Genomic DNA, 113704 nt, shown 5'->3' with positions numbered 1-113704 from the left:
CTGTGGGTAACAGTGGCGGTCAGGACACACCAGCGCTGTATTTCGCAATTCGTCAGCAGGGTCACCCGAGTGATCCGGCGCAATGGTGCCACGCGCAAGGATAAGCGCGTCGCCTAATTCAGGAGTTCGTTCGACATGCTGCATTTGTCCCGCCTTACCTCGCTGGCCCTGACGATCGCCCTGGTGATCGGCGCGCCTCTGGCGTTCGCCGCTCAACCGGCCCCGGCCGTCGCTCCGGCAGGCACTGCCGCGACCGCCAAGGCCCCGTTGCCGCTGGAAGAGTTGCGCACCTTTGCCGAGGTCATGGACCGGATCAAGGCGGCGTATGTCGAGCCGGTGGATGACAAGACCCTGCTGGAAAACGCGATCAAGGGCATGCTCAGCAACCTCGATCCGCACTCCGCGTATCTCGGCCCTGAAGACTTCACCGAACTGCAGGAAAGCACCAGCGGCGAATTCGGCGGCCTGGGCATCGAAGTCGGCTCCGAAGACGGTTTCATCAAGGTCGTCTCGCCGATCGACGACACCCCGGCGTCGAAGGCTGGCATCCAGGCCGGTGACTTCATCGTCAAGATCAACGGTGCGCCAACTCGCGGCCAGACCATGACCGAAGCCGTGGACAAGATGCGCGGCAAGATCGGTCAGAAAATCACCCTGACCCTGGTGCGCGACGGTGGCACGCCGTTCGACGTGACCCTGGCCCGCGCCGTGATTCAGGTGAAGAGCGTCAAGGCGCAGCTGCTGGAATCGGGCTACGGCTACATCCGCATCACCCAGTTCCAGGTCAAGACCGGCGAAGAGGTCTCCAAGGCCCTGGCCAAGCTGCGCAAGGACAACGGCAAAAAGCTCAACGGCATCATCCTCGACCTGCGCAACAACCCGGGCGGCGTGTTGCAGGCGGCAGTGGAAGTGGTCGACCACTTCATCAAGAAAGGCCTGATCGTCTACACCAAAGGCCGGATCGCCAACTCCGAACTGCGCTTCTCCGCCACCGGCAAAGACGAAAGCGAAGCGGTGCCGATGGTCGTGCTGATCAACGGTGGCAGCGCCTCGGCTTCGGAAATCGTCGCCGGCGCCCTGCAGGATCAGAAACGCGCGGTAGTCATGGGCACCACCAGTTTCGGCAAAGGCTCGGTGCAAACCGTGCTGCCGCTGAACAACGACCGCGCGCTGAAGATCACCACGGCACTGTACTTCACGCCGAACGGCCGCTCGATCCAGGCCCAGGGCATCGTCCCGGACATCGAAGTGCGCAAGGCCAAGATCACCAACGAAGCGGACGGCGATTACTTCAAGGAAGCCGACCTGCAAGGCCACCTGGGCAACGGCAACGGCGGCGCAGACAAGCCGACCGGTTCCGGCACCAAGGCCAAGGCCATGCCGCAGGATGACGATTACCAGTTGGCCCAGGCCCTGAGCCTGCTTAAGGGCTTGAGCATCACGTCCGGCCGTTGAGGATGTCTTTGCGTTTGCTCTTCGTCCTGCTGTGCTGTCTGGCGGGTGCTGCTCACGCAGAACCCGCCAGGACGCCACCGCCAAAAGCCTACCTGACGCTGATCATCGACGACCTGGGGCAGAACCTGCCCCGGGATCGCCGTGTGCTGGCTCTGCCCGGCCCAGTGACCACGGCGATCATGCCCGACACCCCGCACGCCACCGAATTCGCCCGCGAAGCCCATCGCGCCGGCAAGATCGTGATCCTGCACATGCCGATGGATCCGGCCACCGGTCCGTACGCCTGGCACCCCGAACTGCCGCTCGAAGAGCTGCAAAAGCGCCTCGACGCCGCGTTCAAAATGGTCCCTTACACCGCGGGCATCAACAACCACATGGGCAGTCGCATGACCGCCCAGCCGGTGGCGATGGCGTGGCTGATGGGCGAGTTGCAGCGTCGGCACAAGTTCTTCGTCGACAGCCGCACCAGCGCGCAGACCGTGGCGGCGCAGCAAGCACAGAAGATCGATCTGGCGAGTGTTTCGCGCGATGTGTTTCTCGATGACGAACGCACCGAAGCCGCCATTTTCAACCAGCTGCAGACGGCGATCAGCCTGGCCCGCAAGCAGGGCTCGGCAGTGATGATCGGCCACCCTTACCCGCAGACGTTGGCGGTGCTGGAACGTGAATTGCCGAAGCTCAAGGCGCAAGGCATCGAGTGGATCGATATCAAGCAGATGATCAGCGTGCGGAGTAACAAAGCGACACCTGCACACGGGAAAAATGGAATTTATCGTTAAGCTATCAACTGATTAAATTCTCATAAGCCTCTACGTCCAAAATAAGCAGCAATAACTTATAGAACCGACTCAAACCTAACTGTCTTATTCTGCGCCAGTCTTGCACCCATATATTAGCCAAGGACTGGCCATGAACTTTAAATATATCCACCCAAGCTTTTTATTACTGACTGCCTTCTCACTTCCTGCCTGTTCCAGCCCTGTCGATTACGGCAAGGGCGCTGAAAACTTCTCACCGTCGCAACACCTGACTAACAAAGATGGCGAAAATAACCACTGGATGGGAATCGGCGAGTACAAAAGCCGCGAGCACGGTTCCTGCACCGCCTTCCTGATCGACACAAACAGCTCTCGCCCCTCTGATTCCGCCTATGCATTGACCAGTGCGCACTGCGTGGGCAAGGAAAACGGGGTCATGCGAATGGATGACCCTATCGAAGCCAGCATTACCTTCAACAACTTCATCGATACGACTGCTGCCTCCAGGACTGTGCCTCTGAAGAAAGTAGCCTGGAGCAGTATTCAGGGTGTCGACCTGGCTCTGTTGGAGCTTGGAGTATCACAGGGCGAACTTCTGGCACAGGGCATCACGCCCATGAAACTGACCCGGCAGGCGCCGGCAGAAGATAGCGACATTCTGATTGTGCACAAACCCGTTGGTGCTCCATTACAAATGTCAGCCTGCACCCACATGCCCTCCCCGGCGATTTTCGAAAAGCCCTGGGTTTGGCGGCATACCGTCAGCAACCAATGCAAAGATATTGCTTCCGGAAGCTCGGGGAGTCCGGTCATCGTTCGAGCGACCAACGAGGTCTATGGCGTCCTTGGGACCTTGGCTCACCATCTGACGCCGCTGCCTGGATACGGTCAGATGCCGAGCGGCAGTTACGGCAGTCCCACCTCGGTTTTCAACAACTGCTTTATCGATGGCAAACTCAATACGGATCCGCAGGTGTGCGAATTATTTCCGGCAGCCTCTATCAGACTGCCTGCCCAACTGCCAACGCATGCAAAGATCAGCGTAAACGCTCAGGGCAACTACGTTTATCCAGAATGGAACTTTGAAATAACCGCCAGCACCCGGTTTATCCGGACCAAACGCACGTCGGACCCGGTCGAATGCGAAGTTCCGCAAGACTACAGCCAGCCAATCACCACCGGCACTGCGCCGACTCGATTAAATGTTCCGATGGGACCTGAAACCGGGCCTAGCAACCTTTGCATCATCGCCACAAACAGTACTGAGGACATATTACCCGCAGGCACTTATCGCAATGCCGTCACTGTTCCCACTTATCTGGTTGAGGCGGGCCCGACGCCTGTTCCGACCATAGAGACTTCGTTTAACAAAGAGATAAACAGGGCGCTGATTCTGTGGCCGGAACGCAAGAACGAGGGTCTTGATCGATACGAGGTAAAAGGCGGCCTTGCTGAAAAAGTCAGTTGCGAAGACCCACAGGGTTATAGGCATGTGACCTCCAATTGGCTACGTCCGCAAAGCAACTTCCCCCTCAAACTCTGCGTTTACGCTGTCGACCCCAACAATCAGCGCTCAGAATTGAAGGAATACATCCTGGAATGGGAAGCGCTCGAAAACAGCGCCCCCTGAGCTGATCAGTGACGTCGGCCTTGTGCTTCTGCATCAATAGGCAAAACAGGAGCGCAAGGCTGCCCATGGCAAGGAACGGTTTTTTTGGAAATAACTGGTCACGACGTCATACATAGTTACCGCCAGAGACCGGTTGCGATTACCGATAGTGAGACCTGCAACGGGTCGCGACTCCCTCGAGTCGCCGTTCAACTATCAGGAGTGACCATGACCATTCATGACCAGGCCGCAGCGCCATCCAGGCAAATCGCGCCGATCCGACACGACAATCTGCTGATCCATTTCACCACGGAATTTCACCGGATCTGGGACAGCACCGGCTCACGGGCTAAACCCGCGGCCTTCTGGCGCCCGACTCCGGCGCCGGATGTATTGCCGGGCTATTTCCCGCTCGGCGACGTGTTCGTCGCCGGGCACGACAACATTAACGGCAGCACCGTGGTAGCTGTGGTTTGTGAAGCCGATGCACCCAGTGCAGATCCGGCCAGAGGCCCGGCATTAAGGCGCCCGGAGGATTTCGAACTGATCTGGAAAGATTCCGGCTCAGGCTCGAAGAAAGACGGTGCCGTATGGCGACCGATCGCCCCGCAAGGCTATGTGGCCATGGGCGCGGTCTGCTCCAATGATCACGAAAAACCTTCACTCAACGCGGTTCGCTGTGTACGGGCCGATCTGGTGATCGCCTCGGACGTTGGCGAACTGATCTGGAATGACAAGGGCAGCGGTGCCAGACAGAGTTTCAGCGCCTGGAGCGTCACGCCGACGAATGCGCCGCCGGGAGAGATTCATTTCGCACCAGGCACCTTTGTTGGGGCAAGCAGTTTCAACCGGCCAGAGAGCAATGTCGGTGCCTATTCACTACGGATGCAGATCGCGCCACTGATCCAGTCATCGCCACAGCTGCCGATGCTCTTGGCAGCGGATGCCCCCGAAACCAAGGGAGCGGCCACCCTCGCCCAAGTCATCGAGCTGCCATGGTTCGTGGTCAAGGATGACTTGTCGCCAATTGATCAATTACGCACCACGCCATTTTATCGCCTGGAAAGAACCGACCAGTACTATTTGGTTGGGAGCGGACACAACACAGGCGAGGAGGCACGGGCTTTCAAGTGGACTGCGCAGCGGCTGCAGAATCCGAAGACGCTGCGTCTGTTCACTCAACTTACTGCGATCAGTTTTGTGAGCCCGTGGGCAACGAAGGCAGACGCTCCTCCGTCACTCCCATTCTCGGCAAGACTGGACAGCCAGTTCACTCACAGCGAGACGTCAACCAGTGGCTGGCAGACTTCATTTGTTACCCATGTGATCGCGATGGCCGGCAAAGGCAAATTTGTCGCGGTTTATCAGTTGGAGAGTTTCTACGAGCTGCGTCGTGCTGACGGCTCGCAAGCGGGGATCAATCTGGCTTACACCCAGAACGATAACCTGAGTCTGCTGCAGTATCCGCCGCAAGAATGCACCCACCAGGCAACGGACAAGTCGTTGCCGACGGCTACAGATAGCGCCCCATGATCTCGTCGACAACCCCGTCCTTGCGCATCTGATCCAGCGCCGCCTGCAGCCTGGCGACCGTTGCGTCCGACACATCCTTGTTCAGCGCCAGATATAACTCGGCGCTGTTGAAGCGCAACACGGTCTTGAGTCCAGTGACCCCGTCCTGCCGCGCCAGATAACGCCCGGCAGGATCACCCGTGGCCCACAGGTCGATCTGGCCATTGACCAGTTTTTTCGCGTTGTCCTGATCGCGCAGAACGACCGTAGGCTTCAAGCCCTGCTTGGCCAGCGTCTCGGCAATCGCATCGCCTTTGTAGGCACCGATCCTGTATTTGCGCGCATCGTTGAGGGTGTCGAGGGTGATTTTGCTGTCGGCCCTGGCCAACATGATCCAGTCGTCCGGACCGATCGGGCCGACCCATTTGAAGAGGTTTTCGCGGTCCGGCAGGCGGGCCATCACGAAGGCGCCGTAACCGGGGTTTTCCAGCGCCAGTTTGTAGACGCGCTCCCATGGGAAGCGCAGCGTCAGGCTATAGGTGAGCCCGGCGCGCTTGAACATTTCGCGGACGATATCGGCGGCAATGCCGTTGATGTTCTCGCCCTTGGCGAAATTCTTGCCGTCTTTCGCCATGTTGTAGGGCGGAAAGTTTTCGGTGAGGAGCACCAGATCGGTGTCGGGACTGTTTTCGGCCCGCGCCGTGCTGAGCAGCAACACAGAGGCACTGGCGAGAACAAGAAGCAGGCGTTTGATCATGTCGGGCTACCGGAATCCATGGCGTGCCCAAGAGTGCCTTGGGTACGCCATGCTGTCCACTGGCCTGTACGGTTTAGCGCATCACGATGCCGCGTTTGGCCATGTACGCTTTCGCTTCCTGCACGGTATATTCGCCGAAGTGGAAAATACTCGCCGCCAGTACCGCGCTGGCGTGGCCTTCAAGGATGCCGTCGGCCAGATGCTGCAGGTTGCCGACGCCGCCGGAAGCGATCACCGGAATGCCCAGCGCATCGCTGATCGCGCGGGTCACGCCGAGGTCGAAGCCGTTTTTCATGCCGTCCTGATCCATGCTGGTCAGCAGGATTTCGCCGGCACCGAGGCCTTCCATTTTCTTCGCCCACTCGACCGCGTCGAGGCCGGTTGGCTTGCGCCCGCCGTGGGTGAAGATTTCCCAGCGCGGGGTTTCGCCCGGGCCGGAGACTTTCTTCGCGTCGATGGCGACGACGATGCATTGCGAGCCGAAATGCTGCGCCGCTTCGCCAACGAATTCCGGATTGAACACCGCTGCGGTGTTGATCGAGACCTTGTCCGCACCGGCATTGAGCAGGTTGCGGATGTCCTGCACGGTGCGCACGCCACCGCCGACGGTCAGCGGAATGAACACCTGGCTGGCCATGCGCTCGACGGTATGCAGCGTGGTGTCGCGGCCATCGACGCTGGCAGTGATGTCGAGGAACGTAATCTCGTCGGCACCCTGCTCGTCATAACGACGGGCGATTTCCACCGGGTCGCCGGCATCGCGGATGTTCTCGAACTTCACACCTTTGACGACCCGGCCGTTGTCCACGTCCAGGCAAGGGATGATGCGTTTGGCCAGCGCCATGGTCAGTCCTCAGCCTTGGTACGCATCGCAGAAAGCTTGCGCTTCGGCGACGTCGAGGGTGCCTTCGTAGATCGCCCGGCCAGTGATTGCACCGATGATGCCCGGCGCCTTGGCGTCGAGCAGCGACTTGATGTCACCCAGATTGTGGATACCGCCGGACGCGATCACCGGGATCTTCGTCGCTGCAGCCAGCGCAGCGGTGAACGGTACGTTGCAGCCCTGCATCATGCCGTCTTTGGCGATGTCGGTATAAACAATCGACGAGACGCCGTCGGCTTCAAACTGCTTGGCCAGGTCGATGACCTGCACGGTGCTGATTTCCGCCCAGCCGTCGGTGGCGACGAAACCGTCTTTGGCATCCAGACCAACGATGATCTTGCCCGGGAACGCGCGGCAGGCTTCAGCGATGAACGCCGGATCTTTAACGGCTTTGGTGCCGATGATCACGTAGCTCACGCCCGCCTTGACGTAGTGCTCGATGGTTTCCAGCGAGCGGATACCGCCACCGATCTGGATCGGCAGGTTCGGGTAGCGCTTGGCGATCGCGGTCACCACTTCACCGTTGACCGGCTGACCTTCGAATGCGCCGTTCAGATCGACCAGATGCAGACGACGGCAACCGCCCTCCACCCACTTGGCAGCCATGCTCACCGGGTCCTCGGAGAACACTGTGGAATCTTCCATGCGGCCCTGGCGCAGACGTACGCAGGCACCGTCTTTAAGATCGATAGCGGGAATAATCAGCATCTGGCAAACCTTCAAATTTGAATGTTCAGCTTGGCTCGGAAATCAGTTTTTCTCGAGCGCCCACAGGTCGCTTTCGATGCTTTCAAACCGCTCTTTGAGGTGGGTCTGCACATCGAAAATCGCCCTGTTGTAATAGTGCGGAGCAATTTCGCGGGTAAACAGCTCAAGAATTTCCGCCGCCTCGAACGAACCCAGGTCGAGTTCGAACCGATCCTCCATGAACCGCTGGATCTTGCGGTTGGCCTCGTTCTCCTGTTCGGGAGCGAGGGTCAGGATCGGCGGTTTGGACTTCTTGGCAGCCATTTACCAGCGACCGTCCCACGCGGCGAAGTTCTGCAGCAATTGCAGGCCATGGGTATGGCTCTTCTCCGGGTGGAATTGCACGGCGAAACGCGAGCCTTCGGCCAGCGCGGCAGCGAAATCGACCCCGTAATGACCGCTACCGACTACCTGCCGCGCATTGGCGGCAGCGATGTAGTAGCTGTGCACGAAGTAGAAGCGCGCCATGTCCGGAATGTCGTGCCACAGCGGGTGACTGACCTTCTGCTGCACTTCGTTCCAGCCCATGTGCGGGACTTTCAGGTGCTCGCCGTCTTCATGCAGGTCTTTGCCGAAGAACTTCACCGCGCCCGGGAACAGGCCGATACAGTCGACACCGTCGTTCTCTTCGCTGCTGTCGAGCAGGGCTTGCATGCCGACGCAGATGCCGAGGAACGGACGATCCTGGCTGACTTCACGCACCAGCGCGTCGAAACCGAGACGACGGATCTCCGCCATGCAATCGCGAATCGCACCAACGCCGGGGAACACCACGCGGTCGGCTTCGCGGATCACGTCGGCATCGCTGGTGATCAGCACCTTGCCGGCGCCGACGTGCTCGAGGGCCTTGGCCACCGAGTGCAGGTTGCCCATGCCGTAGTCGATAACTGCAACCGTCTGCATTACAGGACGCCTTTGGTCGATGGCATTTGCCCGGCCATGCGCTCATCCAGCTCGACGGCCATGCGCAGGGCGCGGCCGAAAGCCTTGAACACGGTTTCGATCTGGTGGTGGGTGTTGGTGCCACGCAGGTTGTCGATGTGCAGGCTGACCAGTGCGTGGTTGACGAAGCCCTGGAAGAATTCCTGGAACAGGTCGACGTCGAAGCCGCCCACGGTGGCGCGGGTGTAGGGCACGTGCATCTGCAGGCCTGGACGGCCGGAGAAGTCGATCACCACACGCGACAGCGCTTCATCGAGCGGCACGTAAGCATGACCGTAGCGACGGATGCCTTTCTTGTCGCCGATGGCTTTGGCGAAGGCCTGGCCGAGGGTGATACCGACGTCTTCCACGGTATGGTGGTCGTCGATATGCAGATCGCCCTTGCATTCAATATCCAGGTCGATCAACCCGTGACGGGCGATCTGATCCAGCATGTGCTCAAGAAAAGGAACACCGATATCAAATCGGGCCTTTCCGGTGCCATCAAGGTTGATCGAGGCTTTGATCTGGGTTTCCAGAGTGTCGCGCTCGACAGACGCCTTACGTTCGGCCATCACCAGCTCCGCAAAATCATTGGGCGAAAAAGGCAGCCATTATAGGCACGCGGGGCCGAAACAGAAACACGCGACGTGAGATGGCTGACGGATAGAACGCCCGGCTGTCGCGGGTAGACATGTCCATACAAGCCATTACAGGCACCCCAAAACAACTGTAGGAGTGAGCCTGCTCGCGATGAGGGCCTCACAGTCAACATTTCTGTCGACTGTCAGACCGCTATCGCGAGCAGGGCTCACTCCTACAGGGGTATTACGTTTTTACTTAGTGAAACAGTACCGCCGTCTTCTGCAGGGTCACCCACACACCCCACGCCAACGGAATACCCACCACCAGCCACGCGGCGATTGCCAGCGGCTTGCTGCCCGGTGCGGCTTTCCACTCCAGCACGGTGCTCGCATCAGCCCCTTTGTCGTGGCCCAGCGCCTGTTCGGCGGCCAGTTCAGCGTCGGTCATGAAGTACTTGTCGGCCACCGGACGCACCATCAGGTTGCACAGGAAACCCAGCACCAGCAGGCCGGCGAGGATGTACAGAGTGATGTCGTAAGCGGCAGCGCGTTCAACGCCGATGCTCAACTGATACTCGCGCAGGTAGTTCACCAGCACCGGGCCGAGCACGCCGGCGGCGGCCCAGGCAGTCAGCAGACGACCGTGGATCGCACCGACCATTTGCGTGCCGAACAGGTCGGCCAGATACGCCGGAACGGTCGCAAAACCACCGCCGTACATCGACAGGATGATGCAGAACGCCGCCACGAACAGCGCAACGTTGCCCAGATGGCCCATGTTCGGGATCAGCGCGTACAGGGCAAAACCGAGGGCGAAGAACACGAAGTAGGTGTTTTTGCGACCCAGGTAGTCCGAGAACGAAGCCCAGAAGAAGCGGCCACCGATGTTGAACAGGCTCAGCAGACCGGTGAAGCCGGCAGCGATCGCGGCGATCGAAGCCAGTTGCCCGGCATCCAGTTGACCGAACGGCACGTCAACGCCCAGCAACTTGCCGCCGAACACTTCCTGCAGCAGTGGCGAAGCCATGCCGAGAATGCCGATACCGGCGGATACGTTCAGGCACAGCACCAGCCACACCAGACGGAACTGCGGGGTTTTCCACGCCACATTCACGTGCACGTGACGGTGGGTGATCATCGCGTTCGAAGCTTTCTTTGCGGGAGCGGTCCAGCCTTCAGGCTTCCAGCCGGTTGGCGGCACGCGGTAAGCCAGGGCGCCACCGATCATGAACACGAAGTAGATCGCAGCCATGGCCACGAAGCTTTGCCAGACGCCGACACCGGCAGGCGAAGCGAAGTGGCTCATCAGCGCAGTCGCCAACGGTGCACCGACCATCGCGCCGCCACCGAAGCCCATGATCGCCATGCCGGTCGCCATGCCGCGTTTGTCCGGGAACCACTTGATCAGGGTCGAGACCGGCGAAATGTAGCCCAGGCCCAGACCGATACCGCCGATCACCCCGGAGCCGATCCACATCAGCCAGATCTGGTGGGTATAAATCCCCAGTGCCGAGATCAGCAGACCGCCGCACCAGCACAGTGCCGATACCACACCGGCCTTGCGTGGCCCGGCGTGTTCCAGCCAGCCACCCCAGATCGCTGCCGAGCAACCGAGGAAGATGAAGAACAGGGTGTAGATCCAGCCGAGCATGGAGATCGGCCAGTCGCATTGCGAAGAGAAGACCTGAGCGATGAAGCTCATGTCCGGTGCGCAAGCCACCGGAGCCGTGACGCCCAATGCCTTGGACAGCGGCAGCCAGAACACCGAGAAACCGTAGGCCATGCCGATGCACAGGTGGATGGCCAGAGCGGCCGGTGGCACCAGCCAGCGGTTGAAACCGGGCTTGGCGATGATGCGTTCCTTGGACAGGAACGCAGGCTGGTCGGCGCGAAGGCCGTCCGCCGTGATGCTCGTGCTCATTGTGTATCCCCCAATTATTAGTATGGTTCGCCAGCCACTGCTCACCCTCGGCCTTTATGCACGCAGGCATGACCGTTTTTTCAGGTGAAGCTCCTTGAAGGCGCGACGTTAAGTCGCAGAAGGACGGACGAACCGGCGAAGGTTACCATTTGCACGTGACAGAAAAACCAAACTGATATCACCTTTTTCGTGTCATCTGATCTCGTCCCCACAGGAAAAAGCCATGCCGATCGCTGTCCAAGCGCTGAACGATGCCAGTTACCAGGATCAACAGGATTTGCAGAAGATCTATCGTGACGCTCCGCAGTGGCTGTTCGCGCCGTATTCCGGGGACGCCCAGTTGATCGAAAGCAGCCTGGCGGACGGGTCTTTGATTACAGGACGTTTCAACGACCGACTGCTCGGTGCAGCACGCCTGACAAGGCACGACAAGGTTTGGTACTTGTCACATTTGTGTGTACGAAAAGTCACCCGGCGCCGTGGGGTAGCCGAGAGACTGGTGAACCAAGCACAGAAAATGGCGTCGCAAGCGGGTGCCCAACTGCGCCTGCTGGCACCGGCCGGACACCTTGAAATCCAGGCGCTGGCCGCCAAATTGCAATTGCCGCTGGACGTGATCGCGACATGACAGCGCCCCGAACCGGGCGGATGCAGCGCTATACTCCCCGGCTAATTTACGAATTCGACTAACTACAAGGACTCGCCCATGAAAGCGTTCGGCAAAATCCTGGGTCTGGTACTTCTCGGGCTGTTGCTGATCATTGTGGCGGCGGGCTTCGCCCTGACCCACCTGTTTGATCCCAACGACTACAAAGACGAGATCCGCCAGATAGCCCGCGACAAGGCCCACATCGAGCTGACGCTCAATGGCGATATCGGCTGGAGCCTGTTCCCGTGGCTCGGCCTGGAACTGCATGAGGCCAGCATCGCCACCCTGATCAACCCGACCGAACCGTATGCCGACCTGCAGATGCTCGGCCTGTCCGTGCGCGTGCTGCCGCTGTTGCGCCGCGAAGTGCAGATGAGCGATGTGCGCGTCGAAGGCCTGAACCTGCGCCTGAAACGCGACAAAAACGGCCACGGCAACTGGGAAGACATCGGCAAGCTGCCACCTCCCGCCACGCCTGCCGGCAGCCCGACGCCTGCCAGCCCGCCTGTTGCAGAGGCCGCCCAGCCGGAAAAACCGCCGCAGCCGATCCGCCTCGACATCGACAGCCTGACAGTCAACAACGCCCGCGTTGAATACAACGACGAGCAGACCGGCAAGCAGTACAGCGCCGAAAGCATCCAGCTGAGCACCGGTGCAGTACACGACTCGACCAACATTCCGCTGAAAGCCACGGCGTTCCTCAGCACCAATCAGCCTGTGCTGCGGGTGCGCACCGAGCTCAACGGCGAGCTGCGCATCGAACGCGCCCTGCAACGTTACAAGTTCGAAGACATGAAACTGTCCGGCGAACTGACCGGCGACCCACTACAGGGCAAGGCCATGACCTTCTCCGCCCAAGGCCAGATTTCCCTGGACAAGGCAGCGAACGTCGCCGAATGGACCGGGATCAAGATCTCCGCCAACCAGTTGCGTGCCCTCGGTGAGCTGAAAGCCAACGACCTCGACAAGACCCCGCAGATCACTGGCGGAATCTCGATCGCCCAGTTCGATCTGGCGAAATTTGTCGACAGCATCGGCCAGACGTTGCCAGCCATGGCGCCCGGCAGCCTGAGCAAGGTCGAACTGGTCAGCCGCGTGGCCGCCACGCCAACCAGCGTGGCCTTCGACAACATCAACCTGAAACTCGACGACAGCAGCTTCAGCGGGCGCATTGCCGTGGAAGATTTCGCCAAGCAGTCGCTGCGCGCGATCCTCAAGGCTGACACGTTCGACGTCGACCGCTACCTGCCGCCGAAATCGGAAAAAGCCAAAAACGCCACGCAAGTGCGTCAGGCCGAAGTCGCCAGCACCGAAGCCGATGCCATGGCCGGCGCCGGCAGCACACCGTTGCCGGACAAACCAAGCAAAAGCGCCTGGAGCACCGAGCGTCTGCTGCCGGTCGAGCGTCTGGCCAAACTCGACGTCGATGCCGACCTGACCTTCGGCCAGCTGACCCTCGACAAACTGCCGATCCAGAACGCCGCGCTCAAAGCCACTGGCCAGGGCGGCCTGCTGACTCTGGAAAACCTGCGCGGCGGCCTGTACAACGGCGATTTCGAAGCCAAGGGCACCCTCGACGTACGCCCGAGTGCGCCGGTGCTGAACCTGCAAACCAGGATCAACCGCGTACCGGCCGAGAAAATCCTCGAAAGCCAAGGCAAGAATCCGCCGGTCAAAGGCCTGGTCACACTGACCAGCAGCCTCACCGGCAGCGGCAACAGCCAGCAGGCGCTGATCGAAACCCTCAACGGCAACGCCAGTTTCGTGATCAACAACGGTGTGCTGCTCAACGCCAACCTTGAACAGCAACTGTGCAAAGGCATCGCCACCCTCAACCGCAAAACCCTCAGCGGCGAGCCACGGGGCAAGGACACGCCGTTCCAGGAACTCAAGGGCAACCTGACCTTCCGCAACGGTATCGCCAGCAACCCGGACCTGAAAGTGCGCATCCCCGGCATGACCGTCAACGGCGATGGCGACATCGACCTGCGGGTGCTGGGCATGGATTACCGCGTCGGCATCATCGTCGAAGGCGACACCAGCGCCATGCCGGATCCGGCCTGTCAGGTCGGCGAGAAATTCGTCGGCATCGAGTGGCCGCTGCGCTGCCGCGGCCCATTGGAACTGGGCGCCAAGGCCTGCCGTGTGGACAACGAACGCCTCGGCCAGGTCGCGACCAAAATGGCCGGTGACAAACTCAGCGAGAAGATCGATGAAAAACTTGGCGACAAGGTCAGCCCGGAATTGAAAAACGCATTGAAGGGGCTGTTCAAGCGATGACAGCGGAGCAGTTTTCCACGGCGGTGCTGGAATGGTTCGACGGCCACGGCCGCCACGATTTGCCTTGGCAGCAAGACATCAATCCGTATCGGGTGTGGGTGTCGGAGATCATGTTGCAGCAGACCCAGGTCAGCACCGTGCTCAATTACTTCGACCGCTTCATGGCCGCGCTGCCAACGGTGCAAGCGCTGGCCGAAGCGCCGGAGGACGAAGTGCTGCACCTGTGGACCGGGCTCGGTTACTACACCCGCGCGCGCAATCTGCAAAAAACCGCGAAGATCGTCGTCAGCCAGTACGGCGGCGAATTTCCGCGGGACGTCGAAAAGCTGACGGATCTGCCGGGGATCGGCCTGTCCACCGCCGGGGCTATCGCCAGCATCAGCATGGGCCTGCGCGCGCCGATCCTCGATGGCAACGTCAAACGCGTTCTGGCGCGTTTTACCGCGCAGGAGGGTTACCCGGGGGAACCGAAGGTCGCCAAACAGCTGTGGGCCAATGCAGAGCGTTTTACGCCGCACGATCGGGTCAACGCCTACACCCAGGCGATGATGGATCTCGGCGCCACGTTGTGTACGCGCAGCAAACCGAGCTGCCTGCTGTGTCCGCTGGAAAAGGGCTGCGAGGCGCACATGCTCGGGCTGGAGACACGCTACCCGATCCCCAAACCGCGCAAGGCCATCCCGCAGAAACGCACGCTGATGCCGATGCTCGCCAACGAAGAAGGCGCGATTCTGCTTTATCGCCGCCCGTCCTCGGGATTGTGGGGCGGCTTATGGAGCCTGCCGGAACTCGACGACCTCGACGACCTGCAACATCTGGCCGATCAGCACTCGCTGACCATGGGCGAGCAGCAGGCGCTGCCAAGCCTCGTTCACACCTTCAGCCATTTCCAGCTGTCCATCGAACCCTGGCTGGTTCAGGTACAGGAAGCCAGCCATCACGTGGCCGAGGCCGACTGGCTCTGGTATAACCTCGCCACCCCGCCGCGCCTGGGCCTTGCCGCCCCGGTCAAAACCTTGCTCGAACGCGCGGCCGCCGTATTGAACGCAGGAGAGTCGTCATGACCCGCACCATCATGTGCCGCAAGTACAAAGAAGAACTGCCCGCGCTGGAACGCGCTCCTTTCCCGGGCGCCAAAGGTCAGGATATTTTTGACCACGTCTCGGCCAAAGCCTGGGCTGACTGGCAGAAACACCAGACCCTGCTGATCAACGAAAAGCGCCTGAACATGATGAACGCCGAAGACCGCAAATATCTGCAGGGCGAAATGGACAAGTACTTCTCCGGCGAGGATTACGCCAAGGCGGAAGGCTACGTTCCGCCTGCGGAGTAAACCCGCCAAATCGGGGGGCGGATCGTAAGCGACGGAATTAATTTAAGAAATTTTAAAAAAGTCGTTGACGTAAATCCGAAAAACCCTTTTAATGCGCCCCGTTGCCCAGATAGCTCAGTCGGTAGAGCAGGGGATTGAAAATCCCCGTGTCGGCGGTTCGATTCCGTCTCTGGGCACCAAATACCGAAAACCCTGAATCGCAAGATTCAGGGTTTTTTTATGCCTGCGATTTGATGGCGGCTCAATCCAGTCTTTTTTCTAGGCTGCGCAAATGCGCTACGGGTTTCGAACAAAGGCGATCCGCGCTACTTTGGCCGCACCTTATGGAAGAGGGTCATCCGCCCGATGAACCAGAAAAGAACCCGCATCCCCCTGCCCCATCCGCCACCCTATCGCCAGAGTCGCATTGCATTCTGGCTGACGGTACTGGTCGGCGTATTGATCGCCTTCCTCATCGCCGCGTCGACTTATCTGATCATCCACAGCTTGATCAGCGGCTCCATCACCACATGGAACCGCTCCGGTCCACGCCACACCTACACCCTTGCGCTGCAACCGCGAATGTTCTGGTTCGAGATCGTGTCGCAATGCATCGGCACCGTATTCCTGATAGCCGTCGGCTGGATCGGACTATGGATTCACCGAATGGCGCAAGAACCCACTGACAAGCAGAAGGGCAAGCGTACGCGGGGGTAAATGACGGTTGGCCCTCAGAGGGTGTTGACGTAGTCGACCGGCAACAAAACCGTGTCGAGCGCAGCGTCTACCGGCAGCGATACCACGGTAATCACCGGGCAAACGATCATCATGTAGCAGATGACCGCGGAGGGCATGCCGTCTCCCCCTCTCACGCCAAGCAAGTGCAGGTTGCCATCGACACCTTTGTAGTACGGCTCTGCAGAATCACCGTTCAGGCGCCCCATCATCGTTCCACAACCAGCCAACAGCAAAACCAGGCTCACCGCTGAGCCAATACGCACAATCCCTTTCAAACCAGCACTTCCTTGCATCACAGAAACATAAGGCGCGGGATTGTACCCGCGCCTCGACTTTCAATTGAACCCAACACTATCCAGCGTCATTCCAGTGGAACACCAGATTGCGGGCAGCGCCGCTGCCAATGTCTGTCTTATCGCGCCGTGTTTCGCCATTGCGCGTGGCGACCACCGTGTACTCACCGGGTGGTAGTTGCACGTAAACCAGCGGACCCGTTTGGGTGAGAGTCAGTACGGTTTGCCCCGGTGACTTTTTGAATCATCACATCGACATCAGCGGTGTACTGGTCTTGCGCCCCCACCGCGAACGTCATGTGCAGGTTGTAACCGGTGGATTGTTGAATGGCTTTTGCCTCATCAACGCCAATCCCCGCCGGACAAGTAGTTGATGCCGTTTTGCTGCTGTTGTTGAGCCTGTACGCCTGCGCTGTCGACGGGCTCAAGGCTGGCCGCCTGCAGCATCGCCGGAAAAGCCAATACAGCGACCGCAGCGACTGGCAGCATGAATGAAAGAATGCGCTTCATAATCTCTACTCCCGGACTCTTTTAGAGCCCAACCGTGACTCCTTATTTGATCCAGCCAGGGAAGCACGCGTTTTAGATTGATTGGAACTTGGCCTGTGTACGAAATGGACTACAGACCATCACTCACTGAAACACCTTTTGCCGGCAACGTCCTGCAATACCCATCCCTTCTTCCTGCCGCCTATACAGGGCTCGCCCGACATCGCCGAGCGGCGAATCCCGGCATGCTTTGCGTCTGTTTCCACTGATGCGGAAGACTCGATGAGCCAAGTAAAACCTACTGATGCGCAAGACCCGAAAATCGATTCATTGCTGGGGGATTTGGGCGAACTGATTCGCCAGGCGCGGCAAAAAGTGCTGCGTGCGGTTGATACGATTCAAGTCCAGACCTGTTGGCAGATCGGCCGGCATATTGTCGAGTTTGAACAGCAAGGGGCGCAGCGGGCGGGGTATGGCAAGCAGTTGCTGGCCTTGTTGGCGAAGGATCTGACGGCGCAGTTCGGGAAGGGGTTTGATGCTTCCAACCTGCGCTATATGCGCCTCTTTTATCAGGCATTTCCAATTCGTGACGCACTGCGTCACGAATTGAGCTGGACCCACTATCGGCGGCTTTTGGGCGTCACCAGTGAAAAGGCTCGCCATTGGTACATGGAAGAATCTGCCAATCTGAACTGGTCCAGTCGCGCCCTTGATCGACAGATCAATACGCTTTACTACGAGCGACTGCTGATGAGTCGAGACAAAGCCGATGTGATCGAAGAGGCCACCACCCACATTGAAGCCATGAAACCCCATCCTCGGGAATTCATTCGCGACCCCGTCATACTCGAGTTTCTTGGGCTGCCGTCGGCCGGCAAGGTCAGGGAGAGCCGTCTTGAACAGGCCCTCATCGACCATCTGCAGGGGTTTCTCCTGGAGCTGGGTAAAGGCTTTTCCTTTGTCGCTCGGCAACAACGCATCAGTACCGATGGTGACGATCTGTACATCGATCTGGTGTTCTACAACTACCTGCTCAAATGCTTCGTGATCATTGACCTCAAGCGCGGCAAGCTCAGCGCCGGAGATGTCGGACAGATGGACATGTATGTACGCATGTACGACGAACTCAAGCGCAACGAGGGCGACAAGCCGACAGTCGGGATCATTCTGTGTGCAGAAAGCAATGATTCGGTCGCGCGTTACTCGATGCTCAAGGGCAATGAGCAACTGTTCGCCAGCAGTTACAAGACGATTCTGCCGAGTGAGGAAGAATTACGCGCAGAACTCAATCGGGAACAGGCCTTGATCGAAGAACGCCTGCTCATTCAATCGACTGAATAAACCTTCTGGATTGTTGCCGGGCGGCGCCGAGACTATCGTTGGCAACTTACCCGCAAAGGTGGAAAGCCATGACCTGTCAGGACACGCCCGCGATGCAGGATATGCAGTCAAGGTTGCCAATTTTGACCGCGGCGCAAGGTGAACCCTTCACGGAAGCCGCCGAGGATGACTTTGCCCTTGGCGGCTTCACCTGGCGCCATGCCCTGCCCGACATCCAGCGCCCGGTAGTCATCATCAACGCCGCCACCTCGGTACGCTGCCGACACTATTCACGCTTCGCCGATTACCTGTTCGCCAATGGCTTCGACGTGATCACCTACGACTACCGAGGCATCGGCGAATCGCGTCCGGCAACCCTGAAAGGCCTTGAGGCTTCATGGACCGACTGGGGCGCGCTGGATTTCGAGGCGATGCTCAAACGCGCGCAACGGGAGTTTCCCGGCCAGCCAATCGATGTGGTCGGCCATAGCTTCGGCGGTTGCGCGGCTGGGCTCGGCGAGTCCGGGCAGGTCATTCGTCGACTGGTGACGGTCGGCGCGCAGTTCGCTTACTGGCGCGACTATGCGCCGGCACAGCGCTGGCGCATGTTTGGTAAATGGCATTTGCTGATGCCGCTGCTGACGCGGCTCTGTGGCTATTTCCCGGGCAAACGCCTCGACTGGCTGGAGGACACGCCAACAGGCGTCGTACGCGACTGGAGCACGCCTGCCGCGCGCTACGAGCAGCGTCCGAGCGGCCGCCGACTGCTGAGGGCAAGCGGTCGCCTGCCCTTCGCCAACGTCCGCGCACACACCCTGGCGGTCAGCATCAGCGACGACCCATACGGCACGATCCCGGCCATCGAACGCCTGCTCGGCTACTTCAGTCATGCGCACAAAACCCACTTGCGCATCGAGCCGCAGGACATCGGCGAACAACAAGTCGGACATTTCGCCTTTTTTCGTAGCGCATACCAAGCCACACTATGGCCCATCGCTCTGACCTGGCTGCAAACCGGCGAGCTGGCCCCCGACACACCCGGGCGGCCAGTGCCGCGCAGCTGAGCCCTTCCAACGCACGACGGAACACACCATGGCCTCCGCCAACAAGCAGCAAAAACGCGCCGCCCGGGCCAAGACCAAGGCCAAGCAAAACCGCAGCAAACGCGCCGAGGCGCCGGTCGAACTGGACCCGAACGATGACCGTATCGACTTCGAGTCGGTGGACCTGACCGAGCTGTTTAAGAGAATGATCGACGCCGAGAAGATCAGCCAGCAAGCCATGTGCACCGCATTCCTGGAAGATCCGCTGCTGGAGCTGGTTTACGAGCAGGAAGGCGAAGAAGGCGCGATGGACTTCATCCTCGCCGCGCTGATCGAGTATCGCCAGTGGTCCCAGGAAACCGACGAAGCCGGCGCCCTGGCGTGGATCGAATCCCCGGCCTTCCAGGCCGACTATGTGGCGGCGTCCGACGCGATTGCCGCACAAACCCAACAGAAGAACTGAGTTCCCATGGCATCCCTGAACAAGCAACAGAAACGCGCCAAACGCGCCAAGGCCAAAGCCAAGCACATCCGCATGGTCGGCCGTAAGCCGCTGGACCAGGACGACAACCTCGGGCATCTGGACGAGCCGATCCCGGAATACACCCTCGCAATGTTCAGCAAAATGCGCGACGCCGAAGCCGTCAGCCGCAACGAAATGCTGCTGACCCTGCTGCGCGAACTGGCGTTCATCATCGTTGACCATCCAGAGCTGCTGGACATGGAAAATGCCGAGAACGAAGGCATGGCCGCCACTCACCTGGCCGCCGACATGCTGATCGACTACCGCATGTGGGCCGACGGCATGGACATCGAAACCGCCCAGGCCTGGCTGACCGAGCCACAGTTCATCACCGATTTCGGGATTGCGCTGGATACTTACGGCAAGTCGCTGGACACCCAGGAAGACAAGGGCGAATAAACCCCGCGCACAAACAAAAACGGCCGCTCGTCATCACTGACAGCGGCCGTTTTGCATTACGCGTTACGGATCAGTTCAACACCACCGCGCCACGGTTTTCCAGCTTGCGGCGGCGCGCGACCAGCAGGCCGGCGGCGACTACCATGAGGCTCAGCAGGCCGGTTGCGAGGATTTCCACGCGGTGGGCTTCCTGGAACAGCATGATGGTCAGGGCCGCGACGATGAAGATGATCACCGCGTAGGTCAGGCCCGGGAACAGCCACATGCTGAAGACGATGTTCTCGCCGCGGGCCATGCGTTGTTTACGCATGCGCAGTTGCGAGAACGCGATCACCAGGTACACCAGCAGCGCGATGGCGCCAGAGCTGGCCAGCAGGAATTCGAACACGGCAGCCGGGGCCACATAGTTGGCGAAGGTGCAGAGGAACGCCGCGCCGGTCGACAGCATGACAGCCCAGTAAGGCGTACCGCTTTTGTTGACCCGAGTCGACATCGCCGGTGCGTCACCGCGCTTGCCGAGGGAGAACAGCATGCGCGACGAGGTGTACAGCGCCGAGTTCAGGCAACTGGTGACCGCGACCAGCACTACGATGTCGACGATCATTTTCGCGTTCGGAATGCCCATGCGCTCAAGCACGGTCTGGTAGGAACCGAGGTTGGCCAGCGTAGGATCGTTCCATGGCACCAGGGCCACAACGATGAAGATCGATACGAGGTAGAACAGGCCGATCCGCCAGATCACCGAGTTGGTGGCCTTGGAAATCTGCTTGCCCGGGTTCTTCGATTCCGCAGCCGCGATGGTCACGATTTCGGTACCCATGAACGAGAACATGGTGGTCAGGATTGCACCCAGCACCGCGCCCATGCCGTTTGGCAGGAAGCCGCCGGAATCAAACAGGTGCGAAACACCGCTGACCTGGCTGTTCGGCAGGAAGCCGAAAACGGCCGCAAGACCCAGCGCGATGAAGCCGATGATCGCCAGGACTTTGATCAAGGCAAACCAGAATTCGAATTCACCGTAGTTTTTCACGCTGAACAGGTTGGTGACCGTCAGCAGCATGGTGATGATCAGTGCAAACGCCCAGATCTCGATCCCCGGGAACCAGGCATGGAGAATGGTCGCGGCGGCGTTGGCTTCCAGTGGAATCACCAACACCCAGAACCACCAGTACAACCAGCCGATGGTGAAACCGGCCCAGTGCCCGATGGCACGGTCGGCGTATGTCGAGAACGAGCCGGTGTCGGGCGAGGCGACAGCCATCTCACCGAGCATGCGCATCACCAGCACCACCAGGGTACCGGCGGCGGCGTAGGCCAGCAGCACGGCGGGGCCGGCGGCAGCGATCGCGTGGCCGGAGCCAACGAACAGACCTGCGCCGATAACACCGGCGATCGACAACATGGTCACATGACGCGGTTTGAGCCCCTGTTCGAGGCCATTGGAGCTTGGGGTACTGCTCATCGGAACTACCTTTGCGAGGAAAGCGATTGCGTCCGTCCTGTCTGGTTTTCCTTCTCGTAAAAAGAAACCAACAGGGCGTTCCAGATTCTGCACGCAATAAATGCGCCAAAATGTTTCAAACTCTTCTGGGCCGCGGTTTTCAGCGAGACCGGACAGTCATCGCAAGTCATTGGAATGAATGGCAATTCGCCAGAGCGTTACCCTGCGACTCACTTTTCAGACGATTCAGCGCACCAGAAACACACTGAAAAAGTGTGGGATGCACAATAAAAGGGCGATTCAGGAACGTTCGGCCGGATAGCGCTTCCAACACCCCGCCAAAGCTGGCAACATCGCGCCTTTTTTTACGCGACGCCCACGGGTTTGCACGATCAAACACCCGTTCGGTTGTTGATGGGGCGACAGTCTGCTGTGCCGATGCGACAACCTGCCACACGCCATCCGCTTACCGCCCGTAGCGCTGTTGGCTGCCATTGAAACGCTATGCTAGCTTGGCCGCCTCGCCAGGAAGGCCCGCCAACAGCAGGAGCGCAACATATATGAGGAACGCACATGGCTGAGGCCACGCCCGCGCTTGAAATCCGCAACTTGCACAAACGCTACGGACAGCTTGAGGTGCTCAAAGGCATCTCGCTGACCGCCCGCGACGGCGATGTGATCTCGATCCTCGGTTCCTCCGGTTCCGGCAAGTCCACGTTCCTGCGTTGCATCAACCTGTTGGAAAACCCGCACCAGGGTCAGATTCTGGTGGCCGGGGAAGAACTCAAGCTCAAGCCCGCCAAGAATGGCGAACTGGTTGCCGCTGATGGCAAACAGATCAATCGCCTGCGTTCCGAGATAGGTTTTGTATTTCAAAACTTTAATCTGTGGCCGCACATGAGTGTGCTCGACAACATCATCGAGTCCCCGCGCCGCGTGCTCGGCCAGAGCAAGGCCGAGGCGATCGAAGTCGCCGAAGCGCTGCTGGCCAAGGTCGGTATCGCCGACAAGCGTCACGCCTACCCGGCGCAACTGTCCGGCGGTCAGCAACAACGCGCGGCGATCGCCCGCACGCTGGCGATGCAGCCGAAGGTGATTCTGTTCGACGAGCCCACCTCCGCCCTTGACCCGGAAATGGTTCAGGAAGTACTTAGTGTCATCCGCGCACTGGCCGAAGAAGGCCGCACCATGCTGTTGGTGACCCACGAAATGGGCTTTGCCCGTCAGGTCTCCAGCGAAGTGGTGTTCCTCCACCAGGGGCTGGTGGAAGAGCAAGGATCGCCTCAGCAGGTGTTCGAAAACCCGCTTTCGGCGCGCTGCAAACAATTCATGTCCAGCAACCGCTAACGGAGCAACATGCATGCAGAATTTTAAAAAGGTCTTCCTGGCCGCCGCCGTCACCCTCGCGTTCAGCGCCGGAGCCATGGCCGAGACCCTGAAGATGGGCATCGAAGCGGCGTACCCGCCGTTCAACAACAAAGACGCCAGCGGCAACGTGGTCGGCTTCGACAAAGACATCGGCGACGCCCTGTGCGCCAAGATGAAAGTCGAGTGCAGCGTGGTTACCTCCGACTGGGACGGCATCATCCCCGCGCTGAACGCCAAGAAGTTCGACTTCCTGGTCTCCTCGCTGTCGATAACCGAAGAGCGCAAGGGCGCGGTGGACTTCACTGACCCGTACTACTCGAACAAGCTGCAGTTCATCGCGCAGAAAGATAAAGAGTTCAAAACCGACAAGGATTCACTCAAAGGCAAGATCATCGGCACGCAGCGCGCCACCCTCGCCGGCACCTGGCTCGAGGACACTTACGGTAGCGATATCGAAGTAAAACTCTACGACACCCAGGAAAACGCCTACCTGGACCTGACCTCCGGTCGTGTCGACGCGATCCTCGCCGACAAGTACGCCAACTATGACTGGCTGAAAACCGACGCCGGCAAGAACTACGAGTTCAAGGGCGACCCTGTCGTGGAAAGCGACAAGATCGGCATCGCCGTGCGTAAAGGCGATCCGCTGCGTGAGAAGCTGAACGCCGCGCTGAAGGAAATCGTCGCCGACGGTACCTACAAGAAGATCAACGACAAGTACTTTCCGTTCAGCATCTATTGATCTGACCTGCGGGACCGGCGCCGTGATCCGACGGCGCCGGCTCCCGGCCTTGCCTGCCGCGATTTGAAAAGAAATCCATGATTATCGACCTCTACGGATTCGGCCCGGCCCTCGCCGCCGGTGCGCTGATGACCGTCAAACTGGCGCTGACGGCCCTGTGCCTGGGACTGGTGCTCGGTCTGCTCGGCGCCTTGGCCAAGACTTCCCCGTACAAGCCGCTGCAATGGCTTGGCGGCACTTATTCGACGCTGGTGCGTGGCGTCCCGGAATTGCTCTGGGTGCTGTTGATCTACTTCGGTACGGTCAACCTGATGCGCAGCCTCGGTGAGTTTTTCGGCAATCCCGATCTGCAACTCAGCGCCTTCGCCGCCGGCGTGATCGCGCTGGGCCTGTGCTTCGGCGCCTACGCCACGGAAGTGTTCCGCGGCGCGATCCTCGCCATTCCCAAGGGCCATCGTGAAGCGGGTGTGGCGCTGGGCCTGTCGAAATGGCGGATCTTCACCAAGCTGATCATGCCGCAGATGTGGCGCATCGCCCTGCCCGGCCTGGGCAACCTGTTCATGATCCTGATGAAGGACACCGCGCTGGTGTCGGTGATCGGCCTGGAAGAAATCATGCGTCACGCACAGATCGGCGTGACCGTGTCGAAACAACCGTTCACCTTCTATCTGGTGGCGGCAGTCATGTATCTGGGCCTCACCGTGCTGGCGATGACCGGCATGCACTTCCTGGAAAAACGCGCCGCTCGCGGCTTTGCGAGGAGCGCTTCATGAACTGGGAAGTGATCATCAAATGGCTGCCAAAACTGGCGCAGGGCGCGACCCTGACCTTGGAGCTGGTGGCGATTGCCGTGATTGCCGGCCTGTTGCTGGCCATTCCGCTGGGCATCGCCCGCTCCTCGAAGCTGTGGTACGTGCGCGCTTTGCCCTACGCCTACATCTTCTTTTTCCGTGGCACGCCGCTGCTGGTGCAACTGTTCCTCGTCTATTACGGCCTGGCGCAGTTCGATGCAGTGCGTAACAGCGCGCTGTGGCCTTACCTGCGCGATCCGTTCTGGTGTACTACCGCGACCATGACCCTGCACACGGCGGCGTACATCGCCGAAATTCTGCGCGGCGCGATCCAGGCGATTCCGCCCGGCGAAATCGAGGCGGCGCGGGCATTGGGCATGTCCAAACCCAAGGCAATGTTCTACATCATGCTGCCGCGAGCGGCGCGCATCGGCCTGCCGGCCTACAGCAATGAAGTGATCCTGATGCTCAAGGCCAGCGCGCTGGCGAGTACCGTGACCCTGCTGGAACTGACCGGCATGGCCCGCACGATCATTGCCCGCACCTACCTGCCGGTGGAAATCTTCTTCGCCGCCGGCGTGTTCTATCTGCTGATGTCCTACGTGCTGGTGCGCGGCTTCAAGCTGCTGGAGCGCTGGCTGCGCGTCGATGCCTGCCAAGGGCGTTGAAACTTCCCACGTGTTGACGGGCGAGACCCTACTCGCCCGCTTCACCGCGCTGGATGCCTTTTTGCTTGAGCATCAGGCGCTGTGGAAACCTCGTCCATTCACTCATCGTTCGCTTCCATGGGAAACCGCCTACCCCGAGTTGGCTTTGTGGCTGCGTGGGCGATCGCTGGAAGATGCAGAGCGTGCGCATAACCATCCTGCCGATCTCGCCGATGCCCCGGAGCCGTTTGCCTCATTGGCGGCATTGTCGGCTGAGCTGAGCGCGGTCGGTGAGTTGCCGGAGCATGCGCTGGAAACCCCAGGTCACCGATTGAATGTCGATGTGCCGGGGCGCAAGTGGCAGCAGATCGAGGCGTTCGCCAGTCGCTTGTCTTTTGCCTCGCAGCCGACGCACTGGCTGGACTGGTGTTCCGGCAAGGGGCATTTGGGCCGACGCCTGCTGGGTGCCGGGCAACAGCTGACCTGTGTTGAATACGATCCGGCGTTGGTCGCCAGCGGTCAGGCATTAAGTCAGCGCCATCATTTGCACGCCCTGCATGTCGAGCAGGATGTGCTGGCGGCAGACGCAGCAAGCGTTATAAGTGCTCAGCACACCCCGGTCGCCCTGCATGCCTGCGGCGATCTGCATGTGCGCTTGATGCAACTGGCGAGCGCGGCCGGATGTCAGCAGATGGCCATCGCCCCGTGCTGTTACAACCGGATTGATCGCAGCGAGTATCAGGCCTTGTCCTGCGCCGGCATGCGATCCGCCCTACAACTCTCGCTTGAAGATCTGGCACTGCCCATGAGCGAAACCGTCACCGCCGGTGCAAGAGTCCGACGTCAGCGCGACACCTCCATGGCCCGACGTTTGGCCTTTGATCTGCTGCAACGACAAGTGCGCGGAGTAGACGAATACCTGCCCACCCCGTCCCTGCCCAGCGCCTGGCTGGAAAAAACCTTCGCCGATTACTGCCGCGATCTGGCTGCATTGAAGGAGTTGTCCACAATCGGCACGCCGAACTGGCAGGCACTGGAAGCTGCCGGTTGGCAGCGATTGGCCGAAGTTCGCAACCTGGAATTACTTCGCGGATTGTTCCGACGACCACTGGAGCTTTGGCTGAATCTTGATCGAGCCATTTTCCTCGCCGAACAGGGATACGTCGTACGACTCGGCACCTTCTGCGACGCACCGCTGACTCCGCGTAATTTCCTGCTGTTGGCCGAGCGCGCTTGAAATCTTTACAGCCTGTGGATAACTCTGTTGATGGTTTTCCCGTGGATCCAATATCCACGGCCATTGCATGACAAAAACAGCATTGGTCATTTTTTGTTCATATAGATAAAAAACCGGTAAAACAGGGCTTTGCGCACAAAATGAGAACGTGTCCACAAAATCCCCTGCAATGCAGCCGTAGCGCCCATCCGTTGTGCATAAGCTTCCAATCAAAAGGACATAAACGGGTGAAATGGGTGCTTGAACGGTGCAGAAATCCTGCCCTCACGCTCATTCTGGCTTGATCGCGTAGCACCTCGGTTTTGCGGCTAAAAACTCGGCGACACCGCTCACGCCAAGCCTGATCCAGCGCCTGCGTAAAAATAGTCTGAATTCAGGGGTTTACAGAACCAACCCAATCGCTATAATCGTCGCCCACACGCCGGTATAGCTCAGTTGGTAGAGCAACTGACTTGTAATCAGTAGGTCCCGGGTTCGACTCCTGGTGCCGGCACCATACAAAACAAAGGCTCGCAGCAATGCGGGCCTTTTGTTTATCTGGAATACGTAACAAGCCACGTAACAAGCTGACGAAAGACCCAATTGCGCTTCAGGATGAAGGAGTGTTTGCTTTGAACTGGCGATTCCTAGACTGGAAGTTTCTGGTTACTTTTTCTGTATCCATTCTCGGCGTCGTGGTGCCAGTGGTCTGGCAGTCTGATCCTTCTTCGAAGGGGATGGAGCTTCGGGTTAATTCCATTACCTCCCTCGAGCCAGCATCCCAAATCCATGATCTTCAGTTGGTACTTGATGGGAAGAGGATTGAGTCCCCCTATTCCTCGACTGTTGAGCTGATTAATACCGGCTCCAAAGCAGTGCTGACCAAAGATTTCGACAAACCCATCGAAATCAATCTCGAGGATGGTGCGAAAGTCATCACAGCACGAATCACTCGCACCGCCCCCAGCGATATACCAGTGGAGATATCTACGACGGAGAACGCCGTGCGCATCGCACCGCACCTCTCAAACTCCGGTGACTCGATCTCACTAAATATAATCACTTCGGGTAAAAAGCCCGTTTATAGCGTACGTGCGCGGATAGCAGGGATCCCACACCTTACCTACACAGATCTCACCCTGCCTAAATCGCCATACGTTCGATATCTCAAACCTGGAGTTCAAGGTTTATGCGCATGGGGACTGTTCTGTTTGAGCATCCTGTTCGTAGCTGCTTGGCTAAGCCCTAAGGTTTTTGGGATACCGAGAGCGATATCTGCTTTTGTCTTTTTTACCTCTTACATCAGCGGGACGCAGCTGGTGGCGTTAATGATTGATGGACTCGAGATGCAGAATCGCTGGGTACTGCTAACGACGATCTTGATAACGGCAGTACTTCTAGGCATGGCTTTCTCTACTTATTTAGCTCTGCGTTGGGATCGACTGCACTCTCAATGGAATACGACATCTAGCAAGGAGGGACGGTTTAAGTGGCCGTGAGTAAGGTGAAATAAGGGCCAGACCACGTTTCGAGCTGAGACTGTGGTCTGACTCTATTTTTCCCCGCCTTATTTTGCTCGTGTCACCACGGAGCTTAGGTCGACGAAAACGCTTTGAGAAACCCCGGCCTTCCTTAGCTCTTCAGTGGCCGCCGAGAGCGGCAGCAGCGTTACGCGCGAGGCCTTTCCAGCCTTCATCTGACGTACAGATTCCATCAAGTCCGTCTGAAATCGCTCTAGCTCATTTGCCATGCCTTTTCTTCGCCTTCAGCTATTTTCTCCAACGCTCGCTTGCTGAACTTATGCAGCTTGAACCGAAAGCGAAATCCGCCTTCCAAGTTGCTGCAACGCACGCTCAACATTCTCGATTTTGGAGTGATGCAGGAAATCTACCAGGCGATCGACCTGAGGCCGTTGTACGCGGAGACGACGTGCCAACTCGGCCTTGCTTAAACCTGACTCCAAAAGCGTATTCCACAGAGCAACCTTTGCTGCAGTCAGCGCAGGCAGACGCAATACGACGCCACTTGCCTGTTCTCCTGCCTGCCCGGTCGGAATCAACCGGCGATCATCAACGTATATCGAGAGCGCCGTCTCGATTGCATCAATGGCGGTGTCCAACGCTTGCTCGAGGGTGTCGCCAACGGCGTGCATCTCAGGAATTTCTGCGCAGGTCAGCCAGACACTGCCCGGCTCTTCGTGAACTTCCAACGCATATTCGAACATCACACTTCCTCAGATGGGTACAGCCGGGTCTCAATCCTTGAGGCCCAGCTGCTTGATTATCGATTTTCTCAACCCTTCGCCCATTTCCTTGGCTCCATGGTCGGGAAACACAGTTGATTTGCCATTCAAGGAAACCTTGAAGTGACCGCCCTTGCCGGTTTGAAACTCAACGCCTTGGGCTTTCAACTATCGCCGAAACTCGCTGTACTTCATGTGCATCACTCGCCGTTTCGGTAAAGCGAATGTGCAACATATTTGCTGCGAGCGCAACATAAGTGTTGCACTACACAGAGATGGCAACGGCCACCACCTGGCCACGATTGCGCACCCGTCCTCCGCAAGCTACCGTCAAACCCGTCGCTGCCAATTCAGCGACCGGGCCTGAGAACCCGCGTAAGATACAGGCGCACCAGCGCCCAAAATCACGATTGCCGGCGCTTTTTTGTGTCCGCACTCACGTGTAATGGCGGCTGTGCGTGGGAGACCTTCGGGTCTGCCGGGTTCCTGTATCTCCGGTTTCTCAGCCTGCGCATAGCTGCCACCCTTTCGCCTGAGAACGAAAATGGCGGCTCTCATTTGATACAGGGAGTTCACAAATGAATGCCATCGATCCATCCTTAATCCGCCGCGCTGCCACACCGGTCACCTCACACCACGCCTTACGTACGGCAGGTGAAGCGAAATGACCGACTACCTCGATTTGAAAACACCAGGCCTTACGCACTTTTCCTTCCAGGCCAATCAAGCGCTGTTCCGCACCAATCGTGGTGTTCCAGTGATGGCCGCCCTCTCGCACGCCTCACACTTGCTTCACATTTCCAAGTTACTGACTGCAGATTCCACAGTTTCTCGCGATCCTGACCTTCACGCTTACGCCTCGCAGTATCTGCAGGAGTTGAGCAAGGCGCTGATTGACGATGTGGTGAAAGTTCTGGATGCGCCAACAGCAAGCCGTTGACGTAAACCGCCAAAAGAAAGCCCTCGCCATACCGCGAGGGCTTCTTGTGTTTCAAACCTGACTGATCTCAAACACAAACGAAATCCTGCGTTGACTCGCACTCCACACATAACGCAGATGTTTGCCCTGCTTCGGAATCGATACCGCTGGCGGGCGGAACGCAGCAACACATTCGTGCCCCGTTAGGCGAACACTGTTGTAGAGCATCCCCCACGATTCAGACTCACGCAGTTGTCGGGCAAACGCCTGGGATGGGCCATAGGCGTCTGGATCGGGTTGATGCAAATCGGGAAAGTCATCACGAACATCATGCACCGGCTTAACCACACGATTGACGTAAGTACGCATGGTCAACTCAAGATCCGCTTCGTTGGTGGCCGCGAGGAAGCGTTCCTGGTGATAGCAGGTTTCGGCGATGGCCGCGGCCTGGCTGCTGGCGGCGTAGTAGACGCCGAAGGTGCCATCGGTGAAGCGACTGCTTTTGCCGATGTGGGTGAACGCCGCCATCACCGGAGTTGAACCGGGGCCGGAGAGCCGGTCTTCGGGGCGCACGCGGGCGAGGACGCCGGCCTGTTCGATCAGGCGATCGTTGGTCAGTGCTTCCAGCGCGTAGGCGATTTCCAGGTCTTCGGGGTCGAGCACGTCTTCGAACAACGCAATCGGCGGGAAGCTGCTGTTGACGATCCGGTAGGCCTTCGGCCATTGCGGCTCAGCCAGCGGCGGGGCCTTCAACCGCGCACCCCGTCGAGGTAGCGGCGCACGTCGGCGATATCGACCACCCTCCCGGCCAGCATGTAATCCAGCGCCGTTCGACCATTGAATGGTGCAGCCGTGTTGGGGCTGCTGACCCACGTGTAGGCGCGCTCGCTGCTGTTGCTGAAGATGATGCTCAAGGCCTTGTGAATGCCCATCAGATACGAGATGCGCTCCAGCGTGTCGTGCGGCAGGCGAATGTTTGGCGGCAGGTGTTTGTACTTGTAGAACGTGGTGTTGCCGACGCCGCCCAGCAAAGTGCGCTGCTGTTCGGCGTTGCAACCCCAGCGCTCCATGAGGTTGAAGAAAAACTTCAGCGCGACGCGCCCGGCTTCGGGGACGTCGAGTTGTTCACGCGGGGTGAGGGCTGGGGATGAGGTAGGCATGATTGTCCTTCTTCGCAGGTCCGCAAGCTGAGCGTAGTACAGATATGAATATTTTCAATGAAATTATTCGTATACGAATAAACGCCTGAGAATCCCAAGTTGACACGTTAATGTCCCGTGGCAGAGGATCTGCCTCAAGAGCGCGAAACCGACTGCCATCAGGTGGCGATAGTCGGTGTTAGGAACCCCGTTGATGACCTGAAAATCAGCGCTCGGGTGAGACCTCTTCCCCCGTTCAAGGGAGCAAAAAGCCGACAACAATGTCGGTTTTTTTGCCTGTTTTACTTGAGCATTTCGCTTGCCTGGTCGGAGTGCTGGCGAACTTTCCCTATGTGCATTCACATGCGGACGCTCTTCAGCGCCCCGTAAATGGCAGCTCCAGAGTCGCAACAACCCGGTGGCGAAGAAATTGGAAAGCCTCCCTGATGCTAAGGGCACTCGCGCTCATAGCTGAAAAATATCCGCATATGTCGCCGGGGAAATTACAGGAGCCATAAGCCGTTTTTCCTCGAAAAACCCGCCCTGCGCACCAAAACCACGCACTTTTCTTGACCCCAATCACCCCCACGTCATCAAAAATCCCGATCCTGTGTCAGCTTCCAGCCATCGGCGGGGACATCAATTCGCTACTAAACCCGCGACAACTATGCTCAGGTGCTGGAATATAGCCAGCATATGACGCCGGATCGGCAGTCTCGTAAACAACAATACCCAGCCCACTTCAGAGGGCATTACCCATGGATAGCAGAACCTTACGCAACCTCATGCGCATCGTGCAGACCGGCTCGTTGTCGGCCGCAGCCGAGCATTCGTGCCTGACTGTGCAGGCCTTGGCCGCGCAGTTGAACAAGGTCGAAGAGCAGTTCGGTTTCCGCTTGTTTCGACGTTCCAACAAAGGGCTGACGCTGACGCCGCAAGGCACGGAGCTGACGCCCTACATGGACAAAGTGCTGATTGCCACGCGACAGATGGAAGAAAAGGTCGAGGCGCTCAAGGTACCCGGCCAGCGCACATTGAAGGTTGCGTTGAACAACACGTTGTCGTCTGACTTCAACCGGCGAATGATCGGACGCCTGATTGAGGTGTTTCCCGATTACCAGATGGAATTCAGCTACGCCGAGTCGATGGAAAACCTCAGCAAGCTGAAGAATGAGGACTTTGACCTCGCGGTGCTGATCGGCCCGCAGCGGCCGGGTTTGCCGAGCATTGTTTTGCCGGATGTGCAGGTGCAGGTGGTCGGTGCCCATTGCGGGCAGGAAAACGATCCACTGACGTTGCTGGGCAACAAGTTTCAGGTGCGTCCTGCGGAAGATTGTCCGTATTCCCACAGTTTCCTGCGTTTTCTCGACGCCGGACTGGGCAATCACGAGAACGGTCAACGCATGGTCTATTCCTGCAGCGAAACCCTGACCCTGTCGCTGATCACGCAGATGGACGCGGTGGGCATGGTGTCTCGTGAGGCCGCGCAAAAGAACGGCCTGACGATTTTCCCCGGATTCGAGGATTTCCTCGAAGTGCGTCTGGCGGTGAACAACCCGAACCTGTCGGGGCAGGCCCTGAATGACGTGGTCGATCTGCCGCTACATGAACGAGCCGAGCGCAATGTACGCAGCCGTCCCAACCGCCACACTGAGAAAGAGGTTTTTGCTGAAATACGCACATAACAACGTCGGAATGGCTGCATAAAATTCCGGGCGATCGAGCTGTAGGTGCTGATCCTTGATCAACAAGGGTGTCAGGCTGATCGCAGCGACGATCGCCACCGGCAGGTATTCCAGCGCCCGCGCAACGAACGGCGGCCAGTGCTCGGTGTTGACTTGCAGCGGCAGCGCGCGTGGCAGGAAGGTCACGGCCATCATCAGCGCGACCACCAGAATCAGGAACGTTTGGTCAGGCATACACCCACTCCGCAGCCCACGAACGTGGCGATGAAAACGTTGAACGGCGAAGTACCGACCAGGCTCAGCGCGCCCATGCAGGCGACGGCAGCTGCTGCGGCGATGAGTTTGTTGCGGGTGTTGCACAGCGACACCAGCACGTAGAGCATCATCGCGGTCAGTGCGTAGTCGAGCTGATATTTGATCAGGTGCGATGCATATTGCGCGCAGACAGCGCCCAACAATCCGCCCAGCACCCAAGAGGTGTGGCAGAACAGGTTGAAGCCGATCAGGTAACGAATGTTGACCGGCGCGCCGGTGCCCAGTTTGACGCTGTGGAACGCGAAGGACTCGTCGGTCAGGCCACCGGCGTAAGCCCAGCGCTCCATGCGGCTGAGCCCCAATGCGCGCAAGGCCTTGGCCATGTACACCGACATCAGCATGTGCCGCGCATTGATCAGGAAGGTGGTCAGCACGATGGTGGTCAGCGAAGCGCCGCTGGAGATCAGCGCCAGTGCGGCGAATTGCGAAGCGCCGGCGTAGACGAACAAGCACATCGCCACCGGCAGCCACATCGGCAGCCCGGCGTTGACCGCCATCAGCCCGAACACGAACGACACCGTGAAGTAACCGGCCACCACCGGGCTGGCTTCGGCAAACGTGCGCGATGGCTGATGAGCAGCCATCAGCGGCGCACTGCCGGACGTTTCATTCATAGATCCCTCTCAAATGTCCGCTCGCCGTGGGGTTCGCAAAAACCCTGGGAAGTCCAGAATCGCTTGCCCGCGAGGTTAGCATCGTCGACGAACAGAAACATCCGTAATACACCGACCCGTTTCATGTCGGATGACGCCGCTTCCACCAACCGCTGGCCGACGCCCTGACTGCGATAGCGTGGGCTGACCGCCAAGTGGTTGATGGTGCCGCGACTACCGAGCATGCCGCCGAGCACCGCACCGACGATTTCGCCTTCGACGTCGAAGGCCAGATAGGCCGTGGTGGTCTTCTGGATCAATACACCGCGCAGGCATTTGGCGTCCTGCCATTCGCAGAACGACACTTCGTCGAACTGCCGGAAGAAGCGCTCCATGCGCTGCGCGTCCTTGGCGGTGGCGCGTCGCAGCACCACCGGCGTCGAGCACTCGACGCCATCGATTGGGGTGATCTGATTAGCGAACAATGTCGAAAGCGGTCCCGGGCCGCGAGAAGGAAATCGCCAGAATCTGCCGGTACGCCATGGCATGCGTGTGGGTGTTGCGCGCCGGAGTCACGTAATGGCGCATGTCGCGATCAAGGAAGTACGTGGTGTCGAGGATTTCCTTGTAGGTGGTCGACGCCAGTTGATGCTCGTGAACATCGTACAAACGGCTTTCCGCGCCCTCGACGTTGTTGCGCCCCCAGAAGTGCACACCACTGAACGGATAGCCGTCGCAGTGAATCCCTTCCGGGGTGATTTCCAGTTGCTTGCCGGGTTTGATCTCGATGCGGATCTGATGAATCTGGCACTGCCAAATCTCATCGTGCAATTCTTCCGGCAACACGCTTTTGTACACTTCAAAATCGGTGTCGATCAGGCTGCGCATTACCGGCGAAGTGATCACTTCATCAGAGAAGTCCTGAAAGTGCCGCACAACACCGCCCACGTAGGCGTTGTTCTCTTTCGACTGCACGTACGCGCGATGCTCGAGTTGCTTCAATTCACGTGTTTTCGGGTTGTACTCGAAGTCGCTGTAACGACGGTAACGCATGCCGGCTTCGGCCTGACCGTAATAACTGTCTGGCTCCATGTTTTCCCAACTTTTGGTCAGTCTGACGAAGTCGGCAAAATGACCGTAGAGATTGAAGTCACCACCCTGGACGTTGACATATTTGTCGCGCCGTAGCGATTCGCCCACTTCTCTGTTCAAAACGATCATTACCAAATTCTCCGCTGTGTTGAGCGGCCTAATCTATTAGGTGGAGAATTTGCGTCCATGAGAAAGAATTTCAGGCATTTAAAGCCCTGCTTGAAACGGTACTTGAAGACGCTTCAAAACAACTTTTACGTGACAAAAACACGGGTTTTTTACGGTTTTTGCGAAAAAGACGTCGAAAAAAAACCCCGAGCCAGTCGGGGTTTTCTCATGTTTCTTACACCGGATCGTTCATCAGAAGATGTTGATCGGGTAGTCCACGAACACACGCACTTCGTTGCCGCTGCTGTTGTAGTCGGCGGATTTCTGCGACACGCGCAGAATCGAGCTGCGCAGTTTCACGCTAAGGTCTTTCGCCGGACCGCTTTGCACGACGTATTTGACCTGGTTGAAGATCTCACGCTCGGTGCCGCCACTGCTGGTGTCGGTGGTGATGTTGTCGCCACGCACGTAAGCAAAGTTGTAGCTCAGGCCAGGTACGCCAAAGGCACCGAAGTCCAGGCCGTAGCCCAGTTGCCAGCTGCGCTCGTCTTCAGCGTTGAAGTCCGACCAGTACGAGTTGGCCAGGTAAATGGTGTTGCCACCGTCGCCCTGACGACGACCATCGTTCTGATAACCGCCGTACGGATAACCCAGATTGCTGTCACCGGTACTGCGCTGGTGCGCCACGGTGAACGAGTGCGGGCCGGTGGCGAATGTGGCCGCCAGGCTCCAGATCTTGTTGTCCTGGCCGCCGGTGTTCTTGATGTCGGCATAGGACTTGTCGAGCTTGGTGCGATAGCCGTTGAAGTCCAGGGTCAGGGACTGATCCTTGTCGATCGGGAACACGTAGTTGGCGTTCACGTACTGCTTCTTCATGACGTCTTCAACGTCGGAAGCGTACAACGCCGCCTTGAACTGTTCGGTGAACTGGTAGCTACCGCCCAACACGTTGATCGACTTCAGACCACCGCTGTCACGGCCTTCAGCGCTTTTACGCGATTCGGCGGTGAAACGACCGGCGTCCAGTTGCAGGCCTTTGATCTCTTTGGAGGTTATCAAGGTACCGGTGTAGCTTTCCGGCAGCAGACGCGAGTTGTCGTAGTTCAGCACCGGCAGGGCCGGCATCTGGTCGCCGTAGGTCAGCACGGTGTTGGACACGCGGAATTTGACCGCAGCGCCACCCTTGGACAGGTCGTCAGCCGCATTGCCGCTGTCACCCTGTTTGAAGAAGTCGATACCACCGGCGCCGCTGCGGCCCTTGCCGCCATCCAGACGCAGTGCGTAAAGACCGAAAGCATCGACACCCACACCCACGGTGCCTTGGGTGAAGCCGGAAGAGAACGTACCGATGGCCGCCTGGCCCCACTCGGCTTTGTCCGGGTTACCATCTTTGTAATCACGATTGATATAGGCATTGCGCAGCAGCACTTTGAGGCTGCTGTCTTCTACAAAACCCTTGGATTCGGCTTGGCCGTCAGCCATTGCCGAAGTGGCACTCAACATCCCCAGTGCGATCAGACTGATTCGCTTGTTCAACATTTTGTTTTCCTTATTACGGGTTGAAACGCGCTGTGTCGAACGGCTGAAACGGCGCTATTGCACTCTTTTTTCACCCCGAAACAAAAAGACCCGCCCACGGCAAAACCGTGTCGGGCCCTTTTATTATTTTTGAGTCATGGCGGTTGGCCACAGGCGTTGGGCCGAATCGTAGCCGCGCCCTCAATAATGTGTCAATTTCAAGAATCGTCTTTAAATAGGTAAAAATCGTCTAAGAATCATAAATTTTGCGATAGCGTATTGCTCGGAAATGCGCTCAGCCAGTGAATCCAGTGCGATTACGCGCAACCGTCGAGACCGCATTGCGCGGGGGATTGCCCCGACTCAACAGTGACAACCGCTTGCCCCAACCAGTCGGCGAAGGCCTGCGGTTTGCCAAGCCAGGGGCTGATGTCGATCAAGGTGAATTGCCCGTCCCGCTCCAGCGCCAATGTCGGAAATCCCTGGCCACCCAGTTGTGCCAAGAGTTCTCGGCTGGCTTTTACATGCGCTGTCGTATCAACGGATTTAAACGCAGCCGCGAAGATGTCACGGGTGTAGCCCAACTCACGGGCGAGTTCGAACAGTACGGATTCATCGGCAATCCGCCGTCCTTCCACGTAATGCGCCGTCTGCAAACGTCCGAGCATCTGCAAACCGCGACCGTCGATGGACTCTGCCGCCATCACCGCCGCAATCGGCGGCGTCGAATCGAAAACCGCCGATTGATCACGCAGCAGACCTTCGAAATACGCTTCGCCAAAGGGTTGTCCGGTGTATTCGGCAATGCGCCGGTCGTGGGGCATGACGTAATCACGCAGTTGCGGCGAAACGCGCTGGCGATTCGCGCCGCTCATCATTCCGCCCGCATGGGCGACGACCGGCAGTACTTGCTGCGCCGCTTGCACCAACGGTTTGGCGCCATAGCACCAGCCGCACAATGGGTCGTAGATGTAATGAAGGATCATGGGAGAACTCCGGCAGCAAAGTAGAAAAATTCGATGCCGGCAGACTATTCCTACGCGTGTTGGGGAAAAACGCCGGAATGGCTCTCAGACTGTTTCGAGAATCGGTCGAATGGATCGACCGGTCAGGATGTATCGAAATCGACATAAATTGAAACAATCTGACAGGGGAACTTCTCAGGAATAAATTACGGAAGCAAATGCAAAGCATTACCATTCGCGCGTTTGAATTTCCTTACCCTTTCGGATGCGCTTTTCCATGCCTGCCCCGTTCCGCCTCACGCCTGTCACCCTTGGATTGTCTGCCTTTCTGTCCAGCGGTTTTGCTTACTCCGCCACCGAACTGCCCGCCACCGCGATCAGCGCCGAAGAACAAGCCGAGGACCCGCGCGTCAAGATCAGCAACACCGCGACTCGCACCTCGACCCCGGTGCGTTACGTGCCGCAGGCCATCGACTCGATCAAGACCACGAACGTCGCCGACTACGGCACCAATGACATCGGTGACGCCCTGAGCGGGATTCCCAACGTCAGCAGCAGCGCCGACACGCGCTTCGACAGTCTGCGTATCCGCGGCTTCGACGCCAGCAACGACTTCTATCTGGACGGCATTCGCGACGACAGCCAGTACAAGCGCGACCTGCACAACATCGAGCGGGTCGAAGTGCTCAAAGGTCCGGCGGCGGTACTTTACGGCCGTGGCAGCCAGGGCGGGATCGTCAACCGCGTGAGCAAGCTGCCCGAGTTCGGTCGTCGTTCGACCATCGAGGCCCAAGGCGGCAGCGACGACCTGCGCAGCCTGTACGCCGACCTAAGCACCGACCCCAGCGAAAACCTCAGCCTGCGCCTGAACATGGGCAACATGGATGAAAACAGCTTCCGCGACGGCGTCAGTGGCAACCGCCAGCTGTTCGCGCCGTCGATGAGCTGGCAACTGACCCCAGACTTGAACTGGCTGGTGCAATACGAATACAGCCGCTACAACCGCACACCGGATCGCGGCATTCCCGGTGTGAATGGCCGCCCGGCGGATGTCGGTCGCGACACCACCTACGGCAACGATCACGATTTCATCGACGACAAGGCGCAGTCCCTGCGCTCGAAACTCACCTACGAGATCAACGACAACTGGCAGCTGCGCCAGACCCTCGGCGTGTTCAAGCTCGACAGCGATTTCGACAACACCTACCTGACCAGCTTCGATCCGAAAACCAACAAGGTCGCGCGCCAGCACTGGCAGCAGAATCTGACCACCCGCAACGTCTACAACAACCTTGAGCTGGAAGGCGGTTTCGATACCTTTGGTCTTGAGCATCGCCTGCTGACCGGCGTCGAGATCGGCAGCCAGCGCCGTGATCCGAAGTTGTACAACGCCGCGACTGGCAAGACCCCAGGCGCACAACCGGTGCCATCGCTCGACCTGTTCAACCCCAACCGCGAGCTCCGTCACACCGGCAGCATGCAGGTGTTCAGCGACAGCCACACCGAAGTCGAAAGCCGCGCGGTGTACGTGCAGGATCAGTTGCGTCTGAACGATCAATGGCAACTTCTGGCCGGCTTGCGCTACGACACGTTCGATATCGAGTCGACCAACCAGCTCAAGAACCTCACTGAGGATCGCGACAGCCACAGCACCAGTCCACGCTTCGGGATTGTCTGGACGCCACTGCAGAATCATTCGTTCTATGCCTCGTGGTCGAAGACCTTCTCGCCCGTTGGCGGCGGCCTGATCGGCATCACCCCGGGGGCTGCCGGCAATAGCAACGACTTGAGTCCGGAGCTGACCAAACAGAAAGAAATCGGCGTGAAAAGCGACTGGCTGGATGATCGCTTGAGCACCACGCTGGCGGTCTACGACCTGGAACTCTACAACCGCCGCACCAGCGACCCGAACGATCCGACCCTGACCGTCATGACCGGTCTTCAGCGCTCACGGGGTGTGGAGCTGACCGCCACCGGCAAACTGGTCGGCAACTGGTACATGCGCGGTGGCGTCGGCGTGCAGGACACCACCATCGAAAAGGATAACAACGGCCTGGAAGGTAAACGCGTCAACAACGTGGCCAAACACAACGGCAGCCTGTTTCTGACCTGGAAACCGGAGATGGGCTGGTACGGCGAAACCGGTCTGACCCTGGTCGGCCAGCGTTATGCCGACAACGCCAACACCACCGTGCTGCCGGGTTACGGCCGCTGGGATGCGCTGGTCGGCTACCGTTTCAAGGACTGGGACTTGCGCGCGGCACTGAACAACATCACCGACCGCGAGTATTACGCCTCGGCCACCAGCCAATTTCAGATCCAGCCAGGCGCACCGCGCAGTGTGGTGATGACCGGTACTTACAGCTTCTGATTTCACACAAATCCTGTGGGAGGGGGCTTGCTCCCGAAGGCGTCGAATCAGGCAACATCATCGTCACTGACTTACCGCATTCGGGAGCAAGCCCCCTCCCACAGGTTCAATGTTCGCAATGGTTTCCATCGTGCATAAAAAAGCGCCGCCATCCCGGCAGCGCTTTTACCAATCCTTGTTGTTCTTCTTATCCTTCCATTACAGCCCATAACGCTTCCAGTTCGGCCTCGCTGAACAGGCCAGCGGGGTAGCGCTCGATCATCATCCGGCGCGGATCAGGTTCCCTGATCTGACGCGTTCCATTGGACTTCAAAAAGTGCGCGACAATCTGGAGCGATTCGCCGTTGACGGCCATGGGATGCAAAGTCCGCTCGCTGACTACGTTCACTTCGGCGTTCATTTCAGCGCTCTCTCCCCGTTCGTGAGCGGCTACGTTATCCAAGGTATATGACAGAACTGTTGAAGTTCCCCCCTCTCCCTAGTGCACTTTGTCCGATACAAGAGCTATGCCAAGGTTTCCGATTTGTCGACAGGCGGATACAAACAAGCCCGCGGTCCAACAGGGCCGCGGGCTTGTTTGAATGTGTAGCAAGCTAATCTTTGCCTGGCCGATTTATGAATCAACTCAAGCTGTTACGTCTCAACTCACTCTTTGTGCGGGGCTGGCTGTTGTTGGGTAAGGCAGTGGATATTGCCGCCGCCCAGTAACAGTTCACGGCCCGGCACCATCACCACTTCGTGTTGCGGGAACAGCTTCTGCAGGATTTCCCGCGCAGGCGCGTCCATCGGATCGTCGAAGCTCGGCGCGATGATGCCGCCGTTGACGATCAGGAAGTTCACGTAGGAACCGGCCAGACGCACGGAAGGGTTGCGCTCCTGCGTACCGTCGACCGGATCGACACCGGCGCACTCCTCTTCGGTCGCGTACAGCGGCCCCGGAATCGGCATCTTGTGCACCGTGAACGGGCGCCCCTTGGCGTCGGTGCTGCTTTGCAGCACGTTCATTGCGGCCTGGCAGCGCGGGTAGTTCGGATCCTGCGGATCGTCGGTCCACGCCAGCAGCACTTCGCCCGGGCGCACGTAGCAGCAGAAGTTATCCACATGACCGTCGGTTTCGTCGTTGAACAGGCCATCCGGCAGCCAGATGATCTTATCCACAGACAGATTGTCGCGAAGCACCGCTTCGATCTCTTCGCGGCCCAGGTGCGGGTTGCGGTTGTGATTGAGCAGGCACTCTTCAGTAGTGATCAGCGTGCCTTCGCCGTCGACGTGAATCGAACCGCCTTCAAGCACAAAACCTTCGGTGCGATAACGCGGGCTGCGCTCGATTTCGAGAATCTTGCCACCGACCTGCGAATCACGGTTCCACGGCGAATACAGACCGCCTTCAAAACCACCCCATGAGTTGAAGTCCCAGTTCACACCGCGCACTTCGCCGCTGTTGTTGATGACGAACGTCGGGCCGGTATCACGTACCCAGGCATCATCGCTGGACATCTCGACCACGCGGATATTCGGCACGTCGAGACGTGCGCGTGCGTTCTCGTACTGACCGGCCGACACGGCAACCGTCACCGGTTCAAAACGGGCGATGGCCTTGGCCACTGCAACGTGCGCGGCCTGCGCCGGCTTGCCACCCAGGCGCCAGTTGTCCGGACGCTCAGGCCAGATCATCCAGGTCTGGGTCTGCGGCGCCCACTCGGCCGGCATGTAGAAGCCATCGTCACGCGGGGTACTTTTCAAAGTGGTCATCGGATCAGGACTCCAGGGAACCGTCGAAGGGTTACAAAGCGATGGCGACTTTATAACCGATAAATATCGTATTTTAAATGCTTTAAAATGACGCTCGTCTAAAAAAAACAGTTAAATACCGATACAAATCGAATTAGCACTGCCCCCCATGTGGGAGCGGGCTTGCTCGCGAAGGCGGCACATCCGTCGATATCACCTTTGAATGAAGAACCGTATTCGCGAGCAAGCCCGCTCCCACAAAAGCAGCGTTTACAAACCTTCTTCGAGTACCCGATCCAGCATGTCGACAAAGAAGTCGACGCTGCGCCGCGAGGTGACCATCGGCGGTTTGATCTTGAGAATGTTCAGGTCATCCCCGGTCGGTTGCATGAAGATCCCCAGCTCGCGCAGGCGATCGCACAACAACGTGGTCTCCTCGGTGGCCGGCTCCAGCGTCTCGCGGTTGCGGATCAGCTCTACCCCCAGATAGAACCCGGAACCATGCACCGCGCCGACCAGCGGATGTTTATCGATCAACGCCTCGAGCCGCGTCTTGAAATGCCCGCCAACCACCTGGGCGTTTTCCCAGAGCTTTTCTTCTTCCATGACATCCAGCACCGCCATACCGACCTGGCAGCTCACCGGACTGCCGCCGGCCGACGAGAAGAAATAGCCTTCAGCTTCCAGCGCCTCGGCGATTTCCCGACGCGTAATAACGGCGCCGAGCGGCTGGCCGTTGCCCATGCCCTTGGCCATGGTGATGATGTCCGGCACCACGCCCTGCTCTTCGAAGCCCCAGAAAAAGTGACCCATGCGCCCGTAACCGACCTGGACTTCGTCGGCGATGCACACCCCGCCCTGGGCCCGCACCAATGCGTAAACCTGCTTCAGATAACCGGGCGGCAGGGAAATTCCGCCGGCGTTGCCGTACACCGGTTCACAGATGAAACCGGCCAATTGGCGCTCCTGCGCGGCGATATGCGCCAGTTGCGCTTCGACGCTGCGCACATAGTCCGGCGCCGAATCGAGGCCGCGAAACTCGCCACGGTAGGTATTCGGCGCGGTCACCGGGTGCACCCAGTCCGGGCGGCTTTCCAGCGCGCGCGGGTTGTCGGCAACCGAGGTCGACACCGCATCAGCGCCGACCGTCCAGCCGTGATAAGCCTCCAGCACGCTGAGCATGTCGCGCCCGCCGCTGTAGGCCCACGCCAGACGGATCGCCAGGTCGTTGGCCTCGCTGCCACTGTTGACCAGAAACACCCGATCCATGCCTTCCGGCGCCAGCTTCAGCAAGCGTTCGGAGAACTGCGCCACCGCCGCATAGTTGAAGCGCGAGTTGGTGTTGAGCAGCGACCACTGCCGCGCCGCCACCTGGGCCATGCGCGGATGACCATGGCCGAGCACCGCGACGTTGTTGAGCATGTCGAGGTAGGAACGGCCCTGCATGTCGATCAGGTGATTGCGCCAGCCACGCTCGATGCGCGGCGGGTCGACGTAATAATGTTTTTGCGTGCGGGCGAAACTGGCATCGCGTCGTTCGAGCAAGGTTTTCGCATCCAGCTCCGGCTCGGCATCGCAGGACAGCCCCAGCAGTGCTGCCGGCGACGGACACAACGCCTGCCACGCCGCAGCGCGCGAAGGGCTGCAGAACAACGGCGCATCCAGCGATGCAACGCGGCTCACCTGCACAATCAACGGGCCGCTGACCGCACCCAGCACCTGACCTTTGACCAGCGCCGCGCCGCTGTGCAGCGAGGCGTTCACGCCCCTCAGCCGCACGCTGAGCTGCGGTCCGTCGAGTTGCAACACACCATCCGCCGCGTGATGCAGCACACCGGCAAACGGCGCTTCCACCGCCGAGCCCTGCGGCACGCGCAACTCAACGTGCAGCGGGAAAGTCTCCGGTTCGACGGCACTGTCTACTCGCGTCTGCGACAAGCGATATTGCCCGTAACGACTGGCCGCCAGGCCATGCGCGGCCGCGGCTTCAGTGAGCAGTCGTTGATCGATACCCTCCTGCTCCCAGTTGCCCGCCTCGAAATGCGGACTTAGGACACCAAGGTCGATCAGCGCAAATTCGCGCCCGACCAGCTCTGGCAACAGTGGCGCAAAACCCTCGCTGCCGACCGTCGGCAGACGCTGGCCGACTGACGTGAGGATCGCCGCTTCCATCAGCGCCAGGGGTACAGAAGTGGCCACGTGGAAAATTTCCCATTCGTGGCCAAGGTTGTCGCGGCTATAGGTATTGCCCGGGTCGATGCTGACCTGTTGCTCGCCACTGAGCACCAGCACCGCCGCCCGCGCCACAATCAATGGCCACAGCGCCTGCAACTCTTCGTGTTGCAGCGGATTGACCGCGTGATAGGCCTGCACCGCCGGCAGAATCACAAACGGATCACCGCCGGCATGGTGCAGCAGCGCCGCGCACGTCACCGACAGATCGGTGATACGCCAGGTGCGCACCAGATCACCGAAGTCGATCACGCCCTGCAATTGCCAATGACGCTTGGCATCGCGTTGCCAGACAGCGTTATCGTCGGTGATGTCCATGTGGATCGCCTGCACCGGCAGCTTGTCCTGCAACGGCTGCAAGCGACGTTCGGCCTGTTCGGCGGCATGCGCGATCAAGGTGCGCTGGCGCTCATCCTGAATCACCGGCAGCAGATGGCTGATCAGCGCACTGGCGTGGCGGGCGTCCCATTGCAGCGTGCGCTGAAGGCCCGGGTGATCGAAGCCGGCCAGGGCCAGGTCCATCTCGCCACACAACCGACCGAATCCGGCCACCACGTCATGGCCCAAATGCTCAAGATGGGTCAGCGGCTGGCCTTCGATGTAATCCAGCAACCGCACGTGCACCGGCTCGCCGTCGGCTTCCAGCGACAACAGATCCTCGCCGTTACTGGCCGGGACCACTTTGGGCACGTGCACCGACGAATGCTCGGCAAGGTACTTGAGGCCTGCATGCTGAGCCTGCAACTCCACAAGTGCATAATCGCCGAGGCAGATTTTCAGGACAAAGCGCCCACGCTCACTGTCGACCCGATAATTCAGGTCCTGCTGACTGCCCAGCGCCTGTAGCGTGCCGCTGAGCCCGTAATGCTCGGCCAACCACTGCCGGGCCTGCGCTTCAGAAACCTGCGGGCTGGGCAAACTGGCGCGATGAATCAACGTGGCGAGCGGCATGGGACGACCCCTGAGATTTTATCAGGTGCCTATATCGCCATTGCTGCAGTGGATGCGCAACCCCCGACCGGAGATATTCAAGCGCTCGCATCCTTCGGCACTTTGCGCAAGAATGTCGGCCATTCACCCCTATCTGGAAAAAACCTCATGAATGTAATCACCACCGATCTGCCCGGTGTTCTGATCATCGAACCCAAGGTATTTGGTGACGAGCGCGGCTTCTTCTACGAGAGTTTCAATGCCAAGGCGTTCCAGGATGCGACGGGGCTCGACACCCAGTTCGTTCAAGACAACCATTCGCGCTCGCAGAAAGGCGTGCTGCGCGGCCTGCATTACCAGCTGCAAAATACCCAGGGCAAACTGGTTCGGGTGACCGCCGGCGAAGTGCTCGATGTAGCCGTGGACATCCGTCGCAGCTCGCCGCACTTCGGCAAGTGGGTTGCTGTACGCCTGTCGGCCGAGAACCACCGTCAACTGTGGGTTCCGGAAGGCTTTGCCCATGGTTTCGTGGTGTTGAGCGAATTCGCCGAATTCCTCTACAAGACCACCAACTACTACGATCCATCGTCCGAACGCAGCATTCGCTGGGACGACCCTGCTTTGGGCATCGACTGGCAACTGGACGAAGCGCCGAAGCTGTCGGCCAAGGATCAGGTCGGCGCACTGCTCAAGGACGCTGACGTCTTCGCCTGAGGCCTAGGCATAATGCGCCTGTTCACTCAGGCGCATCCGGCTCATGAAACCTACCCTTCCCCGCAGACCCCGCTGGCGCAGCCTCGCCCTGCTGGCGCTGTGTCTGGCGCCGCTACTGTGGCCGCTGGAGCATCTGGCCGAGCGCTATTACCGCAGCGAACTGGCCGGGCAAAACCGCCAGACCCTCGACCTCTACGTCGCCAACCTGCTGGGCACCCTGCACCGTTATGAAGTGTTGCCGCAGATTCTCGGCGACCTGCCGGCCCTGCGCGCCGTGCTCGGTGCACCGGACGACGGTGTCACCCAGGGCAACGCCAATCGCCTGCTGAAAAACATCGCCGCACAGACCGGCGCCGAGGTCATGTACCTGATGGACACCAGCGGCCAGACTCTCGCGGCGTCGAACTGGGACAAACACGACAGTTTCGTCGGACGCAATTTCGCTTTCCGTCCGTATTTCAGCGAAGCCATGGCTGGGCGTCTGGGACGCTTTTTCGGCCTCGGCACCACTTCGGCCAAACGCGGTTATTTCTTCGCCGCCGCAGTGCGCAACGGCGAAAAAATCATCGGCGTGCTGGTGATCAAAGTCGACCTCGATCACACCGAAAGCCTGTGGGGCAAAACCCCGGAACAACTGTTGGTGACCGACCACAACGGCGTGGTGATTCTCACCTCGCGCCCGGAATGGCGCTTTCGTTCAACCCGCATTTTGAGCGACACCGAGCGCTCGGCAATCACCGCCATCCTGCCTTATCCGACCCGCGAGCCACGTCCGCTGAACCTCAGCGACAGCGCCTGGCTGACCCAAACCGTCGATATCGCCGAAACCGGCTGGAGCGTCAGTATTCTTGCCCCGCGCACGCTGATCGATCGTCCGGTGCGCACCGTGGTCGCAATCGGCGGCGCCACGCTGTTGGTGGTGATGCTGTTGCTGGGGCTGATGATGCAGCGTCGCCGGCATTACCTGGAACGCATCGCCTTCGAAGCCAAGGCCCGTCGTGAACTGGAAGGTCGGGTGGCCGAGCGGACCAGCGATCTGGAAGGCCTCAACCGCCGACTCAAGCAGGAAGTGCTGGAGCGCGAACAGGCCCAGCAGGAACTGGTGCGCGCCCAGGACGATCTGGTCCAGGCCGGCAAACTCTCGGCGCTGGGTACGATGTCGGCGAGTATCAGCCACGAACTCAATCAGCCGCTGGCGGCGATCCGCAGCTATGCGGAAAACGCCGAAGTGCTGCTCGATCATCAACGCACCGACGACGCCCGTGGCAACCTCAAACTGATCAGCGAACTGACCGGGCGCATGGCCTCGATCATCGCTCACCTGCGTGCCTTCGCCCGCCGCGACCGCCATGCCCCGGAAAGCGTGGCTCTGCAACCGGCGCTGGACGATGCGCTGGCGTTGCTGGCCAAACGGCGCCGCAGTATGGAAGTCGAGCTGATCCGCGACCTGCCCGCCGCCACGCTGTGGGTCGAGGCCGGGGAAACCCGTTTGCGTCAGGTGCTCGGCAATCTGCTGGCCAACGCCCTCGATGCGCTGACCGAAAAAGGCCCGCCGCGCAAACTGTGGCTGAGTGCCGAATCCACGGCCGAGGGCGTCAATCTGTACATTCGCGACAACGGCCCGGGCTTTTGCATGGAAGCCCTCGGCCGCGCCAGCGAGCCCTTCTACACCACCAAGACCCGCACTCAGGGCCTTGGCCTGGGGCTGGCCATCTGTGAAACCCTGATGCGCGCCTTCGGCGGTGAACTGTCGTTCGCCAACCACAAGCAAGGTGGCGCCTTGATCACCCTGCGGCTGCGCGCCGGTGCGCCCGGGGTCAGCCTGCAACCGTCCGAGGATCGAAGTGCATGACCATCGACAATCGCATTCAGGTGGTGTTGATCGACGACGATCCGCACCTGCGTCAGGCCCTCGGCCAGACCCTGGACCTGGCCGGGCTGAAAATCCATCCGCTGTCCGAAGCCAAAGGTCTGGCCGGGCAACTGGAGCGTGACTGGCCCGGCGTGGTGGTCAGCGACATCCGCATGCCGGGCATGGACGGCCTGGAACTGTTAAGCGAATTGCATGCTCAGGATCCGGAGCTGCCGGTGCTGCTGATCACCGGCCACGGCGACGTGCCGTTGGCGGTGCAGGCGATGCGTGCCGGCGCCTATGACTTTCTGGAAAAACCGTTCGCCAGCGACGCGCTGCTCGACAGCGTGCGCCGCGCCCTGGCTCTGCGCCGGCTGGTGCTGGACAACCGCAGCCTGCGCCTGGCCCTGAGCGATCGCAACGAACTGAGCGCACGCCTGGTCGGCCACTCGGCGCCGATGCTGCGCCTGCGCGAGCAGATCGGCGCGCTGGCGGCGACCAAGGCGGACGTGCTGATCCTCGGTGAAACCGGCGCCGGTAAAGAGGTCGTGGCCCGCGCGCTGCACGATTTGTCGAGCCGGCGCAACGGCCCGTTCGTGGCGATCAACGCCGGGGCGCTGGCCGAATCGGTGGTCGAAAGTGAGCTGTTCGGGCATGAGCCGGGCGCGTTCACCGGCGCGCAGAAACGCCGGATCGGCAAGTTCGAATTCGCCAACGGCGGCACGCTGTTCCTCGATGAAATCGAAAGCATGAGCATGGACGTGCAGGTGAAACTGCTGCGCATGCTGCAAGAGCGCGTGGTCGAACGTCTGGGTGGCAATCAGTTGATCCCGCTGGACATCCGCGTCATCGCCGCGACCAAGGAAGACCTGCGTCAGGCTGCCGATCAAGGGCGTTTTCGCGCCGACTTGTACTATCGATTGAACGTTGCACCGCTGCGCATTCCGCCACTGCGCGAACGCGGCGAGGACGCGCTGGTGTTGTTCCAGCATTACGCCGATGAAGCCAGCGCCCGCCACGGTTTGCCGCCTCACGAACTGCAACCGGCGCAACGCGCATTGCTGCTGCGCCACACCTGGCCGGGCAATGTGCGCGAACTGCAGAACGCTGCCGAGCGCTTCGCCCTCGGTCTGGAACTGGCGCTGGATAACAGTGGAAACGAAGGCGGCGGCACCAGCGTGGAAGTCATCAGTGGTGGCCTGAGCGAGCAAGTGGAAAACTTCGAGAAGTCGTTGATTGCCGCCGAGCTGGCGCGCTCGCACAGTTCGGTGCGCAGCCTCGCCGAAGCCCTGGGTATTCCGCGCAAGACCCTGCACGACAAACTGCGCAAGCACGGCTTGAATTTCGCCGACAGTAACGCCCATGGAGACGAAGCCGAATGAGCCGCGACAGTCGCTATCTGGAGTCGGTGCTGCATCACGACATTCCCCTGACCCGCGAGATGGGCCTCAAGGTCCTCGCCTGGCACGAGCAGCAGTTGAGCCTGCACCTGCCGCTGGAGCCGAACGTCAATCACAAGAGCACCATGTTCGGCGGCAGTCTCTACTGCGGCGCGGTGCTGGCGGGCTGGGGCTGGCTGCATTTGCGCCTGAAGGAAGAAGGCATCGACGACGGGCACATCGTGATTCAGGAAGGCCAGATCAGTTATCCGCTGCCCGTGACCGATGATGCCACAGCGATTTGTCCGCCACCGGAAGCGGCGGTCTGGAAGAAGTTTCTGGCGATGTATCAGCGTTATGGGCGCGCACGGTTGACGCTCAATACGCGAATCGTCAACGCCGGCAGTGATGAGAATGCAGTGACGTTCAGCGGGCAATACGTTCTGCACCGCTGAACGTCAACAGCCCCTCACCCTAACCCTCTCCCGGAGGGAGAAGGGACTGACCGAGGCGTCTTGCGTCAGGCATCGACCTGAAAGATCGGCAGCGATTATGGATTCAGTAGAACTGGCTCAAGTCGGTGAACCTCACCAGCATCCCCCAATCGGCCCCCTCTCCCTCCGGGAGAGGGCTGGGGTGAGGGGAATCGAGAATCCACCCACTTACCCCCGAGCCAGTTCCAGCAATCTTGAACGCCACGCCGCCTTCGCCGGCAACGCCAGAAAGAACTCATTGAGCAGCGATTCCCGCGCCGGATAACAGAACGCTTCGCCCTGCAGATCCAACACTTCGCCGCCAGCACCTTCGAGCACGCCCTGCGCCGCCGCGGTGTCCCACTGCGAAGTTGGCGCCAATCGCGGATAACAATCCGCCGCCCCTTCAGCCAACAGACAAAACTTCAACGAACTGCCGATGTTTGCCAGTTGCAACTCGCCCAAACTGGCGCTCAGACCGGCAAGCAGCCGCTCTTGCTCCGGACTCGAGTGCCGACGGCTCGCCACCACAGTGAACGCCTCACCGGGCGCGAGCACCTCACGCACCTGAATCGCCACCGGCGAACCACCTTTGTCCCCACGCCACGCGCCGAGACCGGCACCGCCGACATAGAAGCGGCCATTGGTCGGCATCGTCACCACGCCAAACACCACCCGCCCGTTTTCGATGAGGGCGATGTTCACGGTAAATTCTTCACTGCCGCTGATGAACTCCTTGGTGCCATCCAGCGGATCCACCAGCCACCAGCGCTGCCACCCGGCACGCACGCTCTGCGGAATGTTGGCGTCTTCCTCGGACAGAATCGGAATACTGGAGTCCAGCGCGGTCAGCCCGGCGACGATGACATGGTGCGCGGCCATGTCCGCTGCGGTCACCGGTGAATCATCGGACTTGGCGGTGACCTCCACGCCAGAGCGCCAGAACGGCAGAATCGCCTCGCCAGCCTGCAACGCCAGCTCAACCACCGGCGCCATCAACGGATGGGAAAATTTCATCGACATCTCACTCATGACTGAAAGAACCCGCGCTGCGTCAGCAGATCACGCGCCAGATACAGCGCCGCCAGGGCACGGCCTTCGGTAAACTGCGGGTTTTGCGCCAGCGCCGCCAGTTCACGCAGGTTGACCTTGTCGACGCGCATCGGCTCCGGCTCGTCGCCCTCCAGACGCTCCTCGTACAAATCGGTGGCCAACACCACCTGGATCTTCTGGCTCATGTAACCGGGCGACAGCGACAACTCGGTCAGATGCTCCAGCTGGCGCGCACCGAAACCGGCCTCCTCCTTGAGTTCGCGCTCGGCCGCTGCCAGCACATCTTCACCCGGCTCGATCAAGCCTTTGGGCAGGGACAGTTCGTACTCGTCAGTGCCGCCGCAGTATTCCTCGACCAGCACCGCGTGCTCGCTGTCGAGCATCGCCACAATCATCACCGCGCCATAACCCGCGCCTTTGCCGACCAGACGCTCGTAAGTGCGTTCCACGCCATTGGAAAAACGCAGCTTCAGTTCTTCGACGCAAAACAGACGACTGGTGGCGACGATCTCGCGGGCGAGTACAGTGGGTTTCTGGCGCATGCAAAGCTCCTTGGCGTGAACGCGCTACTATAACGCGGCTTTCCCGATTGTTTGTGTCGGATATCTTTCTACCGCTCGAGACGTTGCCATGCCTTCTTTACCGTGGTCTGACATCGATACCGTCCTGCTGGACATGGACGGTACCCTGCTGGATCTGCACTTCGACAACCATTTCTGGCTGGAACACCTGCCGCAACGCTACGCCGATCTGCACGGGGTGAGCCGGGCCATGGCCGACATGGAGTTGCAGCCGCTGTTCGAGCGCCATGCCGGGCAACTGCAGTGGTACTGCCTGGATTTCTGGAGTGCCGAACTGAAGCTCTCGGTGCGTGAACTCAAACTGGAAACCGCGCACCTGATCGCGCTGCGTCCGGATGCAGACACCTTTCTGCAGGCGATCAAAAAAGCCGGCAAACGGGTGATCATGATCACCAACGCCCACCGCGATTCACTGTCGTTGAAACTGGAACGGATCGAGCTGGCGCCGTACTTCGAGCGGCTGATCAGCTCCCACGATTACGGTTATCCCAAGGAGAACCCGCAGTTCTGGGATGCCTTGCAGGCGGATATCGATTTTGATCCGGCACGCAGTCTTTTCATCGACGATACGTTGCCGATTCTGCGTAGTGCGCGGGAATTTGGCGTGACGCATTTGTTGGCGGTGAAAGAGCCGGACAGCCGCAAGGGGCCGAAGGACACCGCCGAGTTTGCGGCGGTTGAAGACTACCGCGATTTGATTCGGGGACTCTAGCAACATCACTGTGGCGAGGGAGCTTGCTCCCGATGGGCCGTGAAGCTGTCCCAAATGTTCACGACTGCTGCGCAGCCGAACGGGAGCAAGCTCCCTCGCCACAGCGTGGTTATTACTTCGGAATACGAAGCTTCTGGCCCGGATAGATCTTGTTCACATCCTTGAGCATCGGTTTGTTGGCGTCGAAGATTTTCTGGTACTGGTTGGCATTGCCATAAACCCGCAGAGAGATCGCACTGAGCGTGTCACCTGCCTTCACCTCGACAAATTCCGCAGCCACCACTACTGGCCCTGTCACCGTAATCTGGTCGTCAACACTGCCAATCCCGGCAATGTTGCCCAAAGTCAGAAGAATTTTTTCTTTCTCCTCCTGACTCGCGACTTCACCCTTAACCGTGACTTTGTCGCCGTCCACAGTCGCCTGAACATTTGGGTTGCCCAGACCGACCTTGTCGATATGTTCCTTCAACTGCTCGCTGGCATTGGCATTACCCGGGGTCAGCAGGTCGATCAGCTTTTCACCGGCCTCTTTCACAAAGCTCAACAGACTCATAGCGCACACTCCTTGATTGGGATTCCAGACGTCCAAGCCTAGACCACACCAGACCAACCCGGTTCCGGGCCGACCAATGACCCGGCAGCCGCTTGATCGACGCCATCTATCAATAGATCGACAGTACCGATTAGACGCGACAAGTTGCCGCGCCTAGTCTTAGCGTTGATCAATCCGTCGGTGATGCCATGAACGCCAAGCGCCCAACTTGCGCGGCGCCTGCACTCGAAACGCCCGCGCCCGCCGCCAGCCAGACCTACAGCTACAGCGATCTGCCCCTCGTGGAATCGGCCAGCACCGCGCTCGCCGAGGAAGTCGCGTTGGCGATCGCCTACAACGGCATCAGTCAGGCGGTGATGCTGGTGACGCCGACGGATCTGGAAGATTTCATCGTCGGTTTCAGCCTTGGCAGCGGCATCATCGAAGACGCCAGCGACATTTATGACCTGCAACTGACCGGCGCGGGCTCGGCGCAATACGCGCAGGTGACCATCGCCAACCGCGCGTTCTGGAACCTCAAGCAGCAGCGCCGACAACTGGCCGGCACCAGCGGTTGCGGTCTGTGCGGCGTTGAAGCCGTCGAGCAAGCCTTGCCCGATCTGCAAGTCCTGCCCGGCGCACCGTTGCCGCCCGCCGCATGGCTCGACGGTCTGCGCCAGCGCATCGGCGCGTTCCAGCCGCTCGGTCAGCACTGCGGCGCGGTCCACGCGGCGGTGTTCATGAACGCCAGCGGTGAACTGTTGCTGGGCCGTGAAGACATCGGCCGGCACAACGCCCTCGACAAACTGATCGGCGGGCTGATCCGCCAGAAGATTTCCACAGAAGGCGGTCTGGCGATCGTCACCAGCCGTTGCAGTCTCGAATTGATCCAGAAAGTTTTACGCGCCGGCATCCAGACTCTGGTCAGCCTGTCCGCGCCCACGGGCCTTGCCGTGCAATGGGCCCGTCGCCACAACCTCAATCTCATCCACCTGCCGCAGAAGAATGCGCCGCGGGTCTACAGCCCAGCGATGGAGAATCAAGCGTGAGCCAACATCATCAAGCCGACCAGAAACCTGGTCCCGCGCTACAAACCTTACAAAGGTGCAGCCGGCGGCTGGGGTGCGCTGATCAGCGTGGCCCAAGCCTGGTTGACCAGCGACAACGCGTTGAAAAACCTGCGAATGATGCTCAAGACCAACCAGAACGGCGGCTTCGACTGCCCGGGCTGCGCCTGGGGCGATTCGCCGGAAAGCGGCATGGTCAAGTTCTGCGAAAACGGCGCCAAAGCGGTGAACTGGGAAGCGACCAAGCGTCGGGTGGACAGCAAGTTCTTCGCCAAACACAGCGTGACCTCGTTGCTGGAGCAGAGCGACTACTGGCTCGAATATCAGGGTCGCCTGACCGAGCCGATGGTCTACGACGCCGAGACCGACCGCTACAAACCCATCGCCTGGGACGATGCCTTTGCAATGATCGGCAAACACCTGCAAGCGCTGTCGAGTCCGGATCAAGCCGAGTTCTACACCTCGGGCCGTGCCAGCAACGAAGCGGCGTACCTGTATCAGCTGTTCGTGCGCGCCTACGGCACCAACAACTTCCCCGACTGCTCAAACATGTGCCACGAGGCCAGCGGTGTGGCGTTGGCACAGAGTGTTGGCGTCGGCAAAGGCACCGTAACCTTCGACGACTTTGAACACGCCGACGCGATATTCGTCTGGGGCCAGAACCCCGGCACCAACCATCCGCGGATGCTTGAACCCCTGCGTGAAGCGGTGAAGCGCGGCGCGCAAGTGGTGTGTATCAACCCGCTGAAAGAGCGTGGCCTGGAACGTTTCCAGCACCCGCAGCACCCGATCGAAATGCTCACCAACGGCGACAAGCCGACCAACACCGCGTACTTCCGTCCGGCACTGGGCGGCGACATGGCGGTGCTGCGCGGCATGGCCAAGTTCCTCTTGCAGTGGGAGCGCGATGCGCAGAAGGCCGGCACGCCGGCAGTGTTCGATCATGACTTCCTCAATGCGCACAGCGCCAACGTGCTGGAGTATCTCGGCGTGGTCGATGACACGCCGTGGGAGCAGATCGTCGCGCAGTCCGGCCTGACTCTGGTGGAGATCGAGCAAGCGGCGCGCATGTACGCCAAAGGCAAGAACGTCATCATGTGCTGGGCGATGGGTATCACTCAGCATCGCCATTCGGTGCCGACCATCCAGGAAATCGCCAACCTGATGTTGCTGCGCGGCAACGTCGGCAAGCCGGGCGCCGGCCTGTGTCCGGTGCGCGGTCACAGTAACGTGCAGGGCGACCGCACCATGGGTATCAACGAGCGTCCGCCGGTGGCGTTCCTCGATTCCCTTGAGCGGCGTTTCCAGTTTAAGGTGCCGCGTGACAACGGGCACAACGTGGTCGAGGCGATTCACGCCATGGCCGAGGGCCGCGCCAAGGTCTTCATCGGTCTGGGCGGCAACTTCGCCCAGGCCACGCCGGACAGCCCGCGTACCTTCGCGGCGCTGAGCAACTGCGACCTCACGGTGCAGATCAGCACCAAGCTCAACCGCAGCCACCTGGCCCACGGTAAAGACGCACTGATCCTGCCGTGCCTGGGTCGAACCGACATCGATATCCAGGCCGAAGGCCCGCAAGCGGTCACCGTGGAGGACTCGTTCAGTATGGTCCATGCCTCAAATGGCCAGCTGCAGCCGCTGTCGAACCAGATGCGCTCGGAACCGGCGATCATCGCCGGCATCGCCGCCGCCACGCTGGGCAGCAAACCGGTGGACTGGAACTGGCTGGTGGCCGATTACCGGCGCATCCGCGACCTGATCGCCGATACCATTCCGGGCTTCAAGGACTTCAACGAAAAGGTCAAGAACCCGGGCGGTTTCTACCTCGGCAACAGTGCCGGTGCACGCAAGTGGAACACCCCGTCGGGCCGGGCCAATTTCCGCGCAAACATGCTGCCCAAGGATCTGGTGCACGAGCGTACCCGCGCCACCGGGCAACTGCCGGATCTGATCCTGCAATCGATGCGCTCCCACGATCAGTACAACACCACGATCTATGGCCTCGACGACCGTTACCGTGGGGTCAAGGGCCAGCGCGATGTGTTGTTCGCCAACGAGGCCGACATCATTCGTCTGGGCTTCCGCCCGGGACAGAAGGCCGACATCGTGTCGATCTGGGACGATGGCCGTGAGCGTCGGGTGAAGGGCTTTACCTTGCTCGCGTTTGATATTCCGGCGGGGCAGGCCGCGGCTTATTACCCGGAAGTGAATCCGCTGGTGCCGCTGGAAAGCACCGGGGATGGCAGCCATACGCCGACGTCGAAGTTCATTGCGATCCGCCTGGAGGCGGCGAGTGAGACTGGGTTGATCATGGCCAAATCTGCGTAAAGCGTTGCCTGGACTGACCCCTTCGCGAGCAAGCCCGCTCCCACATTGGAATGCATTTCAAATGTGGGAGCGGGCTTGCTCGCGAAAGCGGTGGCACATTCAACAAAAATCTTTGTACCCTGCACCCTTCCAACGCCCACAAAAAAGGCCGCTTTTTCTCAAAAGCGGCCTGTCCGAAGTAGCTAAAGACCGGCGAAAATCGCTTAAGTTCCGCATACAAAACAGCAACTTGCATAATTGTATACAAGTCGTGTTATTCGTCGGATTTCGATTGTCAGCCTTGTTACACAGCCTCAGGATCGGCGCCGTCATCCCTTTGAGGCTCCTCTATGAAGTTCTCCTCGATTCTCTTGTTGTCCCTTGGCCTGGTCAGTGGCTTCGCTTCTGCCGGAGGCACCACCGAAGCAGGTGTGGGCGGCGCATTGGGCGGGGTTCTTGGCTCGGTCGTCGGTCAGTCTTTAGGCGGCAGCACAGGTTCAACCATTGGCGCAGCCCTGGGCGGCGCGGGTGGTAGCGCGGTCGGCGCCAACAAACACAGCCGTGGCGAAGCGGCCATTGGCGGTGCGTTGGGCGCAGCCGGCGGTAACGTGGTCGGCCGCAGCATGGGCGGCACCACCGGCAGCCTGATCGGTGCCGCAGCAGGTGGCGGAGCCGGTGGCGCGCTGGGCAACTACATGGGTAACCAGAGCAATGACGAGGGTCGTCATTACGATCGCGGCCGTGACGACCGTCGCTACTATCGCGACCGTCACCCTGGCCGTGGCCACGCTTATGGCCACCGCAAGCATCACCGCTACTATCGCGACTAATCCGTTGCGTTAAGCGCGAAAGCAAAAATCGCAGCCCAAGGGCTGCGATTTTTTTTGCTCTGGTTCAAACCACCAGACGCTCCAGCGCGTCACGCAATCTGCCTGGAATCGGCACCGGCTGATTGCTCGTCCGGTCCACGAATACATGGACAAAACGCCCCGCCGCACACGCCTCGCTTTCACCGACCTTGAACACCGCCAGTTCATATTGCACCGAACTGTTACCCAGCTTGCCGACCCGCAGACCGATCTCGATCAGGTCCGGGAAAGCGATCGAGGCGAAATAATCGCAAGATGAACTCACGACAAAACCCACTACCTCGCCGTCGTGGATATCCAGGCCACCGACCTGAATCAGGTAAGTGTTCACGGCAGTATCGAAAAAGCTGTAGTAGGTGACGTTGTTGATGTGGCCATAAGCATCGTTGTCGTGCCAGCGGGTGGTGATCGGCTGGAAATGCGGGTAATCGGCGCGTTGCGCCATGGTGCTGGACATCGGTATCGACTCCTTGAGTTATCTGTCCAGTCTAAAGGTAAAAACCTTTGCCTCGCGCCGCCAGCTCGCCAATCAGTGGCGCCGGCCGCCATTGATCGCCCTGTCGCGTCTCCAGCGCCAGCAAGCGCTTGTGAATGTCCGCCAGCCCCTGATCGTCCGCCCAGGCCATCGGGCCGCCTCTGTCCGCCGGGAAGCCGTAGCCATTGAGGTACACCTGATCGATGTCATGCGCCGATTCGGCAATGCCTTCCTGCAGAATTTTCGCGCCCTCGTTGACCAGCGCCAGAAGGCAGCGTTCGAGGATTTCCTCGGACCCAATCTCCCGGCGCTGAAAGCCGAGGCCTTCGCTGACGCTCAATATCAGCGCATCGACCTCGGGATCATGCTCTGCCTGACGACTGCCCGGCTCATAGTGGTAATAACCGTTGCCGGACTTCTGCCCGAAACGCCCCAGTTCGCATAAACGGTTGTCGACCTGAACCTCTGGCGCATCCTGCCCCTTGCCGGCCAATTCGCGCGCGCGCCATTCCAGATCGATGCCCACGACGTCATACATGCGGAACGGTCCCATGGCGAAACCGAAGCCCTGCAAAACCGTATCGACCTGCTGTGGATAAGCGCCCTCGAGCAGCATCTTGCGCGCCTCCAGTACATACGGATGCAACATGCGATTGCCGATAAAACCGTGGCAGTTGCCCGACACCACACTGACCTTGCCCATGCGTTTGCCCAGCACCAGCGCCGCTTCCAGTGCGGCTGGCGACGTCTGCGCGCCACGTACAATTTCCAGCAGTTTCATGATGTGCGCGGGGCTGAAGAAATGCAGGCCGAGCACTTGCGATGGACGTTTTGTTGCAGCGGCAATCGCATCAATATCCAGTGCCGAGGTGTTGCTCGCCAACAACGCCTCAGGCTTGAGCAGGCCATCCAGTTCGCGAAAGATCTTCTGCTTGAGCGCGAGGTTTTCGTACACCGCTTCGATCACCAGGTCGACGTTGCGGATCGCCACATAGTCTGCCGCCGCACTGACACGGGCAATCCGCGCATCGGCCTCGGCCTGGTCGATCCGTCCCTGTCGCACGTTGTGCGCATAGGTATCGGCCACGGTGGACAGCGCCTGCTCGAGCATCTGTGGATTGTTATCGACCCACTGCACGGCGATGCCGGCATTGGCCAGGCACATGACAATACCGCGGCCCATGGTGCCCGCGCCGATCACGGCAGCTTGCTGAATATCGATGGATGTCTGGCTCATGTTGTTCTCTTGTTGGCGATCCGAAGACAGCCTTCACCATAGTCAGGCACCGGGCGTTTTTGAAGTTTATTACCGTGATGAGCGACATTCAGCGCATGGATACAGGCCGCCATGGCATCACACGCTCCCACAGGGTTTGTATTTACTCGAGCAGATGATTGTCAGCCCAACTGCGGACTTCCGCGTACGGATACTGCTCCAGCGCCGCATACCCCGAGATCGTCCGCGCCTTCAACTTGGTAAACAGCGGCACGCTGATCCCGCACAGAAAACGCGTCAGGCGCTCCGCCGTCGGCACATGGCCGGTGTGCTGTTCGTGCCTGTGGATAAAATCACCGCACAACGCCGCGAAGTTCTTATCCACAAGCGCTGGCAACTCGGGAGGTGCCGGAAGCCGCGCGACATCACCGTGGCACACCGAACAGTGCCCGCAGTGCTCGGGCGCATTGTGGTCGCCGAAGTACTCGGCCAGGCGATAACCCAGGCAGCGCTCAGTGGCGAACAGTTCGAGCATGGCGTGAATCCGCGCGACTTCAGTCTGTTCATGCCGGGTGAAGTACTCGTGCAACTCGGCGCTCAGCACAGCGCTGTCGAAATCGCTGTGCAGCACGTTGTAGACCTCGGTCATCTGCTTGCTCTCAAGCTCGACCCAGCCCTTCTCCTGAAAATAATCCAGCGCCGTCACCACCCGATTGCGTTCAGCCGAATACTGCGTGTACATCGCCTCGAAATTCACCGTGGCCCAGGTACGTGCGCGGCTGGAGGTGTGAATGATGGCCGCGACAAACTCCCTGCGCTCTCCCTCGAAACGCTCAAGCAACGCTTCCGGCTCCAGCAGGTATTTGAAACGGTACTCGGCGTAATAGGCATAGCGCGGAGCAATCAGGCCGCGCAGCTCCATTTGCACCAACAACGTCTTCAGCGGCAGCGTGCGAATGTTGCTCTGATCCGCCAACGGCCCGAGCAGAAACTCCCACTGCCCTTCAGCTGCGGCAGCCTGCATTTCCTCCAGCACACAACGTATCCCCTCGCGCTCCGGGGTATCGCCGTAGACGAAATTTTCCAGCACGTTGAGGCTGTCGCGGTTGGCCAGCACCAGGCAATCCGACGGCTGTCCGTCCCGTCCGGCGCGACCGATTTCCTGACTGTAGTTCTCGATGGATTTCGGCAGGTCGAAATGCACCACGTTGCGGATATCGCTCTTGTCGATGCCCATGCCGAACGCAATGGTTGCGACTATGCAATTGGACTGCCCGGCCATGAAGCGCTTCTGGATCGCCTCGCGCTGATCGTTGGGCAACCCGGCGTGATAAGCCTCGGCCTGTATGCCGTTGCGCCCCAGATGTTCGGCGATGTGCTCGGCGGTTTTCTGCAGCGTGACGTAGACGATGCTCGGCTGGCTCGCGCGCTCGCTCATCCACTCCACCAGCCGCCGGCGCTTGTCCTGGCCACGCACCGGTTCCACCAGCAGATTGAGGTTTGGGCGATAGAAACCGGTGGTCACAACATCGTCGGCAGCGATGGCGAATTTGTCTTGCATGTCGGCGATGACTTTCGGCGTCGCCGTGGCCGTCAGCAGCAGGGTTTGCGGGATATTGAACTGACGCTGGTAGTCCGGCAGCTTCAGGTAGTCGGGGCGGAAGTTGTGGCCCCACTCCGAGATGCAGTGCGCCTCGTCAATCACCAGCAGCGAGATCGGCACCTGCTGCAAAAAATTGCGAAAACGCTCGTTCTTCAGGCGCTCCACCGAGATCATCAGGATCTTCAATTCACCCGAACGGGCGCGAGCCATCACATCATTGGCGTCATCGCGGCTTTGTGCCGAATCGATGCTGCCGGCACTGATGCCGTGACCCTTGAGGAATGCCAATTGATCCTGCATCAACGCCAACAGTGGCGAGACCACCAGGGTCAGATGTGGCAGCAACAGTGCCGGTACTTGATAGCACAGCGACTTGCCAGACCCGGTGGGGAAAATCGCTGCCGCCGAGCGCCCGGCCAGTACCGCGCTGATCGCGGCTTCCTGCCCGGGTCGAAACTGTGGATAACCGAAAACCTGTTCCAGGGTGTTGTGCATGCGCTGTCACTCCGTTGACCGCTGTGATGCCAACAGCCTAGCGGGCGATCGCAGCGAGTCGAGAAAAGGCCGGGGTCAATTCAATACGGGATGATACAGCCAATAGCGCAGACAACTCGGTCCACTGCAGGAGCGAGCCTGCTCGCGAAGGGGCACAAAACAGCGATACAAACTTACCCGTTCAGGGCCGCAAAACCGCCACTCGCAGTTGCTCGTTCAACACCTGCTCATGCACGCCCTGGCTCTTGCTCGCCCACAACGCATGAGCCGGGCTGATGTCACCGGTGAAGGCCGCCGCCAATTGCCGCAGTTCCGCAACACTGCGCACGCGCGGGCAGAACGGCTGCCCGTCACAGTCAACGCTGGCGTTGCGATAGGTGCTCAGCAAACGATTCCACAGACCGTCACGCACCTGCCTGATCGACTTGAGCTGCACATGCGGCACACCCAGTCGCTGCTCCAGCCCTGCCTCGTCCAGCGCTTCACTGGCGAGCAAGGCCCTGCCGAACATCAACACCTCGGCGCGCGAGGCGGTATCGATGCCAGTCTGGCTGGAGAGCGCATCGGGCCAACCGGTGCGTTCGAGGTCGGCAAACATCCAGCCGTTGCCGGCATCAGACGCCATGGCCAAACGGCAACCACTGGCCCACAGCAATAAAATCGAGGCCATACGTAGCCACTGCATACTCAATTCCCTTTAAGCGCGTATCGGACGTTTGGAAACGTCCTACAGATTCTGGCGCGCACCATACATAGATCTGCCAAGAAACGCCTGTGAATCCTGTGGGAAATTTCTGCGCTAGGGGTTTCACCCCGAAAAAACCGCAAAACCTTGTAGGGCATATGCCCGGCCCTCGGAAAATCCCCTACGAACGGCGTCCATTGCGGCGCTCTTGTGAGTGCTCGCCACGCACTTCTATAGTGGCCGGCGCGACTGACCACTGAATCAGCCCCGCCCGAGTGCCTTTGTAAAGGACAAGCCTCACCATGATTACCCGCTATCGCCCTTTGAAGACTTGCTACAACGAAAATCCCGTATTGGTCATCGATACTCACTCCAGCCATCGCGATCTGCTTGATGCCGCTGACCAGCGACTGCGTGCCGCCAGCGACCTGCTGGAAACCCTTTACTGTTTATGTTTCAAACAGGCCGACGTGAAAGATATACCTAACATCGTCAATGCTCTTTATTTACTAGTGCAGGATGGCTGTGACTTGCTCGAAGTAGCAAAACATAAACCCCAACAACCAGACCGACACTGAAAACAACTAAAATCCAGAAACAACAGAATGCTTTAATAAACAGCTATAAAAGACCTAAGTTGTTGGCTCTTACTTTAACCGAGAGCAACACAATGACTGTTTTAACTATATTTTTTTGCGGAACTGGTTCCAATAAATTCGACGTCACCCACGAAAACTTCTGGAACGGCGAACTGATTTCCACCTTGGCTGCCAATCATACGGGTTACGAGTTTGCCGAGTGGATCGTGGTCGATGGCCCCGGCAGCGGCAACCTGCAGGCCGACGATCTATTTACCAAGACCAAGGAATACGGCATGAGCGGCACCTTGTTCGGCAAGGGCTGGGAAGAAAACGTGTTGCATGCGCTCAATATCATCAAGGGCAAATGCGACTGGCAACGCGAGCAACTGACTGAAGCCGAATACAATCGCCTGAAAGCTGCCGGCATTCCGATCGAAGATGTAAAAGTCGAGGGCTCCTGGTTCTGGCGCAAATATAATTACGGTAATCGCAGCATTACCCAGCAGCAATTACAGGAAGGAATCATCAAAACCCACCGTAAGGATGGTGTTATTCCGACTCAAGTCAATCTCGTCGGTTGGAGCCGGGGCGGCATCAGTTGCCACATGTTGGCCAATGCAATGTTCAAGGACAGTCTGCTGAAAAACATCCCGGTCAATATTTTTGCTCTTGATCCCGTGCCAGGCATTGGTAACTTTCAGGAAGAGCGCGTCAAACTCGCGGGCAATGTCAAAGAGTATGTAGCGTTCTATGCTCGTGACGAACGCTCAAAAGGTTTCAGCTGCGTCATTCCACAGACCGCTACCGGCACTAAAACCTACATCTATCCTATGGCTGGCCGCCACGCCACCATGGCCGGCAATGCCACCAGCAGCGGCGGCGCCCCGACCGGCGCCAGTGATCTGAAAGCGCTGTCCGAGCCCGGACGCATCGTTCGCCACCTCGCCGAAACCTGCCTCAAACGCTGGGGCGTGCAACTGCAAAAAACGTTGAATCTGACCCAGGCCGATCTGGAAAACCTCACCAACGGCATCGCACGCGACGAAGCCAAATACACACTGATGCACAAACATTCCTACACCTACTTCACCGAGCTGGACCAAGGCGAGCGCTACGTTTCGCTGGGCAGCAAAGGTGTACCGTTCACCAGCGTGAAGGGCGAGATCTACAAGCCGGCAACCGGCCTGGCAACCAGCTTGCTGGATATTTCGGCGTATCAGCATTTACGTTGAAAAACGAAGAAAGATCGGTAGGAACGCCCGATGAGATCTTCATCCCGTTCCTACATGCCACGACTCTTTGTCGCCTATCGCGGCTTGAGGTCACAAATCTATAGTCGTGACTGTCGCTGGCAAATCAGCGGCTCGGGCTTGGTCACCTGAATGGATCGTGAAGACGCGTCCGCTGTATGCTGCCGGCACTCAATTGCCTGCAGTTTTATGGTGGCTGTGTTTGGGACACCTTCGGGTGTGCCGGGTCTGTGCACGATCCTCACCGGTTGACCAACCCGAACACAGTCGCCTCCTGTCGCTTGGTCACGATGTGGTGGCTTCACTTGAAGCATTTGAGGATCAACAAAATGAAAACATGGAATCAATTACCCGCTGATCGCTACCGCTCACTCGAATCCAACCTCACCGACACCAAGCCCCTGATCATCGACACAACGGCCAACCCGCAAGACATCCTCGAATGCGCCGTCCAACGCCTGCGCGCCTCCAGCGACCTGCTGAAAACCCTCTACTGCCTCAGCTTCAAACAAGCCGACGTCGAAGACATCCCCCATATCACCCACGCCCTCTATCTGCTGACGCAGGATGGCTGTGACCTGCTGCAGGTCGCGCAGCAGCAGATGCTCGGCTGGAAAGCTCCAGTCTAAGGTTGAGTGATCAGATCGTTCCCATGTTCGACATGAGAACGATCACTTACCAGTCATCTACTCAAATCACTTCAGCATTGCTGAAAAGTAAGCCAATGGCGTACATTTACGATGATTTTTATTGAGACTCGGATCTTTACCCGTCGAGTAAAAGAGCTGCTGGATGATGACACGTACGCCGCTTTTCAGAAGCAACTGGTTGTAAGCCCTTCGATTGGCGATGTAATTGAAGGCACAGGCGGGATTCGCAAAACCCGAATCGCAGCGAAAGGACACGGCAAGCGAGGCGGAGCACGTGTTATTTACTACCACTTCGTTTCGGCGTCACAAATCGGGTTATTGATGATCTACCCTAAAAATGAACAACACGATCTGTCCAGCGATGAGCGTAAAGCACTCAAGGTCTTGATCGAAAAATGGAGATGACCATGAGCAAGTTTTTTGATGAGCTGATGGAAAGTGTGCAAGAGATGGACGAGATCGTACGAGGCGAGCGCACACCTTCTCGCGAATTCCACGTTGATGCATTGCAGGTCAAAGAAATTCGTAAAGCTACCGGTTTGACCCAGACCAAATTTGCGGCACTGATCGACGTCCAACTCGGCACTCTACGAAATTGGGAACAGGGCCGTCGCGAGCCAACCGGGCCGGCAAAAGCTTTGCTCAAGGCCATTCATAACGACCCGGTTCATGTTTTGAATGCATTGGCTCATTGAGAAAATGAACACCCACAAAAAAGCCGCCCCTAAGAGGCGGCTTTTTTATTCACCAGAACTAAGCCTTACAACTTAGGACCCGCAGCCTTGATCGCGTCGCTCACTTCGAACTTCTTGAAGTTCTCGATGAACAGACCGGCCAGCGCCTTGGCAGCTTCGTCGTACGCAGCCTTGTCAGCCCAGGTGTTGCGTGGGTTGAGCAGGTTGGTTTCAACGCCCGGTACGGCCAGTGGCACGTCGAGGTTGATGGTGTCCAGGTGCTCGGTGGCGGCACCGATCAGCGCGCCGCTCTGGATCGCTGCGATCACCGCACGGGTGGTCGGGATGTTGAAGCGTTTGCCGACGCCGTAGCCACCGCCGGTCCAGCCGGTGTTGACCAGGTAGACCTTGGAGCCGAAGCCGCGGATGCGCTTGATCAGCAGTTCAGCGTATTCGCCAGCCGGACGCGGGAAGAACGGTGCGCCGAAGCAGGTGGAGAAGGTCGACTTGATGCCGCTGCCCGAACCCATTTCAGTCGAGCCCACCAGCGCGGTGTAGCCGGACAGGAAGTGATAGGCCGCTTGTTCTTCATTGAGGATCGACACTGGCGGCAGCACGCCGGTCAGGTCGCAGGTCAGGAAGATCACCGCGTTTGGCTCGCCGCCCAGGTTCTTCTCGGAACGCTTGGCAACGTGCTCCAGCGGGTAGGCCGCGCGGCTGTTCTGGGTCAGGCTGACATCGGCGTAGTCAGCGTGTTTGGCGTCGTCGATGACCACGTTTTCCAGGACTGCGCCGTGCTTGATGGCTTTCCAGATGACCGGCTCGTTCTTCTCGGACAGGTCGATGCACTTGGCATAGCAACCGCCTTCGATGTTGAACACCACGCCTTCGCCCCAGCCGTGTTCGTCGTCACCGATCAGGTAACGGCTCTCGTCGGCGGACAGGGTGGTTTTACCGGTGCCCGACAGACCGAAGAACAGGGTCACGTCGCCTTCTTCGCCGATGTTGGCAGCGCAGTGCATTGGCAGCACGTCAGCGGCCGGCAACAGGAAGTTCTGCACGGAGAACATGGCTTTCTTCATCTCACCGGCGTAACGCATGCCGGCGATCAGCACTTTCTTCTGCGCGAAGTTGATGATCACGCAACCGTCGGAGTTGGTGCCGTCACGCTCAGGCACGCACTCGAAGTTGGCCACGTTGAGCACTTGCCACTCGTCACGACCGGCCGGGTTGTACTGGGCCGGGTTGATGAACAGGCAACGACCGAACAGGTTCTGCCAGGCAGTCTGGGTGGTCATTTTCACGGCCAGGTAGTGATCTTCAGCCGCACCTACATGCACGTGGGAAACAAAGTGCTCTTGCGCGTTGTTGAACGCCTCGACACGAGCCCACAGCGCGTCGAACTTGTCGGCCGGGAACTTGCGGTTGATCGGGCCCCAGGCGATAGCGGCCTGGGTGGAAGGCTCTTCAACGATGAAACGATCGACTGGCGAACGGCCGGTGCGATGACCGGTGCGGACTACCAGAGCGCCGGTATCGGCAAGCTCGCCCTCACCGCGTTGCAGGGCTTCTTTAACCAGATCATCAACACTCAGATCGGTGTACACGGCGTTATTGGCTTGCGTCATGAGGTTCCCCGTCGGCCAGTGGCCGAGTGTGCTCCAAACGTTTTGTAGTAGAAAGTCGTGCACTACTACCGCGAAAAAAGTGGGCCGGATTATGCCAGAAAAGCCCAAAAAGAGTAGGGTCCTCCCGTCGTAACGGCGAAATTCCGTCGTTACGCAGTGAATTTACCTGCGCTGAACCGTTTTAGTGCCGGGTATCTGACGGCGTGTCGACGCCTGCGCCAGCGAACAATTGAGCAATATCGGCCGCATCGAACAGGTAACGCTGGTTGCAGAACTGGCAATCGATCTCGACTTCGCCGCCGCGTTCAGCCACCAGTGCCTGCGCATCTTCCAGACCCAGACTGACCAGCGCATTGCCCGAGCGTTCCCGCGAGCAGCTGCAACGGAAGCGCAGGTTCTGCACATCGAACAGGCGCACCTGCTCTTCGTGGTAGAGGCGATGCAGCACGGTTTCGTTGTCCAGGCTGAGCAATTCATCGGCGGTCAGGGTGCTGGCCAGGGCGGTGATGTGCTGCCAGCTTTCGGCGCGCTCTTCTTCGTCTTTCAGGCGGTCGGCCGGCAGTTGCTGCAGTAGCATTCCGCGAGCACGGCGACCGTCGGCGAACAGCTTGAAGCGGGTGCCGACCTGTTGCGACATGACGAAATAATTGGTGAAGCACTCGGACAGGGTTTCACCATCGAGGTCGACGATACCCTGGTAACGCTGGCCGATCGTCGGGTCGACGGTCAGGGTCAGGTCACCGCCCGGCATCAGGTCGGCAAGCGTGGCATCCGCAGCGATCTGCTCGGCGTTGTATCGCGCCAGACCACGGATCTCGCGCTCGCTGGAGCATTCGATCATCAGCAGCGGAATCGGCCCTTCGGAGCGTGCCTGCAAAATCAGCAAGCCGTCGAACTTCAGGGTGCCCACCAGCAACGAAGCGGCCGCCATCAGTTCGCCCAGCAACTGCGCGACCGGCTCCGGGTACGGGTGCTTGGCGAGGACTTCGGCGTAGCTGCGTTCCAGCGCCACCAGTTCGCCGCGAGTGTCGCTGTCATCGAAGATGAAGCGTTGGGTGTAGTCGGTATCCGGTAGGTCGGTCATAGGTCTGGGTATCTGAATTGATGACAAAAAGGTTACAAAAGATGAAAATCCCGCGCTTTCTTCGCACCTGTTTGGTGCAAAACGTTCAGCCACGGGAGGCATTTTATGAACAATCCGGGTTTGTTCCAATCAAGGTGGAACCTCGGCCGGCTGGTTCTGTGCAACGTAGTGCCATTAGCACTACTGGCTTTCTGGTTATGGCCTACGGGCCAGATGCTGTGTGTGATTTTCGACGAGTGGCTGTTCCGCTCACTCAATGCACCACTGGCCAGCAACCCCATATGGCTCCACATCTGGGCAATTGCAAGTCTGCGTCCGTTCGACATCGTCGTCGGTCTGATTCTGCTGACGCTGCTGATCAAGGGCGACTGGGTGTTCAAGGCGATTGATGTACGTCGCGCCTTCTTCGGTTTTTTCTCGATTCTGCTGCTGATGGTGGTGATTCGCGCGCTGTTTTCCAAATTCGCCGACTACATGGACTGGCAGCACAGCAGCCCATCGATGGTGCTGGAAGGCGCGGTGCACCTGAGTGACTACTTCCCGCATCTGGAAAAAGCCTGGGAGCTGAAGGATCGCTCGAGCCAGAGCTTCCCCGGTGACCATGCTTCGGTGTTGCTGATCTGGGCGCTGTTCATGGGGGTCTTCAGTCGCTCAGTCGGCCAGTTCCTGACGATCTGGGGCCTGGCGTTGCTGTTCATGCTGCCACGTCTGGTGGCCGGCGCGCATTGGGGCCAGGACGATTACATCGGCGGCATGCTGCTGGCGGTGTGGGCGTTGGGCTGGGGTTACTACACACCGTTCGCTTATCACGCCGCCAACTTCTGGCTGAAGGTGACTGCGCCGGTTTTCGCTTTGCTGGGCAAACTGCCGCTGGTTTCGCGGATGAGTGTGGTGTCTGCCGCGAACTGACAGTTTGCACACACCTGTGGTGAGGGAGCTTGCTCCCGCTTGGCTGCGTAGCAGTCACTGAACCAGTCGACTCGGTTGTACTTTGAAATACATGATCGACTGGATTGGGAGTCCTTCGGCCTCCAGCGGGAGCAAGCTTCCTCGCCACAATGGTGCGCCGTGCCGGTCAATCGCTATTACTGTTCCCACGAAATTTAAACAGATCCCGCCGCTGCTTCTTGCTCGGTTTGCCGTCGGTACTCACACCTAACGCCCCGGCCTTGCGCATCGCCGCTGCCGCTTCACGTTTGGCAATACTCGCCTCGGTCTCGGTATACAGCGTCTGCGCTTCGGGCGCGCCGCGACGCACGATCGACAAGGCTTCGACCCTCACTGTGCGCTCTTCAAAACCGGTACGAATCTCGAACTCATCGCCAATGCGTGGCTCTTTGCCAGGCTTGCAGCGGTCGCCTCGGCAATGCACCTTGCCACTCTCGATGGCCGCTTTGGCCAGGGCCCGGGTTTTATAAAAGCGCGCCGCCCACAACCACTTGTCGAGACGGACCTTGTCGTCCTCTTCGCTTTTTTGTGCCATGGAATTTCCTCATTCTGAAATATTGATGAACTGTACTACCGTTTCTGTCGTGCCATGAATGACCCCGTCCCGGATTACAATGCACACCTGCCGACACCTGCTTGAGGGGTCGGCGATCCGGGCCGTAGATATCTGTCGCCTTTTAACCCTTATTCTGCGTGAATACCGCGAATTCGGCCGCACGCGGCCCGAGCGGTTTCTGCCGGTTGAGCACCTTTGAAGACATTTGACCATTTGACCGTTGTCGGTCTGCGCGAGTGGGTGGCGCTCCCTGATCTGGGAGTCGCCGGCCTGCGGGCGAAAATCGACACCGGTGCCAGCACCTCCAGCCTGCATGCCACCGACATCGAGCCGTTCGAACGCGACGGCGAGAAGTGGGTGCGTTTCACCGCGCACCTGGGCACGGTGGTGCAGTTGCGTCACCGGCGCTGCGAAGCGCCGCTGGTGACGCGCAAAACCATTAAAAGCTCCAACGGCCAGGCGCAGGTGCGCTATGTGATCAGCACCACCCTGGCCCTCGGTGATCGGGTCTGGGCAGTCGAGTTCACCCTCGCCTGCCGCAAGTCCATGCGCTATCGCCTGTTGCTCGGTTCCAAAGCCCTGATCGATGGCCAACTGGTGGTCAATCCGGGCATCAAATATGTACAAGACAAGCCGGTGTTCCCGGTATCTACCTCCTCCACAGGTGTTGCATGAAGATCGCTGTGCTGTCGCGGAATCCGCGTCTGTATTCCACCCGTCGTCTGGTCGAGGCCGGCACCGAGCGCGGGCACGAAATGGTAGTGATCGACACCTTGCGCGCCTACATGAACATCGCCAGCCACAAGCCGCAGATCCACTATCGCGGCAAGCCGCTGGAAGGGTTCGATGCGGTAATCCCGCGGATCGGTGCGTCGGTGACGTTCTACGGTTGCGCCGTGTTGCGCCAGTTCGAAATGATGGGGGTGTTTCCGCTCAACGAATCGGTGGCCATCGCCCGCTCGCGGGACAAATTGCGTTCGCTGCAACTGCTGTCGCGTCGTGGCATCGGCCTGCCGGTCACCGGTTTCGCTCACTCGCCGGATGACATTCCCGACCTGATCGACATGGTCAACGGCGCGCCGCTGGTAATCAAGGTGCTGGAAGGCACCCAGGGCATCGGAGTGGTGCTGTGCGAAACCGCCACGGCTGCCGAATCGGTGATCGAGGCGTTCATGGGCCTGAAGCAGAACATCATGGTCCAGGAATACATCAAGGAAGCCGGCGGTGCCGACATCCGCTGCTTCGTGGTCGGCGACAAGGTGATCGCAGCGATGAAGCGTCAGGCCAAGCCTGGGGAATTCCGCTCCAACCTGCACCGAGGCGGCAGCGCCAGCCTGATCAAGATCACCCCGGAAGAACGCATGACCGCGTTGCGCGCGGCCAAGGTCATGGGGCTGGCCGTGGCGGGTGTGGATATCCTGCGTTCGAACCACGGGCCGCTGGTGATGGAAGTGAACTCGTCGCCGGGCCTGGAAGGGATCGAGACCACCACCGGCAAGAACGTGGCAGGGATCATCATCGAACACCTTGAGAAGAATGGCGGGCCGAATATGACCCGGACCAAAGGCAAAGGTTGATCCGTTGGAAATATGGCGGCTGACAGGCCGCCTTCGGGAGCAAGCCCGCTCCCACATTTTGGAATGCGTTCCCCCTGTGGGAGCGGGCTTGCTCGCGAAGGGGCCATCAGCCCCGCTGAATATCCCGATCGTCAGACCGCATCGCGCGGCAACATCAACCCCAATGGCAACCGCACCCGCGCTTCCAGTCCGCCTCCGGAGCGGTTGCGCAGCTCGACATTGCCGCCATGCATCGAAGCAATCCGCTTCACGATCGCCAACCCCAGCCCGGTACCTTTCCCGCCCCGGGCACGGTCGCCACGGGTGAACGGGTTGAAGATCGCCTCAAGCTCCGACGGATCGATCCCCGCCCCCCGGTCCATCACGCTCAACACCACGTACGGCGCGCTGGTATCACCGGACACATAAGCCGCGACCTCGACGCCACTGCCGGCATGGTTCAGGGCGTTGCCGATCAGGTTGTTCAGCAGGCGTTTCATCGACACTCGACGCAACGGAAACGGCTGGATCGGTTCCAGACGCAGACGCACTTTCTCTTCGCTCTGGTTGTACGGCGCGGCCACCTCACGCACCAGATCGCTCAGGTCCACTTCCTCCACCGACTCGTCACGACCGTCGCGAATGAACGCGAGGAACTGATCGAGAATCGCGTCCATGTCTTCGATGTCGCGCACCATGTCATCGGTCAGATCGTTGCGATCACCCATCAGCTCCAGCGACAGACGCAAGCGGGTCAGCGGCGTGCGCAAATCATGGGAGACCCCGGCCAGCATCAGCTCGCGCTCGCGACCGGCCTGTTCGACGTCTTCGGCCATCTGGTTGAAGGCGCGATACACCTCGGTCATCTCGCTGGGCGTATCGCTGATCGGCAGGCGCACGCTGCGACCCTGACCGAGTTGCCGCGCGGCATATACCAGACGCTTCAAAGGCTGGTTGAGCTGGCTGACGAAAATCCACGCCGAGGCGGTGGACAGCAAGCCGATGGCGAGGAACCAGCCGAGTACGTTCCAGATTTTCTGCCCGCGCAGCGGATGCGGGTACAGCGGCACTTTCAGCCAACCGTCGCCGAGGCTTGGCGCACGCACCCACAGCGCCGGCGGCGAGTGCATGCGCAAACGCACTTCGGTGTCGGCGCCCAGCTCCGCCTGCATCTGCCGCTGATAGATTTCACTGTAAGGCCAGTGTTGTTCGCCCTCCGGTACACCGGCGCCGACTACCCGGATCAGGGTTGCGGCATCGGCAATCTTTGCGCGATTTTCTTCATCGGCCGCCCAATAGGCGCGCAACGTCAGGGCGACGCCGTGGCTGTATTGGCGATCCACCAGCACGTCCTCGTTCATCAACAGATAAACCAGGGTCAGCGCCTTGGAAAACAGCACGACGATGAGCACCAGCCAAAGGGTGCGGGAGAAAAAACTTTGGGGGAACCAGACGGGGGTTTTCATCGATAACCGTTACACACTTGCAGGAGCGAGCCATGCTCGCATATTGCGGATTGCGAGTCTGCGTAGAGGGTCGATCAACCCGGTCTGCGCAGACCCGCTCCTACAAATCGCCGATCACTTGGTGGCGGCGCCATCCGGTACGAACACGTAGCCCACGCCCCAGACCGTCTGGATGTAGCGCGGCTTCGACGGATCCGGTTCGATCATCCGGCGCAGACGGGAAATCTGCACGTCGATGGAACGCTCCAGGGCATCCCACTCGCGGCCACGGGCCAGGTTCATCAGTTTGTCGCGGGTCAGCGGCTGACGCGCGTTCATTACCAGCGCCTTGAGTACCGCAAACTCACCGGTGGTGAGCATGTGCACTTCTTCGCCACGTTTCAGCTCGCGGGTCGCCAGCGACAGCACGTAATCACCGAAGGTGACGTTTTCGTCTTCGCTGCCCGGCGCGCCCGGCACCGGTGCGGCCTGACGACGCAGAACCGCTTTGACCCGTGCCATCAGCTCGTCCGGGTTGAACGGCTTGGCCAGATAGTCATCGGCGCCCAGTTCCAGGCCCTTGATGCGGCTCATCTCATCGCCCTTGGCGGTGAGCATGATGATCGGAATCTGATTGTTCGCCGCCCGCAGGCGACGGCATGCGGTCAGGCCGTCTTCGCCCGGCAGCATCAGGTCGAGGACGACCAGATTGAACACTTCACGCGACAGCAGACGGTCCATTTGCTCGGTGTTCGGTACGGCACGGGCGCGGTAGCCCTTGCTGACGAAAAAGCGTTCCAGCAGGCTGCTCAGCCCCGGATCGTCGTCAACAATTAGAATTTTTTCGCCTTCAGCATTGTTTGCAGTGCTGCTCATTGGATGCTCCTTTTAGCTCGGCGCGCATTATGGCGTAGCTGCCGTTATACGCACCGTGTGCATTGTTAGCAGATTTTTCCTTCACTGCCAGAAAACCGGGGTTTCTACCTACAGACTGCTACACCCCCGAATGACAGAACGCTGGTTATAATGCGCGGCGTTTTGTGCCAGGCAACGTCTGAATCGTTACCGCAGGTGGCCGCGATATTTTCCGGGCCTGCGCAGTAATTATTCGATTTCACGGGTCAATGGGGTGCCTTTTGACCCAGGCAGCGGCAATTTTCTAGCCGCTCAACCAGACTCCGGGCCTTTATTTCCGTGCCTGCGAGCCTGCTTTCACAATATGTCAGGTGGTTTTATGGACAGCATCAACAGCCGCATCGCCGAGGAACTCGGCGTACGCCCGCAACAGGTCGAAGCGGCCGTCGCGCTACTCGATGAAGGCTCTACCGTTCCCTTCATCGCCCGTTACCGGAAAGAAGTCACCGGCAGCCTCGATGACACCCAGTTGCGTCATCTGGAAGAGCGTCTGCGCTACCTGCGAGAACTCGACGAACGGCGCATCAGTATCCTCGCCAGCATCCAGGAGCAGGGCAAACTCACCCCTGCCCTCGAACGCGACATCAAGCTCGCCGACACCAAGACCCGCCTCGAAGACTTGTACCTGCCGTACAAGCAGAAGCGCCGCACCAAGGGCCAGATTGCCCTGGAAGCCGGCCTCGGCGAGTTGGCCGATGGCCTGTTCAACGACCCGAGCCTGACGCCAGAAACCGAAGCCGCACGCTTCGTCGACGCCGAGAAAGGCGTAGCCGATGTGAAAGCTGCGCTGGAAGGCGCCAAGTACATCCTGATGGAGCGTTTCGCCGAAGACGCCAGCCTGCTGGAAAAGCTGCGCAACTTCCTCAAGCAGGAAGCGACCATCAGCGCCCGCGTGATCGCCGGCAAGGAAGAAGAAGGCGCGAAGTTCCGCGATTACTTTGAACACGACGAGCCGCTGAAAAGCATGCCGTCGCACCGCGCACTCGCGATTTTCCGTGGCCGCAACGAAGGCATCCTCAGCTCCGCGCTGAAAGTCGGCGACGAACTGCCGGGCACCATGCACCCGTGCGAAGGCATGATCGGCCAGCAATTCGGCATCCAGAACCAGAACCGCCCCGCCGACAAATGGCTCGGTGAAGTGGTGCGCTGGACCTGGAAGGTCAAGCTCTACACCCACCTCGAAACCGACCTGCTCGGCGAGCTGCGCGACGGTGCCGAAACCGAGGCGATCAACGTCTTCGCCCACAACCTGCACGACCTGCTGCTGGCCGCGCCGGCCGGCCCGCGCGCCACCCTGGGCCTCGACCCGGGCCTGCGTACCGGCTGCAAAGTCGCGGTAGTCGACTCCACCGGCAAGCTGCTCGATCACGCCACGGTTTACCCGCACGTGCCGCACAACAAGTGGGACCAGACCATCGCCATTCTGGCCGCTCTGTGCGCCAAGCACTCGGTTGACCTGATCGCCATCGGCAACGGCACCGCCAGCCGCGAAACCGACAAACTGGCAATCGAGCTGATCAAAAAGTATCCAGCGATGAAGATGACCAAGGTCATGGTCTCCGAGGCCGGCGCCTCGGTGTACTCGGCGTCGGAACTGGCGGCCAAGGAATTCCCGGACCTGGACGTGTCGATCCGAGGCGCGGTGTCGATTGCTCGCCGCTTGCAGGATCCACTGGCCGAACTGGTGAAGATCGATCCGAAATCCATCGGTGTCGGCCAGTACCAGCACGACGTGTCGCAGCTGAAACTGGCGCGTGGTCTGGATGCGGTGGTCGAGGACTGCGTAAACGCCGTCGGCGTCGATGTAAACACCGCCTCGGTGGCCTTGCTGGCGCGGATCTCCGGCCTCAACGCGACTTTGGCGCAGAACATCGTCGCTCACCGTGACGAGCACGGTGCGTTCAAGACCCGTGCGGCGCTGAAGAAAGTCGCGCGTCTGGGCGAGAAAACTTTCGAACAGGCCGCAGGCTTCCTGCGCGTGATGAATGGCGACAACCCGCTGGATTCTTCCGCTGTTCACCCTGAAGCCTATCCGCTGGTACAGCGCATCGCCGCTGAAACCGACCGCGACATTCGCTCGCTGATCGGCGACGCCGCGTTCCTCAAGCGTCTGGACCCGAAGAAGTTCACCGACGAGACCTTCGGTCTGCCCACCGTCACCGACATCCTGCAAGAACTGGAAAAACCCGGTCGCGACCCGCGTCCGGAGTTCAAGACCGCCGAGTTCCAGGAAGGCGTCGAAGACCTGAAAGACCTGCAACTGGGGATGATCCTCGAAGGCGTCGTCACCAACGTGACCGCGTTCGGCGCGTTCGTCGACATCGGCGTGCATCAGGACGGCCTGGTGCACATCTCGGCGTTGTCGGAGAAGTTCATCAAGGACCCACGCGAAGCGGTGAAGGCCGGTGACGTGGTGAAAGTGAAGGTCATGGAAGTCGACATCCCGCGCAAGCGCGTCGGCCTGTCGATGCGCATGAGCGACACCCCGGGCGAGAAAATCGACGGTGCCCGTGGTTCGCGTCCGGGCTCGGCACCGCGCCAGTCGTCGAACAGCGCGCCACGCAAGGAAACGGCCACAGCCGCACCGGTGAACAACGCCATGGCTTCGCTGTTCGCCAACGCCAAGCAGTTGAAGAAACGCTGATGGAAGTTCCGGCCGGGCTCGTCGAGAGCGCGTTTTTCAAGCTGTTGGGCTGCCGCCTGCACAGCCTGGAAACCGGGGTGGCGCAAGTCGTCCTGGTGCTGGAACCACAACTGCGCAATCGCGGCGGCAAGTTGCACGGTGGCGCGCTGTTCAGTCTGGTCGATATCGCCATGGGGCTGGCCTGTTCCAGCACCCACGGCTTCGATCAGCAGAGCGCGACCATCGAGTGCAAGATCAACTACATCCGCGCCGTATCCGACGGTGAGGTGCTGTGCACGGCGCGGGTCATCCACCCGGGCCGCCGCACGCTGGTGGTCGAGGCCGACGTGATGCAGGGCGACAAACTGGTCGCAAAAGCGCAAGGCACGTTCGCTGTCCTGTAGATGTTGTTCATCATTTTGAGTTAATTTCGGCGCTGTGATCGCAGCGTCGAGCTTTTCTGTGAGAGCGGGCTTGCTCGCGAAGGGGGCGTGTCAGTGTGCATGGCAGTGACTGATACACCGCATTCGCGAGCAAGCCCGCTCCCACAGGGACCGCATAATCTTCGCGTGCATCTGCCAGATTCAGGGATTGAAGTCGGCGGTTCGAAAGGGGCTTCGTGAGCCCAAAAAACCAGGCGAAAACGCCAGTTTCAACTTCACCCTTGTAGACCGTCCTGCCCACCCCCATATTGGGGCGACTGACGCGTGAAGGAATCCAAATTGAGCGAACTTCTCAACCGCCGCCTGGCTCTGCTCGGCGAGCGCGCCAACCACTCTCTGCTCGAACAGTGCCTCCACGGTATCGAACGTGAATGCCTGCGCGTGACCAGTGAAGGTCGTCTGGCGCAAACGCCGCACCCGGAAGCCTTGGGTTCCGCGCTGACCAATGAACAGATCACCACCGACTACTCCGAGTCGCTGCTGGAATTCATCACCCCCGCCCTGCCCGATCCGGCCGATACGCTGGCGAGCCTGGACAAAATTCATCGCTTTGCCTACAGCAAGCTCGGCAACGAGTACCTGTGGAGTCCATCGATGCCGTGCCCGTTGCCGGCCGAGGAAGACATCCCGATCGCCTATTACGGCACGTCCAACATCGGTCAGCTCAAGTACGTCTACCGCAAGGGCCTGGCCCTGCGGTACGGCAAGACCATGCAGTGCATCGCCGGGATTCACTACAACTTTTCCCTGCCGGAAAAGCTCTGGCCGCTGCTGCGCGAAGCCGAGGGTTTCGTCGGCACCGACCGCGACTTCCAGTCATCGTCGTACATCGCGCTGATCCGCAACTTCCGCCGCTACAGCTGGCTGCTGATGTACCTGTTCGGGGCTTCGCCAGCGCTGGACGCAGGCTTCCTGCGCGGCCGTTCGCACCAGTTGGAACAACTGGATCCGGACACCCTGTATCTGCCGTACGCCACCAGCCTGCGCATGAGCGACCTCGGTTACCAGAGCAACGCCCAGGCCGGCCTGACGCCGTGCTACAACGATCTGGCGAGCTACACCGACAGCCTGCGCAAGGCCGTGGCCACGCCATACCCGCCGTACGTGGAAGTCGGCACGCACCAGGATGGCGAGTGGGTACAGCTCAACACCAACATCCTGCAGATCGAAAACGAGTACTACTCCAACATCCGCCCGAAACGCGTGACCTACACCGGCGAGCGGCCGATCCAGGCGCTGATGGCCCGGGGCATTCAGTACGTCGAAGTGCGTTGCCTGGATATCAACCCGTTCCTGCCGATGGGCATCGACGTCACCGAATCGCGCTTCCTCGACGCGTTCCTGCTGTACTGCGCGCTGAACGACAGTCCGCTGCTGACCAACACTTCGTGCGGCAATGCCACTTCGAACTTCCTCAGCGTGGTCAAGGAAGGTCGCCGTCCGGGCCTGCAATTGCAGCGCGACGGTGAAGCGGTCGAATTGAAGGTTTGGGCAGCCGATCTGCTGGAAAAAATCGCACCGCTGGCGGCATTGCTCGATCAGAGCCATGGCGGCGACGCACACAGCAAGGCGCTGGACGCGCAACTGGCCAAGGTCAAGGATTCGTCCCTGACCCCATCGGCCCAAGTGCTGGCGACCATGGCCGAGCACAAGGAAAGCTTCGCGCAATTCTCCCTGCGCCAGAGCCAGGCGCATGCCGAGTTCTTCCGCAGCGAGCCGTTGGCTGCTGATGAACAGGCGAAGTTTGAAGAGCTGGCGCGCTCGTCGCTGGCGCAACAGGCGGAGCTGGAGCAGAACGAGGTTGGCGATTTCGATGTGTTTGTCGGGTCGTATCAGGCGAGCATTCTGGCGATCAGTAATTAAAAGCCCCTCACCCTAACCCTCTCCCGGAGGGAGAGGGGACTGATTCAGGTGCTCTTGAGATTGACGCCGACCTGAAATATCCAGCCGAACTCAGGCCTTGAAAAGCATAAAGATCGGCTCCCTTTCCCCCTCGCCCCCTTGGGGGAGAGGGTTGGGGTGAGGGGGTAAAGACCAAACGTCTGACACAAGATCCGAAGTATCCACAATCCCTCACGCCTTAGATTTTTCCGCTCATAAGCTAAGTCTAAAAAGTTATTTATTTTTAGATTCTTAGATCATTTAGTCTCCTTTCACGCCGATCGTCGGTCGCCTGATTTGGAGCACTCCCCCCATGAAACTGAATTTCCCGCTTCGCCTGCTGGCCGTGGCCTCGTTGGCTGCTGCGAGCTTTCTGGCGCAGGCTGCCGACCTTACCGTCGCCTACCAGACCACCGTCGACCCGGCGAAAGTCGCCCAGGCCGATGGCGCCTACGAAAAAGCCACCAAGGCCGACATCAGCTGGCGCAAGTTCGACAACGGCGCCGACATCATCGCCGCCATCGCGTCCGGTGACGTGCAGATCGGCTACCTCGGTTCCAGCCCGCTGACCGCTGCGATCACCCGCAAGGTTCCGGTGGAAACTTTCCTCATCGCCACCCAGATCGGCGCCGCCGAAGCACTGGTCGCCCGCGACGGTTCCGGAATCAAGAGCCCGCAGGATCTGGTCGGCAAGAAAATCGCCGTGCCGTTCGTGTCCACCGGTCACTACAGCCTGCTCGCGGCGCTGAAGCACTGGAACATCGATCCGTCGAAAGTCACCGTGCTCAACCTCGCCCCGCCAGCGATCATCGCCGCGTGGAAACGCGGTGATATCGACGCCACTTACGTGTGGGATCCGGCGCTCGGTGTGGCCAAGGAAAACGGTAAAGTGCTGATCACTTCCGGCGAACTGGCCAAGTTCGGCGCGCCGACCTTCGATGCGTGGATCGTGCGCAAAGACTTCGCCGAGAAACACCCGGAAATCGTCACCGCGTTCGCCAAGGTCACCCTCGACGCCTACGCCGATTACCGCAAGGACCCGAAAGCCTGGCTCGCCGATCAGTCCCACGTCGACAAGCTGGTGAAGCTCTCCGGAGCCAAGGCCAGCGACATTCCATTGCTGCTGCAAGGCAACGTCTACCCGCTGGCGGCTGATCAGGTGATCACACTCGGCGCGCCGACCACCAAAGCCATCACCGACACCGCCGCGTTCCTCAAGGAGCAAGGCAAGGTCGAAGCCGTACTGCCGGACTACGCGCCGTACGTCAGCGCCAAATACATCACTAACTGATCGGGAGTTAATTGCGATGGCCTTGCTACAGCTGGAGCGCATCAGCGCACAGTACCCGGGCAGCCCGGAACCGGTGCTGGCGGACATTTCCCTGACCCTCGGGCCTCAGCAATTGCTGGTCGCCCTCGGCCCGTCCGGCAGTGGCAAGACTTCGCTGTTGAACCTGATTGCCGGCTTCGTCGAACCCAGCGCCGGGCGCATCACCCTCGACGGCGTGCCGGTCAAAGGCCCGAGCGCCGAACGTGGCGTGGTGTTTCAGGATGACGCCCTGCTGCCCTGGCAGGATGTGTTGGCTAACGTGGCTTTCGGTCTGGAGCTGGCGGGTGTCGCCAAAGACAAACGTGAAAAGATCGCCCGGGAAATGCTCGCACTGGTTGATCTCTCGGGGTTCGAAAGCCGCCGCATCTGGCAACTCTCCGGAGGCCAGAAACAGCGCGTCGGCCTGGCCCGCGCCCTCGCCGCCGACCCGCGCGTGCTGCTGATGGACGAACCTTTCGGCGCCCTCGACGCATTCACCCGCGAGCAGATGCAGGAGCTGTTGCTGCAAGTCTGGCAGCGCACTGCCAAACCGGTGTTCCTGATTACCCACGACATCGAAGAAGCGGTGTTCCTCGCCACTGACCTGATTCTGTTGGCACCGAATCCGGGGCAGATTGTCGAGCGTCTGCATCTGGATTTCGGTCAGCGCTACGCCGCCGGTGAATCGGCACGAGCGATCAAATCCGACCCGCGTTTTATCGAGACCCGCGAGCACGTACTGAGCAAAGTTTTCTCGCAACGCAGCGCCGTTCAACGGCAGGAGCGCGCATGAGCAGTTACGACGTTTCCGCCCCCGCAGTGAAAAGCCCATCGGTGGTGATTCCGGTGCGGCGCAGCCTCAGCACCCGCTGGATCAGCCTGCTGACCCTGTTCGCCTTGCTGGTGATCTGGTGGGCGGTGACTGCCACCGGTTTGATCGAACCGCTGTTCCTGCCGCCACCGTCCGCCGTGCTGCAAAAAGGCTGGTTGCTCGCGACCACCGGTTACATGGATTCAACTCTGTGGCAGCACCTGGGCGCGAGCCTGAGCCGCATCGGTCTGGGCCTCGGTTTCGCGATTTTGACCGCGGTGCCGGTGGGCATCGCCATCGGCGCCAACCGTATTGCCCGTGGTGTGCTTGATCCGTTGATCGAGTTCTACCGGCCGATTCCGCCATTGGCTTATCTGCCGCTGATCGTGATCTGGTGTGGCATCGGCGAGTTGTCGAAAGTGCTGCTGATCTACTTGGCGATTTTCGCGCCGATCGCCATCGCTACCGCGACCGGCGTGCGCACCGTTGACCCGGCGAAATTGCGCGCTGCGCAGTCGCTCGGTGCCACTCGCGCACAACTGATCCGCCATGTGATTTTGCCGAGCGCCCTGCCGGACATTCTCACCGGTGTGCGAATTGGTCTGGGCGTTGGCTGGTCGACCCTGGTCGCCGCCGAACTGATCGCCGCCACCAGCGGTTTGGGGTTCATGGTGCAGTCGGCTGCGCAATTTCTGGTCACCGATGTGGTGGTGCTGGGGATTCTGGTGATCGCCCTGATCGCCTTCGCCATGGAAATGGGCCTGCGCGCCCTGCAGCGCAAACTGGTGCCGTGGCACGGCCAGGCGCATTGAATACTTGCCATCCAAAACCTGTGGGAGCGGGCTTGCTCGCGAATGCGGTGTATCAGTCACAGAAATGTCTTCTGACACACCGCATTCGCGAGCAAGCCCGCTCCCACCAAAAGCTCAAAACCCGAATTCCAGAGACCCACCATGAGCAGCCTGACCATCACCCCATTAAGCTCGGCCCTCGGCGCGCAGATCAGCGGCGTCGACGTCAGCCAGCCGTTGAACCTGGAACAGCGCGACGCCATCGAGCAGGCGCTGCTCAAGTACCAGGTGCTGTTCTTCCGCAACCAGCCGATCGAGCCTTCGCAACAGGCACGTTTCGCCGCGTACTTCGGCGACCTGCACATCCATCCGATTTACCCGAACGTGCCGGAGCAGCCCGAAGTGCTGATCCTCGACACCGCGGTCACCGATGTCCGTGACAACGCGATCTGGCACACCGACGTGACCTTCCTGCCAACGCCGGCGATGGGCGCAGTGCTCAGCGCCAAACTGCTGCCAGAGTTCGGCGGCGATACGTTGTGGGCCAGCGGGATTGCCGCCTACGAAGCACTGTCGGCGCCGATGAAAACCTTGCTCGAAGGGTTGACTGCAACTCACGATTTCACTCGCTCGTTTCCGCTGGAGCGCTACGGCAACACGCCGCAAGCACTGGCACAGTGGGAAGAGGCACGACGCAAGAACCCACCGTTGTCACACCCGGTAATCCGCTCCCATCCGGTCAGCGGACGGCGCTCGTTGTTCGTCAACGAAGGCTTCACCTCGAAGATCAACGAACTGTCGGACACCGAGAGCGAAGCGATTCTGAAATTCCTGTTCGCTCATGCGACCCGACCGGAATTCACCATTCGCTGGCGCTGGCAGCGGGACGACATCGCATTCTGGGACAACCGCGTGACCCAACATTACGCGGTGGATGATTACCGTCCGGCACGGCGGGTGATGCAGCGGGCTACGGTGTTGGGGGATGTGCCGTTTTTTCGCTGAGCGTTGAAGGCCAAAAGCCCCTCACCCTAACCCTCTCCCGGAGGGAGAGGGGACTGATTGGGGGATGCATCAGAAGTACGCAAACCTGATCAATCTGTGCTGAATCCATAATCGACCCGGTTTCTCAGGTCGATTTACGACGCAAGACACCTCGGTCGGCTCCCTCTCCCTCCGGGAGAGGGTTGGGGTGAGGGTGACTCACTCCGCCGTCGAAGGCTTCTCCCAAAGATTAATCCCGCCCTCCTGGGCAAACCGGTCGATCTCCGCCAGTTCCTCAGCACTGAAACTCAGATTCTTCAACGCCCCGACGTTCTCGATGATCTGCTCTGGCCGGCTCGCGCCGATCAGCGCCGAGGTCACCCGTGGATCACGCAGGGTCCAGGCCAGTGCCAGTTGCGCCAGACTCTGGCCGCGACGTTTGGCGATCTCGTTCAGTGCGCGCACGTGGGCAATGTTGGCCTCGGACAAGTGCGAAGCCTGCAGCGAACCGCCACCCGGGCGATTGACCCGCGCATCCGCCGGCACGCCGTTGAGGTACTTGTCGGTCAGCAGACCCTGCGCCAGCGGGGTGAAGGCGATGACGCCAGTACCGAGCTCGTCGGTGGTGTCGAGCAGGTCTTTTTCGACCCAGCGATTGAGCAGGTTGTACGCCGGCTGATGAATCAGCAGCGGCACTTTCCATTCCTTGAGCAGCGCGGCGATCTCGCGGGTTTTCACCCCGGAGTACGACGAGATGCCGATGTACAACGCCTTGCCCTGCTGCACGGCGGTGGCGAGGGCGCTGGCGGTTTCTTCCAGCGGGGTGTCCGGGTCGAAGCGGTGCGAGTAGAAGATATCCACATAGTCCAGACCGAGACGCTGCAGGCTCTGGTCGAGGCTGGCCAGCACGTATTTGCGCGAGCCGCCGCCCTGACCGTACGGGCCGGGCCACATATCCCAACCGGCCTTGCTCGAAATGATCAGCTCATCGCGGTACTGCTTGAAGTCTTCGCGCAGCAGGCGACCGAAATTGATCTCGGCGCTGCCGTACGGCGGGCCGTAATTGTTGGCCAGGTCGAAGTGGTTGATGCCCAGGTCGAACGCGGTGCGCAGCAGGGCGCGCTGGGTGTCGATCGGCGTGCTGTCGCCGAAGTTGTGCCACAGGCCCAGCGACAGCGCCGGCAGCACCAGACCGCTGCGGCCGACGCGGCGGTAAGGAATGGAGTCGTAGCGGTTTTCGGCAGCGGTGTAAGTCATCGAATCCTCTCTTGTTTGATTAACAGCAAATTGAGGGTGAATTTCAACTTTGTGGTGAGGGGATTTATCCCCGATGGACGGCGTAGCCGTCCCAAAAAAATCGCGAATTTGAATGCAGATTTGGGGGTGGCTTTCGCCACCCATCGGGGATAAATCCCCTCACCACAGGGTGTTTACACAAATCTGTTTTGCGGTCGGGCAAGCCCCAGGTTTTCGCGCAAGGTCCGGCCCTCATACTCGGTTCTGAACAGCCCGCGCCGCTGCAGTTCCGGGACCACGCCGTGGGCGAAGTCTTCGAGCCCGCCCGGCAAGTGCGGTACCAGCACGTTGAAGCCATCCGCCGCGCCCTGTTCGAACCACTCCTGCAAGCGATCAGCGATCTGCTCCGGTGTGCCGACCAGGCTGTAATGCCCGCGCCCACCGGCAATCCTGCGGCCCAATTCGGCGAGGGTCAGATTCTCCCGCCCCGCCAGTTCAGTCAGCAATTTCTGCCGGCTCTGCTGACCGCTGTCGGTCAATGGCAACTCTGGCAGCGGTGCGTCCAGCGGGTACTTCGACAAGTCGAAGTTACCCAGCATACGCCCAAGCAACGCCACGCCAACCTCCGGTTCGACCAATTGCTGAAACGTTTCACATTTTTCCTGCGCTTCGGTTTCTGTCTGCCCGACGACGACAAACACCCCGGGCATGATTTTCAGCGAGTCGGCACTGCGCCCGTACTTGGCCAGGCGCCCCTTGAGGTCGGCGTAGAACGCCTGCGCGCCCGATAGCGAAGTCTGCGCGGTGAACACCACCTCAGCGGTCTGTGCCGCCAGTTCACGCCCGGTCTCCGATGAACCGGCCTGCACGATCACCGGTTGTCCCTGCGGCGAGCGCGCCACGTTCAGCGGGCCTTTCACCCGAAAATGCTCGCCGACGTGATCCAGCACATGCAGCTTCGCCGGGTCGTAATACGCGCCACTGGCCTTGTCGCGGACAAAGGCATCGTCCTCCCAACTGTCCCACAGCCCGGCGACCACCTGATGAAACTCGCGGGCGCGGCTGTAGCGTTCGGCGTGGCCGATGTGCTCGTCGCGACCGAAATTCAGCGCTTCGGCGGCGTTGTCCGAGGTCACCAGGTTCCACCCGGCGCGGCCACCCGACAGATGATCGAGTGAAGCGAATTTGCGCGCCACGTGGTACGGCTCGTTGTAGCTGGTGGTCGCCGTGGCGATCAGGCCGATGTGCTCGGTCACCGCGCTCAGGGCCGAGAGCAAGGTCAGCGGTTCGAAGTGATCGGAGCGCGCCATGCGGCTGGCGATGTCCTGCGTCGGCGCGGCCACACTGTCGGCGACGAACAGCGTGTCGAACTTCGCCGCCTCGGCAATCTGTGCCAGACGCTTGTAGTGGGCGAAATCCAGACCGGCATTGGCCGGTACCTGCGGGTGCCGCCACGCGGCGACGTGGTGCCCGGTGGCCATGAGAAAGGCGCCGAGTTTCAGCTGTCTGCTCATCTCAGAAATCCTTGCGCAGTTGCACGCCGAAGTAGCGCTCGTCATCCCGTGGCACGGCGCGGTAGATGTAGTTGCCGCCGCTGGCCAGCAGCGGTGAGTAGGACTTGTCGGCGAGGTTCTTGCCCAGCAGTGCCACGCGCCAGCCGTTGCTGTAGTCGGCGAGAGCGACGCTGGCGTTCCAGATGCCGTAGGCGCCTTGTTTGGTGTCGGCATTCTGGCTGATGTCGTACTGCACTTCGCTCTGCCAGCTGTAGTCGGTGCCGAGTTCGATATCGAGGCCGTTGTCCAGCGGGATGCTGTAGTCGGCACGCACGTAGCTTTTCCAGTCCGGGCTGAACGGCAGTGGCTTGCCATTGACGTTGCACGAGGCTGCAGCGCCCGCCGGGCAGCTGAATTGGTCGATGCGTGCGCGGGTGTAGGCCAGCGCCCCGGAGAACTTCAGTTGCTGGGTCGCCTGCAAGGCGTAATCGAGTTCGACGCCTTCGGTGCTGACGCTGCCGGCGTTGATCAGGCGCGTCACCACTTGCCCGGCGACGGTGTCGAAAAAATTCGCCTGGTAGTTGTCGTAATCGCTGTGGAACACCGCGAGGTTGGTGGTCAGCCGGTTGTTCCAGCTCGTCGCTTTGATCCCCGCCTCCCAGGTGTTGGAGGTCTCCGGCTTCAGCGCTTCGGTGTCACGCGGCTGCATGTTGAAGAACACGTTGTAGGCCGGGCCTTTGTAGCCGCGCGAGTAGGTCAGGTACGTGGTGACTGCATCGCTGAGGTCGTACTGCACGCCGAGCCGACCGGACCAGCCGTCCTCGTCCACCGAACCGGAACTGCTGGTTGCAGGTTGAATACCACTGACCGTGGTCGCCGAGGTCGAGACACGACGGTGATCGTATTCCAGATCATCGTGGGTGTAGCGCAGGCCGGCGATGCCACGAAAGTCCGAGGTGAAGTTCAGCGTGGCTTCGCCGAACGCGGCGTAGCTGTCGCTGGTGGTGCTGTAATCGGCGACGCCACGGTCGGTGCGTGTGGTGGTGGTCAAGGTGCGCTGATAGGTCTCGTCATCCTTGCCGTGCATGTAGAACAGGCCGCCAACGTATTCAAGGAACTCACCTTTCGGCGAGGCCAGGCGCAGCTCTTGCGAGTACTGGTCGAAGGCCAGCTCGCCCTTGTCGGCGGTGCCGGGGAACGCTGCAGTGATCGTGCTCAGCCGATCGCCATCCTGATATTGGGTGTTGTCCCAGCCGCGCCACGCGGTGATCGAGGTCAGTGTGTAATCGCCCAGTTGCCAGTCGAGCTGGCCGGACAGGCCCTTGTTGGTGTCCTCGACATGGCTGCGGGTATCGGTGTTGATGTCGCGGTTGTGGTTGCTCGCATAGACCGGGCTCAGCGCGTTGGCGAAGGCCGGGGTCAACGACTTGCTGACGACGCCGTTGGGACCGTCGTCGTGGGACTGCATGTAGTCGGCGATCAGGGTGAAGGTGACGTCGTCATTCGGGGTGAATTCAAGCTTGCCGCGCACGCCGCGATGGTTGTAGCCGTTGACCTCCTGGCCGTTGTATTTGTTGTCGACGTTGCCGTCGTAGCTGCTGACCAGGGTGCTGATCGAGCCCTTCAACGTATCCGGAATCAGGCTACCGCCAATGCCGAAGCGGGTGCGGCTTTCATTGCCGCTGTAGTACGACTGGTCGATGTAACCGTGGGTCTCGTTGGTCGGCGCCTTGCTGGTGATGTTGAGCACACCGGCCGAGGCATTCTTGCCGAACAGCGTGCCCTGCGGGCCGCGCAGCACTTCGACGCGCTCCAGATCCAGCAGGTCTAGGGTCGATTGACCGGGACGCGCATAGACCACGCCATCGATCACCGTCGCCACTGTTGGCTCGACGCCGGGCGAGGTGGAAATCGTGCCGACGCCTCGCACAAACAACGAGGTGTCCTTGTTCGACGCACCGGTACGGAAATTCAGCGACGGCACTTGCTGGACGATGCTCGCCACGCCATTGCGGTTGTCGCGCTCCAGTTGTTCGCCGTCGATCACCGAAACCGCCACCGGGACCTTTTGCAGCGACTCTTCGCGGCGGGTAGCGGTGACCGTGACGGACTTGAGTGTCGGCTCTTGTTCGCTGCTGTCGGCGGCGAAAGCCGTGGGCAGTGGCAACGCCGCCAGCCCGGTAAAGATCCAGCCAGCGGCGCGAATCGACTGCGCCAGTTTGTGTGTCGCCCCAGGAATGTTGTGCATGGTTGCCCGCTCGAAATTGGCCCTGAACCGCTGCCGTTCTGCGACGACAGCGCCTGAATCGGTGTCTTGGGCATTCGCTCGAGCGAGTAGCAGACAATGCGCCTTGTTAGCGCTAACATCGCCAGTATTGGCAAGCTCGGCATAGAGCGTCCAATACTGAAAAATTACTTTTATATGCGTTTTGGTTTTTAAGAAGGATCAAGCCTTGAGCCAGGAAAAGCCCCGCAAACGCCGTGGCGCCGGACGCGTGACTCTGAATGCGGTGGCGCGCGAAGCGGGAGTTTCGGCAATCACCGTGTCGCGCTATTTCAATCAGCCGGAAACCGTCTCGCCCGAGCGTCGCGAGCGCATTGCAGCGGTAGTGGCCGAGATGGGTTATGTGCCGAATCTGGTGGCCGGTGGCCTGGCCTCGGCGCGAGGAAAAATCGTCGGCATGGTAATTCCGAATATCTCCGGGCCGATCTTTGCCAACACCATTCAGGGCTTCAGCGACACCCTCAGCCGCCACGGCTATCAACTGCTGCTGGCGTCGAGTTACTTCAGTACCGAACAGGAAGAAAACGCCGTGCGCGCGTTTCTCGGCTGGTCGCCGGCAGCGTTGGTGCTGACCAGCCATTTCCACAGTGCGGGCACGGAAAAGATGATCGCCGAAGCGGACGTTTCGGTAATCGAAACCTGGGATTACCAGCCGGATCGCGAGCCGATGCAGATCGGCTTTTCGCACTATGAAGTCGGCGTGACCGCTGCGCGTTATCTGCATGACAAAGGCTATCGCCGCATCGCCTTCGTGCAGAACAGCGCCCCTGGTGACCTCAGTGCCCTCGAACGTCGCGACGGTTACGCCGCCACCGTGCGCGAGTTCGGACTGCCGCCGTGGGTATTCGCCCCGGACGCCGACCGCGCGCCGTTCGAAGCCGGCAAGCAAGCGATGGAAGCGCTGATGAACGCCTCCCCGCGCCCCGACGCGATCATCTTCGCCAACGACAACCTCGCCGCCGGCGGCTTGCTCGCCGGGCAACGCGCAGGCATCAAGATCCCCGAAGACTGCGCCGTGCTCGGCTTCGGCGATTACCCGTTCGCCGAGATGCTGTTGCCCAGCCTGAGCACGATCAAGCCACCGGCACTGGAGATCGGCGTACTGGCGGCAACGCGGGTATTGGAAAGCCTTGGTGTGTTGCCGAGCGATGATGTGCAGCGCCTGAATCTGTTGCAGTGCAATGTGATCGAGCGCGAGAGCACCTGACCAAAATGGCCTAGGCTGGATTGGCTATGCTCCAAGTAACACCGAGGTGGCCCCTTCGCGGGCAAGCCCGCTCCCACAGGATTTTGGTTGTACAAAGAATCTGTGAATGACCGAGATCACTGTGGGAGCGGGCTTGCCCGCGAAAGCGTCCGATCAAGCACCGCATGACCCGCAGGCACGCCTATGCACACCGCAATCATCATCTTCTTCGGCCTGGTCCTGCTCGCCCTGATGCTCTACATCGGCGAGCGCATTGGCTTCAGCCGGCAGACCCTGGCCTACAGCTTCGCCGCGCTGTGGCTGGCGTTGACGGTGATCAATGGTGCGGTGGGGGTGGTGCATGCCGGGCAGCCGCTGGGTTCGGAGATCGCGGTGGGCAGTGCGGTGTTCGGGGTGCCGATGGCGGCGATGGTGTTGTTCATGGTGCTGAGCGCCGAGTCGTGAGACGTCCCGGCGCTCAGTTGCCGATCAACGCACCAGATGCAGGAACTGCATGTGGCGTTCGTACTGGTCGAGGATGTCGTTGATGATCTGCTCTTTGGTGTAGCCGACCAGATCGTAGTCCTGACTGCCCTCGCTCAAGTGCACTTCAGCGCGGTAATAGCGACGGTTGTTGAGTTGCTTGGACCCCATGCCACCCCGAGCAAACGACGGCGTGAAATAGCCGCGCATCTGCACCTGATAGATGAACGGATGCTGCTCACCGTGGCCGATTTCCAGGCTGATGTTGTCGTGCGCCGGATCCGGCTGAGTGACCACGTTCAAGCCCTTCTCGACGAATACCGCCGTCACTTCTTCAATCGCCGGGCGCACCGTGGTGTCCATGAAGCGGTACACCTCGTCACGCGACGGGAAGTGCACCGCCTGACTCAGACGCTGGCGCCAGCCGCCCGTGCCACGCCGCGAACCGGAGACCGGTGCCAGCGAATGCAGTTGCGCGATCTGCTTCTGCGATTCCAGATAGAACGCCTTGTGCAGGCCCCACATCATCAGCAGCAAAATCATCGAGAACGGCAACGAGGTCAGCACCACCGCCGATTTCAGCGCATCGATACTGCCGGAGAACAGCAGCGCACTGGTCACCAGCGCGGTCATCGCGCCCCAGAACACTCGCAGCCATTTCGGCCCGTCTTCGTCCGGGTTGCCGCCCTTGGCCGACAGGGTCGAAAGCACCACTGTGCCGGAGTCGGCGGAAGTGACGAAAAACACGAAGCTGATGAACACCGTCACCGCGATGACAGTCTTGCTCCACGGGTAGGTTTCCAGCAGCAGGTAAAGGCTCATCGACGGATTGTCGAGGGCCGACATGCCCAGCGCCGACATGCCGTGGTTGAGCACCTGATCGATGGCGCTGTTGCCGAAAATCGACATCCACGCCAGGGTGAAACCGAGCGGAATCAGCAGCACGCCGAAGACGAATTCGCGGATGGTCCGGCCACGGGAAATCCGCGCGATGAACAGGCCCACGAACGGCGACCATGCAATCCACCAGGCCCAGTAGAACACCGTCCAGCCGCCGAGCCAGTCGCTCGGTTTGTCGTAGGCATAGAGGTCGAAACTCTTCATCGGCAACGCGCCGAGGTAATCGCCGAGGTTCTGGATCAGCGTGTTGAGCAGGTGCTGGGTAGGCCCTGCGAACAACACGAACAGCAGCAGCGCACAGGCCAGCAGCATGTTGATGTCGGACATCACCCGCACACCCTTGTCCACACCCGACACGGCGACGATGATCGCCGCACCCATCATCAGCGTGATCAGGCCGACCTGAATCCACTGGGTGTGTGCGATGCCGAACAGGTAGTCGAGACCGGAGTTGAGGTGCAATACGCCGAAGCCCATGTCGGCGCCCAGACCGAACACCGTGGCGATGATGCCGAAGCCGTCCACCGCGTAGCCGATGGGGCCGTTGATGCGCTTGCCGATCAGCGGGTACAGCGCCGAACGCAAGGCCAGCGGCAGGTTATGCCGGTAGGCGAAATAGGCCAGCGCCATGCCGACGAAGGCGAACACGCCCCAGCCGTGCAGGCCCCAGTGCAGAAACAGAATCTGCATCGCCTGGCGCGCTGCATCGGCGGTGCCGGCCTCGCCTTGCGGCGGTTGGGCCAGGTGCGTCAGCGGCTCCGACACGCAAAAGAAAAACAGCGTGATGCTGATCCCGGCGGCAAACAGCATGCCGGCCCAGGACAGGTAACTGAACTCGGGTTCGTCGTGGTCGGCACCGAGTTTGATCTTGCCGTAGCCCGATAACGCGGTGACCACCACGAAGACCAGATACAGCGTCATCGCGAGCATGTAGTACCAGCCGACCGTGTTGGCCGCCCAGTTTTGCGCAGCCAGCAACCAGGCGCCGGCCTGCTCCGGCATGGCGATGACAACCAGACCAAACAGCAGAATCACCGTCGCGGCGAAGTAGAACACCGGCGGATTCATGCGCACCAGACCGCTGGCGGGGGTAGACGATGCACTCATGAAACGTGCACCTCGAGGGGTTGAAACGTGGCTGAAATGATCGGACTCAGCAAAGGCAAGCCTCCTGTTGTGAGCGGGCAGCGAACCACCGGTTTAACTTGAATGAACGTTCAAGTTAAACATGGATAGGGTGGTAAGGACTAATCGCAGGGCCAGGCGGTAGTTTTCCTACAATAGCCCAAGGAGGGGTATGACGCGGGTTTGAGGGGATTCGTTCAGTGGAAAAATCAAAGTCAAAAGCGCCCTCACCCTAACCCTCTCCCGGGGGGAGAGGGGACTGATTGGGGGATGCTTGAGAATTTCGCTGACCTGATCTTGCTGTACCGAATCCATAATCGACTGTTTTTTTCAGGTCGATGTATAGCGCCAGACACCTCCGTCGGCTCCCTCTCCCCCGGGGAGAGGGCTGGGGTGAGGGTGGCTTTTGATGTTTTACTTCTGCGTCCCGTCATCATGCTGCAGATTGGCCTGAGTCAGGTTACTCCCTGCCGGCACGCTGCGCGTCAGCCACACATTACCGCCGATGGTCGAACCCTGGCCGATGGTGATCCGTCCCAGAATTGTCGCGCCGGCATAAATCACCACGTCGTCCTCGACAATCGGATGGCGTGGATGGCCCTTCTGCAACTGCCCGTCTTCATCCGCCGGGAAGCGCTTGGCGCCCAAAGTCACGGCCTGATAGATCCGCACCCGCTCGCCAATGATCGCGGTCTCGCCGATCACCACACCGGTACCGTGATCAATGAAAAAGCTGCGGCCGATCTGCGCGCCTGGATGGATATCGATGCCGGTGGCCGAATGCGCAATCTCCGCGCTGATTCGCGCGAGTAACGGCAACCCGGCGCGGTACAAATGGTGCGCCAGACGATGGTGAATCACCGCCAGAATTCCCGGATAGCACAGCAACACTTCATCGACGCTGCGCGCCGCCGGATCGCCGTGATAGGCGGCCAGCACGTCGGTATCGAGCAGGCTGCGCAGGCCCGGCAAGGCCAGGGCGAAATCCTGAATGATGCGGATCGCCTGAGCTTCGACGTCAGCATCGCCTTGAGCGCTGTGCCGCGCGACATAACGCAACTCCAGCCGCGCCTGCGCCAGCAAGGCATTCAATGAGGTATCGAGGGTGTGACCGACATAGAAGTCCTCACTCTCCTCACGCAGATCCACCGGCCCCAGCCGCATTGGGAACAACGCACCACACAGCGCCTCGAGAATCTCGGCCATCGCCGCGCGGGACGGTAACTCGCGACCACCCTGCTCGCCGCTGGCCCGGCCATTCTGGGTACGCCACTGATCCCGCGCGGTACGCAGTTGGCTGACGATGGTCTGCAATTGCCAATGGCTGGAACGCTCGCTCACGGTAAAGACTCCTCACGGGCGGCCGGACGGTCTGGCCGCGTCAACGGCGACTACTTTACGGCATGCCCGTGAGGGCGAATTAAGAACCGATAGTGCTGGACTAAGCACATTTGGCTATAAGCAATTCACGGTTGCCCCGCTAAAACGGCGTGCCTATAGTCCTGTCATCTTTCTCCGCCAGTACGGACTCATGATCAAACAACAGCTGGATCGCTTTAACCGTCTCGACCTGCTCGGCCAACCCACGCCGCTGGAAAAACTTGAACGTCTATCCGCCTGGCTGGGTCGCGATGTGTACATCAAACGCGATGACCTGACGCCGCTGGCCATGGGCGGCAACAAGCTGCGCAAACTCGAATACCTCGCCGCCGATGCCCTCGCTCAGGGCGCCGACACGCTGATCACAGCCGGCGCCTTGCAATCGAATCACGTACGCCAGACCGCCGCATTGGCGGCCAAACTCGGCTTGGGTTGCGTGGCGTTGCTGGAGAATCCGCTGGGCACCGACGACAGCAACTACACCGGCAACGGCAACCGCCTGCTGCTCGATCTGTTCGACACCAAGGTCGAGCTGGTGGACAACCTCGATAACGCCGACGAACAACTCGCCGCACTCGCTGTGCGCCTGCGCAGCAATGGCAAAAAACCGTATCTGGTGCCGATCGGTGGCTCGAATGCCCTCGGTGCATTGGGCTACGTACGTGCCGGTCTGGAACTGGCGGAACAGATCAAGGACACCGGCCTCGATTTCGCCGCCGTGGTGCTGGCCTCGGGCAGCGCCGGGACCCACAGCGGTCTGGCGCTGGCCTTGAGCGAAGCGCTGCCGCAGTTGCCGGTGATCGGCGTGACCGTCTCGCGCAGCGAAGAAGATCAGCGCCCGAAAGTGCAGGGTCTGGCCGAACGCACGGCGGAGCTGCTGGGTGTGAAATTACCAGTGAACTTCAAGGTCGAGTTGTGGGACGAATACTTCGGCCCGCGTTACGGCGAACCGAATGCCGGGACACTGGCGGCGGTGAAACTGTTGGCCAGTCAGGACGCGGTGCTGCTCGACCCGGTATACACCGGCAAGGCCATGGCCGGGTTGCTCGACGGGATCGGCCGCCAGCGTTTCGACGAGGGCCCGATCATCTTCCTGCATACCGGTGGGGCGCCGGCGTTGTTTGCCTATAAGGATTCGCTGACAAGCTGATCCTCCCTGCTGCAAGAATTTCTGTGGTAAGGGGATTTATCCCCGTTGGACTGCGCAGCAGTCCCCTGCTCTTCAAGTCAGAAGAGAGGGCCGCTTCGCGCCCCATCGGGGATAAATCCCCTCGCCACAATTGATCATCTATATTCGAAATTGGAATAACAGAAAGATCATTAAGTATTTTCAAGTCTAAAGCAGACATCTTATAGTCTCGCCGCAGGCGAATTTCGGGCAAGACGCATAAGCTGCTTTAGGGCACGATAACGCAGTCGTTCAATTCCCGGATTCGCCAACCTTCCTTAAGCGTCTTCCATAAGAAAACACAGGGGCTTGTCATGAATTTTTCCGCACTACGTCGCAATCTGCTGGTAGGTTCGCTGGGCCTTGCACTGAGCGCCGGCCTGATCGGCCAGGCATCCGCCGGTGAGCAGCTGCAACAGATCAAGGACAAAGGCGTTATCAACGTCGGCCTGGAAGGCACTTATCCACCGTTCAGCTTCGTTGACGAGAACGGCAAACTGTCCGGTTTCGAAGTCGAACTCTCCGAAGCCCTGGCGCAGAAACTCGGCGTCAAAGCCAAGATTCAGCCAACCAAGTGGGACGGTATCCTCGCTGCGCTGGAATCCAAACGTCTGGACGTCGTGGTCAATCAAGTGACCATCTCCGACGAGCGCAAGAAGAAGTATGACTTCTCCGAGCCGTACACCGTTTCCGGGATTCAGGCGCTGGTGCTGAAGGACAAGGAAGCCAAGTTGAACATCAAGACTGCCGCCGATCTGTCCGGCAAGAAAGTCGGTGTCGGCCTGGGCACCAACTACGAACAGTGGGTCCGCGCCAACGTGCCGGGCGCTGACGTGCGTACCTACGACGATGATCCGACCAAGTTCGCCGACCTGAACAACGGCCGCACCGACGCCATCCTGATCGACCGTCTGGCTGCACTTGAATACGCCAAGAAAGCCCCGAAAACCGTGGCTGCCGGTGAAGCGTTCTCCCGTCAGGAATCCGGTATCGCCCTGCGCAAAGGCGAGCCTGAGCTGCTGGCTGCGGTGAACAAGGCTCTCGACGAACTGCGTGCCGACGGTACCCTTGAGAAGCTGTCGAAGAAATACTTCAACGCTGACGTCACCAAATAATGGAAGAAGCTTTCCAACTCGCACTGGACTCCGCGCCCTTTCTGCTCAAGGGCGCGTATTACACGGTCATCCTCAGTCTGGGCGGCATGTTCTTCGGCTTGCTGCTGGGCTTCGGCTTGGCCTTGATGCGCCTGTCGCGCTTCAAACTGGTGAGCTGGATTGCCCGCATCTACGTGTCGTTCTTTCGCGGCACGCCGTTGCTGGTGCAACTGTTCGTGATCTATTACGGCTTGCCGCAATTGGGTCTGGAACTGGATCCACTGCCAGCGGCGCTGATCGGCTTCTCGCTGAACATGGCTGCCTACGCCTGTGAAATCCTCCGTGCGGCAATCGGTTCGATCGAGCGCGGCCAGTGGGAAGCCGCCGCAAGCATCGGCATGACCCGCGCGCAAACCTTGCGCCGGGCCATTCTGCCGCAGGCCATGCGCACGGCACTGCCGCCACTGGGTAACAGCTTCATTTCGCTGGTCAAGGACACGGCACTGGCCGCCACCATTCAGGTGCCGGAACTGTTCCGCCAGGCGCAACTGATTACCGCCCGGACTTTCGAAGTCTTCACCATGTATCTTGCCGCCGCGCTGATCTACTGGATTCTGGCCACGGTGCTGTCGCACCTGCAGAACAAGTTGGAAGAGCGGGCCAATCGGCACGACCAGGAGTCCTGACCCATGATTGTCGTGGAAAAACTGACAAAGCAGTTCAAGGGTCAAGAGGTGCTCAAGGGCATCGATCTTGAGGTGAAGGAAGGCGAGGTCGTGGCCATCATCGGCCCCAGCGGTTCGGGCAAGACCACGTTCCTGCGCTGCCTGAATTTCCTTGAGGAGCCCACCAGCGGCCGGATCAAGGTCGGCGATATCGAGATTGATACCAGCCGCCCGCTGAGCCAGCAGCAGAGTCTGGTGCGCAACCTGCGCCAGCACGTGGGTTTCGTGTTCCAGAACTTCAACCTGTTCCCCCACCGCACCGCACTGGAAAACGTCATCGAAGGGCCGATCGTGGTCAAGAAGATGCCGCGCGAGCAAGCCGTTGCCCTGGGCATGAAGCTGCTGCCCAAGGTCGGTCTGGCCGGCAAGGAAGATGCGTATCCGCGTCGTCTGTCCGGTGGTCAGCAACAGCGCGTGGCGATTGCCCGGGCGCTGGCGATGGAGCCGGAAGTGATCCTGTTCGACGAGCCGACCTCGGCCCTCGACCCGGAACTGGTGGGCGAAGTACTGGCGACCATTCGCGGTCTCGCTGAAGAAAAACGCACCATGGTCATCGTCACCCACGAAATGGGTTTCGCCCGCGACGTGGCTAACCGTGTGGTGTTTTTCGACAAGGGCGTGATCGTCGAGCAAGGCGAAGCCAAGGCGTTGTTTGCCAACCCGAAAGAAGAACGCACCAGACAGTTTCTCAGCAAGTTCCTGAATCACGCCTGAGATACTTATTGTCTTGAGTCATTAACTTCCATGGACGGAAGTTTTACTTGCCCCGCCTAAAAACTTCTAAATCCCTCCCTCTTAACCTGTCAAAACAATACATATATGTTCTGCAACAGATACAAGTAATCTGCGGCGCGCTTTCGTGCCTGTGAAATGATCTAAATCGACCGGCACAAAAATCGCAAAACTCGCGAAAAACCGTAGTTCCATTCGCCATCACCGCTAGGCAGGATGCCTCGTCAGCGTAGGACGCTTCTGATTAATCGGTAATTCACAGATTAACTAAGGCACTCTATTGACACTCTTTCCGGCACGCTCTTATCTAGTCGCCAACCGGCACCCATTAGTTGAATCAACGCTTACTCAGCCCGAACAAAGTTCACGGTTGTATTACCGATTCATCACGCCTTTTGTTGTTTCAAGAAACGGAATTCGCTGCAAGACTTCAAGGAGAGAACCCGATGACCCGCACTTCGCACGCCCCCGAACTGGCAGCGCCGAATCTGGCGTCCGCATCCAAAAACGCCATCAATCTGGCCGCTGCCGCGCATTTGCTGATCGATGTCCTGCCCTACTCCGGCATGGACGCCGGTGATCTGATCGAACTGTTCTGGAACAACTGCTACGTCGCCTCGCGAGTCTTGACCAGCGAAGACGTCGGCGCCTCGATCAGCCTGCGGGTGCCGGAGAGCTTTATCGCCAGTGGCACCGCACGGATTCACTATCGAGTGATGCAGATCGGTCAGGGACCGGCGTTGTCGGCGGCAACGCGGGTTCAGGTCAAGCTCGACTGCCCTGGCGGCCAGCCTTCGCCGCTGTGCGGTGACGAGAATCAGCAACTGACACCCGTCTCGCTGCCCGACACCATTCGCCGCCAGGGCGTGAACCCCAATCAGATCAAACGCGGTGTGCCACTGACCATCGAACCCTACCTGAACATGGCCGAGGACGACGCCATCACCTTGCGCTGGGGCGACGTGCGTATGGACCTGGCCCGGATCACCGCTGCCGATGTTGGCCTGCCGATTCAGGTCTGGGTGCCACCGGCAGTGATCGTCGAGGGCGGTGAGGATCTGCGCCTGGACGTGACCTACTGCGTCATCGACTGGGTGGGCAACAACTCACGCTGGGCGCCGCCCCGGACGCTGAAGATCGGTTGCGTGAATCCTTATCTGAAGGTGCCGCTGCGCCAAGCGCTGAAGGCTGCTGAATCGACCAAGGATTGATGCCGCATTCCTGTGCTCATGGGGCTTTGTAGTGAGGTGATTTAGCGAAACGTCGCACCGCCCCGATGGACTGCGAAGCAATCCCGTTTTTTATGACTCAGAAAAGGCCGCTGCGCGGCCTGTCGGGGATGAATCCCCTCACCACAGTTTGTATTGCCACGGCTGAGAGACTGTTAACCAACCCGACCACCGCCCCTTCTATACATATTCCTAAAAGTTAGTTTATTTAATATTTATACACGCTTAGGGTATATGAACCGGACCACCGGACATTCTTTCGTTCGCCGCACTTTTGCGGCGTTTTTCATGAGATGTGAGGTAGGTAGTATGGTCCGGAACACAATCACCCCAGTGCAGATCGCCAGGGCATTGCGTGCAGCCAAGGAGCGGCACTGATGTCCAGTCTGGCAGACGCAAATCTCCAGTCTGATCTGGACATCGCCCCACTGTTGTTGCCCTCGCAGGTTTTGCGCAACGACGCCCAAGCCATCAAGGCTGCCCACGAACTGGCGCAGGTTGCCCGTGTGCAGGCCGCCAAACGCGACCGCCAGCGCAAGCTGCCGTGGTCGGAAATCGAACAGTTCACCCGCAGCGGCCTCGGCAGCATTGCCATCCCGCGTGAGTACGGCGGCCCACAGGTTTCATTCGTCACATTGGCCGAAGTGTTCGCGATCATTTCCGCGGCCGATCCGGCGCTGGGACAGATCCCGCAGAACCAGTTCGGCATCATCAATCTGGTACTCGGCAGCGCCACCGAAGCGCAGAAAAAACAGCTGTTCCAGAGTGTTCTGGAAGGTTGGCGCATCGGCAATGCGGGTCCTGAGCGCGGCACCAAAAACACCCTGGAATTGAAAGCGCGCATCACCGCCGACGGCGACGATTACGTGATCAACGGCCAGAAGTTCTACTCCACCGGCGCGCTGTTCGCGCACTGGGTGGCGGTCAAGGCGCTCAATGACGACGGCAAACAAGTGCTGGCCTTCGTCCGCCGTGGCACCCCGGGCCTGCGCATCGTTGATGACTGGTCGGGCTTCGGTCAGCGCACCACTGCCAGCGGCACGATTCTGCTGAACAACGTGCGCGTCGAGTCGAGCCTGGTCGTCGATAACTGGAAGATCAACGAGAAGCCCAACACTCAAGGCGCGGTGTCGCAGCTGATTCAGGCAGCCATCGACGCCGGCATCGCCCGTGGCGCCATCGACGATGCCATCGAGTTCGTCAAAACTCGCGCGCGGCCCTGGATCGACGCCAAGGTTGAGCGCGCCAGCGATGACCTCTACGTGATCGCCGACATCGGCAAACTGAAAATCGAACTGCACGCGGCTGAAGCACTGTTGCGCAAGGCCGGCAAAGTGCTCGACCAAGTCCATGCCGCGCCGCTGACCGCCGAGTCCGCCGCCCGCGCTTCGATTGCGGTGGCCGAGGCCAAAGTGCTGACCACCGAGATCTCGCTGCAGGCCAGCGAAAAACTCTTCGAACTGGCCGGCAGCCGCGCGACCCTCGCCGAATTCAACCTTGATCGCCACTGGCGCAACGCCCGGGTGCACACCCTGCACGACCCGGTGCGCTGGAAGTATCACGCGGTCGGCGCCTATCGCCTCAACGGCACTTTGCCGGCTCGCCATTCCTGGATTTAACGACCAGACATCTGGAGAAGCATATGACTTATTCTCACCCCGTCGCGGTCATCACCAGCGATGAGCAAGCCCTGATTGTCGCCAGCGACCTGGCCGAAGATTTCAAACGCGACAGTGCCGTGCGCGACCGTGAACGCCGCCTGCCACTGCCGGAGCTCGACGTATTTTCCCGCTCTGGCCTGTGGGGCATCAGCGTGCCCAAGGAGAATGGTGGCGCCGGTGTGTCCAACGTGACCCTGGCCAAAGTCATTGCCCTGATCGCTCAGGCTGACGGCTCCCTCGGGCAGATTCCACAAAACCACTTTTACGCCCTTGAAGTGCTGCGCGTTAACGGCAGCCACGAGCAGAAACAACGCCTGTACGCCGAGGTGCTGGCCGGCCAGCGCTTCGGCAACGCCTTGGCGGAACTCGGTACCAAAACCGCCCACGACCGCGTCACCAGCCTCACGCGTGACGGCGACGGCTATCGCATCAACGGACGCAAGTTTTACGCGACCGGCGCGATCTACGCGCAGCGTATCCCGACTTCCGTCGTCGATGAAAACGGCGTGCAGCAACTGGCCTTCGTCCCGCGTGACAGCCAAGGCCTGACAGTGATCGACGACTGGAGCGGCTTCGGCCAGCGCACCACCGGCAGCGGTTCGGTGGTGTTCGAAGACGTCTATGTCGCTGCCGAGGACGTGATCCCGTTCCAGAGCGCTTTCGAGCGTCCGACCACGGTCGGCCCGCTGGCGCAGATCCTTCACGCCGCCATCGACACTGGCATCGCTCGCGCCGCTTACGAAGATGCCCTGCACTTCGTGCGCAGCAAGACCCGTCCGTGGATCGACTCCGGTAACGACAAGGCCACCGAAGACCCTCTGACCCTGAAGAGCTTCGGCCACTTGAGCATTCGTCTGCACGCCACCGAAGCACTGCTGGAGCGCTCCGGCGAATTCCTCGACAAGGCCCAGGCCGAGACCAACACCGAAACCGTCGCTGCCGCCTCGATTGCCGTCGCCGAAGCACGGGCGATCAGCACCGAAATCTCGCTCGCCGCAGGCAGCACGCTGTTCGAACTGGCCGGCAGTCAGGCGACCCTGATCGAGCACGGCCTCGACCGCCACTGGCGCAACGCTCGGGTGCACACCCTGCACGACCCGGTGCGCTGGAAGTATCACGCGGTCGGCAATTACTACCTCAACGATGAAAAGCCTCCGCTGCGAGGGACCATCTGATGAGCGCCGCGAAAAAGAAGATCCTGCTCAACGCGTTCAACATGAACTGCATCGGCCACATCAACCATGGCCTGTGGACGCATCCACGCGACACGTCGACGCGCTACAACACCATCGAGTACTGGACAGAACTGGCGCAGTTGCTGGAGCGCGGGCTGTTTGACGGACTGTTCATCGCCGACATCGTCGGCGTGTACGACGTCTACCAGAACTCGGTGGACGTCACGCTCAAAGAGTCGATCCAGTTGCCGGTCAACGACCCGCTGCTGCTGGTGTCGGCGATGGCTGCGGTGACGAAAAACCTCGGCTTCGGCCTCACCGCCAACCTCACTTACGAGCCGCCCTATCTGTTCGCCCGGCGCATGTCGTCGCTCGATCATCTGAGTCGTGGTCGGGTCGGCTGGAACATCGTCACCGGTTACCTCGACAGCGCCGCCAAGGCCATGGGCCTGCGCGAACAGGTCGAGCATGACCGGCGCTACGATCAGGCCGACGAGTACCTCGAAGTGCTCTACAAACTCTGGGAAGGCAGTTGGGAAAACGGCGCGGTGCTCAATGACCGCGAGCAGCGCATCTACGCGCAGCCGGAGAAGGTGCACAAGGTCGAGCACCATGGCGAGTTCTATCAGGTCGAGGGTTATCACCTCTGCGAGCCGTCGCCGCAGCGCACGCCGGTGCTGTTCCAGGCTGGCAGTTCGGACCGCGGTTTGCTGTTCGCCGGGCGTCACGCCGAGTGCGTGTTCATCAGCGGCCAGAACAAACCGTCGACCAAAGTGCAGGTGGACAAGGTCCGCGCCAGCGCCGTCGAAGCCGGACGCAATCCCGAGGACATCAAGGTGTTCATGGGCCTCAACGTGATCGTCGGCGCGACCGAAGAGGCCGCGTGGGCCAAGCACGCCGAGTACCTGAGTTATGCCAGCGCCGAGGCCGGCGTCGCGCATTTCTCAGCCTCCACCGGCATCGACTTTTCCCAGTACGAAATCGACGAACCGATCCAGTACGTCAAGAGCAATGCCATCCAGTCCGCGACCAAGAACCTGCAGAACAACGACTGGACCCGACGCAAATTGCTCGATCAGCACGCCCTCGGTGGCCGCTACATCACCGTGGTCGGCTCGCCTGAGCAAGTGGCGGATGAACTGGAAGCGTGGATCGCCGAAACCGGGCTGGACGGCTTCAACCTGACGCGCATCGTGACCCCGGAAAGCTATGTCGATTTCATTGAGCTGGTGATTCCGGAGCTGCAACGGCGTGGGTCGTACAAGACTGCGTATGACAGCGGCAGTTTGCGCGAGAAGCTGTTTCACGGGGCGGCGCAACTCCCAGAGCAACACATCGGGTCTTCATTTCGCCACTAAAAGCTTCGCGAGCAAGCCCGCTCCCACAGGGGGGAACGCATTCCAAAATGTGGGAGCGGGCTTGCTCGCGAAGAGGCCCGACCAGACACCACAAACTTTTGCACTGACTGGAAAAACCACCATGACCAACAAATTCCTGTCCCACCCAGTCAAAGCACTGGCCCTGGCCTTCGGCCTGTTCAGCTCGGCGGTGTTCGCCGCCGATGCACCCCTTAAAATCGGCACCACCGCCGCCTTCGCCATTCCCCTGGAAGCCGCCGTCGAAGAGGCCTCCAAACAAGGCCTGAAAGTCGAGCTGGTTGAGTTCACCGACTGGATCGCACCGAACGTCAGCCTCGCCGCCGGCGACATCGATGTGAATTACTTCCAGCACATCCCGTTCCTCGAAAACGCCAAGGCTGCCTCCGGTTTTGACCTGGTGCCGTTCGCCCCGGGGATCATCAACAACGTCGGCCTCTATTCGAAAAAATACAAAAGCTTCGACGAGTTGCCGGAAGGCGCCAGCGTCGCCATCGCCAACGACCCGATCAACAGCGGTCGCGGTCTGCAACTGCTGGCCAAGGCTGGTCTGATCACCCTGAAACCGGGGGTCGGCTACAAGGCCACCGAAGACGACATCGTCGCCAACCCGAAGAAGATCAAGATCCTGCAAGTCGAAGCCGTGCAACTGGTGCGCGCCTACGATGACGCCGATCTGGTCCAGGGCTACCCGGCCTACATCCGTCTGGCGAAAACCTTCGATGCCGGCTCGGCGCTGCTGTTCGACGGTCTCGACCACAAGGAATACGTGATCCAGTTCGTCATCCAGCCCAAGAGCAAGGACGACCCGCGCCTGATCAAATTCGTCGACATCTACCAGCACTCGCCGGCCGTTCGCGCCGCGCTGGATAAGGCTCACGGCAAGCTGTATCAGGCCGGTTGGGAAAGCTGAACATGACGGCCGCGATCCAACGGCGACTGGAGATTCCAGAGCCAGAAAATGCTGAAAAAACCGAACTGCATCCCGAGCTGAATCGCGCCCATGTGCGCTTCATCGGCCTGGGTAAAACCTACGCGGGTCGGCAAGGCCCGGTCGCGGCCCTGCAAGGCATCGATCTGGCGATCCAGCGCGGCGAGGTGTTCGGCATCATCGGGCGCAGCGGCGCCGGCAAGTCGTCGCTGATCCGCACGATCAATCGTCTGGAGCAACCGACTTCGGGGCGGGTGCTGATCGATCAGGTCGACATCGGCGAGTTCGACGAAGACCGTCTGGTCACGCTGCGGCGTCGCATCGGCATGATCTTCCAGCACTTCAACCTGATGTCGGCCAAGACCGTGTGGCAGAACGTCGAACTGCCGCTGAAAGTCGCGGGTGTACCGAAGGCGCAACGCGAGCAGAAGGTGCGTGAACTGCTCGAACTGGTCGGCCTGCAAGCCAAGCACAAGGCCTATCCGGCGCAGCTCTCCGGTGGGCAGAAACAGCGTGTCGGCATCGCCCGCGCATTGGTGCATGACCCGGACATTCTGCTGTGCGACGAAGCCACTTCGGCGCTCGATCCCGAGACTACGCAGTCGATCCTCGGCCTGCTGCGCGAGATCAACCGGCGCCTCGGCCTGACCATCGTGTTGATCACCCATGAAATGGCGGTGATCCGCGAAATCTGCGACCGCGTGGTAGTCCTGGAACACGGGCGGATCGTCGAGCAAGGCCCGGTCTGGGAGGTGTTCGGCAATCCGCAGCACGAGGTCAGCCAGACCTTGCTCGCGCCGCTGCAACACGCCTTGCCGGCAGAACTGCAAAGCCGTCTGCATGCCCAGCCGCCCTCCCCGGGCGCGGCGGTGGTATTGCGTTTGCAGTTCACCGGTGGCGCCGCCGACGAGCCGGATCTGGCGGCGCTGTTCGCCGCTCTCGGCGGACGCGTGAAGTTGCTGCAGGGCGGCGTCGAACGGATTCAGGGGCATGCGCTGGGACAACTGTTACTGGCGGTCAGCGGCTCGGCCCTGAGCGCCGAACAATTGCGTGAGCGCGCCGGGCAGTGGGCGCAACGAGTGGAGGTATCGGGTTATGTGGTTTGATCGTTTGCTCCAGGGATTCATCGACACCTTCCTGATGGTCGGCGTGTCGTCGCTGATCGCGTTGCTGGTGGGGATCCCGATGGCGGTGATTCTGGTCACCAGCGACAAGGGCGGGATCTACCAGGCGCCGCTGCTCAACCGGGCGCTGGGCGCGTTCGTGAATCTGTTCCGCTCGATCCCGTTTCTGATTCTGATGGTCGCGCTGATTCCATTTACCCGACTGATTGTCGGCACCACGTACGGTGTGTGGGCGGCGGTGGTGCCGCTGACCATCGCCGCGACGCCGTTCTTTGCGCGGATTGCCGAAGTGAGTCTGCGTGAGGTCGATCACGGCTTGATCGAGGCGGCGCAGGCCATGGGCTGCCGGCGCTGGCACATCGTCTGGCACGTGCTGTTGCCTGAAGCGCTGCCGGGGATTGTTGGCGGGTTCACGATTACGCTGGTGACAATGATCAACTCGTCAGCCATGGCCGGGGCGATTGGTGCCGGTGGTTTGGGCGATATCGCTTACCGCTACGGTTATCAGCGTTTTGACAGCCAGATCATGCTGACGGTGATTGTGTTGCTGGTGGCGTTGGTGGCGGTGATTCAGTTGGGTGGAGATCGTCTGGCACGGGGCCTGAACAAGCGCTAAGTCATGCCGCACCTCTGAAACCGCTATCGCGAGCAGGCTCACTCCTACAGGGGAACGCATTTCAAATGTAGGAGTGAGCCTGCTCGCGATGGGCTGCGCAGCGGCCCCGCTGGTTGGCGTATATTCGGCAAATCCCAACTGCCGCGCAGCCCCGACCATGAAACAGACTCCCACCGATCTGCAGCAGATCACCGCCACCACCCTCGGCCACTACAACTCGGTGGCCGAAGACTTCCGCGAAGGCACCCGCGACCACGATGTCAGCCAGAACATCGACGCGCTGCTACGGCATATCCACGGCACTGCGCCGTTCACGATTCTCGATTTCGGTTGCGGCCCGGGGCGCGACTTGCAGGCGTTCACCCGCCTGGGCCATGTCGCGGTCGGTCTCGATGGCGCGGAAAAATTTGCGCAGATGGCCCGCGAAGACAGTGGCTGTGAAGTGTGGTGTCAGGACTTTCTGAAACTTGATCTGCCGGCCGAGCGCTTCGACGGAATCTTCGCCAATGCGGTGCTGTTTCATGTGCCGTTGCAGGAGTTGCCGCGAGTGCTCAAGCAGTTGCATGGCACGTTGAAACCGGGCGGGGTGTTGTTCAGTTCCAATCCGCGCGGGGATAACCGTGAGGGCTGGAATGGGCCGCGCTATGGTTCGTACCACGATCTGGAAGCGTGGCGCGGGTTGCTCACGGCAGCGGGGTTTGTCGAGCTTGAGCATTACTACCGGCCGGCGGGATTGCCGCGCGAGCAACAGCCTTGGCTGGCCAGCGTCTGGCGTAAATCTGCGTAGTCAGTTCTGACGCCTTCGCGAGCAAGCCCGCTCCCACAGTTGGAATGCATACCCCCTGTGGGAGCGGGCTTGCTCGCGAATAGAGTGCGCAGCACTCGCTTTTAGCGGGTCTCTTTCTGCGGCTCGCGAATCTTGTACCAGGCCACATACAGCGCCGGCAGAAACAGCAGGGTCAGCAACGTCGCCACCACGATCCCGCCAATCATCGCGTAGGCCATCGGCCCCCAGAACACTTCCCGGGCAATCGGAATCATGCCCATGCTCGCCGCCGCCGCGGTCAGCAGGATTGGTCGGCGGCGGTGCTCGGTCGCTTCCACCACCGCATCCCATGGCGCAGAGCCGTTGCGCTCGAATTCATCGATCTGCGTCACGAGGATCACCGAGTTGCGGATGATGATGCCGATCAGCGCCAGAATCCCGAGGATCGCCACGAAGCCCATCGGCGTCCCGGTCGGCACCAGCGCCAGCACCACGCCGATCAGCCCCAGCGGCGCGACACTCGCCACCAGGAACATCTTCTGCACGCTGTGCAGCTGGATCATCAGGAAGGTCGCCATCAGGAACAGCATCAACGGCAAGACCTTGGCGATCGGCCCTTGGGCCTTGCCGCTTTCCTCGACCGTACCCCCGGTGGCGACCTTGTAGCCGACCGGCAGTTTTTCAGCGAAGGCATCGATCGACGGTTTGAGCAGTTTCACCAGGTCGGTCGGCTGGATCTCGTCACGCACCGAAGCCTTGATGGTGATGGTCGGCAAGCGGTCGCGACGCCACACCAGCGGCTGCTCCAGCTCATACCGCACGGTGGCGAAGGCCAGCAGCGGAATCGACGTGCCGTTGGGTGTGACGATCTGCAGGTTCTGCAGGGTTTCCGGCGTGCCGCGTTCCGAGTTCACCGCCCGGCCGACCACGTTGATCAGGTAAATGTCGTCGTTGACCTGGGTCAACGGCGAGCCGCTGACGATGCTGTTCATCAACTTCGCCACATCTTCCGAGGACAGCCCGAGCTGACGCGCCTTGTCCTGGGCGATGTCGATGCGCAGGACTTTGCCCGGCTCGTTCCAGTCGTAAATGATCTCGCCGATGTGTTCGTTCTTGTCCAGCTCGGTCGCCAGATCAATGGCGTGCTTGCGCACCTGATCGATGTCCTTGCCGCTGACCCGATACTGAATCGGACGTCCCACCGGCGGGCCCATTTCCAGCGCCTGCACGTAACTGCCGATGCCGACGAAGTCTTTGTGCAAACGCTCGCGCAGGCGTTGGCTCAGCGCCTCACGGGCCTCGAAATCCTTGCTGACGATCACCAGTTGCGCGTAGTACGGGTTCTGCAATTGCTGGTCGAGCGGCAGGTAGAAACGGATCGCACCCTGACCGATGTAGGTGCTCCAGCGCACGATGTCCGGATCGCCCTTGAGCGTGGCTTCGAGCTTGTCCACGGCCTTGCGGGTTTCGTCGATCGAGGCGTTTTGCGGCAGGTTCAGGTCGACGAGAATTTCCGGGCGATCCGACGACGGGAAGAACTGGTTCTGCACAAAGCGCATGCAGAACACCGCCAGCACAAACAGCAGCACGGTGATGCCGATCGCCCACCAACGATTGCGCATGCACCACAGCAAACCACCGTTGAACGCCCGACCGATGCGGCCCGGCTCGGCTTCATGGGGCTTCACGTTGGTGCTGAGGATGTGCACGCCGATCACCGGCGCAAAGAACACCGCCACCACCCACGACACCAGCATCGCCACCGCGATCACCGCAAACAGGGTGAAGGTGTACTCGCCGGCGGAGCTGGCGTTGAGGCCGATGGGCACGAAACCGGCGACGGTCACCAGCGTACCGGTGAGCATCGGGAATGCCGTCGAGGTGTAGGCGAATGTCGCCGCCTGCTCCTTGGTCTCACCCATTTCCAGGCGCGTGACCATCATCTCCACGGTGATCATCGCGTCGTCCACCAGCAGGCCAAGGGCGATGATCAGCGCCCCGAGGGAAATCCGCTGCATGGTGATGCCGCTGTATTCCATGAACACGAAGACCATCGCCAGCACCAGCGGAATCGAGCACGCCACCACCAGCCCGGCGCGCACGCCGAGGCTGATGAAGCTAACCACCAGCACGATCACCACCGCTTCGAACAGCGCACTGGTGAAACCGCCGACCGCCTCTTCCACCACCACGGCCTGATCGGACACCGTATGGACGCCGACGCCAACCGGCAAATCAGCGGTGATCTGGTCGATCCGCTGGTGCAGCGCCTTGCCGAATTCCTGGACGTTACCGCCCTTCTGCATGGCAATCGCCAGACCGATTGCCGGCTTGCCGTCGAAACGGAATTCCGGCGTGGCCGGGTCGACGTAACCGCGACTGATGTCGGCGACATCGGCCAGACGATAGAAGCGGTCATTGAGCTTGAGATTGACCTCGGCCAGATCCTTCTCCGAAGCGAACTGCCCCGAGGTGCGCACCGAAATGCGCTCCGGGCCGGCCTCGATCACCCCCGCCGGGGTCACGGCGTTCTGCGATTGCAGGCTCTGCACCACCTGACGCTGGTCGATGCCCAACGCGGCGAGTTTGCGGGTGGAGAAGTTCAGGTAAATCACTTCGTCCTGCTGGCCGATCATTTCGATTTTGCCCAGCCCCGGGACGTTGCGAATCTCGGCGCGGGCCTGCTCCACATAGTCGCGCAACTGGCGCATGGTCAGGCCGTCGGCGGTAAACGCGTAGACCGAGCCGTACACATCGCCAAACTCGTCGTTGAACCCGGGGCCTTGAATGCCCTGGGGAAACTGGCCGCGAATGTCATCGATCTTCTTGCGCACCTGGTACCAGATCTCCGGGATGTCCTTGGCGCTGGTGGTGTCGCGCAGGTACACGTAGACCGTAGATTCACCGGGGCGTGTGTAGCTTTTCACGTAGTCGAGGGAGTCGAGCTCCTCGAGCTTTTTCTCGATGCGATCGGTAACCTGCTTGAGGGTTTCCTCCTGGGTCGCGCCCGGCCATTTGGTCTGGATGACCATGGTCTTAATGGTAAACGAGGGGTCTTCTTCACGGCCCAGATTGAAGTACGAAAACACCCCCATCAGCAGCGCGACAAACATCAGATACCAGACGAACGACTGATGCTTGAGGGCCCATTCGGAGAGATTGAAAGAGCCTTTCATTGACTGTCCTCGTCGAGTTTCACGGCTTGTCCGGGTTTGAGACTGTTGACGCCTGCGGTGACCACCTGCTCGCCGGACTTGACCCCGCCGGCCAGCACCACCGTGCCGTCGGTACGGCTGATCACGCTGACGTCACGGGGAGCGACGGTTTTGCTTTGGGTGTCGATCACCCAGATGCGGGTCTTGCCGTCGGCTTCCTGCAGGGCGGTGGCAGGTAATTCGATGCGCGGCTTGATCGCTGAACTGAGGGTCACGCTGATCGCCGTGCCGAGGCGGAAACCGTCCGGCGTGTTGGCCAGGGTCAGCCGTGCGCGGCGGGTGCGCGTGGCGCTTTGGGCCTGCGGTTCGATTTCGCGAATGGTTGCGGTGGTGTTGATGCTCGGGTCGAGTTGCCCGGCCACCAGAAACACCACGTCGGAAGGAATTTCATCGACCAGCGTGTCCGGCAGATCGATCACCGCTTCCTTGATGTCCGGTTGCGCCAGGGTCACCACTTGCTGACCTGCTGTCACCACTTGCCCGGCCTCGGCATTCCACGCGGTGACCACGGCTTTGTGGTCGGCGCGCAGTTCGGTGTAAGCGAGTTGATCCTGGCTCTGGTTGACCGCCGCGCGCGCCTGATCGAGCGAGGCCTGAGTGGTTTTCAGGTCGGTGGTGGCGATGTCCAGTTGCGCCTGCGCGCCAACTCCGCGATCGAACAGCGCCTGCTGCCGGCGAGCATTGGCCTGGGCGTTAATCAGTTGCGCCTGGACCTTGGCCAGGTCGCCCTGGGCCGAACGCAACTGGTTCTGCTGATCGCTCGGATCGAGGGTCGCCAGCAGCGTACCCTTTTGCACCTCGGCGCCGACATCGACATTGCGACTGGCAATGCGCCCGCCGACACGGAACCCGGTGTTGCTCTCGTAACGCGCCTGAATGCTGCCGGCGAAACGCCCAAGGGTTTCCTCGTTCAGCGCCTGTACCTTGATCGACAGCACCGGCCGCACCGGCTCCGGTGGCGGCTCGCTTTTCGAGCAGGCGGCCAGCAACACGCCGATGGACAACAGCCCCAGACGCTTCATGGCTGCGCTCCCGGTTGCAGACCTTCGTAGGTGTTTTCGGCGATTTCGACTTTCATGCCCGGGTGCAGCAGTTGCCCACCCGCGACAATCACTTTCTCACCGCCCTTGAGGCCGTCGCTGATGATGACCTTGCCGATCAGGTAGCGGCTGACGGTGACGTTGTGCAGCTGCGCTTCGCCCTTGTCGTCAACCATCCACACCGCCGGATCGCTGATGTTTTTGGTCAGCGCCGACCACGGCAATTCCACCGCCGACTTGCCGCTGCCCTTGGCCGTGGCGCTGACCACCGAGCCGAGCTGCATACCCTGCGGCAGGCTGTCGAGGGTGACTTTGACTTGCACCGTGCCAGACTGCGCCGAAACCGCCGGGGTGATTTCACGCACGGTGCCGGTGGTCTTGATGTTGGGGTTGTCGAGCAGGCTGACGACAATCGAACGCTCCGCCGGGCGCTCAGCCAGCAACGACTCATAAACGTTGAACACCGCGTCACGATCGCCATCGCGGGCCAGTTTGAAAATCGGCGCGGTGGCCTGGACCACCTGGCCGACTTCGGCTTGGCGCTCGGTAATGATGCCGGGGGCGTCAGCGACCAGCGAGGTGTAACTGAGTTGATCCTTGGCATTGGCCAGTTGCGCCTGCGCCGCGCTCAGGGCGCTCTGGCTGCTGCGCAAGGCGGCTTGTGCGGAATCGAATTCGCTCTGGCTGGTGTAGCCCTTGGGCAGCAGCTTCTGCTGACGCACGAACGCCGCCGCACTCTGCTTGACCCGCGCCTGTTCGGCGATGACCTGGGCTTGCGCGGAATCGACGTTGGTCTGCAAATCCTTGGGATCGAGCTTGGCCAGTACCTGTTTGGCGCTGACCCGGTCGCCGACATCCACCATGCGCTGGATGATCTTGCCACCGACCCGGAACGACAGTTCGGTCTGCACCCGGGCCTGCACGTCACCGGTGAGAGTCACGGCAGCGGCATAGTCCGCCGGTTTGACCTCTTGCACAAAGACCCGTGGCAGGTACTCCGCCGGGGCTTCTTTCTTGCCGCAAGCGGTCAGCAACGTGAGCAGGCTCAGCACGACAACTGTTTTCAATCCGGGACTCGCCATGCAGACTCCTTCCTGTGTACGAACGTGCAAGTGACGATACGACTGTGAGCTTAGAACAGGGTTCAACGTTCGCCTGCGTGATCTCTATATTTCCCCTGTAGGAGCTGCCGCAGGCTGCGATCTTTTGACTTTAAAAAAGCAAGATCAAAAGATCGCAGCCTTCGGCAGCTCCTACAATGGTCGCCTCAAGAGAAGGATTTTCATGCTCAAGACCCTCGCGGTGGCCAATTACCGCTCGATCAACAAACTGGTGATTCCGCTGGGCCGGCTGAACCTGATCACCGGCCCCAACGGCAGCGGCAAGTCCAATCTCTATCGCGCCCTGCGCCTGCTGGCGGAGACCGCCCAGGGCGGCGTGGTCAATGCGCTGGCCCGCGAGGGCGGGCTGGATTCGACGTTCTGGGCCGGGCCAGAAACCATCAGTCGGCGCATGCGCAACGGCGAAGTGGCGGTCGAGCCGACGGTGCGTCAGGGCGTCAAACGTCTGCGCCTGGGGTTTGCCGGCGAGGATTTCAGCTATTCGATCAGCCTCGGATTGCCCGACTCCAACGGACACTTCATGCTGCCGGGGGACACTCATCCCAGCCCCTCGCGCTTCAGTCTCGATCCGCAGATCAAGCGCGAATGCATCTGGGCCGGGCCGCTCTATCGCCCGGCCAGCCTGCTGGTGGATCGCAACGGCCCGATGATTCGCGCCCGCGAAGGGCGCAGCTGGGACGTGCTGGCGCAGCACACCCCGAATTTCGACAGCCTGTTCGATCAGATCGGCAGTCTGCGCAGTTCGCCGGAAGTGTTCCAGATGCGCGAGTTCATCCGCCGCTGGCGCTTCTACGATCACTTTCGTAGCGACGCCGACGCCCCGGTGCGCCAACCGCAACTGGGTACGCGCACGCCGGTGCTGCACCACGACGGCCGCGACCTCGCCGCAGCCCTGCAGACCATCAATGAAATCGGCGACCCCGAGGCGTTGCAGGCGGCGATCAGCGATGCGTTTCCCGGCGCAAGACTGAACATCGCACCGCTGGCCGGCGGACGCTTTGCCATCGAGTTCTTTCAGGAGGGGTTGCTGCGGCCATTGTCGGCGGCGGAGTTGTCGGACGGCACGCTGCGTTATCTGTTGCTGATCGCCGCGCTGCTGACGCCACGCCCGCCGTCATTGATGGTGCTCAACGAACCGGAAACCAGTCTGCATCCGGATCTGTTGCCGGCGCTCGCGCGCTTGACCATTCGCGCATCGCAGGCGTGTCAGGTGTGGGTGGTGTCGCATGCGCGACGATTGATATCGGCGTTGCAGGAAGATCCCGAATGCAACTGCATCGTGCTGGAGAAGACGCTGGGGCAGACCGGGATTGTCGGCCAACGGGTGCTGGATGAGCCGGCGTGGAACTGGCCGGATTGAGCGGCGCCTGAACCACCGCTTTCGCGAGCAAGCCCGCTCCCACAGGGGCATGCATTCCAACTGTGGGAGCGGGCTTGCTCGCGAAGAGGGCCTTCAGGTCAGCGCAGATTTAACGGCCAATCACCCCTGCCACTTGCCACCCTCGACAATCACACTCTCAGGCTGGGTGTCATCGCTCAGTTCTTTACGCACATATTGGTCATACAGCTTGAGCAGGTATTTCTCTTCACCCAACTTGGCCAGCTCGGTATTCACCCAGTCACGCAGCTCGACATTGCCCTTCTTCACCGCCGGGGCAATCGGTGCTTCGGCGCCGAGTTTTTCCTCCAGCACGCGGTAGCCCGGGTTCTGCTTGGCCCAGCTGAACAGCACCAGATTGTCCTGCGCGTAGGCATCACCACGACCGTTGGCCAGTGCTTGCAGCGACTCGGAGTTTTTCTCGAACTTCAGCAGTTTCCAGTCCGGATGATTCTTGGTCAGCCAGATGTCGGCGGTCGTGCCGGTGGTAACGATGGTGGTGCGAGTTGCCAGGTCATCCAGATTTTTTACCGCGCTGCTTTGCGGCACCAGCGCCTGCACCGCGACCTTGAGGTTCGGGTTGGTGAATTCCACCGCTTCCTTGCGCTCCGGGGTCACGGTCATGTTGGCGAGGATCAGGTCGACCTTGTCGCTCTGCAGGAACGGAATGCGGCTCGCCGGCTCCACGGCGACGAATTCAACCTTGTTTTCATCACCCAGCAGATCCTTGGCGAAGCGCCGGCCGATGTCGGTGTCGAAGCCGACGTAGCGCCCGGCCTCATCGACGAAACCGAACGGTGGCTTGTCGGTGAACACGCCGACGATCAGTTTGTCGCGGGCCTTGATCTTGTCCAGGTAACCGGCTGGCGCGGTGCTTTCGCTGGCGACTTTCGGCTTGGCCGGTTCTTCGGATTTGTTGCAGCCGGCGAGCAGCGCGAGCCCCAGCAGCGGCAGTAAAAACAGGGATGACTTGGCAGTTTTCATAGCGGTTCCAGTTCCTTTGTCGGATTCGTTTCAGGCAGTGTTGCAACGAAGGAGAACTTCTCCAGAAACTGCTGCGCGCGTGCGGTTTGCGGGTTCGTAAAGAAAATCTCGGGCGGGTTCTGTTCAAGGATGCGTCCGGCATCCATGAACACGATGCGGTCGGCCACCGCGCGGGCGAAGGCCATTTCGTGGGTGACGATCAGCAGGGTCATGCCCTCGCGGGCCAGGCCCTGAATCACTTGCAGCACTTCCTTGACCATCTCCGGGTCGAGGGCGGCGGTGACTTCATCGAAGAGCATGACCCGCGGGTTCATGCACAACGAACGGACGATGGCGATGCGTTGCTGCTGGCCGCCGGAGAGCTGGCGCGGGAACGCATCGCGCTTGTCCGCCAGGCCCACGCGCTCAAGCAAGGCTTCGGCTTGCTGCTGCGCTTCACGGCGCTGGCGCTTTTGCACCTTGAGCGGGCCGAGCAGCAAATTGTCGAGCACGCTCATGTGCGGAAACAGGTGATAACTCTGGAACACCATACCGATCTGCTGACGCACTTCGCGCCAGTCGGTGACCTTGTCCAGCAGCTCGCGTCCGGCAAATTTCAGGCTGCCGCTGTGTGCGCTTTCCAGGCCGTTGAGGCAGCGCAGCAACGTGCTTTTGCCGCAACCGCTGGGGCCGAGGATGACGATCACTTCGCCGCTGCGCACTTGCAGGTCGATGCCTTTGAGCACCTGCTGTTCGCCGTAGAATTTGTTGAAACCCTGAAACTCGATCAATGCGCTCATGCTTGCGTCCAGCGCCGCTCCAGCACGCGCGAGGCGGCCGACAGCGGGTAGCAGATGAAAAAGAAAAACAGAAACAGCGCGCCGTAGATCAGCACCGATTCGTAGGTGCGCTCGATGATCTGCTGGCCGACCTTGATCACATCGACCACGCCAATCAGCACCGCCAGCGAGCTGGTCTTGATGATTCGCGTGTAGACGTTGATGGTCGGCGGCGTCATGCGTTTCAGCGCCTGCGGCAGCAGCACGTAGCCGTACAGTTGCGCCGCGTTCAGGCCGATCGACAGCCCCGCCTCACGCTGCCCGCGCGGCAATGAATGCAGCGCACCGCGCGCCACTTCGCCGACCTCACTGGCGCCCCACAGCGACAGCACCAGCACCGCGCACCAGAAGCTCGGCAGGCTCAAACCGAAGAAAATCGGCAGGCCGAAAAACAGCAGGTACAGCCAGACCAGCACCGGGATCGCCCGGAACAGTTCCAGATAGACCCGCAGGATCGCGTTCAGCCACCTCACGTTGAGCGTGCGCAATACGCCGTAGAGCACGCCGCCAATGGTGCTGATCGCAATGCTCAGGAACGAGATCGACAAGGTTTGCCCGGCGCCTTTTGCCAGTTGCGGCAACGACACCCAAAGCAGTTCAAGACCCGAACTGGCCATGCTGGAGCCTCCTTTCCAAACGACTGAGCAACAGCGACAGCGGCAAGAACAACAGCACGCAGATCAGCGTCAGCACGGCGAGCATTTCGTAGGTTTTGTAATAGAGCGCGATGTAGCTCTTGGTGGTGTAGAGGATTTCCGGCACGGCCACCGCCGAGACCACGGTGGTTTCCTTGAGCAGGAAAATGAAATTGGCGAACAGCGACGGCAGGCTGAGAATCCCCGCTTGCGGCAGGATCACGTAGCGCAGCAACTGGCCGTGGGACAGGCCGATGGAACGCCCCGATTCCAGTTGCGCCTGCGGTACCGCATCGACGCCGGCGCGCAGCACTTCGGTGAGGTAGGCACCGCCAAGGAAAGTCATGGTGATGATTGCCGCGGTGAATCCGGAAACCTTGATCCCCAGCGCCGGCAGGGCGAAGTAGACGAAGAACAGTTGAATCAGCAGCGGCGTGTTGCGCGCCAGTTCCACATACAGGCCGACGGCGCGTTGCAGGTAAGGCGTGCGGAACACCAGGATCGTTGCATTGAGCAGCGCCACCAGCAGCGACGTGCCGATGGCGATGAACCCGACTTGCAGCGTCACGCCCACAGCCTTGAGAAAGGCCGGCAGGGTACTGAGGATAAAGGCGTAATCGAAAGTCATGAAGCATCCTGGACGTCGCTCGGTAAGCGACGGTCATGCAGTCCATGGACAGCGGGTAACTGTCCGGCAGGCGCTGACTTTATAGGTATAAAAACAAGAATTTAAATACCGTTAAAGCATATTGATATCACGCAAAAAACTATCCTGTGGGTTTGCCGGGAAGGAATAAGAAGGCTATTTTCCCTTGCGCTGTAGGAAGGATCTTTTTTGCATGAAAGCCCTCCAAGGACGAACAGCTTTTGGCCAGACTTCCCCGGCCAAACCATTACAAGGAAGACAACATGGACGTAAAAGTGCCGCAGCGACTGGATCCGCAGGACATCGTGAAATTGCTCGTGGCGTTGCGCCGGGCGTTGAAGGCTCAGGTAACCTGAGGTCAGGATCAACAGCACCCTCACCCCAGCCCTCTCCCCGAGGGAGAGGGGGCCGACCGCAGTGTCTGGCGATTAACATCGACCTGAAAGATAGAGTCGATTATGGATTCGGCAGAAAACTTTCACGTCGGTGTACTTCTACAGCATCCCCCAATCAGTCCCCTCTCCCTTTGGGAGAGGGCTAGGGTGAGGGGCTTTTCAACGCACGCACAAAAACGCCGATGACCATCACTGGCCATCGGCGTTTTCATACCTTGAAGGGGTGGTTCACGCGTCGGATCAGAACGCCGGCAATACCGCGCCGTTGTACTTCTTCTCGATGAACGCTTTGACTTCCGGGCTGGTCAGGGCAGCGGCGAGTTTCTTGATGGCGTCGCTGTTCTTGTTGTCCTCACGGGCCACCAGGAAGTTCACGTAAGGCGAGTCAGCGCCTTCGATCACCAGCGC

Annotated in this window: 108 protein-coding genes, 2 tRNA genes and 1 pseudogene (2 of these 111 cut by a window edge); 63 read left to right on the top strand and 48 right to left on the bottom strand. The window is 60.1% G+C overall.

Features of this window, described 5'->3' with window-relative positions; translation table 11 throughout:
• From E3Z29_RS04285 to E3Z29_RS04265, 5 genes are all read left to right on the top strand, one after another.
• A protein-coding gene (locus tag E3Z29_RS04285; RefSeq protein ID WP_134785220.1) for a murein hydrolase activator EnvC crosses the window boundary here: on the top strand, nt 1–104 show its 3' end. The gene continues 1183 nt to the left of window position 1, outside the view; the window shows 104 of its 1287 coding nt (coding positions 1184–1287); the start codon falls outside the window, past its left edge; it ends in the stop codon at nt 102–104.
• Between the two features lie 31 nt (nt 105–135).
• Nucleotides 136–1455 carry a S41 family peptidase gene (locus E3Z29_RS04280; RefSeq protein ID WP_027611261.1) on the top strand — a complete coding sequence of 440 codons (1320 nt, stop codon included), beginning with the start codon at nt 136–138 and terminating at the stop codon, nt 1453–1455.
• 2 nt (nt 1456–1457) lie between these two features.
• A complete protein-coding gene (locus tag E3Z29_RS04275) occupies nt 1458–2234 on the top strand; it encodes a divergent polysaccharide deacetylase family protein (protein ID WP_134785219.1) in 777 nt (258 codons plus the stop codon).
• Between the two features lie 130 nt (nt 2235–2364).
• The gene (locus E3Z29_RS04270) at nt 2365–3843 is read left to right on the top strand and encodes a serine protease (RefSeq protein ID WP_134785218.1); all 1479 of its coding nucleotides are present in this window, start codon (nt 2365–2367) and stop codon (nt 3841–3843) included.
• 207 nt (nt 3844–4050) lie between these two features.
• Nucleotides 4051–5355 (top strand): Vps62-related protein, encoded by a 1305-nt coding sequence (locus tag E3Z29_RS04265; RefSeq protein ID WP_134785217.1) that lies wholly within the window; start codon nt 4051–4053, stop codon nt 5353–5355.
• Here the strand turns inward: E3Z29_RS04265 and E3Z29_RS04260 are convergent.
• The 7 genes from E3Z29_RS04260 to E3Z29_RS04230 form a co-directional block, all read right to left on the bottom strand.
• Complete coding sequence (locus tag E3Z29_RS04260) at nt 5336–6091, bottom strand: ABC transporter substrate-binding protein (RefSeq protein ID WP_134785216.1); 756 nt, start codon at nt 6089–6091, stop codon at nt 5336–5338. The genes E3Z29_RS04265 and E3Z29_RS04260 overlap by 20 nt on opposite strands.
• A 73-nt stretch (nt 6092–6164) precedes the next feature.
• The gene (hisF, locus tag E3Z29_RS04255) at nt 6165–6935 is read right to left on the bottom strand and encodes an imidazole glycerol phosphate synthase subunit HisF (RefSeq protein WP_007909211.1); all 771 of its coding nucleotides are present in this window, start codon (nt 6933–6935) and stop codon (nt 6165–6167) included.
• A 9-nt stretch (nt 6936–6944) separates the two neighbouring features.
• Complete coding sequence (hisA, locus tag E3Z29_RS04250; RefSeq protein WP_134785215.1) at nt 6945–7682, bottom strand: 1-(5-phosphoribosyl)-5-[(5-phosphoribosylamino)methylideneamino]imidazole-4-carboxamide isomerase; 738 nt, start codon at nt 7680–7682, stop codon at nt 6945–6947.
• A 42-nt stretch (nt 7683–7724) separates the two neighbouring features.
• Nucleotides 7725–7985: a DUF2164 domain-containing protein gene (locus E3Z29_RS04245; RefSeq protein WP_134785214.1), complete on the bottom strand. Its 261-nt coding sequence runs from the start codon at nt 7983–7985 to the stop codon at nt 7725–7727.
• The gene (hisH, locus tag E3Z29_RS04240) at nt 7986–8624 is read right to left on the bottom strand and encodes an imidazole glycerol phosphate synthase subunit HisH (RefSeq protein ID WP_027611254.1); all 639 of its coding nucleotides are present in this window, start codon (nt 8622–8624) and stop codon (nt 7986–7988) included.
• Nucleotides 8624–9217 carry an imidazoleglycerol-phosphate dehydratase HisB gene (gene hisB / locus E3Z29_RS04235; protein ID WP_007909204.1) on the bottom strand — a complete coding sequence of 198 codons (594 nt, stop codon included), beginning with the start codon at nt 9215–9217 and terminating at the stop codon, nt 8624–8626. The genes hisH and hisB overlap by 1 nt, the downstream gene beginning before the upstream one ends.
• Nucleotides 9218–9482: 265 nt before the next feature.
• The gene (locus tag E3Z29_RS04230) at nt 9483–11147 is read right to left on the bottom strand and encodes an OFA family MFS transporter (protein ID WP_096796694.1); all 1665 of its coding nucleotides are present in this window, start codon (nt 11145–11147) and stop codon (nt 9483–9485) included.
• 223 nt (nt 11148–11370) lie between these two features.
• Here E3Z29_RS04230 and E3Z29_RS04225 point away from each other — a divergent pair, with 223 nt between their 5' ends.
• From E3Z29_RS04225 to E3Z29_RS04200, 6 genes are all read left to right on the top strand, one after another.
• Complete coding sequence (locus E3Z29_RS04225) at nt 11371–11775, top strand: acetyl-CoA sensor PanZ family protein (RefSeq protein ID WP_134785213.1); 405 nt, start codon at nt 11371–11373, stop codon at nt 11773–11775.
• Between the two features lie 78 nt (nt 11776–11853).
• Entirely contained in the window at nt 11854–14076 is a 2223-nt protein-coding gene (locus E3Z29_RS04220) for an AsmA family protein (protein ID WP_134785212.1), read from the top strand.
• On the top strand, nt 14073–15140 hold the full coding sequence (gene mutY / locus E3Z29_RS04215) for an A/G-specific adenine glycosylase (RefSeq protein ID WP_134785211.1): 1068 nt from the start codon (nt 14073–14075) through the stop codon (nt 15138–15140). The genes E3Z29_RS04220 and mutY overlap by 4 nt, the downstream gene beginning before the upstream one ends.
• Nucleotides 15137–15409 (top strand): oxidative damage protection protein, encoded by a 273-nt coding sequence (locus E3Z29_RS04210; RefSeq protein WP_003220737.1) that lies wholly within the window; start codon nt 15137–15139, stop codon nt 15407–15409. Before mutY ends, E3Z29_RS04210 begins: the two co-directional genes overlap by 4 nt.
• Before the next feature lie 103 nt (nt 15410–15512).
• A tRNA-Phe gene (locus tag E3Z29_RS04205) sits at nt 15513–15588 on the top strand.
• A gap of 166 nt (nt 15589–15754) precedes the next feature.
• Nucleotides 15755–16105 carry a hypothetical protein gene (locus tag E3Z29_RS04200; protein ID WP_098966739.1) on the top strand — a complete coding sequence of 117 codons (351 nt, stop codon included), beginning with the start codon at nt 15755–15757 and terminating at the stop codon, nt 16103–16105.
• A gap of 14 nt (nt 16106–16119) precedes the next feature.
• On the opposite strand, the gene E3Z29_RS04195 is transcribed toward E3Z29_RS04200, so the two are convergent.
• Nucleotides 16120–16401 (bottom strand): YceK/YidQ family lipoprotein, encoded by a 282-nt coding sequence (locus E3Z29_RS04195; RefSeq protein WP_098966737.1) that lies wholly within the window; start codon nt 16399–16401, stop codon nt 16120–16122.
• A 76-nt stretch (nt 16402–16477) separates the two neighbouring features.
• Nucleotides 16478–16929: pseudogene (locus E3Z29_RS04190) on the bottom strand (carboxypeptidase regulatory-like domain-containing protein).
• Nucleotides 16930–17190: 261 nt separating this feature from the next.
• Between E3Z29_RS04190 and E3Z29_RS04185 the strand changes: the two are divergent.
• From E3Z29_RS04185 to E3Z29_RS04170, 4 genes are all read left to right on the top strand, one after another.
• Nucleotides 17191–18249 carry a YhcG family protein gene (locus E3Z29_RS04185; protein WP_098966734.1) on the top strand — a complete coding sequence of 353 codons (1059 nt, stop codon included), beginning with the start codon at nt 17191–17193 and terminating at the stop codon, nt 18247–18249.
• 68 nt (nt 18250–18317) lie between these two features.
• Nucleotides 18318–19292, top strand: a complete 975-nt coding sequence (locus E3Z29_RS04180; protein WP_134785210.1) for an alpha/beta fold hydrolase — start codon at nt 18318–18320, stop codon at nt 19290–19292.
• A 28-nt stretch (nt 19293–19320) separates the two neighbouring features.
• Nucleotides 19321–19734, top strand: coding sequence for a hypothetical protein (locus E3Z29_RS04175; protein WP_098966730.1), 414 nt, complete (start codon nt 19321–19323; stop codon nt 19732–19734).
• 6 nt (nt 19735–19740) lie between these two features.
• A complete protein-coding gene (locus E3Z29_RS04170; protein WP_027611244.1) occupies nt 19741–20193 on the top strand; it encodes a hypothetical protein in 453 nt (150 codons plus the stop codon).
• 70 nt (nt 20194–20263) lie between these two features.
• On the opposite strand, the gene gabP is transcribed toward E3Z29_RS04170, so the two are convergent.
• Nucleotides 20264–21655 (bottom strand): GABA permease, encoded by a 1392-nt coding sequence (gene gabP, locus E3Z29_RS04165; RefSeq protein ID WP_096796704.1) that lies wholly within the window; start codon nt 21653–21655, stop codon nt 20264–20266.
• A gap of 552 nt (nt 21656–22207) precedes the next feature.
• On the opposite strand from gabP, the gene E3Z29_RS04160 reads away from it, so the two are divergent.
• From E3Z29_RS04160 to E3Z29_RS04130, 7 genes are all read left to right on the top strand, one after another.
• Nucleotides 22208–22981: an ABC transporter ATP-binding protein gene (locus E3Z29_RS04160; protein ID WP_134785209.1), complete on the top strand. Its 774-nt coding sequence runs from the start codon at nt 22208–22210 to the stop codon at nt 22979–22981.
• 13 nt (nt 22982–22994) lie between these two features.
• A complete protein-coding gene (locus E3Z29_RS04155; RefSeq protein ID WP_134785208.1) occupies nt 22995–23744 on the top strand; it encodes an ABC transporter substrate-binding protein in 750 nt (249 codons plus the stop codon).
• A 77-nt stretch (nt 23745–23821) separates the two neighbouring features.
• A complete protein-coding gene (locus E3Z29_RS04150; protein WP_007961693.1) occupies nt 23822–24517 on the top strand; it encodes an ABC transporter permease in 696 nt (231 codons plus the stop codon).
• On the top strand, nt 24514–25203 hold the full coding sequence (locus E3Z29_RS04145) for an ABC transporter permease (RefSeq protein WP_007961692.1): 690 nt from the start codon (nt 24514–24516) through the stop codon (nt 25201–25203). Before E3Z29_RS04150 ends, E3Z29_RS04145 begins: the two co-directional genes overlap by 4 nt.
• Entirely contained in the window at nt 25184–26419 is a 1236-nt protein-coding gene (locus tag E3Z29_RS04140; RefSeq protein WP_134785207.1) for a methyltransferase, read from the top strand. The genes E3Z29_RS04145 and E3Z29_RS04140 overlap by 20 nt, the downstream gene beginning before the upstream one ends.
• A gap of 420 nt (nt 26420–26839) precedes the next feature.
• Nucleotides 26840–26915: transfer RNA gene (locus E3Z29_RS04135), tRNA-Thr, on the top strand.
• Nucleotides 26916–27030: 115 nt separating this feature from the next.
• Nucleotides 27031–27897 (top strand): hypothetical protein, encoded by an 867-nt coding sequence (locus E3Z29_RS04130; protein WP_134785206.1) that lies wholly within the window; start codon nt 27031–27033, stop codon nt 27895–27897.
• Nucleotides 27898–28196: 299 nt separating this feature from the next.
• Here the strand turns inward: E3Z29_RS04130 and E3Z29_RS04120 are convergent, their stop codons facing one another.
• A complete protein-coding gene (locus tag E3Z29_RS04120; RefSeq protein WP_134785205.1) occupies nt 28197–28622 on the bottom strand; it encodes a type II toxin-antitoxin system HicB family antitoxin in 426 nt (141 codons plus the stop codon).
• A 30-nt stretch (nt 28623–28652) separates the two neighbouring features.
• Nucleotides 28653–28808: a type II toxin-antitoxin system HicA family toxin gene (locus tag E3Z29_RS04115; protein WP_256662070.1), complete on the bottom strand. Its 156-nt coding sequence runs from the start codon at nt 28806–28808 to the stop codon at nt 28653–28655.
• 496 nt (nt 28809–29304) lie between these two features.
• Between E3Z29_RS04115 and E3Z29_RS04110 the strand changes: the two genes are divergently transcribed.
• Entirely contained in the window at nt 29305–29580 is a 276-nt protein-coding gene (locus tag E3Z29_RS04110; RefSeq protein ID WP_134785204.1) for a DUF3077 domain-containing protein, read from the top strand.
• Nucleotides 29581–29631: 51 nt separating this feature from the next.
• Here E3Z29_RS04110 and E3Z29_RS04105 read toward each other — a convergent pair whose 3' ends face one another.
• Together E3Z29_RS04105 and E3Z29_RS04100 are read right to left on the bottom strand one after the other, a co-directional pair.
• Complete coding sequence (locus E3Z29_RS04105; RefSeq protein ID WP_134785203.1) at nt 29632–30312, bottom strand: RES family NAD+ phosphorylase; 681 nt, start codon at nt 30310–30312, stop codon at nt 29632–29634.
• On the bottom strand, nt 30309–30719 hold the full coding sequence (locus tag E3Z29_RS04100) for an MbcA/ParS/Xre antitoxin family protein (protein WP_134785202.1): 411 nt from the start codon (nt 30717–30719) through the stop codon (nt 30309–30311). Before E3Z29_RS04100 ends, E3Z29_RS04105 begins: the two co-directional genes overlap by 4 nt.
• A 737-nt stretch (nt 30720–31456) precedes the next feature.
• Here E3Z29_RS04100 and E3Z29_RS04095 point away from each other — a divergent pair.
• Entirely contained in the window at nt 31457–32383 is a 927-nt protein-coding gene (locus E3Z29_RS04095; protein WP_007961685.1) for a LysR family transcriptional regulator, read from the top strand.
• Here E3Z29_RS04095 and E3Z29_RS04090 read toward each other — a convergent pair.
• The 6 genes from E3Z29_RS04090 to E3Z29_RS04065 all read right to left on the bottom strand — a co-directional run bounded on the left by E3Z29_RS04090 (nt 32300) and on the right by E3Z29_RS04065 (nt 36995).
• Nucleotides 32300–32617, bottom strand: a complete 318-nt coding sequence (locus E3Z29_RS04090) for an AzlD domain-containing protein (protein WP_003220702.1) — start codon at nt 32615–32617, stop codon at nt 32300–32302. The genes E3Z29_RS04095 and E3Z29_RS04090 overlap by 84 nt on opposite strands.
• Nucleotides 32596–33312 carry an AzlC family ABC transporter permease gene (locus tag E3Z29_RS04085; RefSeq protein WP_003220701.1) on the bottom strand — a complete coding sequence of 239 codons (717 nt, stop codon included), beginning with the start codon at nt 33310–33312 and terminating at the stop codon, nt 32596–32598. Before E3Z29_RS04085 ends, E3Z29_RS04090 begins: the two co-directional genes overlap by 22 nt.
• Nucleotides 33309–33686, bottom strand: coding sequence for a GNAT family N-acetyltransferase (locus tag E3Z29_RS04080; RefSeq protein WP_134787544.1), 378 nt, complete (start codon nt 33684–33686; stop codon nt 33309–33311). Before E3Z29_RS04080 ends, E3Z29_RS04085 begins: the two co-directional genes overlap by 4 nt.
• A 79-nt stretch (nt 33687–33765) precedes the next feature.
• The gene (locus E3Z29_RS04075; protein ID WP_003220699.1) at nt 33766–34512 is read right to left on the bottom strand and encodes a 2OG-Fe dioxygenase family protein; all 747 of its coding nucleotides are present in this window, start codon (nt 34510–34512) and stop codon (nt 33766–33768) included.
• Between the two features lie 231 nt (nt 34513–34743).
• Nucleotides 34744–36030 (bottom strand): OprD family porin, encoded by a 1287-nt coding sequence (locus E3Z29_RS04070; RefSeq protein WP_027611233.1) that lies wholly within the window; start codon nt 36028–36030, stop codon nt 34744–34746.
• Between the two features lie 296 nt (nt 36031–36326).
• Entirely contained in the window at nt 36327–36995 is a 669-nt protein-coding gene (locus E3Z29_RS04065; RefSeq protein WP_134785201.1) for a DsbA family protein, read from the bottom strand.
• A 256-nt stretch (nt 36996–37251) separates the two neighbouring features.
• On the opposite strand from E3Z29_RS04065, the gene E3Z29_RS04060 reads away from it, so the two are divergent.
• On the top strand, nt 37252–39345 hold the full coding sequence (locus E3Z29_RS04060) for a TonB-dependent siderophore receptor (RefSeq protein ID WP_134785200.1): 2094 nt from the start codon (nt 37252–37254) through the stop codon (nt 39343–39345).
• A gap of 187 nt (nt 39346–39532) precedes the next feature.
• Here E3Z29_RS04060 and E3Z29_RS04055 read toward each other — a convergent pair whose 3' ends face one another.
• The 3 genes from E3Z29_RS04055 to E3Z29_RS04040 all read right to left on the bottom strand — a co-directional run bounded on the left by E3Z29_RS04055 (nt 39533) and on the right by E3Z29_RS04040 (nt 44259).
• Nucleotides 39533–39745, bottom strand: a complete 213-nt coding sequence (locus E3Z29_RS04055) for a hypothetical protein (protein ID WP_007961849.1) — start codon at nt 39743–39745, stop codon at nt 39533–39535.
• Between the two features lie 245 nt (nt 39746–39990).
• A complete protein-coding gene (aguA, locus tag E3Z29_RS04050) occupies nt 39991–41097 on the bottom strand; it encodes an agmatine deiminase (protein WP_007961848.1) in 1107 nt (368 codons plus the stop codon).
• Between the two features lie 249 nt (nt 41098–41346).
• The gene (locus tag E3Z29_RS04040) at nt 41347–44259 is read right to left on the bottom strand and encodes an aminotransferase (RefSeq protein ID WP_134785199.1); all 2913 of its coding nucleotides are present in this window, start codon (nt 44257–44259) and stop codon (nt 41347–41349) included.
• A gap of 147 nt (nt 44260–44406) precedes the next feature.
• On the opposite strand from E3Z29_RS04040, the gene rfbC reads away from it, so the two are divergent.
• The 4 genes from rfbC to E3Z29_RS04020 are packed head-to-tail and all read left to right on the top strand — an operon-like array spanning nt 44407 to nt 48638.
• Nucleotides 44407–44952, top strand: coding sequence for a dTDP-4-dehydrorhamnose 3,5-epimerase (rfbC, locus tag E3Z29_RS04035; RefSeq protein WP_103368291.1), 546 nt, complete (start codon nt 44407–44409; stop codon nt 44950–44952).
• Between the two features lie 43 nt (nt 44953–44995).
• Nucleotides 44996–46804, top strand: coding sequence for an ATP-binding protein (locus E3Z29_RS04030; RefSeq protein WP_027611227.1), 1809 nt, complete (start codon nt 44996–44998; stop codon nt 46802–46804).
• Nucleotides 46801–48186: a sigma-54 dependent transcriptional regulator gene (locus tag E3Z29_RS04025; RefSeq protein ID WP_134785198.1), complete on the top strand. Its 1386-nt coding sequence runs from the start codon at nt 46801–46803 to the stop codon at nt 48184–48186. Before E3Z29_RS04030 ends, E3Z29_RS04025 begins: the two co-directional genes overlap by 4 nt.
• Nucleotides 48183–48638: a YiiD C-terminal domain-containing protein gene (locus E3Z29_RS04020; protein WP_134785197.1), complete on the top strand. Its 456-nt coding sequence runs from the start codon at nt 48183–48185 to the stop codon at nt 48636–48638. The genes E3Z29_RS04025 and E3Z29_RS04020 overlap by 4 nt, the downstream gene beginning before the upstream one ends.
• A gap of 207 nt (nt 48639–48845) precedes the next feature.
• Here the strand turns inward: E3Z29_RS04020 and cysQ are convergent, their stop codons facing one another.
• On the bottom strand, nt 48846–49679 hold the full coding sequence (gene cysQ, locus E3Z29_RS04015; RefSeq protein WP_134787543.1) for a 3'(2'),5'-bisphosphate nucleotidase CysQ: 834 nt from the start codon (nt 49677–49679) through the stop codon (nt 48846–48848).
• Nucleotides 49680–49684: 5 nt separating this feature from the next.
• Nucleotides 49685–50251, bottom strand: coding sequence for an ADP compounds hydrolase NudE (nudE, locus tag E3Z29_RS04010; RefSeq protein WP_047600934.1), 567 nt, complete (start codon nt 50249–50251; stop codon nt 49685–49687).
• 88 nt (nt 50252–50339) lie between these two features.
• Between nudE and yrfG the strand changes: the two genes are divergently transcribed.
• On the top strand, nt 50340–51002 hold the full coding sequence (gene yrfG, locus E3Z29_RS04005) for a GMP/IMP nucleotidase (RefSeq protein WP_134785196.1): 663 nt from the start codon (nt 50340–50342) through the stop codon (nt 51000–51002).
• 112 nt (nt 51003–51114) lie between these two features.
• Here the strand turns inward: yrfG and lysM are convergent, their stop codons facing one another.
• Nucleotides 51115–51555 carry a peptidoglycan-binding protein LysM gene (gene lysM, locus E3Z29_RS04000; RefSeq protein ID WP_098966705.1) on the bottom strand — a complete coding sequence of 147 codons (441 nt, stop codon included), beginning with the start codon at nt 51553–51555 and terminating at the stop codon, nt 51115–51117.
• Nucleotides 51556–51743: 188 nt separating this feature from the next.
• On the opposite strand from lysM, the gene fdhD reads away from it, so the two are divergent.
• The 3 genes from fdhD to E3Z29_RS03985 all read left to right on the top strand — a co-directional run bounded on the left by fdhD (nt 51744) and on the right by E3Z29_RS03985 (nt 55738).
• Nucleotides 51744–52583, top strand: coding sequence for a formate dehydrogenase accessory sulfurtransferase FdhD (fdhD, locus tag E3Z29_RS03995; protein ID WP_096796718.1), 840 nt, complete (start codon nt 51744–51746; stop codon nt 52581–52583).
• 27 nt (nt 52584–52610) lie between these two features.
• Nucleotides 52611–54929: an FdhF/YdeP family oxidoreductase gene (locus E3Z29_RS03990; protein WP_372241216.1), complete on the top strand. Its 2319-nt coding sequence runs from the start codon at nt 52611–52613 to the stop codon at nt 54927–54929.
• Nucleotides 54930–55258: 329 nt separating this feature from the next.
• A complete protein-coding gene (locus E3Z29_RS03985) occupies nt 55259–55738 on the top strand; it encodes a glycine zipper domain-containing protein (protein WP_027611218.1) in 480 nt (159 codons plus the stop codon).
• A 64-nt stretch (nt 55739–55802) separates the two neighbouring features.
• On the opposite strand, the gene E3Z29_RS03980 is transcribed toward E3Z29_RS03985, so the two are convergent.
• The 4 genes from E3Z29_RS03980 to E3Z29_RS03965 form a co-directional block, all read right to left on the bottom strand.
• Nucleotides 55803–56234, bottom strand: a complete 432-nt coding sequence (locus E3Z29_RS03980; RefSeq protein WP_097086913.1) for a thioesterase family protein — start codon at nt 56232–56234, stop codon at nt 55803–55805.
• A gap of 31 nt (nt 56235–56265) precedes the next feature.
• Nucleotides 56266–57489 (bottom strand): 3-hydroxyacyl-CoA dehydrogenase, encoded by a 1224-nt coding sequence (locus tag E3Z29_RS03975; protein ID WP_134785195.1) that lies wholly within the window; start codon nt 57487–57489, stop codon nt 56266–56268.
• Between the two features lie 142 nt (nt 57490–57631).
• Nucleotides 57632–59566, bottom strand: coding sequence for an ATP-dependent DNA helicase RecQ (locus E3Z29_RS03970; RefSeq protein WP_134785194.1), 1935 nt, complete (start codon nt 59564–59566; stop codon nt 57632–57634).
• A 181-nt stretch (nt 59567–59747) separates the two neighbouring features.
• Complete coding sequence (locus tag E3Z29_RS03965) at nt 59748–60251, bottom strand: polysaccharide deacetylase (RefSeq protein ID WP_134785193.1); 504 nt, start codon at nt 60249–60251, stop codon at nt 59748–59750.
• Between the two features lie 302 nt (nt 60252–60553).
• On the opposite strand from E3Z29_RS03965, the gene E3Z29_RS03960 reads away from it, so the two are divergent.
• The 5 genes from E3Z29_RS03960 to nadS all read left to right on the top strand — a co-directional run bounded on the left by E3Z29_RS03960 (nt 60554) and on the right by nadS (nt 63427).
• The gene (locus E3Z29_RS03960; RefSeq protein ID WP_098966695.1) at nt 60554–60829 is read left to right on the top strand and encodes a hypothetical protein; all 276 of its coding nucleotides are present in this window, start codon (nt 60554–60556) and stop codon (nt 60827–60829) included.
• 92 nt (nt 60830–60921) lie between these two features.
• Nucleotides 60922–62064, top strand: a complete 1143-nt coding sequence (locus E3Z29_RS03955) for a hypothetical protein (RefSeq protein WP_134785192.1) — start codon at nt 60922–60924, stop codon at nt 62062–62064.
• Between the two features lie 347 nt (nt 62065–62411).
• Nucleotides 62412–62711, top strand: coding sequence for a hypothetical protein (locus E3Z29_RS03950; RefSeq protein ID WP_134785191.1), 300 nt, complete (start codon nt 62412–62414; stop codon nt 62709–62711).
• 111 nt (nt 62712–62822) lie between these two features.
• The gene (locus E3Z29_RS03945) at nt 62823–63137 is read left to right on the top strand and encodes a type II toxin-antitoxin system RelE/ParE family toxin (RefSeq protein WP_011331970.1); all 315 of its coding nucleotides are present in this window, start codon (nt 62823–62825) and stop codon (nt 63135–63137) included.
• A 2-nt stretch (nt 63138–63139) separates the two neighbouring features.
• Nucleotides 63140–63427 carry a NadS family protein gene (nadS, locus tag E3Z29_RS03940; RefSeq protein WP_098966690.1) on the top strand — a complete coding sequence of 96 codons (288 nt, stop codon included), beginning with the start codon at nt 63140–63142 and terminating at the stop codon, nt 63425–63427.
• A gap of 65 nt (nt 63428–63492) precedes the next feature.
• On the opposite strand, the gene E3Z29_RS03935 is transcribed toward nadS, so the two are convergent.
• Nucleotides 63493–65034, bottom strand: coding sequence for a phosphoenolpyruvate carboxykinase (locus E3Z29_RS03935; RefSeq protein WP_027611209.1), 1542 nt, complete (start codon nt 65032–65034; stop codon nt 63493–63495).
• A 181-nt stretch (nt 65035–65215) separates the two neighbouring features.
• The gene (gene hslO, locus E3Z29_RS03930; protein ID WP_098966688.1) at nt 65216–66118 is read right to left on the bottom strand and encodes an Hsp33 family molecular chaperone HslO; all 903 of its coding nucleotides are present in this window, start codon (nt 66116–66118) and stop codon (nt 65216–65218) included.
• 105 nt (nt 66119–66223) lie between these two features.
• Here hslO and E3Z29_RS03925 point away from each other — a divergent pair, with 105 nt between their 5' ends.
• Nucleotides 66224–67027: a phosphatase PAP2 family protein gene (locus E3Z29_RS03925; RefSeq protein ID WP_096796730.1), complete on the top strand. Its 804-nt coding sequence runs from the start codon at nt 66224–66226 to the stop codon at nt 67025–67027.
• A gap of 166 nt (nt 67028–67193) precedes the next feature.
• Here E3Z29_RS03925 and E3Z29_RS03920 read toward each other — a convergent pair whose 3' ends face one another.
• Complete coding sequence (locus E3Z29_RS03920; protein WP_098966686.1) at nt 67194–67601, bottom strand: RNA-binding S4 domain-containing protein; 408 nt, start codon at nt 67599–67601, stop codon at nt 67194–67196.
• A 276-nt stretch (nt 67602–67877) separates the two neighbouring features.
• On the opposite strand from E3Z29_RS03920, the gene E3Z29_RS03915 reads away from it, so the two are divergent.
• Together E3Z29_RS03915 and rimK are read left to right on the top strand one after the other, a co-directional pair.
• Nucleotides 67878–68297 carry an ATP-dependent zinc protease gene (locus tag E3Z29_RS03915; RefSeq protein ID WP_232324076.1) on the top strand — a complete coding sequence of 140 codons (420 nt, stop codon included), beginning with the start codon at nt 67878–67880 and terminating at the stop codon, nt 68295–68297.
• Entirely contained in the window at nt 68294–69199 is a 906-nt protein-coding gene (gene rimK / locus E3Z29_RS03910; RefSeq protein WP_007949201.1) for a 30S ribosomal protein S6--L-glutamate ligase, read from the top strand. Before E3Z29_RS03915 ends, rimK begins: the two co-directional genes overlap by 4 nt.
• Before the next feature lie 131 nt (nt 69200–69330).
• Here rimK and E3Z29_RS03905 read toward each other — a convergent pair whose 3' ends face one another.
• Both E3Z29_RS03905 and ompR read right to left on the bottom strand, forming a co-directional pair.
• Nucleotides 69331–70644 (bottom strand): ATP-binding protein, encoded by a 1314-nt coding sequence (locus E3Z29_RS03905; RefSeq protein ID WP_027611205.1) that lies wholly within the window; start codon nt 70642–70644, stop codon nt 69331–69333.
• 114 nt (nt 70645–70758) lie between these two features.
• Complete coding sequence (gene ompR, locus E3Z29_RS03900) at nt 70759–71499, bottom strand: two-component system response regulator OmpR (RefSeq protein ID WP_003220637.1); 741 nt, start codon at nt 71497–71499, stop codon at nt 70759–70761.
• Nucleotides 71500–71857: 358 nt separating this feature from the next.
• Between ompR and E3Z29_RS03895 the strand changes: the two genes are divergently transcribed.
• From E3Z29_RS03895 to tauD, 7 genes are all read left to right on the top strand, one after another.
• On the top strand, nt 71858–74182 hold the full coding sequence (locus tag E3Z29_RS03895; protein ID WP_134785190.1) for a Tex family protein: 2325 nt from the start codon (nt 71858–71860) through the stop codon (nt 74180–74182).
• On the top strand, nt 74182–74565 hold the full coding sequence (locus E3Z29_RS03890) for a PaaI family thioesterase (RefSeq protein WP_134785189.1): 384 nt from the start codon (nt 74182–74184) through the stop codon (nt 74563–74565). Before E3Z29_RS03895 ends, E3Z29_RS03890 begins: the two co-directional genes overlap by 1 nt.
• A gap of 318 nt (nt 74566–74883) precedes the next feature.
• On the top strand, nt 74884–76467 hold the full coding sequence (gshA, locus tag E3Z29_RS03885) for a glutamate--cysteine ligase (RefSeq protein ID WP_134785188.1): 1584 nt from the start codon (nt 74884–74886) through the stop codon (nt 76465–76467).
• 331 nt (nt 76468–76798) lie between these two features.
• On the top strand, nt 76799–77776 hold the full coding sequence (gene tauA / locus E3Z29_RS03880; RefSeq protein ID WP_134785187.1) for a taurine ABC transporter substrate-binding protein: 978 nt from the start codon (nt 76799–76801) through the stop codon (nt 77774–77776).
• A 16-nt stretch (nt 77777–77792) separates the two neighbouring features.
• Complete coding sequence (tauB, locus tag E3Z29_RS03875) at nt 77793–78587, top strand: taurine ABC transporter ATP-binding subunit (RefSeq protein WP_123585649.1); 795 nt, start codon at nt 77793–77795, stop codon at nt 78585–78587.
• The gene (gene tauC, locus E3Z29_RS03870) at nt 78584–79417 is read left to right on the top strand and encodes a taurine ABC transporter permease TauC (protein WP_115985222.1); all 834 of its coding nucleotides are present in this window, start codon (nt 78584–78586) and stop codon (nt 79415–79417) included. The genes tauB and tauC overlap by 4 nt, the downstream gene beginning before the upstream one ends.
• A gap of 141 nt (nt 79418–79558) precedes the next feature.
• Nucleotides 79559–80401: a taurine dioxygenase gene (tauD, locus tag E3Z29_RS03865; protein WP_134785186.1), complete on the top strand. Its 843-nt coding sequence runs from the start codon at nt 79559–79561 to the stop codon at nt 80399–80401.
• 198 nt (nt 80402–80599) lie between these two features.
• On the opposite strand, the gene mgrA is transcribed toward tauD, so the two are convergent.
• From mgrA to E3Z29_RS03850, 3 genes are all read right to left on the bottom strand, one after another.
• Nucleotides 80600–81637: an L-glyceraldehyde 3-phosphate reductase gene (gene mgrA, locus E3Z29_RS03860; protein WP_007917913.1), complete on the bottom strand. Its 1038-nt coding sequence runs from the start codon at nt 81635–81637 to the stop codon at nt 80600–80602.
• A gap of 173 nt (nt 81638–81810) precedes the next feature.
• Nucleotides 81811–83130 (bottom strand): LLM class flavin-dependent oxidoreductase, encoded by a 1320-nt coding sequence (locus tag E3Z29_RS03855; RefSeq protein ID WP_134785185.1) that lies wholly within the window; start codon nt 83128–83130, stop codon nt 81811–81813.
• 1 nt (nt 83131) lies between these two features.
• Nucleotides 83132–85357, bottom strand: coding sequence for a TonB-dependent receptor (locus E3Z29_RS03850; protein WP_134785184.1), 2226 nt, complete (start codon nt 85355–85357; stop codon nt 83132–83134).
• A gap of 205 nt (nt 85358–85562) precedes the next feature.
• On the opposite strand from E3Z29_RS03850, the gene E3Z29_RS03845 reads away from it, so the two are divergent.
• Nucleotides 85563–86600 (top strand): LacI family DNA-binding transcriptional regulator, encoded by a 1038-nt coding sequence (locus tag E3Z29_RS03845; protein WP_098966668.1) that lies wholly within the window; start codon nt 85563–85565, stop codon nt 86598–86600.
• Between the two features lie 183 nt (nt 86601–86783).
• Nucleotides 86784–87044, top strand: coding sequence for a hypothetical protein (locus E3Z29_RS03840; RefSeq protein ID WP_025110994.1), 261 nt, complete (start codon nt 86784–86786; stop codon nt 87042–87044).
• A 24-nt stretch (nt 87045–87068) separates the two neighbouring features.
• Here E3Z29_RS03840 and betT read toward each other — a convergent pair whose 3' ends face one another.
• A complete protein-coding gene (gene betT / locus E3Z29_RS03835) occupies nt 87069–89030 on the bottom strand; it encodes a choline transporter BetT (RefSeq protein WP_167734187.1) in 1962 nt (653 codons plus the stop codon).
• A 471-nt stretch (nt 89031–89501) separates the two neighbouring features.
• A complete protein-coding gene (gene epsC / locus E3Z29_RS03830) occupies nt 89502–90428 on the bottom strand; it encodes a serine O-acetyltransferase EpsC (RefSeq protein WP_095137901.1) in 927 nt (308 codons plus the stop codon).
• Nucleotides 90429–90618: 190 nt separating this feature from the next.
• On the opposite strand from epsC, the gene E3Z29_RS03825 reads away from it, so the two are divergent.
• The 12 genes from E3Z29_RS03825 to E3Z29_RS03770 all read left to right on the top strand — a co-directional run bounded on the left by E3Z29_RS03825 (nt 90619) and on the right by E3Z29_RS03770 (nt 103085).
• Nucleotides 90619–91617 carry a D-cysteine desulfhydrase gene (locus E3Z29_RS03825; RefSeq protein WP_098966662.1) on the top strand — a complete coding sequence of 333 codons (999 nt, stop codon included), beginning with the start codon at nt 90619–90621 and terminating at the stop codon, nt 91615–91617.
• Between the two features lie 332 nt (nt 91618–91949).
• Nucleotides 91950–92750, top strand: a complete 801-nt coding sequence (gene tcyJ, locus E3Z29_RS03820; protein ID WP_098966660.1) for a cystine ABC transporter substrate-binding protein — start codon at nt 91950–91952, stop codon at nt 92748–92750.
• Nucleotides 92750–93415 carry a cystine ABC transporter permease gene (gene tcyL, locus E3Z29_RS03815; protein WP_003220607.1) on the top strand — a complete coding sequence of 222 codons (666 nt, stop codon included), beginning with the start codon at nt 92750–92752 and terminating at the stop codon, nt 93413–93415. The genes tcyJ and tcyL overlap by 1 nt, the downstream gene beginning before the upstream one ends.
• Before the next feature lie 3 nt (nt 93416–93418).
• Nucleotides 93419–94168: an L-cystine ABC transporter ATP-binding protein TcyN gene (gene tcyN / locus E3Z29_RS03810; protein WP_134785182.1), complete on the top strand. Its 750-nt coding sequence runs from the start codon at nt 93419–93421 to the stop codon at nt 94166–94168.
• A gap of 464 nt (nt 94169–94632) precedes the next feature.
• A complete protein-coding gene (locus E3Z29_RS03805; RefSeq protein WP_134785181.1) occupies nt 94633–95397 on the top strand; it encodes a hypothetical protein in 765 nt (254 codons plus the stop codon).
• A gap of 395 nt (nt 95398–95792) precedes the next feature.
• Nucleotides 95793–97034 (top strand): SfnB family sulfur acquisition oxidoreductase, encoded by a 1242-nt coding sequence (locus E3Z29_RS03800; RefSeq protein ID WP_134785180.1) that lies wholly within the window; start codon nt 95793–95795, stop codon nt 97032–97034.
• Nucleotides 97035–97057: 23 nt separating this feature from the next.
• The gene (locus tag E3Z29_RS03795) at nt 97058–98251 is read left to right on the top strand and encodes an SfnB family sulfur acquisition oxidoreductase (protein ID WP_134785179.1); all 1194 of its coding nucleotides are present in this window, start codon (nt 97058–97060) and stop codon (nt 98249–98251) included.
• Complete coding sequence (locus E3Z29_RS03790; RefSeq protein ID WP_134785178.1) at nt 98251–99609, top strand: LLM class flavin-dependent oxidoreductase; 1359 nt, start codon at nt 98251–98253, stop codon at nt 99607–99609. The genes E3Z29_RS03795 and E3Z29_RS03790 overlap by 1 nt, the downstream gene beginning before the upstream one ends.
• A gap of 121 nt (nt 99610–99730) precedes the next feature.
• A complete protein-coding gene (locus E3Z29_RS03785; RefSeq protein ID WP_134785177.1) occupies nt 99731–100540 on the top strand; it encodes a MetQ/NlpA family ABC transporter substrate-binding protein in 810 nt (269 codons plus the stop codon).
• Nucleotides 100541–100542: 2 nt separating this feature from the next.
• Nucleotides 100543–101664, top strand: coding sequence for a methionine ABC transporter ATP-binding protein (locus E3Z29_RS03780; RefSeq protein ID WP_134785176.1), 1122 nt, complete (start codon nt 100543–100545; stop codon nt 101662–101664).
• Nucleotides 101654–102298: a methionine ABC transporter permease gene (locus E3Z29_RS03775; RefSeq protein ID WP_027611182.1), complete on the top strand. Its 645-nt coding sequence runs from the start codon at nt 101654–101656 to the stop codon at nt 102296–102298. Before E3Z29_RS03780 ends, E3Z29_RS03775 begins: the two co-directional genes overlap by 11 nt.
• Before the next feature lie 157 nt (nt 102299–102455).
• Nucleotides 102456–103085 carry a bifunctional 2-polyprenyl-6-hydroxyphenol methylase/3-demethylubiquinol 3-O-methyltransferase UbiG gene (locus E3Z29_RS03770; RefSeq protein ID WP_134785175.1) on the top strand — a complete coding sequence of 210 codons (630 nt, stop codon included), beginning with the start codon at nt 102456–102458 and terminating at the stop codon, nt 103083–103085.
• A 101-nt stretch (nt 103086–103186) separates the two neighbouring features.
• On the opposite strand, the gene E3Z29_RS03760 is transcribed toward E3Z29_RS03770, so the two are convergent.
• The 3 genes from E3Z29_RS03760 to E3Z29_RS03750 are packed head-to-tail and all read right to left on the bottom strand — an operon-like array spanning nt 103187 to nt 108401.
• Nucleotides 103187–106240 carry an efflux RND transporter permease subunit gene (locus E3Z29_RS03760; protein ID WP_027611180.1) on the bottom strand — a complete coding sequence of 1018 codons (3054 nt, stop codon included), beginning with the start codon at nt 106238–106240 and terminating at the stop codon, nt 103187–103189.
• Nucleotides 106237–107301 (bottom strand): efflux RND transporter periplasmic adaptor subunit, encoded by a 1065-nt coding sequence (locus E3Z29_RS03755; RefSeq protein ID WP_098966644.1) that lies wholly within the window; start codon nt 107299–107301, stop codon nt 106237–106239. Before E3Z29_RS03755 ends, E3Z29_RS03760 begins: the two co-directional genes overlap by 4 nt.
• Nucleotides 107298–108401 (bottom strand): efflux RND transporter periplasmic adaptor subunit, encoded by a 1104-nt coding sequence (locus E3Z29_RS03750; protein ID WP_096797448.1) that lies wholly within the window; start codon nt 108399–108401, stop codon nt 107298–107300. Before E3Z29_RS03750 ends, E3Z29_RS03755 begins: the two co-directional genes overlap by 4 nt.
• Before the next feature lie 202 nt (nt 108402–108603).
• On the opposite strand from E3Z29_RS03750, the gene E3Z29_RS03745 reads away from it, so the two are divergent.
• A complete protein-coding gene (locus E3Z29_RS03745) occupies nt 108604–109800 on the top strand; it encodes an AAA family ATPase (RefSeq protein WP_134785174.1) in 1197 nt (398 codons plus the stop codon).
• 120 nt (nt 109801–109920) lie between these two features.
• Here E3Z29_RS03745 and E3Z29_RS03740 read toward each other — a convergent pair whose 3' ends face one another.
• The 5 genes from E3Z29_RS03740 to E3Z29_RS03720 form a co-directional block, all read right to left on the bottom strand.
• Complete coding sequence (locus tag E3Z29_RS03740; RefSeq protein ID WP_134785173.1) at nt 109921–110802, bottom strand: transporter substrate-binding domain-containing protein; 882 nt, start codon at nt 110800–110802, stop codon at nt 109921–109923.
• A complete protein-coding gene (locus E3Z29_RS03735; RefSeq protein WP_098966639.1) occupies nt 110799–111581 on the bottom strand; it encodes an amino acid ABC transporter ATP-binding protein in 783 nt (260 codons plus the stop codon). The genes E3Z29_RS03740 and E3Z29_RS03735 overlap by 4 nt, the downstream gene beginning before the upstream one ends.
• Nucleotides 111578–112237, bottom strand: a complete 660-nt coding sequence (locus tag E3Z29_RS03730) for an amino acid ABC transporter permease (protein ID WP_134785172.1) — start codon at nt 112235–112237, stop codon at nt 111578–111580. The genes E3Z29_RS03735 and E3Z29_RS03730 overlap by 4 nt, the downstream gene beginning before the upstream one ends.
• Nucleotides 112218–112883 (bottom strand): amino acid ABC transporter permease, encoded by a 666-nt coding sequence (locus E3Z29_RS03725; RefSeq protein ID WP_003220579.1) that lies wholly within the window; start codon nt 112881–112883, stop codon nt 112218–112220. The genes E3Z29_RS03730 and E3Z29_RS03725 overlap by 20 nt, the downstream gene beginning before the upstream one ends.
• Nucleotides 112884–113536: 653 nt before the next feature.
• Nucleotides 113537–113704: the 3' portion of a MetQ/NlpA family ABC transporter substrate-binding protein gene (locus E3Z29_RS03720; protein ID WP_027611172.1), read on the bottom strand. 630 nt of this gene lie beyond the right edge of the window; 168 of the gene's 798 nt are visible here — the last part of the coding sequence; its start codon lies off the right edge, out of view — the gene reads right to left on this strand; its stop codon occupies nt 113537–113539.

It is taken from the genome of Pseudomonas sp. S150 (assembly GCF_004526365.1).
Lineage (GTDB): Bacteria > Pseudomonadota > Gammaproteobacteria > Pseudomonadales > Pseudomonadaceae > Aquipseudomonas > Aquipseudomonas putida_A.
The sequence above is the reverse complement of the archived record's forward strand: the minus strand, read 5'-3'. Positions and strand labels throughout refer to the sequence as shown.

Bases quoted from the DNA above. Each gene is read 5' to 3' on its own strand.
- E3Z29_RS03925 (WP_096796730.1), top strand. From the start codon at position 66,224: ATGAACAATCCGGGTTTGTTCCAATCAAGGTGGAACCTCGGCCGGCTG.
- cysQ (WP_134787543.1), bottom strand. From the start codon at position 49,679: ATGTCGATGAAATTTTCCCATCCGTTGATGGCGCCGGTGGTTGAGCTG.
- rfbC (WP_103368291.1), top strand. From the start codon at position 44,407: ATGAATGTAATCACCACCGATCTGCCCGGTGTTCTGATCATCGAACCC.
- E3Z29_RS04095 (WP_007961685.1), top strand. From the start codon at position 31,457: ATGGATAGCAGAACCTTACGCAACCTCATGCGCATCGTGCAGACCGGC.
- E3Z29_RS03795 (WP_134785179.1), top strand. From the start codon at position 97,058: ATGACTTATTCTCACCCCGTCGCGGTCATCACCAGCGATGAGCAAGCC.
- E3Z29_RS03895 (WP_134785190.1), top strand. From the start codon at position 71,858: ATGGACAGCATCAACAGCCGCATCGCCGAGGAACTCGGCGTACGCCCG.
- E3Z29_RS04110 (WP_134785204.1), top strand. From the start codon at position 29,305: ATGACCGACTACCTCGATTTGAAAACACCAGGCCTTACGCACTTTTCC.
- E3Z29_RS04220 (WP_134785212.1), top strand. From the start codon at position 11,854: ATGAAAGCGTTCGGCAAAATCCTGGGTCTGGTACTTCTCGGGCTGTTG.
- E3Z29_RS03785 (WP_134785177.1), top strand. From the start codon at position 99,731: ATGACCAACAAATTCCTGTCCCACCCAGTCAAAGCACTGGCCCTGGCC.
- E3Z29_RS03840 (WP_025110994.1), top strand. From the start codon at position 86,784: ATGCACACCGCAATCATCATCTTCTTCGGCCTGGTCCTGCTCGCCCTG.
- E3Z29_RS04200 (WP_098966739.1), top strand. From the start codon at position 15,755: ATGAACCAGAAAAGAACCCGCATCCCCCTGCCCCATCCGCCACCCTAT.
- tauB (WP_123585649.1), top strand. From the start codon at position 77,793: ATGGCCTTGCTACAGCTGGAGCGCATCAGCGCACAGTACCCGGGCAGC.
- E3Z29_RS03850 (WP_134785184.1), bottom strand. From the start codon at position 85,357: ATGCACAACATTCCTGGGGCGACACACAAACTGGCGCAGTCGATTCGC.
- betT (WP_167734187.1), bottom strand. From the start codon at position 89,030: ATGAATCCGCCGGTGTTCTACTTCGCCGCGACGGTGATTCTGCTGTTT.
- E3Z29_RS03855 (WP_134785185.1), bottom strand. From the start codon at position 83,130: ATGAGCAGACAGCTGAAACTCGGCGCCTTTCTCATGGCCACCGGGCAC.
- E3Z29_RS04030 (WP_027611227.1), top strand. From the start codon at position 44,996: ATGAAACCTACCCTTCCCCGCAGACCCCGCTGGCGCAGCCTCGCCCTG.
- E3Z29_RS04210 (WP_003220737.1), top strand. From the start codon at position 15,137: ATGACCCGCACCATCATGTGCCGCAAGTACAAAGAAGAACTGCCCGCG.
- hisB (WP_007909204.1), bottom strand. From the start codon at position 9,217: ATGGCCGAACGTAAGGCGTCTGTCGAGCGCGACACTCTGGAAACCCAG.
- E3Z29_RS03750 (WP_096797448.1), bottom strand. From the start codon at position 108,401: ATGGCGAGTCCCGGATTGAAAACAGTTGTCGTGCTGAGCCTGCTCACG.
- E3Z29_RS03790 (WP_134785178.1), top strand. From the start codon at position 98,251: ATGAGCGCCGCGAAAAAGAAGATCCTGCTCAACGCGTTCAACATGAAC.
- E3Z29_RS03960 (WP_098966695.1), top strand. From the start codon at position 60,554: ATGATTACCCGCTATCGCCCTTTGAAGACTTGCTACAACGAAAATCCC.
- hslO (WP_098966688.1), bottom strand. From the start codon at position 66,118: ATGACCGACCTACCGGATACCGACTACACCCAACGCTTCATCTTCGAT.
- E3Z29_RS03760 (WP_027611180.1), bottom strand. From the start codon at position 106,240: ATGAAAGGCTCTTTCAATCTCTCCGAATGGGCCCTCAAGCATCAGTCG.
- E3Z29_RS04120 (WP_134785205.1), bottom strand. From the start codon at position 28,622: ATGTTCGAATATGCGTTGGAAGTTCACGAAGAGCCGGGCAGTGTCTGG.
- E3Z29_RS04280 (WP_027611261.1), top strand. From the start codon at position 136: ATGCTGCATTTGTCCCGCCTTACCTCGCTGGCCCTGACGATCGCCCTG.
- mgrA (WP_007917913.1), bottom strand. From the start codon at position 81,637: ATGACTTACACCGCTGCCGAAAACCGCTACGACTCCATTCCTTACCGC.
- E3Z29_RS04065 (WP_134785201.1), bottom strand. From the start codon at position 36,995: ATGATCCTTCATTACATCTACGACCCATTGTGCGGCTGGTGCTATGGC.
- E3Z29_RS03740 (WP_134785173.1), bottom strand. From the start codon at position 110,802: ATGAAAACTGCCAAGTCATCCCTGTTTTTACTGCCGCTGCTGGGGCTC.
- E3Z29_RS03980 (WP_097086913.1), bottom strand. From the start codon at position 56,234: ATGTCCAGCACCATGGCGCAACGCGCCGATTACCCGCATTTCCAGCCG.
- E3Z29_RS04085 (WP_003220701.1), bottom strand. From the start codon at position 33,312: ATGAATGAAACGTCCGGCAGTGCGCCGCTGATGGCTGCTCATCAGCCA.
- E3Z29_RS03905 (WP_027611205.1), bottom strand. From the start codon at position 70,644: ATGAAAACCCCCGTCTGGTTCCCCCAAAGTTTTTTCTCCCGCACCCTT.
- E3Z29_RS04225 (WP_134785213.1), top strand. From the start codon at position 11,371: ATGCCGATCGCTGTCCAAGCGCTGAACGATGCCAGTTACCAGGATCAA.
- tauD (WP_134785186.1), top strand. From the start codon at position 79,559: ATGAGCAGCCTGACCATCACCCCATTAAGCTCGGCCCTCGGCGCGCAG.
- E3Z29_RS03985 (WP_027611218.1), top strand. From the start codon at position 55,259: ATGAAGTTCTCCTCGATTCTCTTGTTGTCCCTTGGCCTGGTCAGTGGC.
- tauC (WP_115985222.1), top strand. From the start codon at position 78,584: ATGAGCAGTTACGACGTTTCCGCCCCCGCAGTGAAAAGCCCATCGGTG.
- E3Z29_RS03800 (WP_134785180.1), top strand. From the start codon at position 95,793: ATGTCCAGTCTGGCAGACGCAAATCTCCAGTCTGATCTGGACATCGCC.
- E3Z29_RS04155 (WP_134785208.1), top strand. From the start codon at position 22,995: ATGCAGAATTTTAAAAAGGTCTTCCTGGCCGCCGCCGTCACCCTCGCG.
- fdhD (WP_096796718.1), top strand. From the start codon at position 51,744: ATGAACGCCAAGCGCCCAACTTGCGCGGCGCCTGCACTCGAAACGCCC.
- E3Z29_RS03770 (WP_134785175.1), top strand. From the start codon at position 102,456: ATGAAACAGACTCCCACCGATCTGCAGCAGATCACCGCCACCACCCTC.
- E3Z29_RS04185 (WP_098966734.1), top strand. From the start codon at position 17,191: ATGAGCCAAGTAAAACCTACTGATGCGCAAGACCCGAAAATCGATTCA.
- E3Z29_RS04145 (WP_007961692.1), top strand. From the start codon at position 24,514: ATGAACTGGGAAGTGATCATCAAATGGCTGCCAAAACTGGCGCAGGGC.
- E3Z29_RS04040 (WP_134785199.1), bottom strand. From the start codon at position 44,259: ATGCCGCTCGCCACGTTGATTCATCGCGCCAGTTTGCCCAGCCCGCAG.
- gabP (WP_096796704.1), bottom strand. From the start codon at position 21,655: ATGAGCAGTACCCCAAGCTCCAATGGCCTCGAACAGGGGCTCAAACCG.
- tcyL (WP_003220607.1), top strand. From the start codon at position 92,750: ATGGAAGAAGCTTTCCAACTCGCACTGGACTCCGCGCCCTTTCTGCTC.
- E3Z29_RS03735 (WP_098966639.1), bottom strand. From the start codon at position 111,581: ATGAGCGCATTGATCGAGTTTCAGGGTTTCAACAAATTCTACGGCGAA.
- E3Z29_RS04175 (WP_098966730.1), top strand. From the start codon at position 19,321: ATGGCCTCCGCCAACAAGCAGCAAAAACGCGCCGCCCGGGCCAAGACC.
- E3Z29_RS04060 (WP_134785200.1), top strand. From the start codon at position 37,252: ATGCCTGCCCCGTTCCGCCTCACGCCTGTCACCCTTGGATTGTCTGCC.
- E3Z29_RS03935 (WP_027611209.1), bottom strand. From the start codon at position 65,034: ATGACGCAAGCCAATAACGCCGTGTACACCGATCTGAGTGTTGATGAT.
- E3Z29_RS03780 (WP_134785176.1), top strand. From the start codon at position 100,543: ATGACGGCCGCGATCCAACGGCGACTGGAGATTCCAGAGCCAGAAAAT.
- E3Z29_RS03775 (WP_027611182.1), top strand. From the start codon at position 101,654: ATGTGGTTTGATCGTTTGCTCCAGGGATTCATCGACACCTTCCTGATG.
- E3Z29_RS04245 (WP_134785214.1), bottom strand. From the start codon at position 7,985: ATGGCTGCCAAGAAGTCCAAACCGCCGATCCTGACCCTCGCTCCCGAA.
- E3Z29_RS04270 (WP_134785218.1), top strand. From the start codon at position 2,365: ATGAACTTTAAATATATCCACCCAAGCTTTTTATTACTGACTGCCTTC.
- E3Z29_RS04265 (WP_134785217.1), top strand. From the start codon at position 4,051: ATGACCATTCATGACCAGGCCGCAGCGCCATCCAGGCAAATCGCGCCG.
- rimK (WP_007949201.1), top strand. From the start codon at position 68,294: ATGAAGATCGCTGTGCTGTCGCGGAATCCGCGTCTGTATTCCACCCGT.
- tcyN (WP_134785182.1), top strand. From the start codon at position 93,419: ATGATTGTCGTGGAAAAACTGACAAAGCAGTTCAAGGGTCAAGAGGTG.
- E3Z29_RS04090 (WP_003220702.1), bottom strand. From the start codon at position 32,617: ATGCCTGACCAAACGTTCCTGATTCTGGTGGTCGCGCTGATGATGGCC.
- yrfG (WP_134785196.1), top strand. From the start codon at position 50,340: ATGCCTTCTTTACCGTGGTCTGACATCGATACCGTCCTGCTGGACATG.
- E3Z29_RS04020 (WP_134785197.1), top strand. From the start codon at position 48,183: ATGAGCCGCGACAGTCGCTATCTGGAGTCGGTGCTGCATCACGACATT.
- E3Z29_RS03965 (WP_134785193.1), bottom strand. From the start codon at position 60,251: ATGCAGTGGCTACGTATGGCCTCGATTTTATTGCTGTGGGCCAGTGGT.
- tauA (WP_134785187.1), top strand. From the start codon at position 76,799: ATGAAACTGAATTTCCCGCTTCGCCTGCTGGCCGTGGCCTCGTTGGCT.
- aguA (WP_007961848.1), bottom strand. From the start codon at position 41,097: ATGACCACTTTGAAAAGTACCCCGCGTGACGATGGCTTCTACATGCCG.
- E3Z29_RS04080 (WP_134787544.1), bottom strand. From the start codon at position 33,686: ATGGAGCGCTTCTTCCGGCAGTTCGACGAAGTGTCGTTCTGCGAATGG.
- E3Z29_RS04055 (WP_007961849.1), bottom strand. From the start codon at position 39,745: ATGAACGCCGAAGTGAACGTAGTCAGCGAGCGGACTTTGCATCCCATG.
- E3Z29_RS04170 (WP_027611244.1), top strand. From the start codon at position 19,741: ATGGCATCCCTGAACAAGCAACAGAAACGCGCCAAACGCGCCAAGGCC.
- E3Z29_RS03890 (WP_134785189.1), top strand. From the start codon at position 74,182: ATGGAAGTTCCGGCCGGGCTCGTCGAGAGCGCGTTTTTCAAGCTGTTG.
- E3Z29_RS03725 (WP_003220579.1), bottom strand. From the start codon at position 112,883: ATGACTTTCGATTACGCCTTTATCCTCAGTACCCTGCCGGCCTTTCTC.
- E3Z29_RS03975 (WP_134785195.1), bottom strand. From the start codon at position 57,489: ATGAGCCAGACATCCATCGATATTCAGCAAGCTGCCGTGATCGGCGCG.
- nadS (WP_098966690.1), top strand. From the start codon at position 63,140: ATGAGCAAGTTTTTTGATGAGCTGATGGAAAGTGTGCAAGAGATGGAC.
- E3Z29_RS04100 (WP_134785202.1), bottom strand. From the start codon at position 30,719: ATGCCTACCTCATCCCCAGCCCTCACCCCGCGTGAACAACTCGACGTC.
- E3Z29_RS03805 (WP_134785181.1), top strand. From the start codon at position 94,633: ATGACCCGCACTTCGCACGCCCCCGAACTGGCAGCGCCGAATCTGGCG.
- hisF (WP_007909211.1), bottom strand. From the start codon at position 6,935: ATGGCGCTGGCCAAACGCATCATCCCTTGCCTGGACGTGGACAACGGC.
- E3Z29_RS04180 (WP_134785210.1), top strand. From the start codon at position 18,318: ATGACCTGTCAGGACACGCCCGCGATGCAGGATATGCAGTCAAGGTTG.
- E3Z29_RS04230 (WP_096796694.1), bottom strand. From the start codon at position 11,147: ATGAGCACGAGCATCACGGCGGACGGCCTTCGCGCCGACCAGCCTGCG.
- E3Z29_RS04160 (WP_134785209.1), top strand. From the start codon at position 22,208: ATGGCTGAGGCCACGCCCGCGCTTGAAATCCGCAACTTGCACAAACGC.
- E3Z29_RS03755 (WP_098966644.1), bottom strand. From the start codon at position 107,301: ATGAAGCGTCTGGGGCTGTTGTCCATCGGCGTGTTGCTGGCCGCCTGC.
- E3Z29_RS03745 (WP_134785174.1), top strand. From the start codon at position 108,604: ATGCTCAAGACCCTCGCGGTGGCCAATTACCGCTCGATCAACAAACTG.
- E3Z29_RS04260 (WP_134785216.1), bottom strand. From the start codon at position 6,091: ATGATCAAACGCCTGCTTCTTGTTCTCGCCAGTGCCTCTGTGTTGCTG.
- E3Z29_RS03730 (WP_134785172.1), bottom strand. From the start codon at position 112,237: ATGGCCAGTTCGGGTCTTGAACTGCTTTGGGTGTCGTTGCCGCAACTG.
- E3Z29_RS03955 (WP_134785192.1), top strand. From the start codon at position 60,922: ATGACTGTTTTAACTATATTTTTTTGCGGAACTGGTTCCAATAAATTC.
- E3Z29_RS04275 (WP_134785219.1), top strand. From the start codon at position 1,458: ATGTCTTTGCGTTTGCTCTTCGTCCTGCTGTGCTGTCTGGCGGGTGCT.
- mutY (WP_134785211.1), top strand. From the start codon at position 14,073: ATGACAGCGGAGCAGTTTTCCACGGCGGTGCTGGAATGGTTCGACGGC.
- E3Z29_RS04140 (WP_134785207.1), top strand. From the start codon at position 25,184: ATGCCTGCCAAGGGCGTTGAAACTTCCCACGTGTTGACGGGCGAGACC.
- hisA (WP_134785215.1), bottom strand. From the start codon at position 7,682: ATGCTGATTATTCCCGCTATCGATCTTAAAGACGGTGCCTGCGTACGT.
- E3Z29_RS03920 (WP_098966686.1), bottom strand. From the start codon at position 67,601: ATGGCACAAAAAAGCGAAGAGGACGACAAGGTCCGTCTCGACAAGTGG.
- E3Z29_RS03970 (WP_134785194.1), bottom strand. From the start codon at position 59,566: ATGCACAACACCCTGGAACAGGTTTTCGGTTATCCACAGTTTCGACCC.
- E3Z29_RS03825 (WP_098966662.1), top strand. From the start codon at position 90,619: ATGATCAAACAACAGCTGGATCGCTTTAACCGTCTCGACCTGCTCGGC.
- lysM (WP_098966705.1), bottom strand. From the start codon at position 51,555: ATGAGTCTGTTGAGCTTTGTGAAAGAGGCCGGTGAAAAGCTGATCGAC.
- E3Z29_RS04070 (WP_027611233.1), bottom strand. From the start codon at position 36,030: ATGTTGAACAAGCGAATCAGTCTGATCGCACTGGGGATGTTGAGTGCC.
- E3Z29_RS04075 (WP_003220699.1), bottom strand. From the start codon at position 34,512: ATGATCGTTTTGAACAGAGAAGTGGGCGAATCGCTACGGCGCGACAAA.
- tcyJ (WP_098966660.1), top strand. From the start codon at position 91,950: ATGAATTTTTCCGCACTACGTCGCAATCTGCTGGTAGGTTCGCTGGGC.
- E3Z29_RS04025 (WP_134785198.1), top strand. From the start codon at position 46,801: ATGACCATCGACAATCGCATTCAGGTGGTGTTGATCGACGACGATCCG.
- E3Z29_RS04150 (WP_007961693.1), top strand. From the start codon at position 23,822: ATGATTATCGACCTCTACGGATTCGGCCCGGCCCTCGCCGCCGGTGCG.
- nudE (WP_047600934.1), bottom strand. From the start codon at position 50,251: ATGCGCCAGAAACCCACTGTACTCGCCCGCGAGATCGTCGCCACCAGT.
- E3Z29_RS03945 (WP_011331970.1), top strand. From the start codon at position 62,823: ATGATTTTTATTGAGACTCGGATCTTTACCCGTCGAGTAAAAGAGCTG.
- hisH (WP_027611254.1), bottom strand. From the start codon at position 8,624: ATGCAGACGGTTGCAGTTATCGACTACGGCATGGGCAACCTGCACTCG.
- E3Z29_RS03950 (WP_134785191.1), top strand. From the start codon at position 62,412: ATGAAAACATGGAATCAATTACCCGCTGATCGCTACCGCTCACTCGAA.
- ompR (WP_003220637.1), bottom strand. From the start codon at position 71,499: ATGAGCAGCACTGCAAACAATGCTGAAGGCGAAAAAATTCTAATTGTT.